The following is a 95604-nucleotide window of genomic DNA, read 5'->3' as shown; positions in this document are numbered from 1 at the left end:
GATCTGGTTGTACAGGTGAGTAAATCCAAGCATCAGGAATGAAGTTTCTAACAACGACATCAATTTCTCTAGACATAATAAATTCCTCCCAAATAATGTTTATATTTTTTTGCTCTTCAATTTTCAAGGAATGATTGTGGGATAGAATGATTATTCGAGTGTATCCCTCACTGCGAATGACCAATCAATCTTTTCCTTAAAGGTTGCATTGAAGCAATAAGGAATTGCTTCAAATTCATTATAATGTATATCGTATCGTTACGCAATATAATGTTTTGTAATAACACGCTATACATTTTTATGTGCATACAGTCCTCTGATATAAAAAAACAATACATCCAGGTCAGCTCCCGCAACCGTCATGTCCTCCAGTACACAACTCCGGCATGCAAGGACTCCCTGGCTCCGGTCGCCGCGCCAGCCCGAAGCAGCTGCTCCATACGTCTGGATGATCTACACCAACAGCAAAAACAAATACTGAACGGCTCAAGCCATTCAATAGACTGATAGCAAGCGCTTGAGCATTTGACCGTTCGTGAAGAACGGCACAGCTTTATGAAGTTTGTCCTCAATTTGTGGAAAATTTGACATCAATCATCCAACGAGGTTACAATGCAAACATCTGACAACGTAGAGAATGGATCTTAAGGCGTTTATTTGCTAAAAAAACTTGAGGAGCTTGTTTTATGAAAAGTACCGCCATAAGAAAATACATCTATATCGTTATTGGAATAGCTATTGTGATTACTGCGTATTTCATTATGAGGCCGTATACCACTTCATTTAAGGAGCTTGTATTAGATCGTGTGAATATCAATAGCATTAGTTCAATTGAAATAGTGAAGGCAGAAAAGAGTTCCGACGAAGAGAAAAAAATCGTTGTAACAGATCGCAAGGAAATTGAAAATATCATGCATGGCTTCGCTGAAGTAAAGTTGAAAGAATCAGATTTCGATAACTCTGGTGATTCGTATTGGTTTTATATAAAAGTTGATGGTTATTCGAGATTCGGTCTACAACTGAATGAGCAAAATCAAATTCATGTTTTTGATCGCCAGCGAGACGATAAATACAGAAGTGCCTCGTATCAAATCACGAACGATTTTAATAAGGACTTTATTGGTAATTTATTTAATTAAGTTTGTACAGTTCAATTCTAAGAAAAAAACCACCTCCATCCGAGAGTTCCGGACGGAGATGGTTTTTGTTTAAAACATTTTTTATGCAGTTCTCAAAATATTATTCGAGAATTTCCCAACCACTTCCGCTATGGGCTCGTGTAACCAAACCTCTACCTGTAACGAAGCGGACTGGCACACCGCCGGATTCATACTCAAGGAAAGGAAATCTAATTTCAAGGCGATCGTATCTTGGATTTCTACTAAAGAAATCATCAATATAACCAAATTCCCAGTAACCTCCTTTTACCATATCTTCAAGGTCGCCTTCTTCATCAGGCACCAATTCCGTGAGAAGTGATACAATCCCTGTAGCAATCCCAATAGGAGTACCAAACCGCGGCACATTCGTAAAGACAAGTCCAAGAACGCCCAGGAAAGGATTTAGTACATCGACCCATTTATTTGTCGAGAGATTTTTATCAAAATTGTTATACATGGTATATTGAGCCCGCATAGTTTGTCTAAATTGTTCCTCAGTCAAGATAACTTTGGCTGCATATTCTCTGGAAAACGCCATAATAATTTCCTCCTAAATTTAGAATATTTTTTTATTCTTCAAGGAACGATTGTGGGATATATGGTGATTCCAGTGTATCCCTCACTGTGAATGACCAGACAATCTCTCCCTTAAAGTTACTGTGAAGCAGCTTATCATTGCTTCACAAGCCCATTATATAATATTGCGTATCGTTACGCAATATAAAATATTTCGTAGCAATACGCTATATGTGTTGCATGCATACAGCTCCCTTACCGTTTTATATAGAAACTATATTACCAGGACATCAACTTCAAACGGTCATGTCCACCAGAGCATCTACTCCAGCGTGCCTGGACGTCCTGATTCCCTCCCGACTGCTGACTGATCAGTAACAGCAAAATGCCTGTACTCTTTAGCCAATATGTCGCCGCGACATCCACTAGCATCTGCAATACACACCCAGACTCTCCACACCGACGCACCTTGCCCGTCCTGGCCATAAACTCGCGCTCTCTTGGCTGAACACATCTTCAGACGATTTTATCGGCATGCCCTATTCACCACCCTGCAGGACCAGTGGAATAATTCCCCCGAAACTCGACATAACAAATAACGTAAAATACAATAAAATGGAAATTGTATAGAGGGGGTGTAGCATGACTACTAATCGAATTACAGTTTTTCGTATGATTTCAGTCATACTGTTTACTCTAACCTCGGTGCTATTTATCATTGATTTATTCCTGCATAGTGACGATAGATTTGACGGGATTGGCTTAGTTTCCACACTGATCCTGCCTCCAATTGGTTTTCTTCTTGCTGGGGCTGCTTTCAAGAAAACCGGATCGAAAAAAGACGTTCTTCTTTTGATTTTAAATGGAATAGCATTTCTGACCATGTTCTTCATTATGACTGTTGGTACATGGCTTTTCGGGCCTTGACTAAGAAATCACCGATTAACCCATCAGCACAAAGGTTGTATCAAAGAAAAAAAACAAAAGATGATCCCTAAATCCACGACTAGCGAAGGGGGAGGTTCTTTAGTATGCCAATTTTCTATTTTTTATATTGCGTAACAATACGCTATATGTTATTGTGTGTTTACGGTCCTCTGATGTAGAAAACTTTACATCGATGGGATTCGATTTATAGTTTTCATATCCCTGCATCAGTCCGTCCGTAAATATTTCGTAACTATACGTAATATAACGAAATAAATAATAAAGGAGAAATTACTATGCCTTGTGCTTCTAATATCAATAGTTTTGTCAATGGATCTGTCACATATAACGGAACGCGTTATGATCTTCTTGCCCTAGCCAAATGGGTGTCATATCAGAGCTGGAGAAAAAGCGGCGGGCTTAATGGCCTTCCCGTCTCCCTGATCATTGCGCAATGGGGATTCGAACATTCATGGAACGCAGGTTCTGTGCAAACTTCCTACAATTTCGCTTATCAAGACGGTACTTGTGGGTTCAGTAGTGGAGTATATGATCCTAATAACTCCACGCCAGGTAAACGCCTGAGATTCACGAACATGCTTGAGGGCATTCGATCCTATGCAAAATTGATTATTGAAGGATATATTCATGTTCGTTATGCATACTCAGGCAATGGTGGTAACAGTGCGGGAGCTGCTGCAGCCGCAAATGCTTTAAGTGTTGGCTATTGGACAGGATACACTGGCCCTGCCACCTCTTATTGCTCCAGTACTTCTTATGCTGTTAATAGTGCAAGCACCAGACGTCTTTGGGCCACCGCAGGCTATAATGGAATGGATTCGACAATTACAAGCTCTAATAATACGTGCTTGAACACTTTGCACTATATTCAGAAGACAGACCCGAATGTCTACGGATTGACGAACCTTTACTAATGTTTGAACAATCCACGAATTAGGAGATATAGTAAGGAACTCTTCCGCCGAAGTGGAAGAGTTCCATGATTACTTAGCAACTAACTGCTTGTTATTTAAGTCTAATTTGTAATGAACGTCTTTAGCGTCTTCTTCCGGCGTACCCGCTCCAACAGGTGGAAGAACTACTAATGTATCATCTTCAACAGTTGGTATTTCACCTTCAGAATAGAGAAGCGTTTTATAGGTTTTTCCATTGTTTACGATTTCTAAAGGAAATGCATCCCCGTTCTGTTTATCAATTGCAAATACATATCCTTCTACTCCATGTCCCGTTGTGTATTGTGGGGTAAGAATGTACACATCCGCATCCTTAAAGCTCACATGCTCAAATGGTAGTTTTTTATCCGTTGGTTGAACATATAGAAAGGCCGGTAGTTCCAATAAAACCTTATCCTTTTCTCCTTGTCTGTAGACAATAGAATAATTGCTCTGGAAAGTCTGATCTCCTTCTTGCCCTAACGTACTCGATACAAGCAGGTGCCCCCGTTCTTCTCTGCCATTTGAGATCATCAACAGAGCTCCTTGATCCGCTTGTTGTTCCGCCCGGATAGATTGGTCCTCATTGACAGAATCAATGGCAATCGAGTCTGTTAAATCAGTTTTAGGAAATTCACTTTTAACTTCCTGTGGAACCTTTTGTTCATTAGAAGTTGATGTGTTGGAGTTAGTACCGGATTCAGATGTAGATGGCTCTGATTTTGGCTGACTGTTGCAGCCTACGATCAAACTAAACAAAAATACCGACGAAGCTAATAGCAATACATGCTTCTTAATGATAATCCACTCGCTTTCATAATCTTTTTACCTTAATTATACATAAAAAATAATCCAAAAAGTTTAAATAAAGTATAGAAAAGTTAAAATCATGTAATGTTTTGAACCTCAGAGTCCAATTCACAGTTTCTTTCATATATAACAAACGAAAGTAATGGAAAAAAGTTGCTGGAAATAAAAAAATATAACGTAGCGTATTGATACGTTATATGTTATGATATAATTAACCCAAATAAAGGAAGACATAGAAAGGATTTATCTTGTCATACACCTAAATTACATCCATAATTTCACTATTGGACTAGAATTTTTAACTAAATTGTAACCTGGAAAATCGAAACATTTTGCATCTTCATGACGTAAAAAGAATACTCCTATTAGATTTAGGCTCTTAACACACGAACTCATGTTTTGTATAATGTAATAACTTGGAATCTGCATTCAAGAAAGGGGGCTCCTCGTCTATGCTAGTCTATAAAAACCAATCAATAGACTTCGCTTCAAAATTGCCCGTACAAGTACAGCAACATATTATGGGGATCGTTGATGCAAGTCCAACGTCTAATTTTTATTGTCATATATCAACGGAAATCCCCAATGTGTATGTGTACTTGATCGAACGTAACCAGTTAGAATTGTATACTCTCTGTCATGTGTTCTCGTGTGACCAAATCGGACAGGACTATTCCTATCAAAGTTTCTCTGAAGTAGAAATAATTACGCTGTATCATCTGGTTGCTCAGGCTGAGCCTTCTTAGGCTAAGCCTCCTTCCTTTTCCTTTTTTTTAACACGTTCGTATTCTTCCTCAATGGTTTTGGACAACAGCTCTGTAGCTGTCATATTCACTTTTTTAGCGGCAGTGGCCAGTTGCTTTTTAATGTAAACCGGTACGTCATAGTGAAATTTGACTTTATTTCCGTAAGCCAACTTTTGTTCCTCCTAACCCATAATTTCTTGATATTTATTTTCGATAATGCGGATCAATAACTGCGTAGCTGATATTCCTTGTAGTGCAGCTGCTTCAATTAGCTTCTCTTTAATTTCGGGCTGGAACTCATAAGGTAACTTCAATTTAGGTTCTACCATATGGCCATCTAATGACTTCTCAGCTTCCAGGGCCAGTTCTACTAAAGAATCAAAGGACGACTCTTTAGATGCTTCTCTTCCGTACTTAGGCAATACCCGTATCAGATACTGCTTTAAAGCCTTTTGACTTTCCTCTGGTAATTCTATTCCAAAATTCTCACCATCTATATCTATCTTAATGTCACAGTCCACATTCATCCCAAATAAGTTGATACTATACTTCATACATACCCTCCTTTTCGACTATGGATATTATATAGTGATTCGTTACGTATCACAACATTTATCCTTTATTTTATAACTCATTTGTCATTAAATTGCGAAGAAACTCCTAACAATTCAGAAAAAATCGCGTGGCCTTTTTCCCTGTAGTTAGCTATTAAACTTAAAGTGGCCATGACTACCAACTGTGATTGAGATATTCCGGTATCTTGAGCAATTTTCAATAATTCTGCTCTGGGTTTCTCCGGAAGATAAACGGTTAACCTTGAGGGCTTTTCTTTGGATTCCATTAACATCACCTATAATCTATTTTATATCATTATAACATATATACTATGTTAAATAAACATATTATATGTGTTATTGTTTTTTATATAGCGTAACGTTACGCTATATGTTATTATATTACTAAGAAAGGAGGTTTCCTTATGGATCTACAAGCTGCCGTTCAGTTAATTGGAAACGTTGGATTTCCAATTGCCATTTCGCTCATTCTTCTACAGACCATTATCGTTAAATTTAACAAACAAATGGAGGGACTGGAGAAGCGATTGGCTCAGCTTGATAAGACGATGAACTTGTTGGTCAGGACGATTCATCAAACTCCCCCAAAAACAATGGATCTCCAGGACAAAAAAATCGATTAGTGAAGGAGGACTGTATATGATCTGCCGTGAACAATTGCTTAAAAGCATTCAAGCTGTACACGTTGCTGTTACATCCTATGCTAATTGCATTTGTGAAGACGTCACCGAACAAGAACGAGAAATGTTATTTATGTCTGGGCTTGAATTGTCAAAACAACTTGCTGAACTACGTAAGATGTACACCAAGCAATATAAATTCGATCCCATTACAGGATCTCAGACAGAGTTAAAAATTTCTTGTAATTGTCAAAAAAACTAAAAGCGAAGATGGTTTCATTAAAGAACCGGCATTCGTCGGTTCTTTCCATTTTACTTTTAGCAAGCTCTGACGTCCTTTTTCCCGCCCGCAGTTTCTGCAGCCATACCCGGACGATCCTCCCCAATTTCAATGTATAATTTATAAATGTGCAATATGTAATTGTAATCTCTAAAGGTTTGCTTTACCAACTTAGTATGGCGATAACATAGCTATTTTTCCAAGGTTCATTTGGTTGGCCAATCGCATTCGCAATATTCGTTCAAGTGTTCTCATCCCCTTGCTGCCGATCCAAGGTAGTATATAGAATGTATCTGCGCCGGCAGATATAACGGATCTTTCCAATATTCCGCTTTCCCTAGCCAATTCTCTGGCCTCATCTAAGCGCCGAGCGGCTTCAGGAGCTAGATACGAGTAGATCTTGCTCACCTCCAAGATCTCCTTATCTTACCAACGACTTTTGTGTCGGTATCTCCCTCAGCTCCCACGGTCCATAAGGTGGTAATTTTCCCTTTTGCCCTTTTTACATAGACCCTTTTCAGTTTGTAATTAATTTCTGAAGCACACCATAGCTTGCCGCCAAGCAAGAAGTTATCTCCTTGAGCTGGAAGAGAAGTAATTGTCCCTACTTCCTTACCGCCGTTGTATGCCATATACTCTTCCTCTTCCTGAAACACGCATAGAACCTGAAGTTATTGACTACCTTCTCCCCAGCTAATCCGATAAGAAGGGTTTCTTCGTCAGTCTTTTGAATATGGTCCAACTGCAGTAGGTACTGAAGCATCGATCGGAACTGCTCCGTCGTAATATGCGAGAACACGGGAAGCGAAAGAACCTCCTTCGCCAGGTCGCTTGCTCTGGCTTCTCCCTTACTTTTTAACACGCTTAAGGTTTGCTGATACAATAACCCAAACGGCAGCTTCCTGACTTCTATCGGTTCAACCCACCGTTCACCTAAGTATAATTCTATGACGGCAATCGTTCGTAACAGATTCCAGGGCATCCGGACAGGAGGTGGTACCATTTGATCCTCCACCTCTGCACAGGCAAATACCATTTCTGATCCGCGCCCTTTCCTTCTCCCGGTCCGCCCCAGCCGCTGGACAAAGCTAGATGCACTTTGCGGAGCTCCCAGCTGCACAACGCGATCCAGTTCGCCCAGGTCTATTCCCAACTCCAACGTTAACGTTGCAGCCGTCACAGCGGGACCAGAGCCTGCTTTTAGGGCCGTCTCTGCTTCATTTCGAAGCGTGGCTGATAAGCTGCCGTGATGAACATGAAATATGTCTCGCTCCTGGCGCTTGGCCGCGAGGTGTCTTAGCCCCAAGACGGTCAGTTCTGCTTCGGATCGACTATTAACAAAAATAATAGCTTTTTTTGAAGAAGTAGAACGATAAATAAAATTCAGATAGGAGCGCCAGGCTTGCCGATGTAGTTCATCCCCGCTTTCGTCTCCGGAAGGGAAGGGGAAAGACTGGACAAGAAGCCTTATCTTACGTCCTGCTGCAGTACTGGATATCACTTTCACCGGTACCGTGCTTCCCGATCCCAACCAGGCAGCTGCTCCTTTGTAATCGCTTAGCGTAGCAGATAATCCGATCCTACATGGACGACAGGAAGCCAGCTTCTCGATTCGACCCAGCTGACAGTGTATTACATTAGATAACAAAGAAAGTAAATACCAAAAATTAGTTTTTTCGTGTTTTTGGAACAGTATTACTGCAATTGTTGCTGCAAAGAACAAAAAAACAACACTACCCAGGACAACAAAACTATTTAATGAAAAGAATCTATAGAAGAAATCATTTACTTGATGTAAAGACATAAATATAAAAAATAGAATCCACCCCAAGAACGGAGATAGTAATACTAAGCGGGTGACTTTTTTCATCATAGTCTATTTCATCCTTTGCACTGCATTGCAACAAAGAAAAGTTTGGCAACCCCTAAGGGAGCAGTGTTCCCATTTCCTTCCCAGCTTCCACGATAACAGGAGCAAATTCATGCAGGGTCTCCGGTGACAATCTGCTCACTGGCCCGGAAACGGAGAGCGCTGCTGTAATCTCCCCTTTATGATTCATAATCGGGGCGGATACGGCCGCCGCCCCCGGCTCGCGCTCCTCGTAGCTTGTCGCATAACCCTTGACACGTATTTCCTCAAGCTGCTTCCAGTAGGCTTCATCCCCGGCCAAAGCCTGCAGCTCAGGTCCCTTCTTCAACTGCTCCAGTTCCTCCGGTGAAGCAAAGGCCACCAGCACCTTGCCAGATGCACCAACGGACAGGGGCATGCGGGCCCCGACGGTCGCTACCCGGCGAATGGCCTGCGCACTCTGCACAGCCTGGATACGAATACGTTCATCCCCGTCGCGGATATACAGACTCACTGTTTCGCCCAGACGGTCACGGAGCTTCTCCATCAAAGGCAGCAGCAGAACCGCGGGATCCTCATTGCGTGACATATGGGTCGACAGCTCCCAGATCCGAATGCCCAGCCGGTATTTCTCCGTAGCTGCATTGCGGATGATAAAGCCTCTTTCCTCCAGCGTCGTGAGCAGACGGTGAACCGTGCTTTTGTGCAGCCCTATTTTTGCCGCAATTTCCGTCAATCCCAAATCAGTGGCTTCCGTAAAACACATCATGATGTCCAAAGCCCGCTCGACAGCACGGACGGTCAGCTTCCGGTCCTCCACGGCGGCTGCCCCCTCTCTCTTGTGTTTAGCAATATTTTTCAACAGACCGATCATGGCCGGATACAGTCATTTTTCTGATCTTAACCGTTTCACTCAATGAAACTTGGTTACATAAATTATATAAAATTTCAGAACACACTGTAAACTGTTTTAGCGGCAGCCTGGTATATAATTTAAGGAGGAAAATATTATCAATTACTGTCGAATTGACTTTGCTGCTGCAGCCTTTTACGATTATAGAATAGTGTTGCTAACTGGCACCCGGAATTGACTTTATTATTGATCAAGGAGGCTCTTCGATGATTGCGTCACCTCAAGGCGGCGCCCCGGTGCAGCCTGCTGTCAACGAGCCGTCCGCCCAGCTTTCCCCCCGGTTAATCCGGTTTAAGCATATCGTCATCGCGCTTGGTTTGTCGGTTGTATTCTTTTTAATGTTCTGTTTTATCGCTTTGCATGCTTATATTGTCTGGTTTCTGTCCAATCCGACTGTGGCCCCGCTGTATTCCAATCCGCTGCAGGCCAAGGACATGGCGTATGAGGAGATCAGCTTTCCCGCCAAGGACGGCAGCCGTATGATGCAGGGCTGGTATATCCCTGCGCAGAATTCCAGTAAAACGGTTGTCTTCAGCCATGGCTACGGCGCCAATCGTGAGGAAAGCTGGATTCCCATGTATGATTTGGCCCATTATGCGCACAGGCAGGGTTTTAATGTCATTATGTTCGATTACGGCTTTGCCTCGCAAACCAACAGGGAGGTCGCTACTGGCGGCAGGGCCGAGTCCCGACAGCTGCTCGGCGCCATTCAGCTTGCCAAACAGCGGGGGGCCCAGGAAATTATCGTCTGGGGCTTTTCCATGGGAGCCGGTACGGCGCTGCAAGCGGGCCTGGAGACCAAGGACGTGGACGCCATGATTTTGGACAGCACCTTCCTGCTGGAGCCGGACACGCTGTACCATAATATACGGAACCAGATTGATCTGCCCCGTCATCCTTCACTTGAAATTCTGGAGCTGCTGTTCCCCGTTCTGAACGGGACAGGTCTGCAGCAAATTCCTTATCAGCAGGTGAAGACGGAGGATTACCCCTTCCCGATCTTCTTCATCCATGGCACCAAGGATGAGAAAGCTCCGTATCCGATCGCGGAAGCGCTGGCAGCCAGCCAGACCAATCCCGCCTCGGACGTCTGGATTGTGGAGAATGGGCTGCATGAGCTCATCTTCCGGGAGCACCCGCGCGAATATTTGCGCAGAGTATCCACATTTCTAAGCAATGTACAACAGCCATAAGTTTCCGAAGAAACCAACAGAATAGCTATTCGTAGTGGATTTATTATCCCTTCACGGCGGCAGTGAACAAGAGATCATGCTCAAATGACTCAGTCACTGGAAGCCGGAAGGGATTTTTTCTATTTTAAACATATCCTGCATGATTTTTTCATATTGGCAAAAGATATATCTGGCTTGGATTATCAGCTGGAGGTAGAACCATGTGGCAGCTCATCTTAGACCATTTCCCTAAACTGATCATTTTTCTGCAGGCTTTTTTGCTTGCACTGGCTCCTTTGCTTGTTTATCTGGTTATCAGAAGATTTAAAGTCATGGACGGCAGAACAAGCAGACGGAAACAGAAGATGGAGTATTACAAGACACACCCGGATGCGGCACAGCCTGTTTCTGTGTCTACTGAGCAAGGAGAGAGAGTTCATTGTTTTACTGAGGATCATGAAACCAATATCACGCTATTCCGAAATGCCGCTGCCGATATGTCCGATGTGAACGAACACAAAATTTTTCTAAAAAATCCCAATATTGAAATAGCGCTATTTTTCGTGGAAGGACTTATGGACAAAATCGAATTGGAGGAGCACACGATCAAACCGCTGCTGGAATGGGGAAACTCCTTGCAGGACCTGGATCTTCTGCCACAGGGCGAAGAATTCGGGACCATGCTTGTTGAAGAGGTATTGATCGTTTCTGAAACCAGATACACACAGGATGTGAAGGCTGCTTTAAGAAAAGTACTGTTCGGCTCAATTCTGCTTTTAATAAACAGGATGCCGGGAGCAATCCTGCTCGGGGGCCCCAAGGGAAACACCCGCGCTGTAGAAGAGCCCATCTCGGAATCTGTGCTTCGTGGCCCCCGCTTGGGCTTCACGGAGATACTCAGCGACAATACAGCCATGCTGCGCAGACATGGTGAAAGCGGCGAGCTGGCCATGTTGTCCTACAGGATCGGCACCAGGGTCGAAAAAGAACTCAAGGTGGTCTACTTTCGGGATATAGCCGATCCTGAGCTTGTAGATGAAGTCAAACGCCGTGTAAGCACGATAGATGTGGATGAAGCCCTGGAATCGGGGTATGTGGAGCATCTGATCGAAGACGATTTTCTCAGCCCTTTCCCACAAATTCAAAGCACCGAAAGGCCGGACCGCGTCATGGCGGCACTGCTGGAAGGACGGGTGGCCATTCTTCTGGACGGTTCCGCTTTTGCGCTGATCATGCCGGTAACGTATTCCATGATGCTTCAATCCCCCGAGGATTATTATGAACGCTGGATTGCAAGCTCTCTTATTCGCTCACTGCGCTTTATGGCCGCACTGATTTCTTTATTTGCTCCGGCTATCTATATCTCCCTTATTTCCTTTCACCCGGGGCTGATACCGACGAAGCTGGTCATCTCTATTATCAGCACAAGGCAGAGCGTTCCCTTCCCTACGCTGATTGAAGCCCTGATTATGGAGATTTCCATCGAAATTTTGCGTGAAGCCGGTTTGCGTCTGCCCAAGCCCATTGGCCCGGCTATGGGGATTGTCGGGGGGCTTATTATCGGCCAGGCGGCGGTAAATGCCGGAATCGTGAGTCCCATTCTGGTTATTATCGTTTCAGTCACGGCCATTTCCTCATTTGCCGCACCGATGTACAGCGCGGGAATTGCCCTGCGCTTGCTGCGCTTTCCGATCATGCTGACGGCTGCGGTGTTCGGTCTGTATGGAGTAGTCATGTTTTTCGTGTTCCTGTGCATCCATATGTTAAAACTGCAAAGCTTTGGCATTTCCTATCTGGAGCTGGCCTCCCCCCATTCCTTCAGCAGCTGGAAGGATTTCTTCATCCGGGTACCGCTTCAGTTCATGAGATTCCGGCCAACTCTGCTAAAGAACATAAATCCCAAGCGCAGAAAATAAACCGTCAGGAGTGGTGCAAGGTGACGATCCGCAAAACAAAAGCCAAACGGCTCACAACCGTACAGACAACAGCCATATTTGTTTGTTTTATTATGGGCGCAGAATTGATCACCCTGCCCCGCCAAACAGTGGAACTTGCCCGTACAGCGGATGTATGGCTTTCGATTATATTAAGCGGATGCGTAACCTTTTTGTTTGTCTGGATTGGGATCAAGCTGAGCCGGCTTTTCCCATCTACCTCTTTTTATGAATATGTACAGCAGATTACAGGCAAATTCATCGGAAAAGGTCTGGGGCTGCTGATTGCCATTTATTATGTGAGCATTAGCGGCTTTGAACTCCGTTCTGTCAATGAGGTGACTTCCTTTTTCCTGCTCGAAGGAACACCCATATGGGCGCTGTCATCCTTGCTATTATGGATATCGTTATACCTTTGCCTTGCTGGAATATATGGAATAGGGAAAATAATCCAAATCATCTTTCCTATTATCATTCTCGCTTGTATACTCATCTGCTTTCTGGGTGTGAGTGTATTTGAGCCCAACCATCTGCGTCCCGTACTGTCCGAAGGATTGCCCCCGGTTTGGAAAGCCATGAAAAGCACCCCGCTGGCTTTTGCGGGAAGCGAGTGCCTGCTATTCATTCTTTGCCAAATGGAGAGACCTCAGCAAGCGACCAGGGTTGTCGGAATGGGGCTGGGAATCGCGGTGCTGTTTTACACGGTGTCAACCGTCATTTGTATTGGTGTTTTTTCAGTTGAGGGCGTGATCACACGCACCTGGCCTTTTTTCGATCTGGTTCGCAGTGTTGAAGTGGATTTTCTTTTGCTGGAACGGCTTGAATCGCTTCTGTTTTCCATCTGGATTTTGCAGATTTTCTCAACATTCACGATGGCTTATTACTGTGCAGCGCTCGGGATATCCCAAATTTTCAAGGTTTCTTATGCGAAAACTTTATTTTTTCTACTCCCGTTAATTTACATCGTATCCCACATTCCCAAGAGCAGAAATGAGATATCCGCTATGGCCATGGTTCTTGGGTATGCAGCTTGCATTTTATTCGCTATTGTTCCCACGATCCTGCTCCTGATCACTTATTGGAGGAGACTTGGCCATGATTAAATTCCGGTCAGGCCTAACTGCAATGACCACCCTTCTGCTTTGTTCAACACTTACAGGCTGCTGGAGCAGCTCTCCCATCGAAGAGCGCAATCTGGAGGTCGGGATTGCATTGGATACGGGAACACAATCCCGCGAAGAAAAAAGACTGCAGAAGAGAGGGGGCGGATATCCGAAGCAGGAGCTCATACGCAGAACCGTGCAATTTGAATTGCCAGAAGCCCAAGGGGGCTCCGGTTCAAAAGACGGCCCTTCTCAAGCGAAAAACTTCTATAACCTTGAGGAAACAGGGGATTCCATGATGGAAATCACCCGTGAAACCTATCTGCAAACCAATTCCCCTGCCGGATTTCATCTGAAGACCATTATTATCAGTTCCAGCCTGCTCAGCCGTATTCCCATGTACGAGCTGCTTGACTACTTTCTGCGGGACAACGACATTCGGCTTAGCCTGCTGATCATGATCAGCACCGGGACTGCAAGTGATGTGCTCGAAAAAACAACCGTTCCCGGCAAGGTTCCGACCCTTGCGTTAAAGGATCTTTTCGACAATCGCAAGCGCAACTCGCGCATGGCCAAACCACTTCCGCTAGCCAAAATCATTGGCCCTTTAAAGTCAAACCAAAGCTTCATCCTGCCCAATGTCATTACCACAGATCATGAAATCAAGGTAGCCGGAGCCGGGGTCATCAAAGGGAAAACCCAGAAGTATGCCGGATTCCTGAGCGAAACCGAAGTGGAGGGCCTGCAGTGGATTAAAGGCGATATCGCCGGTGGGATCGTGAAGGAGACGGATCCACAGTCCGGCAAAATAATTGAGTATGAGATTAAATCAGCAAAAAGTAAAATTCAAGCCATCATTGATGGAGATGACATTTCCTTTCACGTGCACATGACCTCCAACGGACGTATAGCAGAAAGCTTCAAGCCGGCTAAAAACTCGGGGAACAACAGGCTGATGGCCCAGGAAACGAAATGGGTCGAAGAGAAAGTCAATGAGCTCGCCCACAATGCCGCTGCCAGAATGCGTGAGCTGCGGGTTGATGTCGGAGGCTTTGGCGAGGCCCTGCGTATTCAACACCCGGAAGTATGGAAGAAGGTCAAGGACGACTGGGACAATGCCTTCGTCAACATTCCCGTCACATACAGTACAAAAATACAAATTGAGGATTTCGGCGCTGCCGCTATGACGGTAAATTAATTGCGGTTTGTTCCCGGCTACCCGAATAAGACAGGGGCCTCCCGAATATAATACGCTGTCACATCCTTGGGATGAAAGGATGCCGGAAGGGAGGTCCAGTTTAATGACAGTTATAAACGGTTCTATGCCGTCTGTTCGGATACTGGAGCAAATCGATAGCTGGAAGGGCAACGAAAGAAGCTATATAAGCGCATTGCAGGAAACGGTGCCTGGCCTGGAGCCTGCTTATGCGCGGCTGCTGGATGACTGGGGGCAGGTATTCGATGCCACTCGGAAAATAACCGCTGAAGCGCTAGACGAGATATGGGAACGGTCGGGATTGCAGTCTGTAAAGGATACGGAGGATGCCGGTGAAGATCCGGAGACAGCCCGCACATTGCAGTATCTGCTGCGCGAGTCCGCCAGGCAGTCTCGTGAGTTCCGGCGCCAGCTGTCGCTGCTTCAATCCGCCAGCACCGCGCTCCGCAGTTCACCAACCGCAGCAGCGCTGCTGCAGCGGGCGGAAGAGGATAGCGCCTATTACCAGATGGCTGCAGAAGGCATCCATTCGGCGAAAAACCTTCCCCGCTCCACAGAGGAAGAGCGCAAAGCGTCCAAACCCCGGCCTGTGCCTATCGGTGGCCACACCTTGCCCCCGCTCCCCTATCCTTACGACGCACTTGAACCCTACATTGATGAAGCAACAATGCGGCTCCATCATGACAAGCATCACAAGAGCTATGTAGACGGGTTGAATCAGGCGGAAAAAAAGCTGGAGGAAGCGCGTAAAACGAATGATTTCGCCCTGGTCAAGCACTGGGAACGGGAGCTGGCTTTCCACGGGGCGGGACACTATCTGCACACCCTCTTCTGGGAAACGATGAGCCCTCAAGGGGGAGGAACGCCGGTCGGGGCGTTGGCCGATCAGATCAGGCAGGATTTCGGCAGCTTTGATGCCTTCAAGAAGCAATTCAGCGAGGCAGCAGACAAGGTGGAGGGCTCCGGTTGGGCTATCCTGGTGTGGAGCCCGCGGGCCGGTCATCTGGAAATCCTGCAGGCCGAGAAGCATCAAAATCTGTCGCAATGGGATGTAATCCCCCTGCTGCCGCTGGATGTATGGGAGCATGCCTATTATTTAAAACACCAGAACGAACGGAGAAAATACATAGACGACTGGTGGAACGTAGTCAACTGGCCGGCGGTCGACCGACGGTTCGCATCTGCATCACAGCTCAGATGGACACCTTACTGAGCTGGCTTTTCAGCTAGCTGCTGATCTCACGGTCATAGCGCTTGCGCAGCGCCTCCCCCTCCCGCTCCAGCTCTGCGGGAGATATAACGTGCGGAGCGGCGGAGTCCAGCAGCAGATTCCGCCGCTTCAGCATCCCGCGTAAGGAATCGGCATAAGCCTCCACAGACGGGACCCCAGCTAGCTCCTGCAGGCTTCCCATCGTTCCCTGTCTGACTTCAGGATAGCCGGTATCCGTATCCTGTGCAGCCATACTGTAGTAGCGCCTTACTTCATTGGCACGTGCCTCACCGCTGCCCTCTACAATAATAAAGGCGGTAATGATATACGCCTTGGCCTGTCTCCGCTGGGCGATTCCGCAAAATTTGCGCCCACCGATGGCAAGATCATAATCACCCGGACAAAAGGAGCCGGCGACTTCACCGGCTGCCGCCGCCGTGGACCATGGAGCCAGAGCATCACCTATGAGCTCGGCCATCAGGCGAAAATCATCATGGATGTTGATCGAATGCTGCGGATTCGGCAGAATCAGCGACAGGTTCAGTACGCCTTCATCCAGCAGCACCGCCGCCCCTCCTGATGGTCGCACGCACACGGGCATGCCCTCTCCACGCAACAGAGCCATCGCTTCCTCGGCCCTGGACAGCCTGCGATCACGGTGGCCGATCACGAGCGCCTTCGAGCAGCGCCACATATGAAGCAGCGGCGCCGCCCCCTGCCCTACCTGCCGGCAGGCCAGCTCCTCCCAGGCGAACGGCCGCCAAATATCCCCATGCAAGTCCCAGACGCCTCTGTCCACGATATGAAATCCGGTCAGGCTATCGCCCAATTTCCGGTCTATTGTCTGTTCAGCCACACATACCCCTCCTTGACGCAATACTCAACCGGTAGGCCTACCCAAAGGCAAAAGAGCGAGTATTGATGGTACTGACCACCAAATACTCGCTCTTTTGCAATCAAACAGCCCCGATCTTATTCCTTGACCAGTGACAGAAATTCAGCACGCTGAGCCGCGTTCTCACGGAACGAGCCGCGAACGGCTGAAGTGACTGTCTTGCTGCCTGGCTTCTTCACACCCCGTGCGCACATGCACAGGTGCTCTCCTTCCACAACCACCATCACGCCATGAGGTCCAACCGCTTCCATGAGCGTGTCCGCAATCTGGGAAGTAATGCGCTCCTGCACCTGCAGACGACGGGATACAGCTTCTACAAGGCGGGCAAGCTTGCTCAGACCTACAATTTTGCCGCTCGGTACATATCCGACATGCACTTTTCCGAAGAATGGGGCCATATGATGCTCGCACTGGCTGTAATACACGATGTCTTTAACGATTACCAGCTCTTCATGGTTCTCGTCAAATGTCACACCCAGCACTTCGCGGGGATCGACCTCATAGCCGGCAAAAATCTCCTCATACATGCGAGTCACGCGGGCGGGGGTTTCGAGCAGCCCCTCACGGTCCGGATCTTCACCGATCAGCTTCAAAATTTCGCTGATGTGGTACTCAATTTTATCGCGGTTATCCGCCACATTGCGGTTCATGTAATCTTTGACTCCAGCCACAATAACCCTCCTACGCAGCATCAGGTAATGGTGCTGTCTGTATGCTCGCTATTTTCTGCGCCCCTGATTTCTGCGGTTGCCGGGTTGGTTTCTGTTAAACTGCTGGTTTTTCATCATCTGCTGTGCTTGCTGCATCTGTTTGCTGTTCAGGTTGTAGCCCATCTGCTTGGCCATTTTTTGCAGTGCCTCAGGATCGCTCTGCATTTTCTCAAGCTGCTTGCGCAAATAGTAAGCTCCGATGAAAAATCCCCCGACCAATCCGACAATCAGGGTAACAATTGGAATGACAATATTCCACCATGCCACGAAGACGTCACCTCTGTATATTTGCTATCTTTTTATGAAAATATGCTGATTTAAAGCACTAGCATATAATAGCATTTTCACAAGCCGCGGGCAAACGAAATTTTACGGGAAATCAGGCCATTACTGCATCGATAAAAACGGTGGTATGCCGGGCCAGGTCCATTTCCTTGACATCGAGATCCGGCCCGCTTTCCTTTACCAATCTCACGACAGGCCTGCCGGGCAGCCCGCGGTGCTGGCGCACAACGACCCCCGTTTCCTTTGTCGATAATTTCACGGCCGTCCCGTTCGGGTAGATCGAAATAATACGGGTGAATTCCACCAGCGCTTCACGGTCAAGCTCTGTACCCGACATGGCCATCATTTTCTCGCAGGCTACATGGGGCAGCATCCGGCCTCCATTGAAATCATTCACCAGATTATCGTACGTGTTGGCGACCGCCACAATTTTGGCATACTGATGAATCTCCTCGGCAGACAGGCTGCGGGGCATGCCCTTTCCGTCGATCCTTTCATGGTGCTGCAAGGCGACATGGGCGACCATGAGACTGAATTCCCGCTTGTTTTTAATAATTTCAAAGCCGGACCAGGTGTGGTGCGATTTCAGAATATCCTGCTGCTTGGGGGTGTCTGCCGTACTGATCTTCCCTATATCATGGAGAAGCGCGCCAATCGCCAAATCCTTCAGCTGCCCGTGATTCAAGCCCATATTGATGCCAATCAGCGTGGACATCAGGCACACATTAACCGCATGCACATACTGGGCGTTATCGGCTGTGCGGATATCTGTCAGCTGCACGAGTGTTTCCTTGCCGTTCATGACGTCCTCCAGAATGCGGTCCACGCTGACATTGACCTTCTTGGTGCTCCAGTCCTTGCCGGAGCGGATGGCTGAAAAAGCGTCATTCATTTCCTGAATCACCGCCTGTTTCGTAGCTTCCGACAGAATATCCTCCGGCTCCACATCCGCAAAGTCCGGGTCCTGTATATACAGCATCGTAACGCCGATACGATTCAGCGTGTTAATCATAAAAACCGTCAATTGCACTCCGGCAGACAGCATCACCGTACCGTTGGATGAATAGACAGTTTTGCCAAGATACTGGCCTGGCTCCACGTTTTCAATACTTACGTATTTCATCAGAATCCCCCTGGCGGTTTGTAGGAAACGACATCCTTATAAGATATATCGGCAAGTACGCCCCATACTTGTAATTGGCAAGGCGTTTCCCACTGGTCAATGATCCGCCAAAAGCGCGGAAGCCGCCTGACTGATCATCTCCTTCACTTTCTCATGCTGTTCTTTCTGAGATGCCTCGTTGAGCGCCTTCGACGCGTCTTCCCCTCCAATTCGGCTTAATGCCCATGCCGCCGTTCCACGCAGTTCAGGGCGGGGATCTTCAAGCAGAACCTCCGCCAGCCTGGGAACGGCTGTAATGTCTTTAAAATTGCCGAGCGCTATAACCGCATTGCGCTGAATCGGCTTTTTTCCCCTCCAGGCAGCTGCACTACCGCCAAAACGGTCCTTGAACTCTCGGTTGCTCATGTCAAGCAGCGGCAGCAGCAGCGGTTTGACAATTTCGGGATCTGGCGTTAATTCGGGATGCCGCTCCCAGTTCAGCCCCCGGTTCTTCGGACATACAATTTGACAGGTATCGCAGCCATACAGACGGTTGCCGATTTTCAGCATAAACTCCTCGTCCAGAAAACCCTTGGTCTGGGTCAGGAAGGAGATGCAGCGCTGGGCATTCAGTTCACCGGGCCCCACAAGCGCTCCTGTTGGACAAGCGTCAATGCATTTGGTGCATTCTCCGCAGCCTTCGATCACCGGCTGATCCGGCTGAAACGGAATGTTCGTCACCAGCTCCCCCAGATAAATCCAGGAGCCGAGCTCCGGAGAGATAATGGCGCAGTTTTTGCCGCTGAAACCGATTCCCGCACGCTCCGCAACCGCCCTGTCCACCAATTCGCCGGTGTCTACCATGTTTTTGATGATCGCTTCCGGCACACGCTCCCGAATAAACGCCTCCAGACGCTCCATCGCCTCGCGCAGCACCAGATGGTAATCCCGCCCCCATGCTGAGCGTGCCAGAATGCCGCGATAACGGCCTGGCTCCGATTTGGGCGGGTCTTTCATCTTGGACGGGTAAGCAACGGCAATAGCGATCAGGGACGCGGGTTGGGCCCCATCCAGCGCCGGGTAGATCCGTTTCTCGATGTCAGGCTCCTCGAAGCCGGATTCATAACCTTTGACCCTGTGCTCCTCAAGAATAGACTTTAACGATAAAAAGGGGTCAGCGCTCGCAAAGCCGATGGAATCGATCCCGAGCGACGGCGCAGCCTCCTGAATTTCCTGTTTGAGCGTGTCCCAATACGAAGCAGCCCCGGAGACACAAGTTTGTTCGTGCATCTTACCGAGTCACCTCTCCTGATTCATAAAATTAATGAAACTTCACGGACGAATAACCCGTACAACTAGAAAAGCATATCTCCCACCGGATTGCAATGATTGGGGAGATATGCTTTAATGGTAAATTTAGTTCGGAGCCAATATACTCAGTTTTTGGAAAGCCTGCAGAATTTGGCTTGCGCCATAACCCATCGCTTCATAAAGCGGCATGGCAGCCTTGTTGTGCTCATCACCGGCCACCCAAATCCGGCTAACCTTGCGCTGGTGGAAGCGCTGCTCCATCAATTCGATCAATGTCTTGCCGACACCTTGACGGCGATGATCCGGATGAATGGCGATACGATAATAGCAGCCGTGGTTCTGATCGATTGTTCCGATCAGAGTGCCTACCAGCTCCCCGTCTTCTTCAGCCACAAGAATCAAGTCGGAATCCCAAGACAGCTGGCGGGCAAATGCCTCAATCGTCTCTTTGTAACAATCTTCCGACAAGGAAATTTGCATCAGTTCAGTCACCCGGCTTGCATCGCCCAACTGAAAAGTACGAACACGCATACTAATATCCCCTTCGTGTTAGCATTGTAAATTGCAAAAAGCTGCAAAGACTCCGGGAAAACCGGCGCCCTTCCAGTTGATGGCCGTTCCAAGGGCCTTTTTACACAAATCATGAGTGTTCATATCATGAAGATAATAATGGCCGCATACAATACATATGATATGCTGCAGCTTTATATTTCTCTATCTGTTCTCTCTCTCGATTTCTCGAAAATGTGTCCTGTTGCTAAAACGACAAAAAAGAACACAATAATGCCGAGTTTACCGCTCCATGACCATTAAACCACAATTTACTCCGTTTTTCACCCATTTTCTTTTGTAAACGCTTTATTTTAAGCGTTTACATTTATTCTTTCCTACTGCAGGTATAAACGTAATGGAACAGGATAGGCTAAATTTAGCCGATTTTTTTCAAGCTTTTGGGGGTTCAACCTAATCATTAGTGCTTGCAGAGTGTTAAAAACCTGAGGGCAGGAAAGCCGCTGGAGTGGGCGGCAGATCAACATCCGCTGTCTTTGCATCATTATCCCGTTTGATCAGGCCACAGAGAAACAGACAAACTCGGGAGAAGAACCATCTTTGGTGAAGGAGCAGATCGGTTCGGGATTATGAGACACGTTTAGGACAAAGAAGAGGATTCGAGAGAAAGCATAATATCCAGGATAAAAAAATCATATTTAGGATCCTTTTATCCCCCCCTGACCCTAGCCATCATCCCTGAACGAAAGGGATAATTGTGCAAGGCATGCGTAAGGACAACAAGACGCGTAACTCTGGCGCCCCGCCGCTACTGCCTGATCAAAAGGGATAATTGTGCAAGGCATCGCGCAAACTTTTCCTGCAGCCGATTTTCTAAACAAAAAAGTTGATTAAATAGGCAAAAAGCGTTTAATATAGTGGTTGGGGGTTATGTAATATACATACAACATCAACCACTAATTTCAGGAGGGATTTTATCATGGCATTTACATTACCAGCACTTCCTTATTCCAACGATGCGCTCGAGCCTCATATCGACGCGCTGACTATGGAAATTCACCACGATCGTCACCATAACACGTATGTGACTAACCTGAATGCAGCTCTGGAGAGCGCTCCCGAACTGCAAAGCAAGAGTCTTGAAGAGCTGCTTACTGACCTGAACAGCGTACCTGAAGGCATCCGCACTGCTGTCCGCAACAACGGTGGTGGACATGCCAACCACTCCCTGTTCTGGGAAGTCATCGGACCAAACGGCGGTGGCGAGCCTACAGGCGCAATCGCTGAAGCGATCAACAACGAGCTGGGCGGTTACGGCAAGTTTAAAGAAGACTTTACCAAAGCGGCTACTACTCGGTTTGGCAGCGGCTGGGCATGGCTCGTAGTCGACAAAGACGGTAAGTTGGCCATTACAAGCACTCCCAACCAGGATAATCCGATCATGGAAGGTCAAACTCCGGTTCTTGGCCTTGACGTATGGGAGCATGCTTACTACCTGAATTATCAAAACAAACGTCCTGACTACATCGGCGCATTCTTCAACGTAATTAACTGGGACGAAGTGAACAAGCGTTACGCTGCAGCGAAGTAAGAGTTGCACAGCGGCAATGATTGTACAAAAAAAGCTGGCCACCGGCACAATGCCGGGAAGCCAGCTTTTTTTATTGCTCTTCGATTCAGATATCATGTACGCTCACCGCATTGATTACTTTTCCTTGTCGTCTCCTTCAGCCCCGGATTTGGACATGGAGCGGAGCGCGTCACGGTAGCTGAGATCGGAGCCCCTCCTCTCCTTCTGAGCAGATTCCACATTACGGCCTGCTTCCTTTCCCAGTTCCGCAAAGCTCCGGATCGCATCCCGGTAGGCCTTGTCCTCTCCTGATTCCTTCTTCCGCTCAACGTTTATCGCAGTGTTCTTTACAGGGCCGGGACTTTCTTGCTCCTTCTCAAGCCCGGAAGCTTCTTGCAGCTGCTCCCGAGCTGCCTGCTTGCGCCTTGGCTTGTCTGGCTCTGCTTTCTTTTCGGAATCCCTTGCAGCAGACCGGACATTGCGGTTGTTATACACAAACAAAAATATCAATGCCACCGCAGCCAGCACCAAAAAAGCAATAAACATGCTGACCTCCTATTCTGCGCGCTGCCCGGCAAATTTCATGGCCGTTTCAGCAATTCGCTGGCCAAATGCCCGGCCAAGAGCAAGATCGGCCGCACTCGGCAGATTTGGCGGATCCTCCGGTGAGGCTTCCACGGGGCATGTAACCCCTACACCATAATAGGAGCCGTAAAGCGCGTTCTCGGGAGTATTGGACGGCATCCCGACAATAATCATGCCTTGATGAAGCATCGGTGTAATCAGGTTGAGAAGCGTGGATTCCAATCCTCCATGAACAGTTGCCGTAGTACAGAAAACGCCGCCTATTTTATTGACCAGCTTGCCTTGGGCCCACAATAAACCCAACTGGTCAATCCATGCCTTGAGACCGCTGCTGATGGTGCCGAAATGTCCCGGGCAACCCCATATAATCCCATCCGCATCCACCAGCTCCTCGACCCTGGCTGACCGCACATGCTCCAGACGCACATCAGATCCATGGATTCTGGCTCCCTCGGCAATGGAGCTGGCTAAAGCCTCCGTATGACCGTTCTCACTATCGTATACCACCGTTATTTTTATCAAATGTCCTCATCCTTTATATATATCATTTCATATCTCCTTGCTTTTACTATCCCCAATACATGAAAAAATCATAATTAAATTTTTCAGGCATAGTTACAACTTCATCAGGGAAGCTTAGTAACAGCAACAATATGAAAGCTCTGGCGGAATCAGAGTTCGGGTATGGGTTTAAGATTCAACTAATATGGAGGGACTGTTTATGTATCCACGCGCAATACTTGTCAATCTGCTGGTCATCCTTATTATTCTGGCGGGAGTGGCAGCCGCGGCTTATTACTACTATCAGGCGGCCAACTACATCAAGACTGATAACGCCCAGGTATCAGGCCAGCAAATTACAATCGCTCCCCCGGTGGCCGGGAAGCTGGTAGACTGGAAGGCTGATGTAGGGGATAGCTTTAATGCCGGGAATACCCTGGGAAGTGTTGTATCAGGAGGCACGCGGACTAACATTACTATTCCGGCGAACGGAACTGTTGTTCAGGAAACAGCTGTTAATAATTCCATTGTCGGGGCGGGCACACCTGTCGCCAGAGCGTATGATATGCACAATTTATGGGTTACGGCGAATATGGAAGAGACACTAATCCGTGATCTGCAGGTCGGGCAATCGGTGGATGTTACTATTGACGCTTTCCCGGACACAGTGGTGTCGGGCAAAGTCAACCGCATCGGCCTGGCGACCTCGGGAACCTTTTCCTTGCTGCCCTCGAGCAATACGACCGCCAATTACACCAAGGTTACCCAGGTGATCCCCGTTGAAATTACTATTCAGGGGTACGAAGGACTCGGCATCGTTCCCGGAATGAGCGCTACTGTCAAGGTGCATAAATAGGTGGCGGCCATGGCGGAAAATATGTCCCTCGGAAGGCTGCTGACCGTTCTGCTCCTTGGAGCTTTTATTGCGATACTTAACCAAACCCTGTTAAATGTAGCGATCCCGCATCTGATGAATGATTTCAACGTATCAGCCACTACAATCCAATGGCTGTCCACCGGATATATGCTGACAAACGGCATTTTGATTCCGGTAACCGCGTTTCTGATCGAATCCTTTGGCACACGGGTTCTGTTCATTACAGCTATGGGACTGTTTACAGTCGGGGCATTGATTTGTGCCATGAGTACAGGCTTCACGCTTATGCTTATCGGCCGCATTATCCAGGCCAGCGGGGCCGGCATTATCATGCCTGTCGTCATGAACGTATTTCTAACCGTCTTCCCTCCGGAACGGCGCGGTGCAGCCATGGGCATGATGGGCATCGCCATGATGTTCGCACCAGCCGTCGGACCTACCTTGTCAGGCTGGATTGTGGAAGAATATACGTGGCGGCTTCTGTTCATCATTGTAATTCCCCTTGCTGTAATCGATATTTTGTTTGCGCTCCGCTGGCTCAGGGACGTCTCGAAGCTGACCTATCCCAAATTCGATTTGGCTGGCACGGTTTTCTCAACGATAGGCTTCGGGACTCTGCTGTACGGATTCAGCTCCGCGGGGGATAAAGGCTGGGACAGCATGACTGTCATTTTGAGCCTGTTCATCGGCATCCTGTTCATTCTGTTTTTTATCCTGCGTGAATTGAACATGGATCAGCCTATGCTGGAATTCAGAGTGTTCAAATATGATATTTTTGCGGTATCCACTCTGGTCGGCTCTGCCGTGAACATGACTTTATTTGGCGGCATGCTGCTGCTTCCGATGTATTTGCAGAACATTCGGGGCTTCACCCCGCTCCAGTCCGGGCTGCTGCTGCTTCCCGGCGCTCTGCTGATGGGGGTCATGTCCCCCATCTCTGGGGTCATCTTCGACAAGATCGGAGCGCGCCCGCTAGCCATCATCGGCCTGTTGGTTACCGCTGTGACGACGTGGGAATTCAGTTTTCTGACCGATGCCACGCCATACAGCCATATTCTCCTGATCTATACGATCCGCAGCTTCGGCATTTCCCTGCTCATGATGTCCGTACAGACCGAAGGGCTTAATCAGCTCCCCGCCCATCTGGGCAGCCATGGGACGGCCATGTCGAACACGATACGGCAGATCGCCGGTTCGATCGGTACGGCCTGGCTGATCACCGTGATGAGCAGCCGGTCCGTGATTCATCTGGCCGATTATGCCAATACCGCATCTGCGGTAAGCGGCTCAGGCGCCGGGCTGGAGCAGCTTGGCCAAGGAATTGCCGCTTCCGCCGGGGTACCGCCCCAGACCGGCCAGAATCTCGCTCTCATGCAGGTATATCAAACTGCCGTTACCGAGTCCACTATAAAGGGCATTAACGACGCGTTTATTGTCGCGGCAGGTATCGCCGTGGCCGGGCTGGTATTTTCCCTGTTTCTACGCAGAGCCATCCCGCGCAAGAGCGCCGGTCATTAGGATGCACAAAAGGCTGTTCCCCGGCACGACTACGTCGGAGAACAGCCTTTTTTATTTACTCAACTTTCGCAGAGCCCAAATCCAATTTAAACCTTTGTAGCTGCTGGGTTCGAGGAATTCGAATCCCCTTCTAGTGCTGGACAGTCAAGCCGCCAGCCGATCGTGGCAAGACATGTGATACTCGCTTTTCAGGAGCTTTGCACGATTATCCCGTTGGATCAGGTACAGAAAACCAGAAACCGGGAACCGAAAATATACTTTAGGCACGTTAAAGTAACATAATCCATAATCCACGAACATAAGTTCTTTTTTTCATTATAACAAACATGTGTTCCTATTTCAAGCCGAACATCCCATTTGAGCTGCCTCTTTTTTTCTTATCTCTTTTCTCGTTTCTCTTTTCTCTTTATTCCTTCCCCTAGGCCCCAAACCCTCAACACCCCCGCATTCTGATCAAAAGGGATAATGGTGCAAGGCTGTATGGAGAGGCACCAAGCACCAAGCACCAAGCACCAAACACCAAGCACCAAGCACCAAGCACCAAACACCAAGCACCAAGCACCAAGCACCAAGCACCAGGCATCAGGCATCAGGCAACGGACACCAGACACCACCCTATAGACACCCATCACTCTGGCTACTAGACTCTGAGGGGGGGCGAATCCCCTTCTTGTAAGAAGTTAGCAAAAAGCTGTCTGCTTTGATTCAGCGTCAGCTCCAGCAGTAGATCTCCGTTTTGCCCAGTTACATCAAGGCCTGTTTGCCGATTTCATGCTGCGAAAGTTGAGTTATTTACTATCAAAATAGTCCCGAAGAATATCAAGAAACACCTTCGGAAAGGCCAGGGTCTCCATATCGCTGCGATTAATCCAGCGTACAGCCGCTCCGGATGTCCCCTCTTCTACAGATGCGGCCTCTGTCCTGTACTCAGCCCGGGATTCTGCCGCCAAGCTCTGCTTCAGCCCCGCACCAGGCTCCCCTTCAAGACAGCGGAATACCCGCAGATTCCAATGGATATGGCTGAACGTATGCTCCGCTTCACGCAGAAACGCCACCGGAAAAACCGGTAAGCCCTCATCCATCAGCGCCCCGGCCAGCCTGTCCATGGCGGGCTCATCGGGCACAGGGCCTTCCGTGCCGGACGGGGACGATGCAACGTGCGGCAGCTCCCACATTCGTGCAAGCAAACCTGTAGCCGGACGCTGGCGGACCAGTATCCGTCCTGCATGATGGCCCTGCCCTTCAATCAGAGCGACAGAACGCTGCTCAAGGCGTGGCTTCTTGGCCTTGGTCTTGACGGGCAGCGTCTCTTCCCTGCCGGCCAGCCTGCCTTCACAATGCTCCATGACTGGACAGGTCAGGCAGTGCGGTGACTTCGGCGTGCATACGAGCGCCCCGAGCTCCATCAGCGCCTGATTGAAGTCCGAGGCCCTGTCCTCGGGAATCAGATCGCGCACCAGTTCCTCCATACCAGCTCGTGTGCTGCCCTTCATAATATCCTCTTCGATCAGAAAATATCTGGAGAGTACCCGCATTACATTCCCGTCCACAGCAGGTTCCGGGCGGTTAAACGCAATGCTCATAATCGCCCCGGTTGTGTATGGCCCGACTCCCTTCAAAGCCGCAACAGCGCCACGGTCATCCGGAATACGGCCGCCATGCAGCTCCACCACCTGTCTGGCAGCCTGCTGCAAATTCCGCGCCCTTGAATAGTAGCCAAGCCCCTCCCAGTGCTTCAGCACATCCTCCTCGGGGGCGTCCGCCAAAGCCTGTAGTGTGGGAAAGCGTTCTATAAAACGGTTGAAATAAGGAATCACCGTATCCACTCTTGTCTGCTGAAGCATGATCTCGGACACCCAGATAAAATAAGGGTCCCTGTGCTTGCGCCATGGCAAATCGCGCCGATTCCCCATATACCATGCCAGCAGCTCTCTGCTGAAAAAGCGTCTTTGCTCCAAATTAGTCATTACGTTGAATTCTCCTGTACGGCTATTTAATTCGACATACGCTCCACCACGGCAAAGGCGGATGCAAGCTCTGTCTGATGAGTAATACTTAGATGAATGTTATAAACCCCGTTGTCCGGCAGCGTGAGCCTTTCCCAGGCCGCCTCCGTAAGCTGTACGGCAGGGCGTCCTCCCGGCTGAGGCAGAATGGTCATATCCTGAAAACCGATCAGCTTCCCAATACCGCAGCCGAAAGCCTTCGACACAGCTTCCTTCGCGGCAAACCGTCCGGCTGCAAATTCGCTCAACCTTCCTGAACGCTCTTCAGCAAGCGCCAGCTCGTCCGAAGTAAGGATACGCTGCAAAAACGACTGCCGATGACTTCCCTCTATAATCCGGTTTATTCTTTTAATCTCCACCACATCATGTCCGATCCCATAGATCACAGAACTTACCTTCCTCTCTCTGTGCCCTCAAACGGCAAAACCGATGTATTCCACGCTTGGCATAAAATCTATTTTAACAGGTGGCCAGAGCCATTGCGAGAGCGGACAGAAAAGCAGGCGGCAAAAAAGCAGCAACGGCTTTCCGCCACTGCTGCTTTTTCATGACATGATAGTTCAGATACCCGGAATCGCATTCCGTTTGTGGGCCGTCTTTTTGTAGAAGCTTTCCAGCCGCTCACGGGCAGCAGGATCGATTTCCTTGCCTTCGAGGTAGTCGCTGTTGTCCTCATAGGAGATCCCCAGTTCCTTCTCATCCGTCTGACCTTCCCATAATCCTGCGGTAGGAGCTTTGTCCAGGATTTCCTGCGGCACCCCAAGATAGCTCGCCAGTTGGCGTACCTGACGTTTATTCAGGCTGGTCAGCGGCGTAATGTCCACAGCTCCATCACCCCATTTGGTGTAAAAGCCCGTAATCGCCTCCGAAGCATGGTCGGTTCCGACCACCAGCAGATTCAGTTCATTGGCCAATGCGTACTGGACAACCATACGGGTTCTCGCCTTCACATTGCCTTTGCCCTGAGGTGTCATCGTGCGGGAAATATTCAAGGCTGCAAAGCTCTTGTTCACCTCGGCCGCAATATCGTCAACCGGAGTTTGAATGTTGGTCTCCGCCATATGTTTCAATTCGAAGGCCTTGGCCACCGCATAGCTGTGTTCAATATCCGATTGGGTTCCGTAAGGCTGGAACACACCGAGAGTCATATATTCCTCCCCATGCTCCTGTGTAAGCTCGTCCGTCGCGCGTTTGCAAAGACCTGTAGCCACCGCGCTGTCAATTCCGCCGCTAATAGCGATCAGCAACCCTTTCGCCCTGGCGTTTTCCACATAGCTTTTCAGAAAATCCACACGCTGGCGAACCTCGGCCTCTACATCAATCACGGGCTTGACATTTAATTCAGCAATGATCTGCTCCTGCAATGTCATCAGATATGCACCTCTCCTACTAGAATGTGGGACAAAAATTGAGGACAAACGAAACGCCCCGGCAGCTTCGCGGAAATCGAAAGATGCGGGGCGCTATCCTTATTAACGGCAGAAGCGTTCAAACGCGCCGGTCAAATCCTCCGCAATCTCCTCGGCGGAACGATTCTCCACCTGATGGCGTTCAATAAAATGAACCAGTTCTCCGTCCTTCATCAAAGCAATGGAAGGGGAAGACGGCGGATAAGGGGCGAAGTATTCACGCGCCTTGGCAGTAGCCTCCTTGTCCTGTCCGGCAAAAACGGTAAACAAATGATCAGGGGTCACATCATTCTGCAACGCCTTCGCGACGCCCGGACGAGCTTGACCTGCCGCACAGCCGCATACAGAATTGATAACCACAAGCGCTGTTCCCTTGTCCCCCGGCAAATTGGCTTCAACCTCCTCAGGCGTACGAAGCTCCTGGATTCCGATGGACGTGAGCTCATCTCTCATGGGCTGAACCATATCCCTCATATATTGGTCAAAAGACATAGACATTACCTGTTCACTCCTTTATGGATAATTCTTAACTTGTATAGGATTATTTTTATTATACATTCATCATGCGTGAAAGCAAACCTGTCGCTGTATTATGAATGCGGTATGCCAAGCAGGCTACGCCTCCTTTGAGCCCTGCAATTCAGACATGGCTGCCGGATAGTCCGCAAGCCTTCTCAGTCTTACGACAAATGAAGTTCCCGCGCCTTCATCCGAATGGACTGCGATCGTGCCGTGGTGACGCTCAACGATTCTCTTGCACAGCGAAAGCCCAAGCCCTGTCCCCTTCGCCTTAGTGGTGTAGAACGGCTCAAACAGCTTCCCGATTCGCTCCGCCGGGATGCCTGAACCCGTATCCCTCACTTCCAGCTCGACATACTCTCCATCGGTCCGGGTCAGAATGGTCAGCATGCCTTTATCACCCATAGCCTCCATTCCGTTGCGGGCCAGGTTCAGGATCAGCTGCTTGATTTCTTTCGGATTCAGGTACAGATTGGGAACGCTATCATCCAGCTTGAGTTCGATGCTTTGGCCGCGCAAATTGGCGTCAGCCCACAGCAGAGGCACTAGCTCCTGCACAAGGCTGTGCAGATGGCTGTCCTCCTTCTCGACAATCCGATTCTGGGCGAGAGAGAGGAAATCGTTAATGATGCCGTTGGCCCGGTCAAGCTCTTCCATAACAATCAGGTAATAATGATCGAGAGACACCGGGGATTTTTCCCGCATCAGCTGAAGAAAACCGCGGACCACCGCCATCGGATTGCGTATTTCATGCGTAATTCCCGCAGCCATTTGTCCAACAAGGCTCAAGCGCTCTACATTCCCCATCTCGCTCCGCAGCATTTCCAGTTCCGTCATATCCTGCATTACATACAGAACCTCCATAATCTCGCCGTTAGGCTCATAAATAGGGGAAATACTGGACAAATAAATATAAGGCCCTGATTTTGAAATTTTCGTATCCCGCTCGCCTTGCAGGGCTTTGTCAAAGCTCAAAGCCAACTCCTGAAGGCGGTCAGATTCCGCCAGCGTGGAAAAATGCACACCGACGATATCTTCTTTATGAAGCTCGGGAATCCTAAGCCTGTAATATTCCAGCATCGTTGTGTTAATATGTATGATGTTGCCCTGCCGATCCAAAATGGCGGTCGCCGACGGCATATACTCCAGATATGCCTTGAGTTTGCCGGATTCCAACTGCAAGCGGACCGTCGTCTGCTCCAGGTCGGAACGCAATCTCCTGTTGTTCAAGGCCCTCTCAATCATAAAAGAAATAAGGCACGCTGTCAGTACGGAGAACAGGGCCGAGCCCAGATATACCGGTACTTCCGATAAAGAGAAGCTGTCAGGCGTATCTCCGGCCGTCAGCACAGTTATGTAATGAAGGGCAAATTGGGCAAGGATAAAAACTGAGAAGACTGTGAGTTTAAAGGCAGGCTTCCCCTGTTTAAAACGTGAAGAGAACACTAACGCCGCCGGAGCAAGCAAAACACCCGAATCAATCAGCACCGCCATCCGATCCGGATCGGGCGCTAACAGGAGACTCCCGATAGCAGTAAGTAAAGTAAGTATAAAAGCAGTGGAAACCCTGGCATACAATAATGCTGCCGTCAGCGGTATAAAGCCCAAATGCGGAATCAGCGGAGCTTGATCTGAGCGGAACAGCAGACAAAGGAAGATAGCGGGAATGCAGGATCCCGCCAAAATCCATTCATGTCTCTGTTCTTCAGAAGCAGGCTTTCCTTTGGTCAAATCATTAACCCTGTCCGCGAGCAGTGAAAAGAGGCCTGCCATCATTCCGGCCAAAAGCAGCTGCAGCACTTGTTCCCTAATCTCGGTCAAAATGGCTCTCCCCCTTTCTCATCTGTCGCCTGATAGTTCGATTAAAACATAGGCAACAATATATTACAATATATGTGTGAGTTCCCGGAATATGACCCCGGGCGCCAAAAGTTGTCGAGGCCATACGTGAACATGAAACTATTTAATAAAGGAAGAAGAATAATAGATGAAATACGACATTGTAGTAATTGGAGGCGGTTCCGCGGGGCTGATGGCTGCAGCGGCTGCCGGTGAAACGGGCGCTAAGGTGCTTTTGGTTGAAAAAGGAGCCAAGCTTGGACGCAAGCTCGGTATTTCCGGAGGCGGCCGCTGCAACGTTACCAACGCCAAGGAACTGGATGAGCTGATCCGACATATTCCAGGCAATGGGCGTTTTCTGTACAGCGCTTTGACCGCTTTCAGCAACAAGGACATCGCAGCCTATTTCGAAAAGCTTGGCATCCAGCTGAAGGAAGAGGATAACGGACGCATGTTCCCCGTTACGGACAAGGCAAAAACCGTTGTGGATGCGCTTGTAAAAAAAGTCCGTTCTGAAGGCGTGGAAATCCATCTGAACTCCCCGGTGGCAGAGGTGCTGTATGATGAGGGACATGCTTGCGGGGTCAGACTCCGGTCCGGAAGCATAATCCGCAGCAGCAAGGTGATTATCGCCGTGGGCGGCAAATCCGTGCCTCATACCGGCTCCGAAGGGGACGGCTACGCGTGGGCGGAAAAGGCCGGGCATACGATCACAGAGCTTTACCCCACCGAGGTGCCCCTGGTGTCCAATGAACCGTTTATACAGGATAAAAGCCTGCAGGGCCTCTCTCTGCGCAGCGTCAGCCTTACTGTCTGGAATCCGAAGCACAAGAAAGTGATCACCCACGAGGGGGACATGATCTTTACCCATTTCGGAGTTTCTGGTCCTGCTGCCCTGCGCTGCAGTCAATTTGTCGTAAAAGAACTGAAAAAGCATGGAACGGGAAAAGTCCCTCTTACACTGGACCTGTTTCCTCATAAATATGAGGATGAAATACACACCGAGACGTGGAAACTGGCCGAGGAAGACTTCAGAAAAGCGCTCAAAAATACGCTCAAGGGTTATCTGCCGGAAAGGCTGATTCCACTGCTGCTCGATAAGGCCGGGCTACGGGAGGATCTGACCTTCGACCATATTCCGAAGCAGCAATGGCGGGAGCTGGCCCGGCTGATCAAGGAGTTTCCGGTTTCCATCAGCGGCACGCTCTCCATCAAGGAAGCCTTTGTTACAGGAGGCGGGGTTAATCTGAAAGAAATCGACCCCAGGACGATGGAATCCAGGCTGATGCCCGGACTGTACTTTTGCGGTGAAATTATGGATATTCACGGTTATACCGGAGGATACAACATTACCGCCGCCTTCACCACCGGTTATAACGCCGGCCGGCATGCGGCGATGTAGTCTCCCCAAAACGGAAGGCGCTTCCTCGAGAAAGCACCTTCCGCATCTTTCCGCACATTCATTTCACTATGCCTTGACACTGCCCGGGAACCCGTCCATATCCGCTGCGGCCGGAGCGTCTTCCGACACATTGTGCAGGGCGTCCGGGGCATGCAGGGTGTCCTCAGTCTTGAAATCATTGCTTGCTCCGGTCAGATAACTCTCATTCCAATCGTCATTTACAAGATGGGCGGGAATCACGACCTCGTCCAACCCATAGGCGCTGAGTCCGCTTCCCTGTCGATATATGCCGTCGTTGATATTCAGGCAGCCCCCATGCTCCTGACAAATTTCCAATGCAGACTCTACATCCTGGTTCTCAATCCGTACATACAGACCCCCCTCTCCAGAACGCTGCGCATCATAGCCGATTTCTTTCAGTGTGCTGCAGGCCGAATCGGCTGCAAAGGATTCGCTGAATTCAAACTTTAAGGGCGTATTTTCCATATTCATAATATATGTACCTCCATATCTAGTATGTTGATTTGAGCTTCTTAATAGTAATATGCCCAATTCCTTCCGTTTTTAAGAGCAAAGAACATATCTCAAGACCTGTTTCTTTCCCGCCCTTGTGCACGTACGCGAATCTATCCAAGCATTTTAATAAAAATTTAATAATTAAAAATGCAATTACTGTGACAAACGTCATATAACACAAGACCCAGTCCCTGTAAACTTATGCCATGGGCACGATTGCCCGTTCGGAAGTCCGGGCGTTCAACCCCAAATCCATAACATAAAGGCGGAATGAATATGCTGGATTCAGCCTCTCTTCTTACCCTAAAATCTATGCATCTTCACAGTGTGCTCTCCAAAGCGTTCAAGAGTATAAGCGAGCATTCAGTCGCAGGCATCAAAGCTGCCGGCTTCAACCCGACAGCCTTCGCTGTCATGGAAGTGCTGTATCACAGAGGACCGCAGCCTATCCAGCAGATTGGCGCCAAGCTGCTGCTGCAAAGCGGGAATGTCACCTATGTCATCGACAAGCTGGAAAGCAAGGGTTATCTGTTCCGTCACCCCTGTCCGCAGGACCGGCGCATTATCCATGCGGAGCTGACGACGGAGGGGCGCAGAATCATGGATACGATTTATCCTGCCTATACACAGCAAATTGAAAGGGCCTACAGCGGAATAAGCGATGAAGAAATGGATCAGCTGATTAAGCTGTTGAAGAAGCTGGGCCGCAGTGCGGAAAGCTTATCGTCCTCTACGCATAAATAACGTATTTTGCCCCCTGTGAAACGGAGGAAACGAAATTTGTATGTTAACTCTAAAATTTCAAATATGCGCTGAAGAGGCCATTTCCGGCACCAGGTCCGTAAATGGCCTCTTCAGCTTAAACCTGGGCACCCTCTTCTTCAGGTGCAGGCGGCTGATTGCGCAGCCCCCACACCACGATCCAGCTGACCACCGCAATCACTGTCATAATCAGAAACAGGGAATGCAGGCCGCTTTCCATCACCTGTCTCAACAGGTGTGCAGTTTGCACGCTCATCTGCTGCCCCGAGTGGGCAGACAGCAGACCGCTGATTTCCTCCTGTGTCACTCCCTGCTCCAACAGATGGTTAGCCGCTGACTGCTCCGTTATCCGGTAATTCAGCCAGGACCCGAAGGCTGCCACGCCAACGGTCTGACCCAGTGTGCGCAAAAATGTATTAAGCGCAGTGGAAGCTCCACGCTGCCGGAAACCGACCGATGACTGCGCAATAATCGTAAACGAGGTCATTGAAAAGCCGAAGCCCAGTCCGTACATAAAGGTTCCGGCGAGCATCAGCCATACAGGCGAGAACTCGCTTATCAGCAGCATCACCACCGCAGCAGCCGCAATAAAACTGAGGCCGAGGACAGAGGTAAAGCGCGAGCCGAGCCGCACAATCATGCGGCCTCCCCACACCGAACCAAACAGCCATCCTACAGCCATAGGCGAGAGCGCAAGCCCTGATGAAGCCGCATCACCGCCGCGGACCCCCTGAATCCAGAGCGGCAGATAGCTCGTCAGACCGATCAGCAGCGAGCTGACCAGCAGGGCAGCTATACATGACACCGCAATATCGCGGATGCCGAACAGCTTGAGCGGAACCATCGGCTCCTGTGCCCGCTGCTCAATAATCAGAAACAGCACCAGAAATATGACTGCACCGGCAGCAAGAGCAAGCAGCACTCCCGAGGACCAGCTCATGTATTGTCCACCCAGCGTCAGGACGAGCAAAAGGGCGGCCATGCCGATGGTGAAAGTAACGGCCCCCGCAATGTCAATCCTGGCCGTCCGTTTGGCCACCTGCTCGTGCAGATAACGAGCGATAAAGAACATAGCCACTATACCAAAAGGCACATTGAAGACAAAAATCCATTCCCAGCCGAAGTAAGAGGAGACGTATCCGCCCAGCAGGGGCCCTAGCAGGGAGGAAATCCCCCATACGGAGCTGATCATTCCCTGCACCCGGCCGCGTTCCTCAATCGTATAAATGTCGCCGATAATCGTAAAGGTTACCGGAATGACCGCTCCTGCGCCGATCCCTTGTATGGCTCTGTATACGATCAGTTGATTCATATTCCCGGCCAATCCGCAGAGCAATGAGCCGATTACGAACAGGGAGCAGCCGATCAGAAAAATGGGCTTACGGCCATACAAGTCGGTAAGCTTGCCAAAGATCGGCGTTGTAACCGCCATTGTCAGCAAATACGAGGTAAAAATCCAGCTCAGCAGAGATACGCTGCCCAGTTCACTGACAATCGTCGGGCCGGCAGGGCCAATGACCGTGCCTTCGATGGCTGCCAGGAAGGTGGCGAGCAGCACTCCGACCAGAACCAAGCTGCGTTTCATGGGTTGCTGTGTATCCACGATATGCTTCAAATCCTCTCTATGATTTGTATTCGGAAAACCGGGGGTTTCCTGATCCGGCAGGCAAGAACAGGCGGACCTAAAGGCCCGCCTGTAACAATCATGTTATATTTTGGAGGTTTAGCGCGGCTTTGTCAACCGCAGCGTACGGTCGGGAAGCGTACCGGCCAGCTCGGAATCATGCGTAATCACAAGCAGGGCCGCTCCAGCCTCCGACTGCTCCCGGCACAGCTCCAGGAAAATCTCCGCCCCTTTATAATCGGTTCCGGCCGTCGGCTCGTCCAGAATGTACAGCTTGCGCGGCAGCACAAATTGCGCTGCCGTGCTGAGCAGTCTTTTCTCGCCGCCACTCAGCAGATAAGGCGAGGCCTGCAGCTTCTCCTGCAGGCCGCTCCGGCGCAGCAGCTCATGTGCCCGCCGCTCGTATTCGGCTGGCACCTCCTCCTGTCTGCGCAGGCCCAGGAATGCCCGGACACTGTACAGGCATTCCTCCCACACGGTCGCGGCGGCGAACTGGTGTTCAGGCTGCTGGAACACATAGCCGATCTCCGCGGCCAGCCTCCAGACAGGGAGCTTCGCCATATCGGCTCCCTGCCAGAACATGCGCCTGCGTGGCACGGGCAGCAGGCCCATCAGCAGCTTGCCGAGCGTCGTTTTGCCCGCGCCGTTCTCGCCCAGCAGAACGACGCGTTCGCCCGCGGCAAGCGCAAGGCTTGTGCCGGCCAGCGCCGGCCGGCTGCTCCCCGGATAGGTGAAGGACAGCTCCTTCACCTCCAGCAGGGGAGCGCGCGAGGTCCGCTGCGATGCCGGTGCGCTGGCGCTGCCCCCCTGCGCGGAGGGCAGCAGCCCAAGGGCTGCAAGCTGCGCCCCATGGGAGCGCAGCAGCGCCTCAGGCGGGCCGTCGAGCAGCACGGCCCCGCCCGCCAGGACGATGACGCGCTGGGCGGCCAGCGCCGTCTCATCCATGCGGCCGGACGCGGTGACGACCGTCCGGCCTCCGGCCCGGAGCCGCCGGCAAAGGCGCACGAAATCGTGCCGGGCCGGCGGGTCCAGATTCGCCGCAGCGTCGTCGAAGACGACGAGCTGCGGCTGCAGCGCGAGCACCGCCGCGATGCCGGTGCGCTGGCGCTGCCCGCCTGACAGGCGGCGCACCCGGGAATGGCGCTCGGCAGCCAGGCCGACCGTCTCCAGCGCATCCGCCAGGCGGCGCCCAATCTCGTCCGGAGACACGCACAGGTTCTCCGGACCGAAAGCCACCTCATCCTCCACCGTTTCGCGGATGAGCTGCGCATCGGGGTCCTGCAGCACCACGCCCGTGGTGGTGGCGATTGCGGCGATATCCGCCTCCGCCGGGTCCAGTCCGAATACAGTCAGGCTGCCTGTGCTTTCCCCCAGACCTGCCCGGGACAGCGTGCCGTTAAGAAGCTGGCAGAGGGTAGACTTCCCGCTGCCGCTGGCCCCGAGAATGGCGGTATGCTCACCACCCCTGATCGACAGCGTTATATCGCTTAAGGCAGACGACTCCTCCCCATTGTAACGATAGCCTAGCTGATCCATTACGATGACGGGGAGCCTGCCTTCACCGCCGGCAGGCTCCCCGTTCTTCTCCTTCCGCTTCGGCTCAGACACGCTCGTCACGGCTCCAGGCATAACGACGCAGGAGGCCTGTACGGCCGAGGGCGTCTCCCAGCCATTTGGTCAGCATTCCGCACAGCAGCACTCCGCTGATCACGCGAACGACAAGCGCAATGGCCAGCACCTGCCAGCCCCAGCTCGTATAACCGAACATATAGGCCGCTACGATAAACCACAGCGGAACCATCGCCCCGCCAGCGAGCATAAGCGCCCCCACATTCCATACCTTGTGGCGCAGCAGGGCAAAGACCAGTTCGGCTGCAATCATATAGCAGAGTGCTGCCGCTATCGCCGACATGAAGCCGTAAGCCGTGCCCATGAACGACTGCACAAGCGCACCGAACGCGTAAGTAATCACAGCCGTGCCGGGCTTGCGGATAATATAGTAGGCAAGCAGTCCGTAAACCATGTACAGGCCGACAATGGTGGAGGTGGCAATCGGGCCGCCAAGGCTGTTCAGCGTCTTGTTGACAACAGACAAATAAAAGGTCATCGCCCCGTTCGCTGTAGCCAGCATAGCCATCAGAACAATATCAAAGGTAGTAAAAGCGGAAAAACGAAATTTTTTCACAATCGGCAGCTCCTTATTCTCCCATTTCTGACTCACTCTCTTTCACATGGTATGATAGGCACGTCTCATTGTCAACCTGTTTTATTTATTTTAAGTTGACAATGAGAGCGCAAGAACCCCCTTCACGGTTTAAGTATGGAATCGACCGTGATGAAGCTCAAATCGTCCATATGAGCAGCAGCACAGTGCCCGCTAATAGAGCAGCCCACCACGGTCCTGCAGGAGAAGCCTCAACCGGACGCAAATAAGTCCTGTCAGGATATGCCCCAAACCCCCGGCCTTCCATAGCGGAAGCCGTCTGCTGCACACGCCGAACCGCGTTGACCAGCACGGCCACGACGAATCCTCCCCACCAGCGGGCTTGTCCTGCCAAACCGCGGGAAGGCCTGCTTCCACGCACACGCCGTGCCGCCGCGATCACTTTCCCTTCCTCCTCCAGCAGGGGCAGGAAGGTCAATGCGATGGAGAGACCAAAAGCGAATCTGTACGGGATCTTCAGCTTCTGATGAACAGCCTGCACGAAATCGCGCGGAGCCGTGGTAGCGATATATATGAATGAGGCGAGAAACAGCACAAACATGCGCAGAGTCAAAGCCCCCGCTGTATTCCAGCCTTCATTCGTGATGACCAGCGGTCCCCACTCCCGCCACACCGTGCCGTTGCGAACAGCCAGCAGGGTCAGTGCAAAATAAGGAATGCCCATCCATACGAGAAAGGACATCGCCTTGAGCTGCCTTGAGAAAGCAATGCCCGCCAGCAGTCTGGCCGTCAGAATCAGCGCCCCGAGCAGCAGGGCCTGCAGTTGCACCGTGTTCCAGACCATGCCGAGCAGACTGACGCAGAGCAGCATGACGAGCTTGCTAAGCGGACCTGCTCCATGCAGGGCAGAGATGCCTTTTGATTTACTGGTGATTTGCATAGGTACCATTTTCCTTCTTATTCCACTCCTCGTATAACAATGAATACAAGAGCATATCTTTGTAGCCTGTCGAAGTGTATTGAACCTGACGGAGCAAACCTTCCCTGCTCCAGCCAAAGGATTCCAGCAGCCGCTGCGACGGTTCATTGCGCGGATCCACCATGGCTTCCAGCCGGTTCAGCTTCATCGTCTCAAATCCGAAGGCATGCAGCAAATCCAGAGCTTCGGACATATAGCCCTTTCTCCAATGGGAACGGGACAGCTCATAGCCGATTTCACCCTTGAAGGCCCCGCTTAGCTGCCAGTGATTAAACCCGCAGCTTCCAATCAGTTCGCCGTTTTCCTTCAGTTCGATGCCCCAGCGGATTGCATCCTCCGAAAGGGACAGACGGTTGAGCAGTTCAATCATATCCTCCGCATCCTCCGGCGAGAACATGGACTCCATGTTCATATAACGGGTTACCTCACTGTCCGACCAAAACGTGAACACCCGGCGCGCTTCCCTCACCTCCATTTTGCGCAACCGGATTCGTCTGCCTTCCAATACGGGGATGCTCCCCTTGCACTCATACATCTTCATTCTTCCCCCCATTTCCGGTGCATGCCGGTTGCTTTCTAACATTGAAGCACAGGACATATGCAAATACAACCGCCCCCCTGGGAATTTTCAGTTTCTTTCTCTTGACGCCAAAGGGCAAAACATTATATCTTAAACTAATTAACCGCTGGTAGACAGCTCATGCATTTCTCCGGTAATTTGCAGCCTTCCAAGGGTTTGAGCAACAGCGCCTTCAGCAATTATGAATGTCCAGCCATGAGAAGACAGGAGTGAGATAATCATGTTTCAAGCAATGCCCTACGAAGGGACACGCGCTGAACAGTACGCCTCAGTATTGAGTCAGCTCAAAGGACTGATCCATGACGAAACCAACAATATAGCCAACCTGGCTAATGCATCCTCGCTGCTCTCGCACTTTCTGCAGGATGTCAACTGGACAGGCTTTTATCTGTTTGACGGCAAGGAGCTGGTGCTCGGGCCTTTCCAGGGCCTTCCCGCTTGCATCCGGATACCGCTGGGACGCGGCGTATGCGGTACAGCGGCAGCGGAGCGCCGGACCATTGTTGTGGAGGATGTTCACAAGTTTCCAGGTCATATCGCCTGTGACGCGGCCTCCAACAGCGAAATCGTCGTTCCACTCGTCAAGGACGGTGAGCTGATCGGCGTGATGGATATCGACAGCCCGCTTAAAGGCAGATTCGACAGCGTGGATCAGGCGTTTCTGGAGCAGTTTGCGGATATCCTTCTATCTCAGCTGCAAAATCCGCCGAAATAAACCTTTAAACGTAAACGGAATATTTTCTAAGAAGACGGTCCGCGATTGGCGGATTAAAACGAAGTGGCTGCCCAAAAGCATCGCAATGCTATTGGACAGCCACTAACGCACTGGGCTACTCTGTTTCATGCCGCAATTTTACTGGCGGTTGATCACGATCAGCTTCACTTCCAGCATTTCCTCTACCGCATACTTGACACCCTCGCGTCCGATGCCGCTTTGCTTGACACCGCCGTACGGCATATGGTCAACGCGGAAGGTCGGAATATCATTGATCATCACTCCACCGACATGCAGTCTGTCCGCTGCGTTAAGGGCATTAGCAATATCCCTTGTATAAATTCCAGCCTGCAGACCATAAATGGAAGCATTGACTCTGCCCACAGCTTCGTCAACGGAAGCTACACGCTCAATCACAACAAGCGGTGCAAACACCTCCCGGCAGGAGACGCTGGCCTGCGGGTCCACCTGCAGCAGCACCGTAGGCTTAAGCACCGGTCCATCGGCTTCCCCGCCGAGCGCCACTACCGCTCCCATGCTGGCAGCCTCCCCGATCCATTCCTGTACCCGTTGCACATCCTTGGCGGATATGAGGGCAGATACATCGGTATCCGGATCAAGCGGGTCGCCGATGTGCAGCTTCTGCGCAGCTTTAATGAATTTGTCCGTGAATTCATCATAACAGTCTTCCAGCACGTAAATTCGCTGCAGGGAAATGCATACCTGCCCCTGATTGGAGAAGGCTCCGCTTACACAACGGGGCACAATGGCATCGATGTCCGTACCGCTGTCGATAATGACCGCTGAATTGGAGCCCAGCTCAAGCGTTACACGCTTCAGCCCCGCTTTGGAACGGATCTCCGTCCCTACGGCAGGACTGCCTGTAAAGGTAATAAAGTTGACACGAGGGTCCGTAACCAGCCGATCCCCGGCTACTCTTCCGTCTCCGCTTACAACGTTCAGTGCTCCGGCAGGAAGCCCGGCTTCCTCAAGCAGTTCCGCCAGCAAGTAAGCAGACAGTGGTGTCTGCTCCGCTGGCTTGAGCACGACCGTGTTGCCTGCAGCGATGGCCGGACCGACCTTATGGGCAACCAGATTCATCGGGAAATTAAACGGAGTAATGGCTCCCACCACGCCGACGGGCTCCTTCACTGTATAAGCAAGGCGTCCTTCCCCTCCAGGGGCGGCGTCCATTGGAACCGTCTCGCCGTGGATTCGCTTCGCTTCCTCTGCTGCGAACTTGTAGGTTTGCACCGTCCGGTCAATCTCGGCCAAGGCCGTCTTGATTGGCTTGGCCGCTTCCAGCGCAATCAGACGTGCAGCCTCGTCCTTGCGCTCCTCCAGCAGCACTGCCAGCTTTTCCAGAATGGCAGCACGGCGGTGAGACGGCAGCGCGCGCATGGCCGGTCTCGCTTCCAGCGCGGCCTGAACAGCCGCATCAACATCCGCGGTGGAAGCCTCCGCAACCTCGGCGATGACCTCTCCGCTGTACGGCGAGCGCAGCGTCCTGTACTCCTTCGTTTCTACCCGCCGGCCGTTAATATATAAATGCTGCTTCATTAAATATCCTCCCCTCCTCCATATCCGGAGTCCCGGATCAGCAATACCGCAACACCGACCAGAACCATCTCCGAAATAAAACGGTGCCCCTGCAGTGTACCACTCGGACAGTTTTGTAGCCAGCCATGGCGAAAAGGGCTTCCCCATGAAGCGCAGGAAGCTGTAGGCAACCCGTTCAACTGGTGCAGACTGCATAGCGGCTGCTGTAATAAGTGTATCGTTAATGCCGGGGAAAATACCGGCAATGTGAAAAAGCCCCGACGTCAGCAGCGTCAGAGCTTATCATTTACATCCTAACTATGGCAATGTATGAAAATCAATCATAAGGTTTTAGATAAAGAACGTGCGGGAGATGATAACCAGCAGGATGAAGAGAACCAGAATCACACCTGTAGAAGTCCAGGCACCGCCGTAACCTACACCGTAACCTCCGCCTTTGCATGCGCTCATTTGCTTGACCTCCCTTCTAAAGCTGTTTTCCTAATTAGATCCAGAAGGCTCTGGTAATGATTACGAGCAAAATGAAAAGAACCAGGATTGCACCAGTGGAAGTAAAGCCGCCACATCCCAAACCTCCATATGCAGCCGACATGCCAATTCCTCCCTTCTTCCGTTTACATAGGCATCATATGCGTTTAGATAGACAAACGTATGAGGCAAATAGCCCTGCTTGCCGCCTATTTTTTGAACGAAAGACCAGATTGCATGTCTCTTAGCGGAGCTCCTTCATCACCTCGCTGATCAGTTCATATGATCTCAAACGGTCCTTATGGTCGTAAATCATCGAATTAATAATAAGTTCGTCCGCACCGGTTTCCGCTATAAAAGCCTCCAACTGCTCGCGCACCTTCTGCGGACCGCCCTTCATGGTGGATTTCAGCTGCTTCTCCACGGCGGCTCTTTCATACTCGGTCCATTTTCCCTCCATGTCGGCAGGCGGCTGCACCATTCCGGTTTTACCGCGAATGATGTTCAGAAACTGCTGCTCCATGGTCGTACCCAGCCATTCGGCCTGCTCATCCGTATCCGCGGCTACCGCATTGATACCTACCATGACATAGGGTTCCTGAAGCACATCAGACGGCCGGAAGCTGCTTCGGTACGCCTGCAGCGCACGCTGGGTATAGTCAGGCGAGAAATGACCTGCAAAGGCAAACGGCAGCCCCTTCCGGCCGGCAAGCTGCGCACTGAAATCGCTGGACCCGAGCAGCCAGATCGGAATATGCAGCCCTTCACCGGGAACCGCCCGGACCGGCGCATGATAAGACGTAGCCGACGGGTCAAAATAAGCTATCAGTTCATCCAGCAGCTCAGGAAAATCTTCCCCGCTGTTCAGTTCCCTGCGCAAGGCCAGCGTCGTTCTTCTGTCACTCCCCGGCGCTCTGCCCAGCCCCAGATCGATGCGCCCCGGATAGAGCGACTCCAGTGTGCCGAACTGCTCGGCGATGACCAGCGGCGCATGGTTGGGCAACATAATCCCCCCGGAGCCGACCCGGATCGTGGATGTACCGCCTGCAATATGACCGATCACAACTGACGTAGCCGAGCTGGCAATTCCGGGCATGTTGTGGTGTTCAGCGACCCAATAGCGGTGGTAACCCCACCGTTCAGTATGCTGAGCCAGATCCAGGCTGTTGCGCAGCGCGTCCGCCGCTGTTCCATCGACTGTGATAGGGGCCAGATCCAGTACGGATATTTTGACATTATGCAGTGAATTTCCCTTGGACGATCTATGTTCAGACATCGTTCAAACCCTCCGTATCTCCTTTGGATTCAAAATGATTTTACAAAATTAAATTACCTATACCATCATATCCTCTTTTCACCTCATAACGCAACAAGGATGCCCGACTGTGTATTCTGGCGTTTTTTCGTTCTGTTTTACGAAACGCCAAAAGAGCTATCCTCAGCTAAAAACTGAGGGTTAGCTCCTTTTTCGGAAACGTTACGGGGCGCGCCTGCGGTTCTGTATTTCAATGTTCTACCATGCGGCTATCATTCCGTCTGTACGCCACTCTGTCCCACCGACCAGCACACCGCTGGCCTGATCACGCAAAATGATCTGCCCGCGTCCAAAGCCGCCGGGGCCGCTCGCACGCCTGATCTGATGACCCTTGCGCATCAGGCTTTGGGCCAGATGCTCCGGGAAAGACGGCTCGATCTCAATCGTCTTGCCCTCAATCCACTGCCAGCGCGGCGCATCCAGCGCAGCCTGCGGATTCAACTGAAAATCCACCAGATTCATGACCACCTGCATATGGCCCTGCGGCTGCATAAAACCGCCCATGACACCAAACGGGCCGAGGGCTTTGCCATCCTTCGTAAGAAAGCCGGGAATAATCGTATGATACGTTTTTTTGCCCGGCTCCAGACGGTTAGCATGGGACGGATCAAGCGAGAAGGAGTGGCCCCGGTTCTGCAGGCCGATTCCCGTTCCGGGAATGACGATGCCCGACCCAAAGCCCATATAGTTGCTTTGTATATAGGAAATCATATTGCCTTCCCCGTCTGCTGCTGCCAAATAAACTGTTCCACTGCGGGCAGGCTCGCCAGGCTCCGGCATCTGCGCTTCATCGCCGATCAGTGCCCGGCGTGTCTCGGCATAAGCGGATGAAAGCAACTCCTCCACACTCACGCTCATCTTGTCATGCTGTGTAATGTATTTAAGCCCGTCAGTGAAGGCCAGCTTCATCGCTTCCATCTGCTTGTGGTGCGTATCTACTGCATCGCGGGCGAAGAAATCATAACCGTTCAGAATGTTCAGGGCCAGCAGCGCCACCAATCCTTGTCCATTCGGCGGAATCTCCCACACATCATAACCCTTGTAGTTTACCGAAATCGGATCAACCCATTCGGGAGCATAAGCCGCAAGATCCTCCTTGCGCAGGAGCCCGCCGTGCTCTCTGGAGAAGGCATCGATCCGCTCCGCCAGCTCTCCCCGGTAGAACGATTCGGCACCGGTCTCCGCAATGCTGCGCAGTGTGGCGGCGTGCCCCTGCGATTTCCAGATCTCCCCGATGCGCGGGGCTCTGCCTGCCGGGGCAAACGTATCAAACCAGCCCGCAAACTCCGGCCCTTTCAGTTCTTCAGAGAAGCGGCGGCATCCGGCACGCCAATTATGGCCCAGTATCGGCGAAATCGGGAATCCTTGCTCGGCATAATCAATGGCAGGCTGCAGAACCTCCGTGAACGGCAGCCTGCCGAACCGGTCGGACAAGGCCTTCCAAGCTGAGGGAGCACCCGGAACCGTAACCGGCAGCCAGCCGTATGCAGGCATTTTCTCATGACCCGCCCCCTTCACAGCCTCGATGGAAATGCCTTGAGGCGCAGGACCGCTTGCGTTCAAGCCATGCATTTTGTCGTCCTTCGTCCATACGATGGCGAAGGCGTCTCCGCCGATCCCGTTCGAGGTCGGTTCTACGACCGTAAGGCATGCAGCGGTTGCGATGGCTGCGTCTATAGCATTTCCGCCCTTTTTCAGAACTTCCAGACCCGCCTGTGCGGCGAGAGGCTGGGAAGTAGCAACCATCCCGTTGCGTGCATAAACGGCATTCCTCTGCGACGGATAAGGGTAAGACAATGGATCAAACGGTTTCATAACATCCACTTCCAATCATATATATTTAGGCTCAGAGCAGCGGATACACTCCATAAAATAAAAAACTGACACCAATATTCTCAATTGATGTCAGTTTTCTATGTCAATATCTCAGTTATTTGAACTCAATCAACTTGTTCATTTCATCCCAGACGTCCTGACCGATCAGCCCCAGCCTCCAGACAGCAATGCCTTTCAGGTCATAACGCTTCGCCAGCCCGATTTTCGTATTGACCGACTGCTTGTTCTCGCTGGCCACGGAAATGCCGAGCACCAGCTTCTCTTTCCCGGTCTCCTTCAGTGCCAGACGTATCGCCTCATCCACTTTATCAGCAGGCTCCGGGCTCTTCTCGTCTCCATAAGCATAAGCCATAATAATGAGTTCATCGGCGAGCTTGCCCAAAGTGCCGTAATCATAACCTGTATAAGCGCTGTTTAATGGATGCAGAACGACCGTCAGCTTCAAGCCGGCCTGCTGGGCGCGGGATGCCAGATTTTTGACAAAAGCGTTGTAATCGGTTCGCGCCTTCGCTTTATCCCCGCTCCAGCCCAAGCCTTCCAGGTCCAGGGCGATCCCCTTAAAGCCGTTTTCCGTGGCCGTATTCACGATTTGCGTCAGGGTCTGCTCCTGCAGCTGCTGGTCCTCCAGGTTTTTCGTCAGCTCCAGATTGCCGTCGACCGAATATACCATCAAATAAGGTGCAGTTCCCTGAGCAGAGGTGCTCTGAATAATCGATTCAGGCGTAACATCCCCGGCTGACTGCGGCCAACCGTATTCCTTTGCCCCTGTCGTGAAAACACCATCTGTTCCGATACGGCTCCAGCCAAAGGCCACGGAATCAAATTCAGGCACCCGATTGATCTCGCTATAGGAAGACAGCGCATAGAAGCCGGCGGTGTACATGTCCTCCTTGGGCGACGTAATCGACACGGTTTTTGCCCCCTGGTTCCAGGATACATCAGCACCGAACTGCTGGCTGAAGAAGCTGAGCGGAATCATCGTAGTGCCCTGGATCATCTGCGGGGCAACCAGCAGCTGGGCATTTTGCCCCCCTGCCTGAGCTGTCGTGCTTCCCATGGTAAGTACAACCTGCTGCGTTCCTTCCGCTCCCTGCTTTGTCGCCGTAATCGTCTGCGCGGCCTGGTTCCATACCACTTTAATGCCGAGCGCCTCCGAGATCGCGCGGAAGGGAACCATAGTCGTGCCTTTCATAACCTGCGGCTCCACCGGAAAAGGAAGCGGATAACCATCAAGTGTAATGCTTACTCCACCTGCTGCTTCCGCACTTCCCGCCAGCGTGCCGGTTCCCCCGAGCCCCAGCAGCAGGGCGGAGCATAAAACCCATTTGTGCATCTGTTTCATGGACATTCTCCCTGTGTTTGTTTTGGAAGGGAAATCCCCTCCCTATTACTCTAGCAAAAAAGGATAGATTTGCCACCCTCAAAAAAATGGTGAGCCGCCCATGCTGGGTGTACACAAAAGAAGCAGGCCGGATATAAATTCGACCTGCTTCTTTCTGTCTACATTCCAGAATTAACGGAATAAAAATTAATGACACCAATTGCCGCAAGTACCACAAAGACTCCCAAAATAATCCACAATGTTTTATTCTTCATTTTCACGCACCACGCCTTTAATTTTACTCAGTATAAAAATATCCTCCTGTCTTTCCATTTTTATCACCTACTACTCCTAAGTATACATTACCCAACTGAACCCCACCAACGCCTTGGACACCAATTTTGTAGCTAAAAATCACATCCCCATAATATTTATTATTGGAGACATAACCATCATACCAAGTCAAGTTAGTATCTACTGTAGGATTATAATTTTGAACTACCGCTCCGCCGGTCGAAGTCTTTTTGGTTTTGAGGTCGCTGTCTAATCTACCACAAAAGGGGCATACAGCGAATCTCCCGGAATACGTCCGGCCAATTGGCGGTAAGCCTCTATCATCTTCTCCAGCTTATCATGATGTTCCTCCCACACCGGAGTAAGCAGTTCTTCAGGCAGCATGGGGTCCAGCAGGAACAAATCGCTGACCGCCTCTCCGAGGGACAGATACAGCAGAAACAGCTCCAGCGGAGAGTCCTCCTGCCCTCCTGCCCGCTGCAGGAGCGGTTCGAACTCCGTCTGGTACCACTGCCACTTGTCGCGGTACAGGGCCTCCACCTTTTCCAGCTGCCATATTTTCTCCGCAAGCTGAGGTGTAATGCTGCCGATTTCCATCATCCCGCTAACGAAGGTTACGCAGCCGGACAAGCCCAGACTGTCGACCAGGCGGTTCACGTCATCGATATTGCTCCATGGGTTGATATACACCCCGTTATACAGCATGCCGAAGCCAAACTGGAGCAAGCCAGCGCGCAAGGCATCCCTTTTTCTCCGCTGTGCTTCCGGCACACCCGCCATCACAACATGCCAGCGCCCGTCCCATGCCTCTCTGACCCGCAGCGGTTTGCTGTTGATAGAGGCCAGGAAGGACCGTCCCAGGTCTGTAATCTGGTATACGGATCGCGCATGAGAAATGACATAGCCCTCTTTTTTCAGACGGGACAGGGAGCTGCGGATATACGTAGGGGCATAACCCCGTTTTTCATAGATCCGCAGCAGCTCCTGAATATTCATTTTCCCAGTACGGGACATTAAGAACAGCATCTGTTTTTCAACCGATAACAAAGGATGACCTCCTGCTTGACTCGGAAATAGCTAGAATATATCATGAATATGTACGATCGTATGTATATATGACACATTTATCAGGCTGGAAAAGCATCACAGGAATGACCCGATACTCTGGCCGAATATGGATTCTATTATGTAGAAGGAGTGAACAGCCATGCAAATCATTTATCACGGACATTCTTCCATTCAAATCGGGACGGGTGGCAAATCCCTCGTGATCGATCCTTTTCTGAGCGGCAACGAGCTGGCGGTCACCAAACCAGAAGATATCAAAACCGACGCCATTCTGCTGACCCATGCCCACATGGACCACATCCTGGATGCGGAGCCCATCGCTAAAGCGAATGACGGCATTCCCGTTATCGCCAATGTCGAGCTGGCCACCTACATGTCCTGGAAAGGCTTGAACACGGTCGGCATGAATATGGGCGGCACCTATGACCTCGGCTTCGCCACTGCCAAAATGATTCAGGCATTTCACACCTCCGGCATTGTGGATGAGGAAAGAAAGACAATTATATACGGCGGCGAGCCCGGCGGATACATTGTTCAGGCGGAAGGCAAAACGATTCTGCACGCGGGCGACACCAGCCTCTTCAGCGATATGAAAATGTTCGGCGAACGCTATTCCATCGATGTGGTACTGATCCCGATCGGAGGCCATTATACTATGGGGCCTGAGGATGCGCTGCAGGCAGCACAGTGGTATAACGCCAAGCTGACGATTCCCGTTCATTACAACTCGTTCCCGATCATCAAGCAGGACGCCGAAGCCTTTGTCGCCCAGCTTGAAGCCAAAGGGCTGAAGGGCAAGGTGCTTGCTCCTGGAGAATCCGTTGAAATCTGATTTATCAGACGAGCCGGTCTTCGATGGCTGAACGGGCCGCCTTGGTCATGCCTTTCAGGACTAGCTCATAGGAATGGTCCATCATGGCATACAGCTCGGACTGCGGTATGGACCCGTCAACTGTAACCGTGTTCCAATGCTGCTTGTTCAGATGGTAGCCGGGGCGGATGGCTTTATTTTGCTCTCTCAGATTTTCAGCGATGACAGGATCGCATTTCAGGGAAATGGCCGGCATGCCGTTTTCTTCAACAAGCAGGGCGAACATTTTGCCCCCTACCTTGAATACCTGCGCGGACGGGCCGAACGGATAGGTCGAGACCGCTCCCTTTTTTCTCAGGCAGTAGGACTCCAACTTCTTGTACATACACTGCCTCCTTTGATGAATTGACTGTATTCTAAAGTTAATAGTACACAAAAAAACGCCGGATGCCTATCTCCGGCGTTCTTTTGCGTCTTTAGGTGTCAAAGCTTATTTTACAACCTTCACGCGTTCTTCAATCGGTTTGAATTCCTTGTCTCCCGGCTGGGCAACAGGTTTGCCAAACGGCATTTGGGCAATCAGTTTCCAGCTTTCAGGAATGCTCCATTCATGCTTCACCTTCTCATCGATCAGCGGGTTGTAGTGCTGCAGCGAAGCGCCAAGCCCTTCCTGTTCAAGCGCTGTCCAGACTACCAGTTGTAACATGCCGTTAGACTGGTTGGACCATACCGGGAAATTGTCGGCATAGGATGGAAAGCCTTGCTGCAGCCCGGCTACTACATCATTATCTTCAAAGAAGAGCACCGTGCCGTAGCCGCTGCGGAAAGCAGCCATTTTCTCTGCCGTGGAAGCGAATGCCGCCTCATCGCCTACGACCTCACGCAGAATATCTTCTGTAACATTCCACAGTTTGTCATGCTGTTCACCAAGCAGCACGACAGCGCGGGCGCTTTGGGAGTTGAAGGAAGAAGGAGTGTATTTAACGGCCTCTTCCACAATCTCCTGAATACGTGCATCCGAGATGACGGATTCCTTGCTGATTCCGTAGTAAGAACGTCTTTCTTTAATCGCAGTGAAAAAATCTTTACTCATGGTGTTCCCTCCTGTAATTAATATTTTATAGTCACTTCCTTTTTATCATAACAATATTTTATTTTAATATCAAGCTACTTTATATAAAGTTATGTGGAGCTCACTCGGATTTTTGTTTGCTTGGCGTTAATCCTGCTCCTCCGGCTTTTCAATGATCAGCCCCTGTACATGCTTGCGCTTCAGCAGCTTCCGCTTCTTGCGGTTTTCTTTCGAGTCAAGCACGATGTCCAGGTCATAGTCGGCCGGATATAATTCTTTACCCTCAATATGCAGGCGCAGCCGCTTTTTGTGGATTTTCATTTTATGCTTGCGGATCAGAACGCCGATATTTCCCCTGCTGTCCTCCGTATCGCATACAATGCCGCTCTGTTTCAGGTAAGGAATCGTGACTCTGTCTCCCAATTGGAATACATATTGGTCATTCGCAGGGTTTTCCTCGGATGGCCCATTTTCCACTGTTGGATCGCCGGCATCGTTCGTTATGACCTCCACGGTTGGCGTCTCCTTTTTCACCGTCTGCTCGACAGCATGATCAGCTTCTGCCGTTTCTGGCGTTTCTTCTAGCTCTATATCAGGTACAGCATTAGGGACAGCTTGATCTGCATCAACCGGTTGTGCGGCTCCTGCCTGCGCGATTTCCCGTGAACGCTGAATGAGCCGCTCCGGAATGCCCAGCTTCAGGGCAATCTGGAAGGCGTAGCTCTGGCCCGCTTCTCCGATGTGCAGACGGTACAGTGGCTGCAGCGTCTGCGGATCAAACTCCATGCGCGCATTCTCAAAGCCCGAAGCCGCCGCCGCAAAGCTCTTGATTTCGTTATAATGGGTCGTTGCGATAACAGCCGCCCCCCTCCGGTACAACTCTTCAAGAATTGCGATGGAAAGGGCGACACCTTCGCCCGGGTCCGTGCCGGAAGCCATTTCGTCGATCAACACCAGCGTCCGGTTATCCGCGTTCTGCAGTATTTCGATCACGTTCCTGATATGCGCGGAAAAGGTGCTGAGTGCATGCTCAATGCTTTGGCCGTCACCGATATCCACCGCCACATGGTGGAACACTGCGAACATGCTGCCTTCGTGGACCGGGACAAGCAGACCGGACTGCACCATGACCGTTAATAATCCGACTGTCTTGAGGGCCAGCGTTTTGCCGCCGGTGTTCGGACCGGTAACGATCAGCGAGGTATATCCCCTGCCGAGGGCGAAGTTCAAAGGCACCATGGAGCTGCCCATGAACGGATGCCTTGCTTCGACCAGCTGTATCACTCCTTGCTCGTTCAGCTCCACATTGCCTCCATCCATGGAAGCCGCATATTTGGCCTTTGCGAACAAGAAATCGTACATGCCTACCGTTTCAGCATTAATGTGCATCCACTGGGCATGCTCTTCCACCAATAACGTGAGCTCGCTGAGAACTTTCATCTCCTCCCGCGCTTCTTCCGCCTGCAGGGCGGAAAGGTCATATTGCAGGGTCCTGATATCCTCGGGCTCAATATACACAGTCTGCCCGCTGGCCGATTCATCAAGCACGATGCCTTTGACCTGCTTGCGGTGCTCCTTCTTGACAGGCAGTACATATCTTCCGCCGCGGGTGCTCAGGACATGCTCCTGTAAAATGCTGCGGTGTTTGCTCATGAGGGTGTTCAGCCTGCCCTTGCGGCGCTCCTCAATGACTGTTATTTTTTTACGGATTCTGGACAGCTCCTTGCTGGCCGCATCGATGATGCGTCCGCTGCGGATACTGCCGTCGATGGCCGACCGCACCTTCTCCAGCTCATACATCGAAGCCGCATAAGAACTGACGAGCGGGGCCGCATCACGCTTGGCCTTCATGTACCTGATCAACTGCGAGCAGCTTGTAAGAAACTGATGAATTTGCGCAAACTCCTGTTCGCTGAACACATACCCTGTACCCAGCAGGCCCAGAATATGCTCCATCCCTTCCATGGAAGGCACCGGCACACTTGCCCCATGCTGCAAAAGCGCTTTGGCTTCCGCCGTTTCATCCAGCGTTTTGCGGATCAGCTTCCCGTTCGTCATGGGCGCCAGCCGCGATACCTGCTGCTTGCCCAGATAGGACACGGCGTACCGCTCTAGCTCTTCCTTTACTCTTCCGTATTCCAGACGCTGTAAATCCTGTTCGTTCATTTTTGGATTCTCCCTTGTAAGTGTATTGGCAACAAAAAAAAGACGAAGAATGAGCAAGCTCATTCTCCGCCTTAAAAGAAGGATAGGCTGAATAGACGGTCCTCCCGTCATTCCAATTCCGCCAAAGGTGCCGAAAACAAAAAAACCGCGCTGAACACAGCACGGATAAGGGCACAATGACAGACCTTTCCAAAGGCATCATATGATATCCGCTGTTCTTAACTAATTCCAAGGCTGTTCGAAGGTATCACAAAGAAACACTGCTCCCGCAGCATTTTTTTCAGTAATACACCAACCATCCTTCAGTATGGAATTTGATTAGTTAAGAACACTCACCGACATCAAAATCTCTCCTTTGAGAAAAGGTACCTACAATATAGTCGAAGGTGGACGCCATTGTCAACAACTGCCGCTCCGGCTATCCCTCGCCTTATATCCAATAGGTGTCGCACTTCATATTACAATCTGTCCTTACTTATTTTTTCAATAGGAAAATACAGATATAAATCTCCATTTGTTTCAGACGGATTATAGTATTCATGTACTGCCCCGACGATTGAATAGTTGGTATGGGGTATGAATTCGTTAATCATATAATTGAACTTTTCCTGATATGTGTTTTTATTGCACTTCATTACTGCAAATTTATACGAGGGAATTACCCATTTAGTCCACCCAGTTGGGGCTACTGAGTCATCATACACTTCACACCCGGCTAAATACTTGCCTTGATCTGTCCAACGTTTAAAGCTCTCAGTTAAATCACTCATCGCCCCCCATATCCCCACGATATTCCCTTCCGCATCAGTCTTTGCTAATGAGCGAATCTCTTCAAAGTTATGATTTGCCTCCTGCCAAAGGGATGGAATCCAACTTTGACTTTCGGATGCAAAGCCCTGTCCTAACTTTCCGACAACTGTAAATGATTCCTTCACTTCGAAGTATACGGACATATTACACGCTCCTGACTATCATGGTTTAAACTGATTTGCAGTATTTTTCGTATTGTTTGCTGCCCTTGTACTGTAATAATTTTATTCATGCTATAATATCGTTACGAAAGGTGCGTGATGGATTTGGAGCAAATATTAAATCAAATTTTACAAGAAATAAAGTCCATAAAAAATGATATTCAACAGTTGAATCAGAATCAACAACTCCTAGATCAAAATCAAAAATCCTTAGATCAGAACCAAAAACTCTTAGAACAGAATCAAAAACAGATGTCGCTCCAAATCGATAACATTTTACAATCTGTTTTACGTATCGAAGATAGTCAGCCTAAAGACATTTCCGCACTTTTTGACCGAATTCATGATAATATTCTTGATAAAGATTCTGAAATCGCGGCTTTGAATAAGCGTGTATTCCGCTTAGAATCGGATTTTGAAAAATTTAGTAGACAGTGATAAAACCACTTCGGTAATTAATCATTGATGTAAGGCTCGCTTTAAAGCCTCTTTATATTCTTTTACAAATCTCTGGCTGATCTCAGCAGCAGGAGCGTACTCCTCAAAGCCGTGAAAACATCCGGGATATAAATGAAATTCTGTTGGCACACCAGCCTGCGTTAGCCTTAATACATAATCGATGATTTCATCACGAAATGGATCCAGGTCACCAACACATGTGTATGTAGGTGGCAGCCCTGACAAGTCAGTTGCACGTGCTGGAGCAGCATATGGGGAAACTTCACGGTTATCTTCTAAATACATTTCCCACCCAAGCTGGGTTTTGGCTTTGCTCCATACTCTTTCATCTGTGATTTCATTACTGGATTGGCTTGTGCCCCGGTCATCCAACATCGGGTAAAGAGGCATTTGCAATGCGATAGAAGGCCCTTTCCGATCTCTTGCCAAAAGAGAAAGAGCAGCCGTTAATCCACCGCCGGCACTGGCGCCAACCACTGCGATTCTGGATGAATTCACTCCCAACTCTTCAGCATGTTCAGAAAACCATTGCAGTGCAGCATAGCAATCTTCGAGCGGGGCCGGAAAAGGATGCTCCGGAGCCAGTCGATAATCCACGGACACGATGACACAATTAAGTTCCGATACCAATTGCTGCATGGCAGGGTCCATCATATCAGCAGAACCAAGGATATAACCGCCACCGTGAATATACAGGATGCCTGGCAGAATTTCATCCCTCACTTTTGGTTCATAGATTTTGATCCTGACATCCGGGTCCCCTGCTGCTCCCGGAACATACCTCTCTGAAGTTAGAACTTCATCATTAACGGGCAGAGATGCAGCCAGGCCGGCAAACATCTCGTGCATCTCTTTCCTTTTCGCACCTAAATTCTCTCGCGTATACATGACTTTCGGCAAAACTGAAAACAATTCTTTAAGTTCAGGGTGCAGTTTTTCTTCCATAAACCAACCATCCTTCGTTAACAGTGTCATAAATCGAACTTGAAATCATTAGTGCTGATTTTGCTTATTTCTCCAGGCCCTTTGTTACATGAACTCTCTTGATAAATAGAGCGAAAATTAACCCTAAGATAGCAACAATTAATGGGAATACAAAGCTATGTTGAATGCCTGCAATTATGGATAGAGGGCCATTGACGGGATCTGTTTTGTCTGAAACGTCATTCATAAAACGATTGACACCCGCTGTCATGATGCTAACCGCAACGGCTGTGCCTACAGCCCCTGCCAATTGTTGGAATGTATTCATAATTGCACTACCATCAGGATATAGTTCTGGAGGCAGCTGGTTTAACCCATTCGCCTGCGACGTCCACACCATACAATTACTGATCATAATTAAAGAATGAAATAAAACGATTAAAGCAACAGAGGACGAGGTGTTAAGACCAGTGAAGAACCAAAGCGACGTGGAGGTCAAAACCAACCCCATAGGCACAATCAATTTGGGACCAAATTTATCAAATAGTTTCCCCATTACCGGGGACATCACTGCTTGTAAAATCCCTCCAGGCAACAAGACAAGCCCTGCCTTTAAAGTGCTGAAACCAAGTCCTTGAATTAGATACATAGGTAATGCAATAATCGTGGTTAACAAAATAATCATGCAAACAACCAGCATTAATGTGCCAATGGTAAACATAGGATGCTTAAAAGCCCGTAAATTCAACATCGGCTGACTCATCGTCAACTGACGAATGATAAAAATAATCAACGCAAGTATGCCGATGGACATAGAAATGATGACTTCCGTGCTTCCCCAACCACCATCACCTTCACCTACTTTGCTGAAAGCAAACACGATTCCACCAAAGCCAAATGTAGATACGATAAGTGACAAGATATCAATTTTGGGCTTAGTAATAGTGGATACATTTTGCAAATTGAGAGAACCAAATAAAAGTGCAATGGCTAAAAACGGAATAGACAGCCAGAAGATCCACTGCCATCCTAAAGTATCAATCAAAAAACCTGATACCGATGGCCCAACGGCAGGTGCGACTACAAGAACAAGTCCAAGGATACCGATGATCGTCCCTCTTTTTTCTGCTGGAAAAATATGAAGAATGGTATTAAATATTAGCGGAAGAAGAAGTGCCATACTTGCGGCTTGTATGATACGTCCAATCAATAATACCTCAAATCCGGGTGCAAGCGCCGATACAAGCGTACCTAAGATAGAAAAGCTGAGTGCAGCAATAAATAGCTGTCGGGTCGTGAACCACTGTAAAAGTAAGCCTGATACCGGTACAAGAACACTGAGTGTCAACAGATAACCGGTCGTGAGCCATTGTGCCGTCGAGGCGGAAATATGAAATAGGCTCATCAAATCACTTAATGCAACATTTAGCGCCGTCTCACTAAACATTCCGATAAAACCGCTTAACAACAATGAAATCATAATAGGTATGACTTTATAGTTTTGTACTGCATTTTGTTTTATTTCAACTGTCGTCACATGCATCTCTCCACTCTTCAACTAATAAATAGATTTTAAAGCTTCTTTATATCCCTGATTACTAATGAATAGATCATTTTAGCTTTTGAATTTTATGTTCTCATTTATCCCCCTCAATAAAAGACTTTACGAGTCTATAATAGATTTTATTCGAATTCATTGTCAAGCATTTTATTTTGGGTCCAAAGCTCGATTCTGTTTAAATCACCATCTAACCGGAAAAGAAACTATGTTCTTGTTGCGTGAAAAGTCGTCAAGCCTTATTCACTTCAATTATTTATTTTAGCTTTGATTCATCTTTTCTGATGTGTTATCATATTCTTAAATAAAGACCAAGTGCAGCGAACACTTGGTCAGTACAATTGGCTTGGATGGTTTATCCCTTCTTAAGTCATCGGAATAAAAACCCACCTTCGGCGGTCAACCATTGGGTGGGTTTTTACTTTCTCTTGTTGTTATTAATATATGTTAAAAGTGCAAGAATAAATGTTCCGAATAACAGCATCAGAGTCATCGCATCTTTCACTTCCATGGTCTCACCTCCTTTCGAAGGGACACCATCCCACCCAAGATTCAATTGTATCTATATTTTACCTGTAATCACACCTGCGTACAAGTGTTCTCATCAATTTATTATATAACGTTCTTGTATTCACGAGTGACCCAGCCTAGGGTAGCTAGGCTGGGTTGTGTGTTATCTGATTGTTCCATAATTATACACATGAAAACCTAGGGAGCGAAAGTCATACAGCGTGAATTCTTTGTTATCTGATGTCGGTGCTTTCTTGAAACTCTCCCACAAAATGCTCTTGAACATGGTTATTTAAAGTGGTATTTCGAAAATTCAGTCCATCCAACAAACCCTGTCTATAGATAATTTCGTTTGCAAACGACACCTGATAATTTACTTATTATCAATCCAATGCCAAAAATGCGGCAGGCAAAAAACTGCTTGAGCAGGTTGAAGCAGAGCTGTATGAATATGAGGCCAGATTCGAAGATGTAAACCTCTAATTTCACAGCTTCAAATGTCTAGCAAAAAAGAACCGGTATACCACGGATATACCGGTTCTTTTTTGCTAGAATATTAACTTATTGAATATAAATCCTCCGATGTACCTAATGAACATTATTGTTCTCCTTTAGTGATTCAGGCCAATTACACACTGCAGCTCCCGTCGGTACAGCTATGATCACCTTCTGATTGATTCTCTACTTCCGATGTTAGGGGTTTGCTTTCTTTTTCCCAAATCGCGTTTAAAGTATTTAAAAAAACTTCCTCCGACTGAGCTCCTAAAATCAAATATTCGTTATTAAAGACAAATGCCAGCAAGCTTGAATTGGATATAACTATGGGATCGTAATTAGCGATCAGTCCCGTTTCGTTTTTAATCATTTCCGCCACCTGTGCCTGCTTGGCTTTCAACTGCTCGACAGTCATGCTCTTTTCAAGAGCAAGCTGCTGGAGACTTAATGTTCTGTTCTCCGCATGAGGGTCGAGTTGGAAGCTGCGGTATACCACTTCAATTTGATCCCGATTTGCAAATTTATCAAGCGCATGCTCAAGTTTTGTTTTTCCGATCACGCAAAAGGGACTTCCGAAATCTGACCATACATCTATTCTCATTGTCTATTCCTCCAATAATAAAATGTTCTTGCGATTCTTGTAGTTTGTATGATACTCTGCGTCAATGGCGGATCACTCTGCTTCCTGCTGTCCCTGCTCTGGCGCTTTTTCTTTACGTAGGAAGAGACCGAGCACAAGCGCAACGAGTGCGATGATCACGCCGAACCAAAAAGCGTTGTTAATACCTGCTGCCAGACCCTTGGTGATTTCAATGGAAGACGCCGGATCACTCACGTTACTCAAATACTGCTTCTGTCCGCCCGACATAATACTAATGTAGAGGGCAATACCGATAGCGCCGGATACCTGCTGCAGCGTATTCAGGATTGCTGTCCCGTGTGGGTGCAGATGACGAGGCAACTGGTTAAGCCCCGCTGTCTGTACAGGCATCATCACTAACGCGATGCCAACCATCAGCGTAATGTGTGCCGCGATAAGAAATCCGGTCGTTGTCGTTTCTCCAAACCAGGTAAATAACCACAACGAAACGGCGGCAATAGCAAGTCCTGGAATGACAAGCACTCGAGGCCCGAATTTATCAAAAAGCTTGCCTGAGATTGGTGCCATAAGCCCATTCAGAATTCCCCCAGGCAACAGAACCAGGCCTGATTTGAAGGCAGTCATCATCAACACACCTTGCATAAACATAGGAAGCATGATGGCGGATGAGAAGAACGTCATCAAAAGCACAAACATCAGTACGGCAACAAGTGCAAATACGGGATACCTGAACGCCCGCAAATCCATAACAGGTTCTTTAAGCAACAATTGCCGCCAGATGAACAGAACCAGGGCAACGCCCCCTGCGGCAATCGTCCAAATTACCAACGGCTGTGACCAGCCTTGCTCACCTGCACTGCTGAACCCATAGACAATTCCGCCAAAGCCGATGGTCGACAACACAATGGATAGGATATCTACTCGCGGTTTGGTCACTTCTGACACATTCTTCAGGACAGCGGCCCCTACAATTATGGAGAGCAGCGCAAACGGCAACACCAGGTAGAACAGCCAGCGCCACGAAAGCCCATCAACAATCAAGCCCGAAAGCGTCGGGCCAATCGCCGGCGCGAACATGACGACGAGTCCTAACATCCCCATGGCGCCTCCTCTTTTTTCCGGTGGATAGATGGTCATAATAATGTTCATAATCAGAGGCAACAGCATACCGGTGCCAATTGCTTGAATAATTCGCCCTGTCAGCAGCACGCCGAATGCCGGTGATACGGCCGAAATAAGCGTACCTGCGAAGAACAGACTCATTGCCGACAGAAACATTTGCCGGGTTGTAAACCATTGCTGCAATACCGCTGTCACCGGGACAAGTACGCCAACCACAAGCAAATACGCGGTGGTAAGCCACTGAACCGTTGTCGCAGACGCATCAAACGAATTCATGAGTTCGGGGAAAGCATTTCCCATTAGCGTTTCATTCAAAGCGGCCACAAACATACCGACGATTAGCGCCATCATAATCGGACCACGCTTCAAGTTATTTAAATCGATCATAAAATCTCTCCTCCAAGCTTATCTATTGATAAGGAACCGTTGAGTTTTCATTTCTCAAATAAGCATATAAACGATCTATTATATCCATAATTAAAGTGCAAGAAGTGTATCACTCCTTGTTTGTTCTCTGCTTGCAACGTTTGAAGGTCTCATCCAGTACCGCCTGGATCGTATGTTCATGCAAGTATTGATACAATTGCTGTTCCGCGCCATTCATCACTCTCTCAACCAAACATTCATTTTTTTTCGATCGGCTCTCGTCCCGCAGCTCATCACTCTCCTGTTGTGCTAACAGCCGATGCTGCAGTGAGCTCGAAATCGAACATTCGAATAGCCGCTGCCTTCCTTCAATCACTTGAATCACATCAAGAAACGTAATCTGTTCAGCTGGCCTGGCAAGTTCATAACCACCGTTTACTCCAGGTACGGCACGAACGAGTCCATCCTGTCTCAGCTTTGACATGATTTTGGACAAGTAGCTTTCAGAAACGCCAAGCGCTGAGGATAATTCCTTAATCCCGACATTATGGCAGCGCTCCGAGAGTCCCAATTGAATTAAAGCGTGCAGGGCATAATCCGTACTTTTGGAGAACTGCAAACGAACTCCCCCTTTCCCAAAAAAATATATTATAGATCTATAATGTCTATAATAAGTGATTTGTTTTGGGATTGCAAGAAGAAACTGATTGGACCGATGTTCGGCCCAAACGGCCTCCTCCGTGCAACCCGACAGGCAAAGTGCTGCGACGGGAAAAAATTGTTTTACTACATTCAGGCATTCGTTAATGCATCTATAATTTTTTGCCCCGTTTGCTTCCCGTTCTCAATACAATCCGGAATGCCGACCCCGTAGTAGGAGCAGCCCGCAAGAATAACGCCGGGATGGCTTGCCGCCAGCATGTTCTCCAGCGACCGGACAATATCCGGATGCCCGAGATGGTAGTTCGGGATGGAATCCCGCCATTTCGTCACTTCATTGGTCACGGGTCTGTCCGTGATGCCGATGCTTTTCTCCACATCACTAACGGCCACGTTCATCAGCTCTTCCTCTGTCAGCTGCTGCAGCTTGTCAAAATGCGGATTGGAGCTCTTGTAGAACATCCGGATCAGGAGCCTCTGCCGTGCGGAGGTATGCTCCCATTTGCGGCTTGTCCAGGTGCTGGCATCGCACATAAGGCCACTGCCCTGAGCGGCAATAAAGCCAGTGCCATCCTCCGGCAGCCGCTCATCCGGAACATCATAGCCGAGATACACACTGATCAGCGAGCGGCTGCTCAGCCTGTCGAAATCACCGTTCAGCGCTTCATCCTGCAGCAGTGAACGCGCCGAGGTGTGCACTGTGCTCAGGACAACAAAGTCTGCTTCAAGCGTACGTCCACCCGCTAAGGCCACTTCATAACGCCCGCCTGTATTTTTTACACTGAGGGCCTGTGTCCCCTTTAAAATTTCCACATCGTTCAACCGGGCCTCCAGCCTGTCGATCAGGTCGGAACCCCCATGATGGAACGAAATAAATTTGCGACCATCCCCTCTCAGGAACCTTTCCCTATTCTCGCCAAGACCCTTCATGATGCTGCCGTATTTATTTTTGTATTCCAGCAGGAAGGGAAAGGTCGATGCAATTGTCAGATTGTCCAGCTCGCCTGAATATACGCCGGAGATGACTGGCGAAATCTGTTTGCGCACAAGCTCCTCGCCCAGAAAGTGCTCCAGAAACGCCCCCAGGGAGTCCTTCTCTGTGAACGTTTCGTTCGGGGTGTAATAATCCTGGAGCGCGGCCACCTTGCCCTCCGCTGAGATCAGCTCGCTTTCAGCCAGTGCCTGCAGGTTGACGGGGATGCCGAACACCGCGTCCGCAGGGAGCTTTTTCAGTTTTCCGTCCGCATATATAAAGGATCTGCCTGTTGCATTGTATACAATCTCCCCGGCCAGTCCCAGCTCTTCCATCAATCCAGGGTCATTTTTACGGGCCACAATGGAATCCGCACCGGTCTCCATAATAAAACCGTCCTGGCGAACCGTCCTGATTTTGCCGCCAAGCGTCTCGTCCGCTTCCACTAGGATAAGCTTCAGCTGCAGATTCTGCTCCTTCATGGCTTTTTGCAAAGTATACATAGCCGTCAGGCCTGTAATTCCGCCACCTATCACCACGATAGTTTTCAAATGCGCGCACCTCAATATGAGAAATTAGTCTACTAAACAGTATAACATAAGCTTGACACACGTTTTTGATACAAAAATCATTATTGTGAATGATCACCAAAAAAATTATCTGTCTCTTCAGGAAATGTTGTTGACATATTCACTTCTTGTAACTATTATAGTTACATGAATAGGTTACACGAGTGATGCATCAAACCATTCAAATCCCGGGAGGTTAACAAAATGAAAATTGCAGTTATCGGTGCCAGCGGCAAAGCCGGAAGCTTGATCGTTAAGGAGGCCGCAGACAGAGAACATGAAGTGACGGCCATCGTGAGGGACGCATCGAAGATAAGTGATACGGCAGTCCTTGAAAAGGATGTTTTTAGCCTGACAGCAGACGATCTTAAAGCTTTTGACGTCGTCGTCAATGCTTTCGGAGCCCCTCCAGGCCAGGAGCATCTGCATGTGGAAGCAGGCCGCGCACTGATCAGCGCACTGAAGGGAGCACCGCAAACCCGCCTGATCGTTGTCGGCGGAGCAGGCAGCCTGTATGTGGATGAAGCCAAAACCGTGCGCTTGATGGATACGCCTGATTTTCCAAAGCAATTTCTCCCTACGGCTTCCAACCAGGGACAAAATCTGCAGGATCTGCAGAGCGCAAGCGGCATTCAGTGGACCTTCATCAGCCCTGCGGCCTTCTTTGACGCCCAGGGAGCAAGAACGGGAGCATACCAGACTGGCAAAGACAATCTGTTCTTCAACGCGCAAGGCGATAGCTACATCAGCTATGCGGACTTTGCCATCGCCGTCGTGGATGAGGCCGAGCAGGCAGATCATGTGAATGAGCGCTTCGCCGTTGTGGGAGAAAAGAAGTGAAATAACATTTAGCTGCTGTATGGGGCAGCACGCCCTCTTCCCGGACACGGTTCGTTCTGCCCAGGTTCCGCGCATGAAGAGGGCCTTTGCTTTCCGCCCAGGATAAATATAGGTGCTATATTGGACGTGAAACTATGGTAAAATAGCCGTACTGCACTATTTTACGCGAAAGGAAGCTGTGAGCTATGATCAGTACCCGTTTTGCCGTAGCTATCCATATCCTCTCCCTGCTGGAGTACAATAAAACGAGTGTAAATACATCCGAATATATAGCAAGCAGCGTGAACACCAATCCGGTGGTCATCCGCCGCATCATCGGCATGCTGAACAAGGCCGGACTCGTTGAAGTCAAAGCCGGCGTAGCCGGGGCCAAGCTGCTGCACAGCATTGACGACATCACCCTGCTCGATGTGTACCGTGCAGTCAATGTCGTGGAGGAAGATGCTCTCTTCTCCGTGCATGAAACGCCGAATCCGGATTGTCCTGTCGGACGCAACATCCAATCCTCGATTGTACCCGTGTTCTCCAATGCGCAAAGAGCGATGGAAGAGGAACTCAGACATGTGAAGCTGAGTGAAGTTGTGTACGACATATCGGCCAAGGAAGAAGCCCATACCAAATAACGCCCTTCTCCTAACGGAGAGGAGCGTTATTTTTTTGTCAAGCTTGCACAAGCTCGAATAATTCGACCACCAGAATTGTATCATCGTTCAGCTCCATGCCTGCCTCGGTCAGATTTTGCCATGCCAACCGGTGATCCGCCTGAAATTGTGCAGTGTTATCGCCGTTCCCTTCTCCGCGCACAAGCCGCGAATCCGGATTGCCAAACGTCGTTTCAAACACCTCAATCAGTTTTACATTGCAGCGCGGCTGGTCATGCTTATCATATACCGTCATGAGCTGCCCGACCGGCTCATAGGTTTGCCGCAGCTCCTCGGGGGAATATTCCGACTTGGGAGCACAGGTGGCCGTCTTCTCTCCTCTAATAATTTGCTGAATCAGCCTTTCTCCAATGCCGTTATCATTCTCCCATCCAAAGATCATTTTGAATGGATGTATTGGAATCGATGACATCATAATCCCTCTCTTTTGTAAAACTGGAAATATAGAGTATCTATTTAATAAACGGGTATATAATGTAGCTAACAAGCAGACCCAAAATAAAAGCAACCGAGACATTAAGCCATTTTGGCCGCCCCTCTGAATCTGAATCCAAAATACCCGCGATACAAACCAGGATGAACACGACAATTTTCCAAGGTGTATTAAAATAAGGGTTAGCTACGCCTGCTGCAAAAGCCACAACGCGCAACAACATGCTCAATAAAAAAGGAAACTTGAAAAACAATTCTTAAACCGCCTTTCTAACAGGGATCATATTCAACGAAAAATAAGGGTTTGGTCAAGCAGTAAATCATTCCTTTTCAAATAAATACCATGAAAAGTGATAGGTACCGAAGTCCCATTGAAATAATCACTCGAATTGTCATGTCTTATAGCATGAATATGAAGATGAGGCTCACTGCTGTAGCCTGAATTCCCTATTTTCGCTATTTCTTGTCCGGCCCTGACAAAGTCATCTTTCTTGACTAACAGACTATTTTTCTTTAAGTGTAACAGCAAAATATCATAATCCTTATAATTGATGATAATCATATTTGCAGCATTTCCACCCAGAACGTTCGGCACATTATCATCTATTCCATCCATCACCTCAACAATTCTGCCATCAACCGGGCTGTATACTGAATCATTAAATACCACTGCTTTACGTGCAAGAGAAGCTACGGCCTGAGGCTCAACGGAAGCGCCTGCATTTTGGGTAATCAAAGGAGCCTTTTCATTGGAGGCCTTGTAATCAGAAGCGTAAGAAGCATTTAAACTTACAGTAGAGAAAGTTGTGATGGCTACAATCAGACTAAGAATCGCTAACTTTTTTTCATTTCAAATTCCTCCTGTGAAAAAAATGTTTTCTAGTGTTTCTCATTATAGGTACTGTCATTTCACTTGTAGACTGATAGAGTGCTGGTAAAGAAGAATTCAAAGAGTAAAATTTGTTACCAAATCATCTTTTTCTTTTATTTTTTGTTATTAATACACCTAAGACCATCACCTTCCATTTTTTAAAATTTTATTCCTTGATTCCAAAAAGAAAAAACTTGAATTTTATTAATCAATATATAAATTGATTTGATGAAGTGTTTATTTTGTTACTCTTCACATCTCATAACAAGTTAAAGGAGTGCCCCTGGTCACCAGACCTTTCGGGGCATTCCTTAACTCATGAGTCATGCTTATCTTTGATTAACACATCTTTGTCGATTCTCAGCTTAAAAACGGCCAATCGCAACAATCAAGGCCAACACCAGGAAAACAATGTTCACACCAATGTCCCGATATTCCTTACGCTGCACATGGAACAGGGCTCCGAGAAGAACGACTACGGCAAGCGCTGCTGCCGCAAGCGGCGTCAGCACAGGCGCTATATCCAACGCTTGCGGCAAAATCAAACCAAGCACCCCAAGCAATTCCACGATCCCGATAAAGGAAACAAGCCCTTTCGGAATATCATTCACCCAATGCCAGGACGCTTTTGCTTTCTCGTGCTGAAATGCCTTCATCCAACCAGAATACATAAAGCCAAATGCTAAAAGACCTTGCACAATCCATAATGTGATATTCATAAATTTTTGCCAACTCCCCCTCTTGAATCTAACGACCTCTAAGGTGCATAATAAACCATAGAAATTTTTCTAGGAAGTAGTTACTTTAACTAAACATAGTATGAAAAAAGTAACCTTGAGTAAATAAAGGATTAGGAGAGGATTTTGATGGAGACTTATTGCAAATTCGAAACGGCGTTGGACATTCTGGTCGGGAAATGGAAGCCTGTGATTCTGCTCCGCCTTTTTGAAGATGGCACGATGAGATTCAGCGAGCTGCAGAAAGCGATCCCGGATATCACCAAAAAAATGCTTACCCAGCAGCTAAGGGAATTGGAGTACCACGATATCGTTCACCGCGAAGTGTATCAGCAGGTGCCGCCCAAGGTTGAATATTCTATTACGGAGTACGGCCGGGGCATGCATACTGTCCTTAAGGCCATGAATGATTGGGGAGTGGCGCATATCGAGCATCTGAATGAGCTGTATGGGGAAAATCGTTTGGAGGAGAATAGCAGTAGGTAATATAGAGGTTATGAAACCAGTTAATATCGCAACTCGACAATATTACTATTCTAAATACTTCCGGTGTGGCTTTGTACAAATCAAGGTTGTTCTGAGGAAGTAATTCCATCTAGTGTACAGCTTAACGTTTCGTTTCTTGCGGATGATATGAGAAATGGCAGATTGCCCGCAGATGTTCAATATAAAGAATTTTTTTAGGTGACGGATTGCTTTGTTTAAAGCTAATAATGGAACATCCTTCTCTACAAATTGAGTTTAAACCAAACGGCAGAAATGCCGTTTTTCTTATGGGCTGTCAAAGGAAAATGCTAACATAACACTGACAGCGCATGCGGTTAATAAAGTCGTTACCGTGAACATGTGTGCGTAATAGAACTGTCGGAGCCACACTTAGAAATCCTCTCTGGACAAAAGGGACACTCTCTCCAAGGAATGCGTCCCCTCTAAACCGATTGATTGCCACTTGTTACTTCGCCTCGTAAAAAACACTCTGATACGCGCTTAATAACTGTTCTCTTGCCCAATCAGATTTGTTGCCATGACTTAACGCATCCGGTTCACTGTAGTAAATACAAATTTATCGTATCGATGACGTGAGAAGGAATATTCAAAAGGAATACCCGTATCCAGGAAACCCACCTGCTCAATCTCCAATATGGGATCATCTGATGCACAGATCAGGTGCTCCTGATCCATTTTTGTAGATTTGGACGCACGAATGGTACGATGTGAACCGACGATATTAAGGCCTAATTCCTCTTTGATATGCTTGTAAATGGAGCCGTAAAGCACTTCTTCCGTAAGACCACTGATCAGATTGACAGGCATGTACGTTTTTTCCATCACATAAGGCTCACCTTCGACGATGCGCAGACGAATCATATGATATACAGGAGATTTAGAATCAATAAATAATTGACTGGCCACTTCCTCCGAGGGAAACTGAACATCAAAAGCAATAATCTTATTTTTGATGTCCTTCCCGCGCAGCAGATTGGTCAAACCGAGCATTTCATTCACAACTACGTTCACAGGAGAATGATAGGCTGACTTGACGATAAAGGTGCCGTGTCCTCTTTTACGAATCAACAGCCCCTCGCTGACCAGTGTATCCAAAGCCTTTTTCATGGTCATTCGGCTCACCTGAAACTCACTGGCCAGTGAGATTTCGTCAGGTATAGGCTGGTCACTGCTATATGTTTTATTCATGATCCGCTCTTTGACCTCTCGGGCAATTCGTTCATATTTATTCATCGTTTATGATCACCTGTATTAGATATTGTTGTACGGGATGGTCTGCAGAAAAAGTCAGCTCACAAATAGTATAAGTAAGTATACAAAACAATACACTTCCTCACCAGCAAACGGCTTGATCGGCGATTAATCTTAAAAAAAGATGGCCCAAAGGACCATCTTAAAATCCGTTTTGTTCAATCACCTGTTTGAACCAGTATCCGCTTTGCTTAACAGATCTTTGCCCATCATTCGCAAGATCCACAGACACAAAGCCATAGCGGTTTTTATAAGCATTCGCCCAGGACCAGTTATCCATGAATGTCCATAGATGATAACCCTTCACATTAGAGCCTTCGGAAATCGCTCGCTGCACCCACTTTAAATGCTCACGAATAAAATCTATGCGATAGCTGTCACAGATCATGCCCTGCTCATTCCTGAACTTCTCTTCCCCTTGCACACCCATTCCATTTTCAGAAATAAAGCATTCAATGTTTCCGTAATTCAGCCGCACATTCGTCAGGATGTCATAAATGCCTTTTTCGTAAATCTCCCAGCCCCGCATCTCATTCATTTTGCGGCCAGGCATGACATAATAGTCGAAATAATGCTCAGGTACAAACGGGGCATCCGGGTTAGGCAAGCTTTCTCTTGCCTTGACTCTGCGCGGCTGATAATAGTTAATACCCAATAAATCGACGGTACCCTGACGTATCATTTCCCGATCCCCGTCCAGCATGGATGGCAAATATCCATCTTTGGTCAGCAGCTCTACGAGTACAGGGTTGAACTCCCCTGTCACAGCCGGGTCTAAAAAAGACCGGTTGAAAAATGCATCACAGATCTCTGCTGCACGAAGGTCTGCCGGATGCTGGCTGCGTGGATAGGTCGGAGTGAGATTCAGGATGATACCGATTTTGCCGTTATAGCCTTTCTCCCGGTAGGACTGAATCGCGCTTGCGCTTGATAACAGGGTGTGATACGCCACCTGAACCGCTTTGCCAAAATCCAGTTCATTCGGATAATGGAAATCATACAGATAACCGCCCTCCACGGGAACGATAGGCTCGTTATGGGTGAACCATTTGGCTACACGATCACCGAAGAGCTCAAAGCAGGTATTGGCATATTTCACATAAGCCTCAACCGTGTCCCGATTCACCCAGCCCCCGTGCTCCTGCAATGCCATAGGCAAATCAAAATGATACAAATTCACGAACGGCTCAATACCGGCTTGTCTTAACTCATCAATGACCGCATTATAGAATTCAACGGCTTTCTGGTTTACCGCCCCTGTCCCCGCCGGAATAAGACGTGACCAGGATATGGAGAAACGAAATGAATTGTGGCCCATTTCCTTCATGAGTGCAATATCTTCTTTATAACGGGTATAGAATCCGGAGGTCTTGGCAGGACCTACACCGTCATAAAAGCGGTTAGGCTCTTGTTCAAACCAATAGTCCCATATATTCGGGCCTTTCCCGTCTCCCTCCACCGTACCTTCGGTCTGGGTGGCGGAAGCTGAGGAGCCCCACCAGAAATCGGCTGGAAACGCATATTTAATGTCTTTCTGCACGGTCTCTGTTGCTTCAGTATGATTCATTGTCCTGCTCCCTTCTTTATCTGCCACATCAATAATGCTGTACTGCCTGCTGTGTGTTACATTCCCACCGTTTGCTCCTTGGCGGAAGCACTAATTTCCTCTTCCTGCTCTTTACGAACGTTCATCCGATCAATAAATTTCAGGAACGGGAACCAGATGACAAAAACGACGGCCATGTTGAACAGCTGTAATAATCCCCCTCTGAGGGAGCCCGTTCCCATCATGCCGCTAAAGAACAATGGCATGGTCCAAGGGACTTGAATCCCGTTCGGTGGCGGAACAATCCCGGTATACATGGCAAAATAAGTGATTAAAGTAACAACCATTGGGGCAAGCACCCACGGGACAATAATAAGCGGATTCATGACAATCGGCAGCCCGAAGATGACGGGTTCGTTAACATTGAAGAGGCCTGGGCCAACAGCCAGCTTACTGACCTGCTTCAACTGCTTGCTCTTCAGAAAGAACAGAATCGTGAGCACCACGGTCAGGGTCATCCCTGTACCCCCGATGCCTACGGTATAAATGTCAACGAATTGCTTTGTGATAATATGCGGCATTTCTGCACCTTGCGAGTACGCTTCATAGTTCTCGAGCGACAGCGTATTCCAAATGGGGTCCATCACCGAATTCACAATAATTTGACCATGAAGTCCAAAAAACCACAGAATCTGGATCAGGAATATAGCTATTAATGTAGGAATAATGCCACTGCCCAGATGTACCAGCGGAGCCTGAATGGCCTTGTAAATCAAATCATGCAAGTTGTTGTGGAACGTGACATTAACAATTACGTTAATGACCAGGAATATGCCCAGTGTGATACATGCAGGCAGCAAAGCTGCAAACGACTTGGCTACTGCCGGCGGAACACCTGGAGGCATTTTAATCACAATATTACGCTGTGTGACCTTACGGTAAATTTCACCCGCAATAAATGCCACAATCATCCCCAGGAACATACCTTTGGCTCCCAGACGTTCCTTCGGAATAACATCAGCAATGGTCGTCCCGCCATCCTGGGTCAATATGAACGGGGTCAGCATCAGGAAGCAAGCCAGCGCAATCATGCCGCCAAATATGGGCTCTACCTTATAGCTCCGCGATAGATAATATCCAATCCCCACCACAACGAACACGGTCATAATATTAAGGGTTGCATTGGGCGCAATGTTCAGCAGCTCCTGAAGTCTTGCCAGGTTGTCTGCTCCCATCCAATCATTCAAGAACGGGAGATTGATAATAACGACGATAATCGATCCAAACACGGTTAACGGAAATGACAGCATAAACGCATCCCGCAACACAGAAAGATAACGGTTATTGTTCAATCTACCAGCGATAGGTATTAATATCTGGCTTAATTTCTCAAACAACTCCTATTCCTCCCACCGAAACTAATTTGCCTTTCTCTTAAGCACTGGTCATCCAACGCCTAGCTTTTAGTGAGGATTTGATTCTGCTGCTGCAATTGACTATACTCGGTAATAAGCGCTCTCCTAAATTCACTCGCCAGTGATGGGGTCCTTATACAGGACCCGGACAAGGAGACGCTTTTTTGCATCCCAAATAGGTGTCAACATTGAAATAAATCCTCAAAAGCCATCTCAGTGAAAAATCAGCTCACGCTTGCATGTAAGCCGTTTCAAAGATCGGCTTATAAATTCCTCGATTTAAACAGCTCCAAAAGCTCATGGACCAGATCCTTCATGGTAACCGTGGACATCAGATGATCCTCCGCATGCATCAACAGCAGTGTCAAAGACGTTGGAGTTCCCTCGGCTTCCTTCTTGACCATCTGAAAATGGATGTCATGTGCAGCCCGTAAATCCTGCTTCGCCTGCTTGAGCAGTTCATCCGCACCTTCCACGTTCCCATTGCGATATTCGGTCAGAGCCTGAATGACTTTACTCCGGGCACTTCCACTATGGAAAATAAGCTGGAAGCTGATTTGCTCCTCCGTTAAATCAGCAATGTTCACCTTATCCATTTTTGCGTTCCACCAACTTCAGAGCCTGTTCATACGCCTTCTTGCCGTCAACCATCCCATAGGCCATCATGTCTATTACTTCTACATGAATACCATATTGAGCAGCCTCTTTCTCCAATTGGCCTTTCAGGAAGCTCATTTGGGGGCCAATCAGTACCGCATCAGCCTTGGTCAATTCTTCAGACGCCTGATCTTGACCAACCGCCCAGATTTCGGCCTCATCTCCGATCGACTTGGCATGCTCCTGCATTTTGGTAACCAGCATACTTGTAGACATACCGGAGCTGCACGCAAGCAAAATTCTCTTCATAACGGTTCTCCATCCTTTCAAGCTTAAAATATGAATTAGCAGAAAACGTTTACAGGAGAAATTATAAACCCAACTTTTTTATTTGTCTAGACATTAAAAATATTTGTATATACTTTTGTCTAAATTTCGAAATTTTATGTTCGTACTGATCTATGTGATCATTCATATTGCGAAAAGCCAAATACCCCTGCAGATCCGGCAGTTGGATTCACAGGGGTTCCCGTTGGCATCGTAAATGCAGCTTCTGCTCTCCTCAGCAACCATTTCGTTCGTACCCGGGGAGACCCAATTCATTGTTTGCTGCAACACTAGACATTCATCCCGCGTTGCCTGAAACTGTTGAAATAAGAAAGGGGAAGCGTCAGACGACTTTCAGCTTTCAGCGGTCGCCCATTCTCTCGTTCGGTGCCCCAAAAGCTTGTGTTCGCCCATGACTTCGATCATCAAGTTGGCTCCAAGCCTGAATCCATGCAGAAAAGCAGCTTCAACATGTATGCTGTTCACGCTGCCGCACAGATCAAGATATTCCTCAAGCTCACGAAAAATATCCTCATCCAATCGGGTTCGCCATTGTTCCGTCTGTGTCACAACTTGTTGGATTAGAGAACGATATTCAGGATGAGACGGCACAATCGCCTCATCGGGATAAAGCTGCCCGTGGATAGTGCTTCCAGAATCGTTTTTATGTTCATCCTCCCATAAATGTTATCGCATCGCTTGAATGAGATTCCTGCACATGGTAGGATATTTATGCAGCCTGCTTATTAAAGCGATTGCGGGTTAGGAAGTAGCGATGTTCTTCTCAGGACGCACGCTGCTTCCTTCTTTATTTTTGGAGCTCGTCGTACACCTTCTCAATCCCTTTGCGCACGATATCTGAACGTGTCGTATTCAGTTTCTTGGCAGCAGCATCGAGCTTGCTCATAATGTCCTGATTGACACGTATCTCGATCTTTTCACTTTTGGGATTGTCAGATGGTGGACGCCCCATCTTTTTGGAGGACATTGCTTCACCCCACTTTTCGTCCTGACAACAATATATTATTGTCAGGACGAAAAGTTAATTCTTTCATTCCGCTGCTCGCCTCTTTTTTCGCGGCCTTTCTATAAACTAACCATTCACATGAATAAGATAAGTACGAAATCTTTATTGAATCCTCGCCAAGATTGCATGAGCACCACCCCGCTCTGCTGTTTCCCTAGCTGAAGCGACATGCAGGGTACCCCTTGTCGAAAGTAAGCGAAACCTCCCGATTGTACTACTACTGCTTCTGTAGCCAGAATAATAACTCCTTCTCGAAATGGTTATAGAAAGCCGATGCGGAACTTTCACCACAATAAAAAGGACCCTCGTAACGAGAGCCCTTCAATGTTATAATTTGGCTTGTACAATACACCTTGAGTGGGCGCACCCTCCGAAAGGAGGTGGTGCGAATGCACATTTCGTTTGGTGAAGTTTTAACCTTCGGGATCTTCCTGTTAGCGTTGTTAACTTACATCGATAAACGAAAGTGACCCAACTCTAGGTTGCCACCAGTGAGGGTCACTTTCAAGAACGCTTGATCTTGGAGGGATTCCCACTCAAGATGTTGTACTGGGGACGGTTGGCAGACCGTCCTTATTTCTATTCTTACTGTATCATACCCGTTTTCATACCTCAATAGTATAATGATTATTGAATAGTGTTAGAGTCAATTGTGTTTGAGACTCATGCCTATCTCTCCACGTCAAACCAGTTACTTTTGGTTGCATAAGCAATTGCTGCAATACTGAGCATTTTTACGCTGCAACTTTCAGCATTTTTAGTATGCAATAAACAGCTGTCAGCTGTACGTTCATACAGCAGGCCGTCTCCGTTATACGAGTACGTAACTTCTTTGCCTTCGACGCTCACCTTGGTTAAGCGGTTGATGGAGTCGTAGGTATACTCGGCGTTCTTCATGCCGAAAATTTTGCCACTGCCCATCTTGTCGCGGTTACCGTTGGCGTCGTAGTTGTAGATTTTACTTTCCTCCGCCGCCATTTCGCTTGCTACCCGATTAAGCGAATCGTAACCAAACTGGTCGGCATTGCCGTTCTGGCTACGCTCAATAATGTTTTTGCTGGCGTCGTACTCATAGCCAAATTGCTGCAGTGCCGAGCCGTTCTGCTCCACGGATACGCCGGACAGATCGTAGCCAACATACAGATAGTTCATATCAGACAGCAGTTTGCCGCTAAATTCTAGTATATTTAAAGATACCTTGAAGGGCATAAAGCCAATCAAGGTTTATAGGTGGTATTATTCCTCCAACATTACCTCAGAGCATACTATCGATAACCACTGGTGTGAGTAGTCTGTAGTAAAAATCCCTACATGCTTTTGCTTATCCGAGTTCTCTTCATTTTCTACCAACTCTTTGAATAGGACAATTGTAAAGAGACTTTCTTTATTTATTTCATCAGGAGTTAAAAGAATTGATTTGCTGATTTGATAATCTACTTTTATGCAATTTTTGAAAACAATTTTTAATAGTCTTGTAGTATCTCTACCTTATTGGATGTCCCAATAATAATCAACAACAACTATCAGGTCTATTAGATTATCAGCCCATTTCACTTCAGTAACAATACTATCTGTAAAATCAAAATTTTCTAGAATATCATGCAAACTGGAAGCCAACACTTTCGCTCACCTACTTTTTAAAATAGAAATGTGTTAAATCTCTTAATTCTTGCTTTGTTGCATTGCTAGGGGATACTCCATTGTCATCGAGATAGCTGCCACCCTTATTTTGAACTCTAAAATAAGGAGTTCCTTCCCCTGGGTAAAAGAAAGACCTTGAGGAATTGTAGCCCCCAAAGTCATATACACTATTATAATTCTTTTCTTAATCTCACTATTTTTTTCAATTCGTAGGAATAATTACAGTCGGAGCTAAACGTATCAGTCATGTAGGTAAAAAACTGTTCTGCACCTTGAACTAATGCAATCAATTAAATTCATAAGGTACGCCCATAATTGGTCAACCAAATCCCAATACCTCATATCCAACATACTTTCACCGTAATATCTTAGACAAATTGCACCGTTAAGATATTGGAAATCAAGATCCTTATAGATTTCTTTTAATCTTGACGAATCAGTGATTTCGATAAAATAGTTCTGAGGATTTTTAACTACATCGCTTAAATCAGTAATTTTACAATGTGGTTTCATCAAATATGAATCAACTTGAAACATCGTATCACCCTTACGGAGAATAAAATTGACCTACACGTCCATTATTTAACCCAAGTACATAGTTCTTGCCGTTGTAAGTACCCGTGATTTGGTACATCCCTTTAGTACCCTTGCTCGCAAGGGTATCTCTATTTTGGGATAACTAACTTAATAACACTCGTAATATCTTCAATTGACATACTTGCATCAAAAAACGTTTGTTGTGCCTTTACTGAACCATCCCAGTAATTCGGATGGTGACGCTCTAGAATATGTTTCATCCCAGATTTATCAAGCAGGAAAGTATTACTACCAAACTTCATTTGACTGCTTTGAAAATTTGATAATGCATTTACAACAACATGAGGTGCTACCCCACAAGCATTATGTGTCCAAATCCCAAGGTTTGAGACAAAATACGTATGAAAGTCCTTCACCTTGAAATTGTAAACCGTAGCATGCTCCTGCTTAACCTCAATCTTTTCAATGGCTAACTCCTTGCCATCCGAGGTTGTTAGAACATCGCCCACCGCAAGTTTCTTTGCTTCCACCCAATCCTTGCTAACAATCCAGAATGGATGTTCATCGGTTGTCGTTATGACTTCGCCGCCAACAGGTATATTATACGTTTCCTCAACATCACGTTGGAAGAGCCATTCAACTTCCTTATAAGCTACCTCACCCGTTTCATTGTCTTTAGCTAGGACTTTGTCACCTACCTCGATTTCCTCGATAGGTTTCTCCCCTTCGTCTGTTTGTACTTTGGTTCCTGCAATGAAGCAATTACAGTTCTTTGCGTAATTCAGTGCATCATCTACCAGCTTAAATTCCTTCTCAACGACTTTTCCTGCTTTGTTTTTGAGTGTTAGGATTAATTTGCCGCCTTTTATAACTTTGCCTATAGGCAAGAAGCCTGCGGTTGCTAACCCTTTGGCTAATCCCGACGAATTAGGATCACGGAGTGTATTAACATCATCCAAAATAAGAAAATTAGCTACACTTCCTACAGGCCCACTCCAGTCTTTCCAAGGGTCTGTCGCTGAATAAGCATTCCCTGCAAAACCTCCCCAACCAGCCCCCATTTCTTGTCTGTGTCCAGACGGGTCCGTATAGATCAACGGATTGTTACCCACACACGTATACAAGTTCAAGCTTAACGGATCCGTAACCTCTCCCTGATACGTATCCTCACCCATAAAACGGCCTACGCCCGGGTCGTACCAGCGGGCACGCAGGTATTGCAGACCTGTCGTGTCATCCCAGTACTCGCCGGAGTAGCGCAGCACGTTTGGCACGGTCTCCTGCTCCGTCAGCGGACCACCCCAGATGTCGTAGCTGTAGCTGTTCAGCACATTGCCTTCGCTGTCGTTCAGGCCAACCACGTCGCCGTGACCGTTCAGTTGGTAGTACTGAAGCGCGCCGGTCGCCTTATCCTGTCTGGCCCAGATTTGACCGGACAGATCGTAGATGTACACATAAGTCAATGTCGGGGTGCCACCCGTGACATCCGCTTCGGCCATGAGTTTGGCTTCTTCGTCATAGTAGTAACGGATCGTTTTGCCGTCTGCCGTGCGCTCGTACAACAAGCCGTCTCCGTTATACGAGTACATGACTTCTTTGCCCTCACCGCTCGCTTTGGTCAGGCGATTGATGGGTCGTAGGTGTACTCGTTTTTTTTCATGCCGAAAATTTTGCCGCTGCCCATCCTGTCGCGGTTGCGGTTGCCGTTGTCGTCATAGTTGTAGCTTTTGCTCTCGTCAGGCGTTTCAGGCAGGCCGTTCGGGGTGTAGTCAAAGCGGACGAGAAGACCTACCGCAGCCTGAATGCTCATCCCGCCACTAAAAGAAAAACCTTGAGGAATTATTACCCTCAAGGTCTTCAGCTTTAGATAAACCATAAAGTCTTTAATCTGATATTACTAAGTACTGCAATTGTATCTGTAGTAAACTTTACATCAGTTTCGTCCCCGTTACGCTCAAGCATACTCAAACTTCGACTAAAACTCGTCTTCAACCCTAAATATTTCGTTCTTTTCATCCGTAAAGAGATTCACAATATTGTTCCTGATCATTTCTTAGGTCACACTTCCCACGGTTGTACAAGAATACCCTCTTGCCCACAAATGCTAGCCCCAATATCTCTTTTTTAGCTCTGGAAACTCCTCCTGTAATAATCTGGATGAACGTGAGAGGACGCATGGTTACAATAACGCTTTGAACATCTGTAAGATATTAGCCAATACCGTTTGGTCAGTAGTATATTTAAATTTCATACTCTGATCTTCGTGACTTCCTCCAATTTGTCCCAAAATACATATATGCCCTAACTTACCAATTTCAAAAACAACATGTGCATCCGAATCATAATCTTTTACAATGCACGAACCCTCTAACGATTTTAACATTTGGGAAAATGTTTCGACTATGCAGATGATATGCTCCTTTGGCATACAGAAGTTAGAGGCACCTGCAAACTCACCAGAACGTACCTTAATATTAAATGTGAAATAACCATCAACAGTGTATAAATGTGTAATTTTCAATTCTTGGTTTTCTGAACTAATAAAGGAATTTTTATTCAGCATTTTTCTTTACTCCATTTATTTGAATTTAAAATCGTCAAAAGCCCCTGTCTTGGCATTATAAACAAAGTGGATTTCTATGCCATTGACATTTTTGCTCATCTTAACCCAACCTTCTTTCGAAAGCCACCTAGAATCAGTCATAGTAATTGATTTCAACTCCTTTGCACTGTTAAGAGGAGCTGATAGCACCTCTTTCATTGCTAGCTGTTCATTCAGATTATTGGGTACTGTTCTCCCCGTTGACCCCCTACCCAATGCAACATCTTTATACATTTGAGTAAGTCCATCATCAAATTTTCCCGTTCCCTTAGATTTCCCCTTGATACCGCCGTTGCCACCGATCATGCCACCTGCAGCAATCGCAAGAATTTCATCATCTGTCCACTTCTGGTACGCGCTTAACAGCTGTTCTCTAGCCCAATCGGATTTACCAGCACTATTATCATAGGCACTCGTTCCCGTTACCAAGTCATATAAGTAATTGTACTGGTTTGCGCCCCCAAAGATAGATGCAAAATCGTAACGATCCCGTATGAAATCTTTGTAAAGCTGATAGCTAGAGTTTTTCGTGGAATTCGATCTTTCTCTGGCGTCATTTAGTAAGATTCTAAGCTCTTGATAATCAAGCGTTTCAAAATAATGTCCACTCGGGTCCACATAGATTAAAGGGTTATTGCCAACATACGTATACAAATTCAAACTTAGCGGATCAGTAACCTCTCCCTGATACGTATCCTCGCCCATAAAGCGGCCTACGCCTGGGTCGTACCAGCGGGCGCGCAGGTATTGCAGGCCTGTCGTGTCATCCCAGTACTCGCCGGAGTAGCGCAGCACGTTTGGCACGGTCTCCTGCTTCGTCAGCGGACCGCCCCAGATGTCGTAGCTGTAGCTGTTCAGCACATTGCCTTCGCTGTCGTTCAGGCCCACTACGTCGCCATGGCCGTTCAACTGGTAGTACTGCAGTGCACCGGTCGCCTTGTCCTGTCTGGCCCAGATTTGGCCGGACAGATCGTAGATGTACACATACGTAAATGTCGGTGTACCACCTGTGACATCTGCTTCAGCCATCAGCTTCGCTTCTTCGTCATAGTAGTACCGGGTCGTTTTGCCGTCTGCCGTGCGTTCGTACAACAAGCCGTCTCCGTTATACGAGTACATGACTTCTTTGCCCTCACCGTTTACCTTCGTCAAGCGGCTGATGGAGTCGTAGGTGTACTCGGCGTTCTTCATGCCGAAGATTTTGCCGCTGCCCATCTTGCCACGGTTGCCGTTGGCGTCGTAGTTGTAGATTTTGCTTTCCTCCGCCGCCATTTCGCTTGCTACCCGGTTCAGCGGATCGTAACCGAACTGGTCGGCACTGCCGTTCTGGCTACGCTCAATAATGTTTTTGCTCGCATCGTACTCGTAGCCAAACTGCTGCAGGGCCGAGCCGTTCTGCTCCACAGATACGCCGGACAGATCGTAGCCGTCATAGTTAAAAGTGGTGCTCAGTCCGCTGCCACTCGTCTGGCGCTTCAGCAGGCTGTTCGGCGTGTAGTCAAAGATCATACGGTCGAGCGGACCTGACGCGGCCTGCAGGCTCATCCCGCCTCCGCCCGTGCTGAGCTCCATCTCCGTAACCCGGTTCATGCTGTCCAGCGACGCTTCTACAGTAGTCGAACCGCCTTGCGGATCGGTCAGCGTGTAGCCGGTGCGGGACTGCGTGTTATACGTGTAGCTGATCTTCGTTCCGTCCGGATACGTCAAGCCGGTCAGGAAGCCGTTGTCTTCATTGTACGAATACGCAGTTGTCCCATGAGCATCCGTCATGCTGGTGCGGCGGCCTGCGTTGTCGTACGTGTAGCTTGTCGTGAAGTCCGGTCCGGTCATCTTCGTCAGCATGTTGTCGTCGTTATATTCGAACTGGATGTTCTGCGAATTGCTTGTATACATGCTCGTGACGTTGCCGCGCACATCATAAGAATTCGTCGTTGAGGTGCCGGAGGCCTTGCGGTTATATGTGCGGCGGCCCAAATCGTCATAGTTGTACAGGCTTTGCTGGCCGGATCGGTAACGGAAGTCACCTGGCCGAGCGTATCATATTGATATGCAGTGCGCTGTCCATTGCCGTCTGTCCGGCTTGTGACCATGCCCGCCAGATTATAGGTTACAGATTCCAGCGGCTGGAATGAACCGTCTCTGTACTCCTGTACCGACGTAACCTGTCCAAGCAGGTCTGCAACCTGGCGCTGACGATTGCCTGCCGGGTCTGTGTAGGTTACCGTACGCTCGGCATCGTCGTACACCGTGCTGTCGCTGGTAAAATACCGAAACTCTGCTGCAGCAGAATTCCGGTATTTTGTGTTTAACGAATATGTATCTCACAACGCTTTAGTCATAAATGCGCTGTTCGGGTCTTCAATATAATCCGCGAACGGTCCACAATACCCGAAACCGAAGCTTTCATACAGTTTTCTGGCCGGTGCGAAAGCTTCCATGGAGCCGGTTTCCAGACTGATCCGCTCATACCCCCGCCGCTTGGCTTCTTCGATAATATAGGCGAGCAACTCCCTGGCAACCCCTTTGCGCAAATGCTGTGAAGCGGTACGCATGGACTTTATCTCTCCGTGTAGCGGGTCAAGCTCCTTCAGCGCCCCGCAGCCAAGCAGCAGACTCTCTTCCCAAGCGCTCCAAAAGGTAACCTCCGGCTTCTTCAAGCCGTCAAGATCCAGGGCATGAACACTCTCAGGCGGAGAGGTAAGATGCATGTCCTGCAGATGTTCCCCAATTAACGCGATAATCTCGGGTCCGGTTAAATCATCCTTTTTAATATCCAACGAAACCCCTCCTTTTCCTATATTAATTCAGCATCATATCATGTAATTCAGCAAATGAATATAGAAATTATTCAGGGTTTGCATGCTCCGGGGTAAGGAACCTGTACCCGATCCCGGGTTCCGTAATAATCAGCTTGGGCCGGGTTGGGTCTTCCTCCAGTTTTTTTCTCAGGTGGCTGATATAGACCCTCAGGTAGTGGCCTTCGGTGGATTCATTGTGATGGCTGCCCCACACCTGTTGCAGCAGGTGTCGCTGTGTAACGACTTTATCCGCGTTTGTAGCCAATATTTTCAGAAGATCGTACTCTGTCGGTGTCAGTTTGACCCGCTCATCCCCCAGCATGACACTGCGCTGTGCCAAATCGATGACCAGGTCGTCGAACTTGAGGATGGGCTCATGAACGGACTTCGCGACATGCCGCAGGGCGACACGGATTCGCGCGAGCAGCTCTCCCATGCCAAACGGCTTCGTGACGTAATCATCCGCCCCGCCGTCAAGTGCGGCAATCTTATCTTCTTCCCGTTCTTTGGCTGTCAGGACAATAATCGGTACACTGGACCATTCACGAATACGATGGAGCACCTCCATGCCCGGCATATCAGGCAGGCCCAGGTCCAATACGATCAAATCGGAATGGACAACCGTGGCTTTCACGATGCCCTCCTCGCCGGTCGCCGCCTCTTCAATTTCAAATTGATGGGCTTGCAGGGTCACTTTAAGCAACTTGCGAATCTGGGGCTCATCGTCGATGACCAGAATTTTGGCCCCTGTGTCGGATGTTGTCATAGATTCTCCATTTCTCCTTCTGAATGCATGGACATGCTCTTGTTTTCGTCACTTAGCGGGAGGCATATCGTAATGATCGTTCCCCGATCCGGTGCGGGCTCCGCAGATATGGTGCCATCGTGCAGCTCCACAATCCCCTTGCAGATCGCCAGCCCCAAGCCGGTCCCCGGCACATGCTTTGTCCTGTCCGCCCGGTAAAACTTGTCGAATATCCGCTCCTGATCGGCTGCCTCAAGCCCCATTCCCCTGTCTCTGACGGAGATGATGATTGAATCCGCTTCAGCGTGAACTTCAATCGTTACTTCACTGCCATCCGGCGAGTATTTGATTGCATTGCTGACCACATTGACCAGCATCTGCTCCAGCAGAACCTCGTCCCCCTGGATCAGCGGAATATTGCCTGGCATATACACAAGCAGCTTCCGCTGCTGCTGAAAATCCTGCACCTGCTGCAGCACAACCCCGAGCAGATCCTCGATATCACACCATTTTTTCCGCAGCTTCAGCATGCCGCTCTCCAGCTTGATCATGCCGAGCAAATTGGACACAAGCCGGTTCATACGCAAAGCTCCATCCCGAATCGTGGCCAGTAAATCCAGCCGGTCCTCTTTGGAAAAAAGACGGTCTCCTTCAAGCAAAGCCGTTGCAGAGCCGATCACTGTCGCCAAAGGGGTCCGCAATTCGTGGGAGACGGAATCCAGGATTGCCGTCCGCAGCCTTTCCGACTCTGCAGTCAGATGGGCCAGCCGAGCCTCTTCGCTCAGCTTCAGGCGGGCGATAGCGCTTGCGGCAATCTCGGCGAGCGCCTCCAGCAGCCTTGCCGTCTCCGGGGATGGCAGCGCAGACTTGAGATTCACGCCCAATACCCCATAGGTTTTTTCTTCAATTCGCAAAGGGATGTACAATCCGGCCGATTCCCGCAGCTTATCCGCGCCCCTTCCGGCCCGGACACCATGCCGGTACACCCATCTGGCGATGACCATCTCCCCTTCGCTTCTTCCCCAAGCGGAAGCCCCCGGGTAAGACGCAGCCAATTCCAGTTCATCCTTGCTATCCGGCAAATAGATAACGGCTTCGGCTTCCACAGACCTGGACACCTGGAGGACCACATGGTCCAGCAGGGCAGGAATATCGGCAATAGCATTCATTTCTTTACTTAATGTATATAATGATGCCGTATGTTCTTCCCTTTGCCTGGAGTATTCCAATTGCTGCTTCAATCTGGCTGCCAGACTTCCCGTTAAGGCAGCCACGGACAGGAAGATAATAAATGACACCACATAACGAAGATCCGCCACCGTAAAACTCAACTGGGGAGGAACGAAGAAAAAATCAAAAGCCAGCACGCCCAAGCCTGCCGCATAGAATGAAGATCCTTTGCTCCCGTACACCGCGCTTATTAACACGGGCAGCAAATAGATCAGAGCAATATTCACCAGATCAAAAAAAGGACCGCCGATCCATTTCAAAGCAACGGTCAGCAGTATTATAGACAAGGTAACCCATATATACGGGCGCTTCTGCACCATTCACGTCACATCCTAAAAATCTCTGCCTACAAAAATAGTATGAACAAACATCCTGAATTAGGCAACTCCCGGCTTAGATCAGGTTTAGACCAGGTTACCGCTCCTTCTGGCTGAAGCCTGATACAACCAGCACATCCATATGACGCCCGTATTTCAGGATCGATTTGACCGTGCTGCCTGCCAGCATACGCTGCCATACATTCTGCTTTGTCTGTCCCACAATCATTTGTGTGCTTGCATACAGATTGGCTTTCTCCAGCAGCTTCTGCGCCACCTCCCTTGGCCTTCTCACGTATTGAAGCTCAAATTGCCCCCCGAAGCGCTGGGTCAGCTGCTCCAAATCATGAATACGCTTCTGCTCTTCTTCTGTAAACGCGCTCTGCAGCGCGACAAAATGAACGTACCAGCGTGCTTTCAGCCGGTGTGCGATCCGGAAGCCTCTGCGAATCAGACTCTCCGCCCGTGCGCTCAAAGTCACACAGACGAAGATCACCTCCTGCCGCCGCCACGGCCCGCGCAAGGAGCCTCCCCGTTCCCATGCTTCCAGCCGTTCGTCCACGTCGTCGGCAAGCTCCCGCAGAGCCAGCTCCCGCAGGGCAATCAGGTTGCCTGTCTTGAAAAAATGATTCAAGGCCTGATCCACCTTGTTCGCCGCATAAATCTTCCCTTCCCGCAGCCTCTGCTGCAAGGCGTTCGGAGCGACGTCGATTAACTGGACCTCATCGGCCAGGCGCAGGATATTGTCAGGAACCGTTTCCCGCACCCTGACGCCCGTAAGCTGCTCCACGGAGTCGTTCAAACTTTCCAGATGCTGCACATTCATGGTTGAAATGACGGAAATGCCAGCGTCCAGAATCTCCAGAATATCCTCGTATCTTTTCTTGTTCCTGCTGCCGGGAATGTTCGTATGGGCAAGCTCATCCACAAGCACAACCTCAGGATTATGCCGTATGATCTCATCCACATCCATTTCCTCCAGCCGGGTTCCACGGTAGTCTGCCGCTTTTCTTGGAATGGTGTGCAAATCTTCGATCTGCTCCAGCGTTTCCTGGCGCCCATGCGTCTCTAGCAGGCCAATCACCACCTGAATCCCTTTGCGCAGCAAAACATTGCCTTCCCGCAGCATCGTATACGTTTTCCCTACACCAGGCGCTGCCCCGATATACACCTTGAAAGTGCCCCGCTTGATGCGGCTGATTTGCTCCTTCACTTCCGTCTCGCTCAGACGCCGGTACGGGTTTGTATCATGCTGCTGCCGAATGGAGGTTGGCAAAATTCGCTCCCCCTTCGCCTCGGCGGTATCTGCAATAAAAAACAAATCCATATTGCTGACCAGCTTCATCAAGGAATTGGCGATAGAGCCTCTGATCCACTCCTGCCACGGCGTCTGTTTGGAATGGCCCAGCACGATCCGTGTCACCTTGTTTTTGATCGCATAATCCACAAGCTGCCTGGGAATCGTCCTTCTGGATGTGAACGGAAGCTCAATGAAGTCCGCATCCTCGATTTTCTCGGTCATCTTCACCATGGAACGTTTAAACGCGGTCTGCTCCCTGGTAAGCTGCTTCTGTGGATTCACGAAGGTAACCACGAGCATTTCACCGTTCAACCTTCTCGCAATTTGCTGGCCGCGGCGAATGTAGATCGATCCGTTCCAATGATACTGGGTGGAGACCAGTATGCGCTCCGCCGCACCGGAAGGGCCGTTCAGGCCTAACTCCTCCCGATGCTTTTCCAGCGATTCGTTGACATCCTCGGCCACAAGCCGCAAAGCCAGCTCCCGTAACTTTCCCAGGTTGTTCCGTTTGGACAGCGAGGCTTGGGCCGTCTCCAGCGCTCCCTCCGACAGGCGGGTAAGAATCGATTCGGGTGTGACGTCGATCAGACGGATTTCATCGGCCAAATCCAGCGTTTCGGCAGGGACCGTTTCTTCCACCTTAATACCAGTCAGCTTCTGGGCAAGCTCGTGATAGCCAACCAGTTCATACACATTGATCGTGGTAATGACGCTAATCCCGGCCTTGAGCAGATGCTGAATGTCCTGCAGGCGGGTCTTGAACTGTGCCCCCACACGGTTGCGGTGCGCCAGCCCGTCTACCAGCACCACCTCCGGATTGCGCTCCAGCAGCATTTCCAGGTTCAAGTCCTTCTTCTCCACGCCCCCATGCTGCCAATGAATGCTGGGCACTCTTTCGAGACAGCCGATCTGCTCGATCGTTTCTTTGCGCTGCATGGTGGATACGGCGCAGATTACCACATCGATCCCCTTTTGCCTCAGACTGTTGCCCTCGCGCAGCATATGATAGGTTTTGCCGGAGCCGCTGAATGGGCCAATATAGATTTTCAAGCGGCCGCGCTTCAGCTCCGAGATCGACTTTAATATTTCTTCAGGGGTTTTCCTTCTGAATCCTTCCTCCATATGAACCACCCGCAATTATCCAAAATGATAAAGCTCCGCATAAAAACCATGACCCCGCCCAGCAAAATCTCCTGAGCGGGGTGACCTTCATTGCATTTGTTCTTGTAAAGCCAAGTTTAATTTCAGCACATTCACTACCGGCTCTCCCAGGAAGCCCAGCTCTCTGCCGGACGTATTGTCCGTCACAAGCTCATTCAGCTTTTCTGCCGGAATCCCCGTCAAGCTGCTAATTCTTGGAATTTGCGCCTTTGCCGCTTCCGGACTAATGTGCGGATCAAGGCCGGAACCGGAGTTGGTGATCAGGTCAATCGGCAGCTCGCTGACCGGTACGTCCGGATTGTCCTTTTTCCACGCCTCCACCGATTCCTCCGTACGGGCCAGCATATCCGGGTTGGAAGGGGCATAGTTGCCGCTGCCCGAGCCTGCCGCATTATAATCAATAGAAGACACACGCCCCTGGAAAAACTTGGGGTTCGAAAAATTCTGCCCGATCAGCTCCGAGCCAATAACGTTGTTCTGATCATCATATAACAGACTGCCGTCCGCCTGCTTGGGCATCACCGCTTGGGCAATGCCTGTCACCACCAGATTATATAGAAGCCCGCAGACCACCATGAACACCAGGCTTAAACGCAGGCTGCTCACAATTATTTTCATTTTCATAACCGCCCTTTCTATTTAGTGTGCGTTCAAAAAGTCAGGTTTTCAGCACCGAGAAGGTTGGATGAAGCTAGGGACTGAGGAGCGGAGCGTACGTTTTGTGTACGTGAGCACCGGAAGTCCCGGCTGAATTCAAGATTCGATGTCGAGCCTGCTTCCTGATTTACCTCGTGATCAAAAGATGACTTTTTGAACTACCTCTATTACACCCACAGATGGACAACCAGATCGATCAGCTTAATACCAACGAATGGCACAATCACGCCGCCCAAGCCGTAAATGAACAAGTTACGCTGCAGCAGTTGCGACGAGGACATTGGCTTATACGCCACACCCTTCATCGCCAGCGGGATAAGCAGTGGAATAATGATCGCGTTAAAAATCAGCGCCGACAAAATCGCCGAGCTTGGCGAACCCAGCCGCATAATATTCAACACATCCATTTGCGGGATAGCCACCATGAACAGCGCGGGAATAATCGCAAAATATTTGGCTATATCGTTCGCAATACTGAAGGTAGTCAGTGCTCCACGTGTCATCAGCAGCTGCTTGCCGATCGACACCACTTCAATAATTTTGGACGGATCGGAATCCAGATCCACCATATTCGCCGCTTCCTTGGCCGCTACCGTACCGCTGTTCATCGCAATCCCTACATCCGCCTGCGCCAGGGCAGGCGCGTCATTGGTACCGTCGCCCGTCATCGCCACCAGCTTGCCTTCGGCCTGTTCCTTGCGAATGACGGCAATTTTGTCCTCAGGCTTGCTTTCTGCGATAAAATCATCGACCCCGGCCTCAAGCGCAATTGTCGCTGCGGTCAGAGGATTATCACCTGTACACATAATCGTTTTAATCCCCATTTGCCGCATTTGCTCAAACCGATCCTTCATGCCTGGCTTCACGGTATCCTTCAAATAGATGAGTCCGAAAATCTCCTGATCAACCGCCACGGCCAGCGGAGTGCCCCCGGCCTTCGCAATGCGGTCGCTGTGCTGGTCCAGATCCTTGGGAAGCTTCCCGCCTTGTGCGGTGACCCATTTCTTCACGGCATCGACCGCGCCCTTGCGCACCTGGCGTCCATCCTGCAAATCCATACCGCTCATGCGAGTCTCCGCCCGGAATTCGAGAAACTCGGCTCCATCCCCAAGAGATACATCATACGCAAACCCTAACTTTTTCATCAGTTCCAGCACGGATCGTCCCTCTGGCGTCTCATCCTTGAGCGAGCTGATAGCGGCCCACTCGGCCGTTTCGCTTTCCTTATGCCCCCCGACAGGGACAAATTCACTCGCCATCCGGTTCCCGAATGTGATCGTTCCGGTCTTGTCAAGGATGATCGTGTTGATATCTCCAGCCGCCTCGACCGCTTTCCCTGACATCGCCAGCACATTGAACTGGGTTACACGGTCCATGCCGGCAATACCGATGGCAGACAGCAATCCACCAATGGTCGTCGGGATCAAGCATACGAGAAGCGCGATGAGCATCGGAATTTCCAAAGAAACATTTAAATATGCCCCGAAGAACGGCAAGGTTACAACTACGATCAGAAAAATAAGTGTCAGGCTGGTCAACACGGTGCTCAGCGCAATTTCATTAGGTGTTTTCTGACGCTTTGCGCCTTCCACGAGCGCAATCATGCGGTCGAGAAATGACTCGCCGGGATCGCTGGTAATGCGCACTTTGATCTGGTCACTCACGACACGCGTGCCGCCAGTGACTGAGCTGAAATCGCCGCCTGCTTCCTTAATGACTGGCGCCGATTCCCCGGTAATCGCCGATTCGTCTACCGAAGCAAGCCCTTCAATCACCTCGCCGTCCCCGGGAATCATTTCTCCTTGGGCGACGATGACAATATCCCCTTTACGCAGCTCCGAAGAGGACACGACCTTGACCACATCTGGCCCTGTCATTTTGTTGGCTTGAATATCCTGCTTTGTCTTCTTCAGTGTATCCGCCTGCGCTTTGCCCCGCCCTTCGGCAAGCGCTTCAGCGAAGTTGGCGAACAGTACCGTGAACAGCAGAATTAATGCAACCGCCAGATTATATCCCCATGATGCCGTTCCACCAAACAGATCCGGTACGAATATCAGTAAAAGCGTAATGATAAATCCTATTTCAACAACGAACATGATCGGATTGCGGATCATGACACGCGGGTCCAGCTTCAGGAATGATTCCTTGATGGCCTTCTGAATAAGCTCAGGGCTCATCATCGATTTTTTTTGTTTCATGGCGAGCTTCCTCCGTTACTTTCTTTGGTTAAGGCTTCAGTGTCAAAAATTCCGCAACCGGTCCGAGCACAATCACCGGGAAGAAGGTTAAAGCCCCCACAATCAGCACCGAGCCCAGGAACACCCCGGCGAACAACGCATTATCGGTCCGGAACGTGCCTGATGTTTCCGGTACAGGCTTTTTGGCAGCCAACGAGCCTACAACCGCCAGCATCGTCATCATCGAAAAATAGCGTCCCAGGAACATAACAATACCTGTCGCAATATTCCAGAAAGGCGTGTTATCGCCAAGTCCTTCAAAGCCGGAGCCATTATTCGCGGCTGCGGACGTGAATTCATACAAGGCCTGTGTCAGCCCGTGGAACCCGGGATTCGAGATCGTATCCGGATTTGTATACAGGGCCAGCGCTGTCGGCGCCAGGATCAGCAACGGGTGAATCAGCATCGTAACCGCGATCAGCTTCATCTCCCGCCCTTCGATCTTCTTGCCGAGAAATTCAGGCGTTCGCCCGACCATCAGACCAGACAAAAACACACCGATCATTGCGTACATCAATACGTTGACGAGACCTACACCCACACCGCCAAACACCGTGTTCAGCATCATATTCGCAAGCGTGATCAATCCGGCAATCGGCGTCAGCGTGTCATGCATCGTATTGACAGCACCCGTCTCGGATGCGGTGGTGACCACGGAATACAGGGAGGATTGCGCCACGCCGAAGCGGACCTCTTTGCCTTCCATACTGCCTTGTTCATGCTGGATTCCCATGGCGTTCAGGGCAGGATTGCCCGCACTCTCCGCGCTCAGGGAAATGCCCAGCATAACGATGAAGAGCATCGCCATCGACACGAACAGAACACGCCCCTGCTTGGCGTTGCCAACCATTTTGCCATACGTAAAGGGCAAGGCCGTAACGAGCAGCATCATGAGCAAGATCTGCAGCATGTTGCTGATAGCGTCCGGGTTCTCGAACGGATGGGCCGAGTTGACTCCGACATATCCGCCGCCGTTATTTCCCAATTGCTTTATGGACAGGAACGATCCTATCGGACCGCGTGCAATCTCCTGTACCTCTCCGCCAATTGTATGCGCTACAGCTGTAACATCCAGCGTCTGCGGCACACCAAGCGCGATAAAAATTAATGCCGCAACAAAGGCAATGGGCAAATAGATACGAGTGATCGCGCGGACCAGGTCCACAAAGAAGTTGCCAAGAGGCTTGCCCGCAAGTCCTCTGATCACGGCGATGCCCACCGCAAGCCCCGTAGCGGGGGACATAAACATCATAAATACGATGGCTATCATTTGCGAGAAATAGGAAAGGCCACTCTCCCCGCTGTAATGCTGGAGATCCGTATTGGTCATAAAGCTTATCGCCGTGTTAAAGGCAAGCGTCGGCTCCATATTATCAATGCCGGACGGGTTCAGCGGCAGAAACCTTTGTACCCGGAATATTAAATATACCAAAGCAATCATCACCAAATTGCTAAGCACAACAGACAAGGCGTATTGCTTCCAGGACTGATGGTCCCGGCGGATGCCGCCAAGCGCAAAGATCGGCTTCTCGATCCACCCGAACCATTTATCCAGTCCGGACGGCTCATAGTTAAATACCTTAGCCAAATAAAGACCGGCCGGACGTGCCAGCAGCAGAACCAGCAGCAGCGTCACCCCGATAGACAGTACAGCAAACATAACGTTTGAACTCCTTCCTCTATAACCACATTAAAATTTTTCCGGATTCAGCAGCACGTAAGTAAGGTACACGCCGACCAGAAGAACAACGATGCCAAGCAGCCACATCATGAGCGTTCACTTCCTTCATCCGCAACTTTGCCAGCCCAGGCCAGCAAGCCAACCATCATTAAAGCTAAAAGAATCAAAGATACTACCATTACGATATCCAGCATATTTTCACAACCTTCCACTGTAATTAGACCGCACATCGGCGCCTTGATGGCTCTGCTTGCTGCCAGTGCGCCAATTCTGTTTTCAAATGTTCATATAGGTTGCCTCCTGTGACAGGATCTCATTCTCGGGATAGAAACAAGCCATCTACCCTCGGCACAGAGCCAATGATAATACGGTTCGGTATAAAAATGGGGTTAAGATCTCAGCAGGGGGCGTAAAAAAAGTGTAAAAATGAAAAAAGCCTGCTTTACATCCTCAACTATCAGGACTATTATGTTTTTCAGTTCAATGGAAAGATACACGCAGTGCCGTAATCGCTGAATTCCTGTACACGGGAAGCGGGGGAACCGGAACGGCTTAACCAGCCTTGGGGTGAATCATGAATCGAAATTCATGTAGGGCCAATCTCAGCCCGAACCCGACAGCTAACCTCGTAAGCGTCCGAGACCTGAAAGAAAGGAAATGAAACATGGAGGATTACAAGTTATCCTATCGGCTTCAACCCTTGATGAGCATAAAAGGGAGCTTCATGACCGAGGCACGTATTACAGGGATTCAGCTATTCGAGTTTGATATCGGCACCTGTTACCAGGCGGGAAAAGGAACTTTGAGGAGTTGCCGTTACGGGTTGCTGCAGATCAACTGTGGCTCCTGCACGGGCTGGGGGGAATGTGTGATGTCCGTGAACGACAGCAGCTTCGATATTGTCAAATGGGCATCTTTCCTGCACAGTTTGAAGGGAATGACCCTTCAAGAAGCACTTATCACCACAAGACTGCACCGGATTTTATGGGGAGGAAACAAGGCGGATATGACCCAAACCGCTCTGCTGGACCTCAGTGCCCGGATGGAAGCCGAGGCGAATTGGAAGGAGAATGAGGGATATCCGGAGCCCGCATCCTTACGCAAATTCGCAACACATACGGCGGGTACAGGATTTGACCTGGAACCTGAAGAGTTATTTCAGAAATCAAGTGCTTATTATAGTGTCTTGACTTAGCCAGTTCCATTTCGGACTTTTACTGTATAAATGGCGGCGATGCTGAGCGTGCATTCAAAAGGCCCGCATATAGCTGATATAAGCTATCGCGAGCCTCTTTGGCATTGATTCTACCTTATAAACAGCTTCATCAGCCCATTATAGATTGGATTAACGATATAACCCGTCGGGTTGATCGCATACCTTTTGCCTGAATTGAGCCGGCTGATCATCTCCATTTCATCTCCGCTGAGCTTGAAATCAAATATTTCACTGTTTTCTTTAATTCTTCTCGGGTTGGATGACTTGGGTATAATAAGGATTCCCCGCTCCAAATGCCATCGTAAAATAACCTGAGCCACCGTTTTGTTATGACTACGGGCGATTCGCTGCAATTCCGGGTGTTCAAACAGAGCTTTATTCCCCTGCCCCAGCGGCGCCCAGGCCTCGTGCAGAATTTGATGCTCATTCAGATACGCATGTAAAGCATTTTGCGGAAATTCCGGATGGGTCTCAATCTGATTTATCATTGGCGGAATTTCGGAGTGCTTCATTAAATGTTCAAGATGCCGGATTTCAAAATTCGCAACCCCGATGACTTTAATTTTCCCCTCCACATATAATTCCTCCATGGCTTTCCAGGTTTCTATATAATGAGGCGAGGCAAAATGAATCAAATACATGTCAAGGTAGTCTACGTTCAGCCTTTTTATCGTTTGTTCAAAAGCTTTTTGGGTCGCTTTATATCCATGATCCGTATTCCAGACTTTGGAGGTGATGAAAAATTGTTCACGCGGGATTCCGCTTTTTTGAATCTCCTGCCCCAATACCGCTTCATTTCCATAAATTTTTGCTGTATCAAAATGACGGTATCCTATACGAATCGCTTCACCAATCGCCCGTTCAAACTCTTCCTTTTTCGTGATTTTGTAAACCCCGAAGCCTAATTGCGGAATTTTAACGCCATTGGCTGCCTCTACAAAGTGATTATCAAAGCTCATAGACATACCCCTTTCTCAATCTAAACAATATATTCTATATATAAATTATATATAGTTTTGTCCAAAAAAAAGTTAACCCATCCTTATTCCAATAAATCGGTTAACTTCATTTCCTTTAGAGATTCTTGCATGGCAAGCTCGGCTGCAGACAGATGATCAACGATTTTTTGTTTAACCTCGTCAACCTGCTGTCCTTGAAGGTTCACATCTGTATGGATTTTGAACAAAGCTTTTCCAGGCTCTACTGCAAGAAACACATCAAAAAATGTAATCTCCGATAACGGTCTTGCCAGCATTATTCCGCCTTTAGCTCCTTCTTTGGCGATGGTCAGTTGGGCGCTATTCAGGTTGCGGATAACCTTTGCCGTTGTCGGAACAGGAATATTCAATTGCTCTGAAATGACCTTCGTAGATAAATAACTATAGCAGCGTTCCTCCGCCATAGCGTGAATAAAGAGTAATATCGAAATTCCCTGCGATAAAGCTGTAGAGTATGCCATGTTTCTCATCCTTACTATGATTAGCTTTTCTAAACATACTATATATCTTTTATGTATAGATTTCAAGCTGGGTCGTAATCGATGTCTTTGCGTAGAACCTATTGCATTTGAGATAATGTATATTATCTTATTGATAATCAACAGAAGGAGTGAAGACCATGAACTTCCGCCGCCTTGGCAGCAGCGGGCTGCAAGTATCCACACTCGGACTCGGGACAAATGCGTTTGGCAAGCGCGCCGACGAACAGACCTCGATCCGGATTATCCATCACGCCCTCGACAGCGGCATTAATTTCATCGACACGGCCAACATTTACGCGGGTACGGAATCCGAGAGAATCATCGGCGTGGCGCTGCAAGGAAAACGGCAGCAGGCCGTGCTTGCCACCAAAGCGGGGCTTCCCAGAGGACAAGGACCCAATCAAAGCGGCTCCTCCCGTTACCATCTGCAGCAGGAGCTGGAAGACAGCCTCCGCCGGCTGCAGACGGATTACGTTGATCTGTACCAGATACATACTTTCGATCCGTCTACCCCGCTGGAAGAAACGCTCCGCACCCTGGACGATATGATCTCTGCTGGCAAAATCCGCTACATCGGGTCATCCAACTATGCGGCATGGGAATTGATGAAGGCGCTGAGCGTTAGCGAACGGCAGCGGTTTGCCGCATACATCTCGCTACAATGCAGTTACTCCCTGGCCGACCGTACACCGGAAAAAGAGCTGGTTCCTCTCTGCCTGGATCAAGGCATCGGTATCATTCCGTATTTCCCGTTGGCAGGCGGCATTTTGACCGGAAAATATGCCGGAAATCAGACACCGGCCGGATCGAGAGCAGATACCGATCCCACTTTTTCCAGATTCCTTACGGATGACCGGATCCAGCTCGGTGAAGAAGTAGGACGTATTGCGAATGAACTGGGTTCCAGTCCGACCGCCCTGTCTTTGGCCTGGCTGAAGAACCGGCCTGCGGTCTCCACCGTTATTGTTGGCGCCACCCGGGTCGAGCAGCTACAGGATAGCCTGCAGAGCATGTCCCTGTCTTACGATGCTGAGACTGATAGCAGGCTGAATGAAGTGAGCAGCCGGTTTGTGCACAGCGAGCCCTTTGCCGTATATCGTCTGCCGGATAAATAAACCAAGCTCCTCATTCAGCGGTTACTATAAGTTCGTGTTCAAAAAGTCAGGTTTTCAGCACCGAGAAGGTTGAATGAAGCTAGGGACTGAGGAGCGGAGCGTACTTGGGGTACGTGAGCACCGGAAGTCCCGGCTGAATTCAAGATTCGATGTCGAGTCTGCTTCCTGACTTCCTTCGTGATTAAAAGATGACTTTTTGAACTACCTCTACAATGGAAATAGCGGCAGTCATGGACGAAGAAAAGTCCCGAACTGCCGCTATCTTATTTCAGCCATTTGCCCGACTATTTGGAAATATCAATAAACCCCTCGCCGAAAACATCGCGTACGTCATGTATGGTGACAAAGGCATTCTTATCCTCAGCGCGCACAATTTTCTTAAGCATCGACACTTCCTGCTTGCTGGTTACAATGTACAGTACATCCTTCGACTGTCCGGTGTAATAACCGTACCCGCTCAGCACCGTTACGCCCCTGTCCATTATTTTGGTTACCTGTGCTGCGATCTGGTCGTGGTGGGCGGATATAATCGTGACCGCTTTTTTGGGATTCAATCCCTCAATAATAAAATCCATCGCTTTTGTTCCGACATATAAAATGACAACCGTGATCATGACCTTCTCGATCCCGATGACGAACACGGAGAGTCCAGCCACGATCAGATCGAAGAACAACAGGGCATAGCTGACGTTCCAGTCCCAGTATTTGTTAGCCAGCCGGGCAAGTATGGCTGTACCCGCCGTAGTGCCCCCCACCCGGACAATAAGCCCGATGCCCACACCGGCCAGCAGCCCTGCAAAAATCGCATTAATAAAAGGCTCGCTCGATGAAATCTTCCAATGCTCGGTCAGGTGCAGGAACAAGGCGTTGAAACCGACTGCGATGATCGTATACACCGTTGTTTTCTTATCCAGCAGTTTATTTCCAATCAGCAACAATATGCCGTTTATGACGATGCTGACGAGTGCCGGGGACCAGTTGAGGAGATAAAATAAAATGATGGAAATCCCGGTCACACCGCCCTCTCCGAAGTCGTTCGGAATGATAAACAGATTAACCGCCAGAGCAAACAGAAACGCCCCGACAAGCAGCATAAGTAAATCAAACAACCTAGTTTTCAAACGATTACCTCCAATGAATACTGAACTTACGAAAAAAGCGATTAAAGGAAAAAATCATCCTTTAATCGCTTTATGCACACCTAAGTCGCCCAGCTCTTTTAATAACTTTCATTATAGTAGTCAACCCACGTGTTGTAAATCCTTTTCAATCCCATAAATGGTTTGTTCACAGACTTATAGTCTTCTGCATCATCCTTTCAACTTAGGACATACTAAACTTCTCCTTGTTTCTATTGACACCCTAAATCGGATTTTATATTTTATATAATTTAATTTTATACAATTTAATTGATTTATAATAATCAATAGGTTATAATTGGGACATGAATCGCTGCTCACAATCTAACCTCAATAAACTAAAGGAGATTGATGAAGAATGACAAAAAAAGTTGTATTGGAACCGGCTGCCCAGAAATTTGTTGAAGACACTGCGAATCCTCCTTATCTCTTTGACCTTGGTCCAGAGGAAGGTCGTAAAGCTGTGAATGAAGTCCAATCCGGTGATGTATTTAAACAACCGGCGGATATCCAGGATATCAAGGTTGAAGGCGGACCGACTGGCAGCGTGCCTGTACGCATTCTTCGTCCCGTGAACGCAACCGGGGATCTGCCAGTCATTCTATACATCCATGGAGCGGGCTGGGTTTTTGGCAATGCTCATACACATGACCGGCTTGTCCGTGAGCTCGCCACAGGCTCTGAAGCTGCTGTTGTCTTTCCGGACTATAGTCTGTCACCGGAAGCCAAATATCCTACGGCTATTGAAGAGATCTATACTGTATTGCAATGGATTGAGTTTAATGCCAAGAATGAAGGTTTTGACTTGAACCGCCTTTATATCGCCGGCGACAGTGTGGGCGGAAATATGGCTGCGGCCATTACCTTGCTTGTCAAGGAACGCAAAGGGCCTGTTATACATAAACAGTTGCTCTTTTACCCGGTAACCGATGCTGCCTTTGATACGGAATCCTACCACCAGTTTCAAACAGGATATTTTCTGCGCAGGGATGGAATGCAGTGGTTTTGGGACCAATATACAACCGATGCCGCTGAACGCAATCAGATCACGGCTTCTCCATTAAGAGCATCCAAGGAACAACTGGAAGGATTGCCACAAGCCTTGATTATTACCGCTGAAGCGGATGTTTTACGGGATGAAGGAGAGGCATACGCGCACAAGCTTCTTGAAGCCGGTGTACCCGTAACCTCTGCCCGCTTCCAACATATCATTCATGATTTCGTCATGCTGAACGCTCTGGCAGAGACGAATGCGGCCAAAGGGGCCATGCTCCTGGCAAATACGTGGTTAAAACAATAACCGCCAAAATCGAAGCAGCGGCAGTCACGGACGAGAAATAAATGTCCGTGACTGCCGCTGTATTTTTTTCTCTTATCCCGCAAATTTCGCATTAACTCAACTTTCGCAGAGCCCAAATCCACTTAAATCTTTGTAGCTACTGGGTTCTGAGAAATTCGAATCCCCTTCTAGTGCTGGACAGTCAAGCCGCCAGCCGATCGTGGCAAGACATGTGATACTCGCTTTTCAGGAGCCTTGCACGATTATCCCGTTGGATCAGGTACAGAAAAACAGGAACCGAAAATATACTTTAGGCACGTTAAAGTAAATAACGGATCAAAATGAGGCACGAAAATACCTGTTGTTACGCGATTCAGAACCATCGAATGGATCTATTATTTTTTGGATCGTGCCTTATGGAGAAGCAGATCGGTTCGAGGTCATGAGACGTTCTTTGGAGAAAGCAGAGCATTTAGGTGATGTGAAACCGACCGAAAGAAGTAGGGAGCGGAGCAAGGCACCGGAAATATAAAAAGGCCTGGGTCCTCGTTGCCGCTTGAACTCGAATTTTTCCGATGTCCTCGTTCATGCTAACCCACACCGATCAAGCGACGTACCTTATGCTCACCTTTCCTCGTTCAAGTACTGCAATTAGGCCGCAGCCGCAAGAGGCTGCACCGGTTGGCGTGCAATCAGTCGGCGGTAAGGGATCGCCGGAATCGCCACGGCCATGTACAGCAACTTCTGCCACATCGTTCCTTCCGCTCCGGACAGG

General features: G+C 49.0%; 97 protein-coding genes, 2 pseudogenes and 1 riboswitch. Of the genes and pseudogenes, 24 read left to right on the top strand and 75 right to left on the bottom strand.

Annotated features, from left to right (window positions below):
• Positions 1 to 184, bottom strand: a 184-nt coding sequence (locus ACE41H_RS17790) for a hypothetical protein (RefSeq protein ID WP_375356844.1), incomplete at its 3' end; no start/stop codon positions are given.
• Between the two features lie 502 nt (positions 185 to 686).
• Between ACE41H_RS17790 and ACE41H_RS17785 the strand changes: the two genes are divergently transcribed.
• On the top strand, positions 687 to 1139 hold the full coding sequence (locus tag ACE41H_RS17785; protein WP_375356843.1) for a hypothetical protein: 453 nt from the start codon (positions 687 to 689) through the stop codon (positions 1137 to 1139).
• Between the two features lie 100 nt (positions 1140 to 1239).
• Here the strand turns inward: ACE41H_RS17785 and ACE41H_RS17780 are convergent, their stop codons facing one another.
• Entirely contained in the window at positions 1240 to 1698 is a 459-nt protein-coding gene (locus ACE41H_RS17780) for a hypothetical protein (protein ID WP_375356842.1), read from the bottom strand.
• 620 nt (positions 1699 to 2318) lie between these two features.
• Between ACE41H_RS17780 and ACE41H_RS17775 the strand changes: the two genes are divergently transcribed.
• Entirely contained in the window at positions 2319 to 2603 is a 285-nt protein-coding gene (locus tag ACE41H_RS17775) for a YnaG family membrane protein (protein ID WP_375356841.1), read from the top strand.
• Positions 2604 to 2899: 296 nt separating this feature from the next.
• Positions 2900 to 3538 (top strand): hypothetical protein, encoded by a 639-nt coding sequence (locus ACE41H_RS17770; RefSeq protein ID WP_375356840.1) that lies wholly within the window; start codon positions 2900 to 2902, stop codon positions 3536 to 3538.
• A 69-nt stretch (positions 3539 to 3607) separates the two neighbouring features.
• On the opposite strand, the gene ACE41H_RS17765 is transcribed toward ACE41H_RS17770, so the two are convergent.
• From ACE41H_RS17765 to ACE41H_RS17750, 4 genes are all read right to left on the bottom strand, one after another.
• A complete protein-coding gene (locus ACE41H_RS17765) occupies positions 3608 to 4339 on the bottom strand; it encodes a hypothetical protein (RefSeq protein WP_375356839.1) in 732 nt (243 codons plus the stop codon).
• 769 nt (positions 4340 to 5108) lie between these two features.
• Entirely contained in the window at positions 5109 to 5282 is a 174-nt protein-coding gene (locus tag ACE41H_RS17760) for a hypothetical protein (RefSeq protein ID WP_375356838.1), read from the bottom strand.
• Positions 5283 to 5294: 12 nt separating this feature from the next.
• Positions 5295 to 5666 (bottom strand): hypothetical protein, encoded by a 372-nt coding sequence (locus tag ACE41H_RS17755; RefSeq protein WP_375356837.1) that lies wholly within the window; start codon positions 5664 to 5666, stop codon positions 5295 to 5297.
• Positions 5667 to 5743: 77 nt separating this feature from the next.
• On the bottom strand, positions 5744 to 5953 hold the full coding sequence (locus ACE41H_RS17750; RefSeq protein WP_375356836.1) for a hypothetical protein: 210 nt from the start codon (positions 5951 to 5953) through the stop codon (positions 5744 to 5746).
• A gap of 138 nt (positions 5954 to 6091) precedes the next feature.
• Between ACE41H_RS17750 and ACE41H_RS17745 the strand changes: the two genes are divergently transcribed.
• Positions 6092 to 6310: a YvrJ family protein gene (locus tag ACE41H_RS17745; protein WP_375356835.1), complete on the top strand. Its 219-nt coding sequence runs from the start codon at positions 6092 to 6094 to the stop codon at positions 6308 to 6310.
• Positions 6311 to 6326: 16 nt separating this feature from the next.
• On the top strand, positions 6327 to 6569 hold the full coding sequence (locus ACE41H_RS17740) for a hypothetical protein (RefSeq protein ID WP_375356834.1): 243 nt from the start codon (positions 6327 to 6329) through the stop codon (positions 6567 to 6569).
• Positions 6570 to 6991: 422 nt separating this feature from the next.
• Here the strand turns inward: ACE41H_RS17740 and ACE41H_RS17735 are convergent, their stop codons facing one another.
• Genes ACE41H_RS17735 through ACE41H_RS17725 form a run of 3 tightly spaced genes read right to left on the bottom strand, consistent with a single transcriptional unit; the run spans position 6992 to position 9256 of the window.
• On the bottom strand, positions 6992 to 7219 hold the full coding sequence (locus ACE41H_RS17735; protein ID WP_375356832.1) for a hypothetical protein: 228 nt from the start codon (positions 7217 to 7219) through the stop codon (positions 6992 to 6994).
• Positions 7192 to 8460: a helicase-related protein gene (locus tag ACE41H_RS17730; protein ID WP_375356831.1), complete on the bottom strand. Its 1269-nt coding sequence runs from the start codon at positions 8458 to 8460 to the stop codon at positions 7192 to 7194. The genes ACE41H_RS17735 and ACE41H_RS17730 overlap by 28 nt, the downstream gene beginning before the upstream one ends.
• A gap of 52 nt (positions 8461 to 8512) precedes the next feature.
• Positions 8513 to 9256, bottom strand: a complete 744-nt coding sequence (locus ACE41H_RS17725; RefSeq protein ID WP_375356830.1) for an IclR family transcriptional regulator — start codon at positions 9254 to 9256, stop codon at positions 8513 to 8515.
• A 299-nt stretch (positions 9257 to 9555) separates the two neighbouring features.
• On the opposite strand from ACE41H_RS17725, the gene ACE41H_RS17720 reads away from it, so the two are divergent.
• From ACE41H_RS17720 to ACE41H_RS17700, 5 genes are all read left to right on the top strand, one after another.
• Positions 9556 to 10542 carry an alpha/beta hydrolase gene (locus ACE41H_RS17720; protein ID WP_375356829.1) on the top strand — a complete coding sequence of 329 codons (987 nt, stop codon included), beginning with the start codon at positions 9556 to 9558 and terminating at the stop codon, positions 10540 to 10542.
• Between the two features lie 200 nt (positions 10543 to 10742).
• Entirely contained in the window at positions 10743 to 12437 is a 1695-nt protein-coding gene (locus ACE41H_RS17715) for a spore germination protein (protein ID WP_375356828.1), read from the top strand.
• Positions 12438 to 12457: 20 nt separating this feature from the next.
• Entirely contained in the window at positions 12458 to 13558 is a 1101-nt protein-coding gene (locus tag ACE41H_RS17710; protein ID WP_375356827.1) for a GerAB/ArcD/ProY family transporter, read from the top strand.
• Positions 13551 to 14756 carry a Ger(x)C family spore germination protein gene (locus ACE41H_RS17705; protein WP_375356826.1) on the top strand — a complete coding sequence of 402 codons (1206 nt, stop codon included), beginning with the start codon at positions 13551 to 13553 and terminating at the stop codon, positions 14754 to 14756. Before ACE41H_RS17710 ends, ACE41H_RS17705 begins: the two co-directional genes overlap by 8 nt.
• A 103-nt stretch (positions 14757 to 14859) precedes the next feature.
• Positions 14860 to 15987, top strand: a complete 1128-nt coding sequence (locus ACE41H_RS17700; RefSeq protein WP_375356825.1) for a superoxide dismutase — start codon at positions 14860 to 14862, stop codon at positions 15985 to 15987.
• A 13-nt stretch (positions 15988 to 16000) separates the two neighbouring features.
• Here the strand turns inward: ACE41H_RS17700 and ACE41H_RS17695 are convergent, their stop codons facing one another.
• The 6 genes and pseudogenes from ACE41H_RS17695 to ACE41H_RS17670 form a co-directional block, all read right to left on the bottom strand.
• A complete protein-coding gene (locus tag ACE41H_RS17695; RefSeq protein WP_375356824.1) occupies positions 16001 to 16840 on the bottom strand; it encodes a lipoate--protein ligase family protein in 840 nt (279 codons plus the stop codon).
• Positions 16841 to 16956: 116 nt separating this feature from the next.
• Complete coding sequence (folE, locus tag ACE41H_RS17690; protein WP_375356823.1) at positions 16957 to 17550, bottom strand: GTP cyclohydrolase I FolE; 594 nt, start codon at positions 17548 to 17550, stop codon at positions 16957 to 16959.
• A 48-nt stretch (positions 17551 to 17598) separates the two neighbouring features.
• A complete protein-coding gene (locus ACE41H_RS17685) occupies positions 17599 to 17856 on the bottom strand; it encodes a YneF family protein (protein ID WP_375356822.1) in 258 nt (85 codons plus the stop codon).
• A 112-nt stretch (positions 17857 to 17968) separates the two neighbouring features.
• Positions 17969 to 18997 carry an HD-GYP domain-containing protein gene (locus ACE41H_RS17680; RefSeq protein ID WP_375356821.1) on the bottom strand — a complete coding sequence of 343 codons (1029 nt, stop codon included), beginning with the start codon at positions 18995 to 18997 and terminating at the stop codon, positions 17969 to 17971.
• 111 nt (positions 18998 to 19108) lie between these two features.
• Positions 19109 to 20266 (bottom strand): annotated as a pseudogene (gene queG / locus ACE41H_RS17675) (tRNA epoxyqueuosine(34) reductase QueG); the annotation flags it as partial.
• A 126-nt stretch (positions 20267 to 20392) separates the two neighbouring features.
• Positions 20393 to 20818: a GNAT family N-acetyltransferase gene (locus ACE41H_RS17670; protein WP_375356820.1), complete on the bottom strand. Its 426-nt coding sequence runs from the start codon at positions 20816 to 20818 to the stop codon at positions 20393 to 20395.
• A 958-nt stretch (positions 20819 to 21776) separates the two neighbouring features.
• On the opposite strand from ACE41H_RS17670, the gene ACE41H_RS17665 reads away from it, so the two are divergent.
• Positions 21777 to 22388 carry a superoxide dismutase gene (locus ACE41H_RS17665; protein ID WP_375356819.1) on the top strand — a complete coding sequence of 204 codons (612 nt, stop codon included), beginning with the start codon at positions 21777 to 21779 and terminating at the stop codon, positions 22386 to 22388.
• Positions 22389 to 22502: 114 nt separating this feature from the next.
• On the opposite strand, the gene ACE41H_RS17660 is transcribed toward ACE41H_RS17665, so the two are convergent.
• A complete protein-coding gene (locus ACE41H_RS17660) occupies positions 22503 to 22913 on the bottom strand; it encodes a hypothetical protein (RefSeq protein ID WP_375356818.1) in 411 nt (136 codons plus the stop codon).
• A gap of 9 nt (positions 22914 to 22922) precedes the next feature.
• Positions 22923 to 23471 (bottom strand): NAD(P)H-dependent oxidoreductase, encoded by a 549-nt coding sequence (locus tag ACE41H_RS17655; protein WP_375356852.1) that lies wholly within the window; start codon positions 23469 to 23471, stop codon positions 22923 to 22925.
• Positions 23472 to 23667: 196 nt separating this feature from the next.
• On the opposite strand from ACE41H_RS17655, the gene ACE41H_RS17650 reads away from it, so the two are divergent.
• Together ACE41H_RS17650 and ACE41H_RS17645 are read left to right on the top strand one after the other, a co-directional pair.
• Entirely contained in the window at positions 23668 to 24309 is a 642-nt protein-coding gene (locus tag ACE41H_RS17650; RefSeq protein WP_375356851.1) for an HlyD family secretion protein, read from the top strand.
• Positions 24310 to 24318: 9 nt separating this feature from the next.
• Positions 24319 to 25848, top strand: coding sequence for a DHA2 family efflux MFS transporter permease subunit (locus ACE41H_RS17645; RefSeq protein WP_375356817.1), 1530 nt, complete (start codon positions 24319 to 24321; stop codon positions 25846 to 25848).
• A gap of 788 nt (positions 25849 to 26636) precedes the next feature.
• Here the strand turns inward: ACE41H_RS17645 and mutY are convergent.
• The 5 genes from mutY to ACE41H_RS17620 all read right to left on the bottom strand — a co-directional run bounded on the left by mutY (position 26637) and on the right by ACE41H_RS17620 (position 31603).
• Positions 26637 to 27815, bottom strand: a complete 1179-nt coding sequence (gene mutY / locus ACE41H_RS17640) for an A/G-specific adenine glycosylase (RefSeq protein ID WP_375356816.1) — start codon at positions 27813 to 27815, stop codon at positions 26637 to 26639.
• 26 nt (positions 27816 to 27841) lie between these two features.
• Positions 27842 to 28240 (bottom strand): holo-ACP synthase, encoded by a 399-nt coding sequence (gene acpS, locus ACE41H_RS17635; protein ID WP_375356815.1) that lies wholly within the window; start codon positions 28238 to 28240, stop codon positions 27842 to 27844.
• Between the two features lie 174 nt (positions 28241 to 28414).
• Positions 28415 to 29224: an NAD(+) synthase gene (gene nadE, locus ACE41H_RS17630; protein WP_375356814.1), complete on the bottom strand. Its 810-nt coding sequence runs from the start codon at positions 29222 to 29224 to the stop codon at positions 28415 to 28417.
• Positions 29225 to 29326: 102 nt separating this feature from the next.
• The gene (locus tag ACE41H_RS17625; protein WP_375356813.1) at positions 29327 to 29761 is read right to left on the bottom strand and encodes a BrxA/BrxB family bacilliredoxin; all 435 of its coding nucleotides are present in this window, start codon (positions 29759 to 29761) and stop codon (positions 29327 to 29329) included.
• A 117-nt stretch (positions 29762 to 29878) separates the two neighbouring features.
• The gene (locus ACE41H_RS17620; protein ID WP_375356812.1) at positions 29879 to 31603 is read right to left on the bottom strand and encodes an ATP-binding protein; all 1725 of its coding nucleotides are present in this window, start codon (positions 31601 to 31603) and stop codon (positions 29879 to 29881) included.
• A 166-nt stretch (positions 31604 to 31769) separates the two neighbouring features.
• Between ACE41H_RS17620 and ACE41H_RS17615 the strand changes: the two genes are divergently transcribed.
• Entirely contained in the window at positions 31770 to 33023 is a 1254-nt protein-coding gene (locus ACE41H_RS17615) for a BaiN/RdsA family NAD(P)/FAD-dependent oxidoreductase (protein ID WP_375356811.1), read from the top strand.
• Between the two features lie 66 nt (positions 33024 to 33089).
• Here the strand turns inward: ACE41H_RS17615 and ACE41H_RS17610 are convergent, their stop codons facing one another.
• Complete coding sequence (locus ACE41H_RS17610) at positions 33090 to 33515, bottom strand: hypothetical protein (RefSeq protein WP_375356810.1); 426 nt, start codon at positions 33513 to 33515, stop codon at positions 33090 to 33092.
• A 300-nt stretch (positions 33516 to 33815) separates the two neighbouring features.
• Here ACE41H_RS17610 and ACE41H_RS17605 point away from each other — a divergent pair, with 300 nt between their 5' ends.
• The gene (locus ACE41H_RS17605) at positions 33816 to 34283 is read left to right on the top strand and encodes a MarR family winged helix-turn-helix transcriptional regulator (RefSeq protein ID WP_375356809.1); all 468 of its coding nucleotides are present in this window, start codon (positions 33816 to 33818) and stop codon (positions 34281 to 34283) included.
• Positions 34284 to 34398: 115 nt separating this feature from the next.
• Here ACE41H_RS17605 and ACE41H_RS17600 read toward each other — a convergent pair whose 3' ends face one another.
• The 5 genes from ACE41H_RS17600 to ACE41H_RS17570 all read right to left on the bottom strand — a co-directional run bounded on the left by ACE41H_RS17600 (position 34399) and on the right by ACE41H_RS17570 (position 39609).
• Positions 34399 to 35886 (bottom strand): MDR family MFS transporter, encoded by a 1488-nt coding sequence (locus ACE41H_RS17600; protein WP_375356850.1) that lies wholly within the window; start codon positions 35884 to 35886, stop codon positions 34399 to 34401.
• Positions 35887 to 36024: 138 nt separating this feature from the next.
• Positions 36025 to 37461, bottom strand: coding sequence for an ABC transporter ATP-binding protein (locus ACE41H_RS25350; RefSeq protein WP_511055612.1), 1437 nt, complete (start codon positions 37459 to 37461; stop codon positions 36025 to 36027).
• A gap of 64 nt (positions 37462 to 37525) precedes the next feature.
• Positions 37526 to 38062, bottom strand: a complete 537-nt coding sequence (locus tag ACE41H_RS17580; RefSeq protein WP_375356848.1) for an ECF transporter S component — start codon at positions 38060 to 38062, stop codon at positions 37526 to 37528.
• Between the two features lie 205 nt (positions 38063 to 38267).
• Positions 38268 to 39029: an energy-coupling factor transporter transmembrane component T family protein gene (locus ACE41H_RS17575; RefSeq protein WP_375356808.1), complete on the bottom strand. Its 762-nt coding sequence runs from the start codon at positions 39027 to 39029 to the stop codon at positions 38268 to 38270.
• Positions 39013 to 39609 carry a GNAT family N-acetyltransferase gene (locus ACE41H_RS17570; RefSeq protein WP_375356807.1) on the bottom strand — a complete coding sequence of 199 codons (597 nt, stop codon included), beginning with the start codon at positions 39607 to 39609 and terminating at the stop codon, positions 39013 to 39015. The genes ACE41H_RS17575 and ACE41H_RS17570 overlap by 17 nt, the downstream gene beginning before the upstream one ends.
• Positions 39610 to 39868: 259 nt before the next feature.
• Between ACE41H_RS17570 and msrC the strand changes: the two genes are divergently transcribed.
• Positions 39869 to 40363 carry a free L-methionine (R)-S-oxide reductase MsrC gene (msrC, locus tag ACE41H_RS17565; RefSeq protein ID WP_375356806.1) on the top strand — a complete coding sequence of 165 codons (495 nt, stop codon included), beginning with the start codon at positions 39869 to 39871 and terminating at the stop codon, positions 40361 to 40363.
• A gap of 138 nt (positions 40364 to 40501) precedes the next feature.
• On the opposite strand, the gene ACE41H_RS17560 is transcribed toward msrC, so the two are convergent.
• The 8 genes from ACE41H_RS17560 to ACE41H_RS17525 form a co-directional block, all read right to left on the bottom strand.
• Positions 40502 to 41923 carry an aldehyde dehydrogenase family protein gene (locus ACE41H_RS17560; protein WP_375356805.1) on the bottom strand — a complete coding sequence of 474 codons (1422 nt, stop codon included), beginning with the start codon at positions 41921 to 41923 and terminating at the stop codon, positions 40502 to 40504.
• A complete protein-coding gene (locus tag ACE41H_RS17555) occupies positions 41923 to 42168 on the bottom strand; it encodes a hypothetical protein (RefSeq protein ID WP_375356804.1) in 246 nt (81 codons plus the stop codon). Before ACE41H_RS17555 ends, ACE41H_RS17560 begins: the two co-directional genes overlap by 1 nt.
• Positions 42169 to 42253: 85 nt before the next feature.
• Positions 42254 to 42373 carry a YjcZ family sporulation protein gene (locus tag ACE41H_RS17550; RefSeq protein ID WP_375356803.1) on the bottom strand — a complete coding sequence of 40 codons (120 nt, stop codon included), beginning with the start codon at positions 42371 to 42373 and terminating at the stop codon, positions 42254 to 42256.
• A 262-nt stretch (positions 42374 to 42635) separates the two neighbouring features.
• Positions 42636 to 43667 carry an LLM class flavin-dependent oxidoreductase gene (locus ACE41H_RS17545; protein WP_375356802.1) on the bottom strand — a complete coding sequence of 344 codons (1032 nt, stop codon included), beginning with the start codon at positions 43665 to 43667 and terminating at the stop codon, positions 42636 to 42638.
• Positions 43668 to 43904: 237 nt separating this feature from the next.
• Positions 43905 to 45521: a gamma-glutamyltransferase family protein gene (locus ACE41H_RS17540; RefSeq protein WP_375356801.1), complete on the bottom strand. Its 1617-nt coding sequence runs from the start codon at positions 45519 to 45521 to the stop codon at positions 43905 to 43907.
• Between the two features lie 115 nt (positions 45522 to 45636).
• Complete coding sequence (locus ACE41H_RS17535) at positions 45637 to 46884, bottom strand: stalk domain-containing protein (protein ID WP_375356800.1); 1248 nt, start codon at positions 46882 to 46884, stop codon at positions 45637 to 45639.
• 277 nt (positions 46885 to 47161) lie between these two features.
• The gene (locus ACE41H_RS17530) at positions 47162 to 47329 is read right to left on the bottom strand and encodes a hypothetical protein (protein WP_375356799.1); all 168 of its coding nucleotides are present in this window, start codon (positions 47327 to 47329) and stop codon (positions 47162 to 47164) included.
• Positions 47330 to 47406: 77 nt separating this feature from the next.
• A complete protein-coding gene (locus tag ACE41H_RS17525; protein ID WP_375356798.1) occupies positions 47407 to 48204 on the bottom strand; it encodes a PaaX family transcriptional regulator C-terminal domain-containing protein in 798 nt (265 codons plus the stop codon).
• Between the two features lie 160 nt (positions 48205 to 48364).
• Here ACE41H_RS17525 and ACE41H_RS17520 point away from each other — a divergent pair, with 160 nt between their 5' ends.
• Positions 48365 to 49057, top strand: coding sequence for a metal-dependent hydrolase (locus ACE41H_RS17520; RefSeq protein WP_375356797.1), 693 nt, complete (start codon positions 48365 to 48367; stop codon positions 49055 to 49057).
• A gap of 4 nt (positions 49058 to 49061) precedes the next feature.
• On the opposite strand, the gene ACE41H_RS17515 is transcribed toward ACE41H_RS17520, so the two are convergent.
• The 4 genes from ACE41H_RS17515 to ACE41H_RS17500 all read right to left on the bottom strand — a co-directional run bounded on the left by ACE41H_RS17515 (position 49062) and on the right by ACE41H_RS17500 (position 53227).
• Positions 49062 to 49421, bottom strand: coding sequence for an MmcQ/YjbR family DNA-binding protein (locus ACE41H_RS17515; RefSeq protein ID WP_375356796.1), 360 nt, complete (start codon positions 49419 to 49421; stop codon positions 49062 to 49064).
• A gap of 105 nt (positions 49422 to 49526) precedes the next feature.
• Positions 49527 to 50129, bottom strand: a complete 603-nt coding sequence (locus ACE41H_RS17510) for a nitroreductase family protein (protein WP_375356795.1) — start codon at positions 50127 to 50129, stop codon at positions 49527 to 49529.
• A 126-nt stretch (positions 50130 to 50255) separates the two neighbouring features.
• The gene (locus ACE41H_RS17505; RefSeq protein ID WP_375356794.1) at positions 50256 to 52274 is read right to left on the bottom strand and encodes an endonuclease MutS2; all 2019 of its coding nucleotides are present in this window, start codon (positions 52272 to 52274) and stop codon (positions 50256 to 50258) included.
• Positions 52275 to 52732: 458 nt separating this feature from the next.
• The gene (locus tag ACE41H_RS17500) at positions 52733 to 53227 is read right to left on the bottom strand and encodes a GyrI-like domain-containing protein (protein WP_375356793.1); all 495 of its coding nucleotides are present in this window, start codon (positions 53225 to 53227) and stop codon (positions 52733 to 52735) included.
• A gap of 117 nt (positions 53228 to 53344) precedes the next feature.
• On the opposite strand from ACE41H_RS17500, the gene ACE41H_RS17495 reads away from it, so the two are divergent.
• On the top strand, positions 53345 to 53683 hold the full coding sequence (locus tag ACE41H_RS17495; protein WP_375356791.1) for a hypothetical protein: 339 nt from the start codon (positions 53345 to 53347) through the stop codon (positions 53681 to 53683).
• Between the two features lie 21 nt (positions 53684 to 53704).
• On the opposite strand, the gene ACE41H_RS17490 is transcribed toward ACE41H_RS17495, so the two are convergent.
• From ACE41H_RS17490 to hemG, 7 genes are all read right to left on the bottom strand, one after another.
• On the bottom strand, positions 53705 to 54649 hold the full coding sequence (locus ACE41H_RS17490) for an alpha/beta hydrolase (protein ID WP_375356790.1): 945 nt from the start codon (positions 54647 to 54649) through the stop codon (positions 53705 to 53707).
• Positions 54650 to 54713: 64 nt separating this feature from the next.
• Entirely contained in the window at positions 54714 to 56171 is a 1458-nt protein-coding gene (locus tag ACE41H_RS17485; RefSeq protein ID WP_375356788.1) for a DHA2 family efflux MFS transporter permease subunit, read from the bottom strand.
• A 433-nt stretch (positions 56172 to 56604) separates the two neighbouring features.
• A complete protein-coding gene (gene comI / locus ACE41H_RS17480) occupies positions 56605 to 56697 on the bottom strand; it encodes a competence inhibitor ComI (protein ID WP_007431380.1) in 93 nt (30 codons plus the stop codon).
• Between the two features lie 627 nt (positions 56698 to 57324).
• Positions 57325 to 57792: a DsbA family oxidoreductase gene (locus tag ACE41H_RS17475; RefSeq protein WP_375356787.1), complete on the bottom strand. Its 468-nt coding sequence runs from the start codon at positions 57790 to 57792 to the stop codon at positions 57325 to 57327.
• 72 nt (positions 57793 to 57864) lie between these two features.
• Entirely contained in the window at positions 57865 to 59301 is a 1437-nt protein-coding gene (locus ACE41H_RS17470) for an MDR family MFS transporter (RefSeq protein ID WP_375356785.1), read from the bottom strand.
• Positions 59302 to 59410: 109 nt separating this feature from the next.
• On the bottom strand, positions 59411 to 59899 hold the full coding sequence (locus ACE41H_RS17465) for an RrF2 family transcriptional regulator (protein WP_375356783.1): 489 nt from the start codon (positions 59897 to 59899) through the stop codon (positions 59411 to 59413).
• 173 nt (positions 59900 to 60072) lie between these two features.
• A complete protein-coding gene (hemG, locus tag ACE41H_RS17460; protein ID WP_375356782.1) occupies positions 60073 to 61464 on the bottom strand; it encodes a protoporphyrinogen oxidase in 1392 nt (463 codons plus the stop codon).
• A 222-nt stretch (positions 61465 to 61686) separates the two neighbouring features.
• On the opposite strand from hemG, the gene ACE41H_RS17455 reads away from it, so the two are divergent.
• Both ACE41H_RS17455 and ACE41H_RS17450 read left to right on the top strand, forming a co-directional pair.
• Positions 61687 to 62322, top strand: coding sequence for an NAD(P)-dependent oxidoreductase (locus tag ACE41H_RS17455; protein WP_375356780.1), 636 nt, complete (start codon positions 61687 to 61689; stop codon positions 62320 to 62322).
• 185 nt (positions 62323 to 62507) lie between these two features.
• Complete coding sequence (locus tag ACE41H_RS17450; protein WP_375356779.1) at positions 62508 to 62945, top strand: Rrf2 family transcriptional regulator; 438 nt, start codon at positions 62508 to 62510, stop codon at positions 62943 to 62945.
• Positions 62946 to 62982: 37 nt separating this feature from the next.
• On the opposite strand, the gene ACE41H_RS17445 is transcribed toward ACE41H_RS17450, so the two are convergent.
• From ACE41H_RS17445 to ACE41H_RS17435, 3 genes are all read right to left on the bottom strand, one after another.
• Positions 62983 to 63387 carry an ASCH domain-containing protein gene (locus ACE41H_RS17445; protein ID WP_375356847.1) on the bottom strand — a complete coding sequence of 135 codons (405 nt, stop codon included), beginning with the start codon at positions 63385 to 63387 and terminating at the stop codon, positions 62983 to 62985.
• Positions 63388 to 63702: 315 nt separating this feature from the next.
• Complete coding sequence (locus tag ACE41H_RS17440) at positions 63703 to 64152, bottom strand: M23 family metallopeptidase (RefSeq protein WP_375356777.1); 450 nt, start codon at positions 64150 to 64152, stop codon at positions 63703 to 63705.
• Between the two features lie 500 nt (positions 64153 to 64652).
• Positions 64653 to 65006 carry a DoxX family protein gene (locus ACE41H_RS17435; RefSeq protein WP_375356775.1) on the bottom strand — a complete coding sequence of 118 codons (354 nt, stop codon included), beginning with the start codon at positions 65004 to 65006 and terminating at the stop codon, positions 64653 to 64655.
• Positions 65007 to 65153: 147 nt separating this feature from the next.
• Between ACE41H_RS17435 and ACE41H_RS17430 the strand changes: the two genes are divergently transcribed.
• On the top strand, positions 65154 to 65510 hold the full coding sequence (locus ACE41H_RS17430; RefSeq protein WP_375356773.1) for a winged helix-turn-helix transcriptional regulator: 357 nt from the start codon (positions 65154 to 65156) through the stop codon (positions 65508 to 65510).
• A 543-nt stretch (positions 65511 to 66053) separates the two neighbouring features.
• Here the strand turns inward: ACE41H_RS17430 and ACE41H_RS17425 are convergent.
• The 22 genes and pseudogenes from ACE41H_RS17425 to kdpF form a co-directional block, all read right to left on the bottom strand.
• Complete coding sequence (locus tag ACE41H_RS17425) at positions 66054 to 66764, bottom strand: GntR family transcriptional regulator (RefSeq protein WP_375356771.1); 711 nt, start codon at positions 66762 to 66764, stop codon at positions 66054 to 66056.
• Between the two features lie 160 nt (positions 66765 to 66924).
• Complete coding sequence (gene gmuD / locus ACE41H_RS17420; RefSeq protein ID WP_375356769.1) at positions 66925 to 68349, bottom strand: 6-phospho-beta-glucosidase GmuD; 1425 nt, start codon at positions 68347 to 68349, stop codon at positions 66925 to 66927.
• A 56-nt stretch (positions 68350 to 68405) separates the two neighbouring features.
• A complete protein-coding gene (gene celB / locus ACE41H_RS17415; protein WP_375356767.1) occupies positions 68406 to 69725 on the bottom strand; it encodes a PTS cellobiose transporter subunit IIC in 1320 nt (439 codons plus the stop codon).
• 281 nt (positions 69726 to 70006) lie between these two features.
• On the bottom strand, positions 70007 to 70339 hold the full coding sequence (locus ACE41H_RS17410) for a PTS sugar transporter subunit IIA (RefSeq protein WP_375356766.1): 333 nt from the start codon (positions 70337 to 70339) through the stop codon (positions 70007 to 70009).
• On the bottom strand, positions 70332 to 70649 hold the full coding sequence (locus ACE41H_RS17405) for a PTS sugar transporter subunit IIB (RefSeq protein WP_375356764.1): 318 nt from the start codon (positions 70647 to 70649) through the stop codon (positions 70332 to 70334). Before ACE41H_RS17405 ends, ACE41H_RS17410 begins: the two co-directional genes overlap by 8 nt.
• 372 nt (positions 70650 to 71021) lie before the next feature.
• Positions 71022 to 71279 carry a DUF6809 family protein gene (locus ACE41H_RS17400; RefSeq protein ID WP_375356762.1) on the bottom strand — a complete coding sequence of 86 codons (258 nt, stop codon included), beginning with the start codon at positions 71277 to 71279 and terminating at the stop codon, positions 71022 to 71024.
• Between the two features lie 196 nt (positions 71280 to 71475).
• On the bottom strand, positions 71476 to 71655 hold the full coding sequence (locus ACE41H_RS17395) for a ribbon-helix-helix protein, CopG family (protein ID WP_375356761.1): 180 nt from the start codon (positions 71653 to 71655) through the stop codon (positions 71476 to 71478).
• 708 nt (positions 71656 to 72363) lie between these two features.
• The gene (locus ACE41H_RS17390) at positions 72364 to 72846 is read right to left on the bottom strand and encodes an RHS repeat domain-containing protein (RefSeq protein ID WP_375356760.1); all 483 of its coding nucleotides are present in this window, start codon (positions 72844 to 72846) and stop codon (positions 72364 to 72366) included.
• A 1154-nt stretch (positions 72847 to 74000) separates the two neighbouring features.
• On the bottom strand, positions 74001 to 75434 hold the full coding sequence (locus tag ACE41H_RS17385) for a polymorphic toxin-type HINT domain-containing protein (RefSeq protein ID WP_375356758.1): 1434 nt from the start codon (positions 75432 to 75434) through the stop codon (positions 74001 to 74003).
• A 56-nt stretch (positions 75435 to 75490) separates the two neighbouring features.
• The gene (locus tag ACE41H_RS17380) at positions 75491 to 75724 is read right to left on the bottom strand and encodes a hypothetical protein (protein ID WP_375356757.1); all 234 of its coding nucleotides are present in this window, start codon (positions 75722 to 75724) and stop codon (positions 75491 to 75493) included.
• A 204-nt stretch (positions 75725 to 75928) separates the two neighbouring features.
• Positions 75929 to 76045, bottom strand: a pseudogene (locus ACE41H_RS17375) (transposase); the annotation flags it as partial.
• Positions 76046 to 76051: 6 nt separating this feature from the next.
• Positions 76052 to 76435 (bottom strand): hypothetical protein, encoded by a 384-nt coding sequence (locus ACE41H_RS17370; RefSeq protein ID WP_375356756.1) that lies wholly within the window; start codon positions 76433 to 76435, stop codon positions 76052 to 76054.
• A 15-nt stretch (positions 76436 to 76450) separates the two neighbouring features.
• Complete coding sequence (locus ACE41H_RS17365) at positions 76451 to 78367, bottom strand: RHS repeat domain-containing protein (RefSeq protein WP_375356755.1); 1917 nt, start codon at positions 78365 to 78367, stop codon at positions 76451 to 76453.
• Positions 78310 to 78720 carry an RHS repeat domain-containing protein gene (locus tag ACE41H_RS17360; RefSeq protein ID WP_375356754.1) on the bottom strand — a complete coding sequence of 137 codons (411 nt, stop codon included), beginning with the start codon at positions 78718 to 78720 and terminating at the stop codon, positions 78310 to 78312. Before ACE41H_RS17360 ends, ACE41H_RS17365 begins: the two co-directional genes overlap by 58 nt.
• Before the next feature lie 75 nt (positions 78721 to 78795).
• Complete coding sequence (locus ACE41H_RS17355; protein ID WP_375356753.1) at positions 78796 to 79251, bottom strand: GNAT family N-acetyltransferase; 456 nt, start codon at positions 79249 to 79251, stop codon at positions 78796 to 78798.
• 67 nt (positions 79252 to 79318) lie between these two features.
• Positions 79319 to 80038, bottom strand: a complete 720-nt coding sequence (locus ACE41H_RS17350) for a response regulator (RefSeq protein WP_375356752.1) — start codon at positions 80036 to 80038, stop codon at positions 79319 to 79321.
• Positions 80035 to 81567 (bottom strand): ATP-binding protein, encoded by a 1533-nt coding sequence (locus tag ACE41H_RS17345; protein WP_375356751.1) that lies wholly within the window; start codon positions 81565 to 81567, stop codon positions 80035 to 80037. The genes ACE41H_RS17350 and ACE41H_RS17345 overlap by 4 nt, the downstream gene beginning before the upstream one ends.
• 94 nt (positions 81568 to 81661) lie before the next feature.
• Positions 81662 to 83986, bottom strand: a complete 2325-nt coding sequence (locus ACE41H_RS17340) for a histidine kinase (RefSeq protein ID WP_375356750.1) — start codon at positions 83984 to 83986, stop codon at positions 81662 to 81664.
• 87 nt (positions 83987 to 84073) lie between these two features.
• Positions 84074 to 84643 carry a potassium-transporting ATPase subunit KdpC gene (gene kdpC / locus ACE41H_RS17335; RefSeq protein ID WP_375356749.1) on the bottom strand — a complete coding sequence of 190 codons (570 nt, stop codon included), beginning with the start codon at positions 84641 to 84643 and terminating at the stop codon, positions 84074 to 84076.
• Between the two features lie 206 nt (positions 84644 to 84849).
• Positions 84850 to 86880, bottom strand: coding sequence for a potassium-transporting ATPase subunit KdpB (gene kdpB / locus ACE41H_RS17330; protein WP_375356748.1), 2031 nt, complete (start codon positions 86878 to 86880; stop codon positions 84850 to 84852).
• A gap of 28 nt (positions 86881 to 86908) precedes the next feature.
• Positions 86909 to 88579, bottom strand: coding sequence for a potassium-transporting ATPase subunit KdpA (kdpA, locus tag ACE41H_RS17325; protein ID WP_375356746.1), 1671 nt, complete (start codon positions 88577 to 88579; stop codon positions 86909 to 86911).
• Between the two features lie 30 nt (positions 88580 to 88609).
• Entirely contained in the window at positions 88610 to 88687 is a 78-nt protein-coding gene (kdpF, locus tag ACE41H_RS17320) for a K(+)-transporting ATPase subunit F (protein ID WP_375356846.1), read from the bottom strand.
• Positions 88688 to 89100: 413 nt separating this feature from the next.
• A riboswitch (cyclic di-AMP (ydaO/yuaA leader) is annotated at positions 89101 to 89250 on the top strand.
• A 14-nt stretch (positions 89251 to 89264) separates the two neighbouring features.
• On the opposite strand from kdpF, the gene ACE41H_RS17315 reads away from it, so the two are divergent.
• Positions 89265 to 89795: a hypothetical protein gene (locus ACE41H_RS17315; protein ID WP_375356745.1), complete on the top strand. Its 531-nt coding sequence runs from the start codon at positions 89265 to 89267 to the stop codon at positions 89793 to 89795.
• 110 nt (positions 89796 to 89905) lie between these two features.
• On the opposite strand, the gene ACE41H_RS17310 is transcribed toward ACE41H_RS17315, so the two are convergent.
• Positions 89906 to 90775, bottom strand: coding sequence for an aldo/keto reductase (locus ACE41H_RS17310; protein WP_375356744.1), 870 nt, complete (start codon positions 90773 to 90775; stop codon positions 89906 to 89908).
• Between the two features lie 83 nt (positions 90776 to 90858).
• Positions 90859 to 91275 carry an RrF2 family transcriptional regulator gene (locus ACE41H_RS17305; RefSeq protein WP_375356742.1) on the bottom strand — a complete coding sequence of 139 codons (417 nt, stop codon included), beginning with the start codon at positions 91273 to 91275 and terminating at the stop codon, positions 90859 to 90861.
• Between the two features lie 158 nt (positions 91276 to 91433).
• Here ACE41H_RS17305 and ACE41H_RS17300 point away from each other — a divergent pair, with 158 nt between their 5' ends.
• Entirely contained in the window at positions 91434 to 92411 is a 978-nt protein-coding gene (locus ACE41H_RS17300) for an aldo/keto reductase (RefSeq protein WP_375356740.1), read from the top strand.
• A gap of 284 nt (positions 92412 to 92695) precedes the next feature.
• Here ACE41H_RS17300 and ACE41H_RS17295 read toward each other — a convergent pair whose 3' ends face one another.
• Entirely contained in the window at positions 92696 to 93505 is an 810-nt protein-coding gene (locus tag ACE41H_RS17295; RefSeq protein ID WP_375356845.1) for a YitT family protein, read from the bottom strand.
• Between the two features lie 403 nt (positions 93506 to 93908).
• Here ACE41H_RS17295 and ACE41H_RS17290 point away from each other — a divergent pair, with 403 nt between their 5' ends.
• On the top strand, positions 93909 to 94850 hold the full coding sequence (locus tag ACE41H_RS17290; RefSeq protein ID WP_375356739.1) for an alpha/beta hydrolase: 942 nt from the start codon (positions 93909 to 93911) through the stop codon (positions 94848 to 94850).
• The last annotated feature ends 754 nt before the right edge of the window (positions 94851 to 95604 follow it).

It is taken from the genome of Paenibacillus enshidis (assembly GCF_042136365.1).
In the GTDB taxonomy this organism is placed as follows: domain Bacteria; phylum Bacillota; class Bacilli; order Paenibacillales; family Paenibacillaceae; genus Paenibacillus; species Paenibacillus enshidis.
Note: the sequence above shows the minus strand (reverse complement) of the source record. Positions and strands in the feature narration are given on the sequence as shown.

Bases quoted from the DNA above. Each gene is read 5' to 3' on its own strand.
- gmuD (WP_375356769.1), bottom strand. From the start codon at position 68,349: ATGAATCATACTGAAGCAACAGAGACCGTGCAGAAAGACATTAAATAT.
- ACE41H_RS17310 (WP_375356744.1), bottom strand. From the start codon at position 90,775: ATGAGCTTTGATAATCACTTTGTAGAGGCAGCCAATGGCGTTAAAATT.
- ACE41H_RS17410 (WP_375356766.1), bottom strand. From the start codon at position 70,339: ATGGATAAGGTGAACATTGCTGATTTAACGGAGGAGCAAATCAGCTTC.
- ACE41H_RS17775 (WP_375356841.1), top strand. From the start codon at position 2,319: ATGACTACTAATCGAATTACAGTTTTTCGTATGATTTCAGTCATACTG.
- ACE41H_RS17510 (WP_375356795.1), bottom strand. From the start codon at position 50,129: ATGAGTAAAGATTTTTTCACTGCGATTAAAGAAAGACGTTCTTACTAC.
- kdpB (WP_375356748.1), bottom strand. From the start codon at position 86,880: ATGAAACAAAAAAAATCGATGATGAGCCCTGAGCTTATTCAGAAGGCC.
- ACE41H_RS17425 (WP_375356771.1), bottom strand. From the start codon at position 66,764: ATGAATAAATATGAACGAATTGCCCGAGAGGTCAAAGAGCGGATCATG.
- ACE41H_RS17405 (WP_375356764.1), bottom strand. From the start codon at position 70,649: ATGAAGAGAATTTTGCTTGCGTGCAGCTCCGGTATGTCTACAAGTATG.
- ACE41H_RS17470 (WP_375356785.1), bottom strand. From the start codon at position 59,301: ATGATCGATTTAAATAACTTGAAGCGTGGTCCGATTATGATGGCGCTA.
- ACE41H_RS17785 (WP_375356843.1), top strand. From the start codon at position 687: ATGAAAAGTACCGCCATAAGAAAATACATCTATATCGTTATTGGAATA.
- ACE41H_RS17660 (WP_375356818.1), bottom strand. From the start codon at position 22,913: ATGTTTATTGCTTTTTTGGTGCTGGCTGCGGTGGCATTGATATTTTTG.
- ACE41H_RS17485 (WP_375356788.1), bottom strand. From the start codon at position 56,171: ATGCATGTGACGACAGTTGAAATAAAACAAAATGCAGTACAAAACTAT.
- ACE41H_RS17500 (WP_375356793.1), bottom strand. From the start codon at position 53,227: ATGTCCGTATACTTCGAAGTGAAGGAATCATTTACAGTTGTCGGAAAG.
- kdpF (WP_375356846.1), bottom strand. From the start codon at position 88,687: ATGTGGCTGCTTGGCATCGTTGTTCTTCTGGTCGGCGTGTACCTTACT.
- ACE41H_RS25350 (WP_511055612.1), bottom strand. From the start codon at position 37,461: ATGGATCAGCTAGGCTATCGTTACAATGGGGAGGAGTCGTCTGCCTTA.
- ACE41H_RS17370 (WP_375356756.1), bottom strand. From the start codon at position 76,435: ATGCTGAATAAAAATTCCTTTATTAGTTCAGAAAACCAAGAATTGAAA.
- ACE41H_RS17390 (WP_375356760.1), bottom strand. From the start codon at position 72,846: ATGAACTATCTGTATGTTGGCTACGATCTGTCCGGCGTATCCGTGGAG.
- ACE41H_RS17475 (WP_375356787.1), bottom strand. From the start codon at position 57,792: ATGAGAATAGATGTATGGTCAGATTTCGGAAGTCCCTTTTGCGTGATC.
- ACE41H_RS17350 (WP_375356752.1), bottom strand. From the start codon at position 80,038: ATGACAACATCCGACACAGGGGCCAAAATTCTGGTCATCGACGATGAG.
- ACE41H_RS17580 (WP_375356848.1), bottom strand. From the start codon at position 38,062: ATGGCTATGCTGGCTACAGCGAACGGGGCGATGACCTTTTATTTGTCT.
- kdpA (WP_375356746.1), bottom strand. From the start codon at position 88,579: ATGTTTGCTGTACTGTCTATCGGGGTGACGCTGCTGCTGGTTCTGCTG.
- ACE41H_RS17665 (WP_375356819.1), top strand. From the start codon at position 21,777: ATGGCATTTACATTACCAGCACTTCCTTATTCCAACGATGCGCTCGAG.
- ACE41H_RS17720 (WP_375356829.1), top strand. From the start codon at position 9,556: ATGATTGCGTCACCTCAAGGCGGCGCCCCGGTGCAGCCTGCTGTCAAC.
- ACE41H_RS17700 (WP_375356825.1), top strand. From the start codon at position 14,860: ATGACAGTTATAAACGGTTCTATGCCGTCTGTTCGGATACTGGAGCAA.
- ACE41H_RS17535 (WP_375356800.1), bottom strand. From the start codon at position 46,884: ATGAAACAGATGCACAAATGGGTTTTATGCTCCGCCCTGCTGCTGGGG.
- ACE41H_RS17520 (WP_375356797.1), top strand. From the start codon at position 48,365: ATGCAAATCATTTATCACGGACATTCTTCCATTCAAATCGGGACGGGT.
- comI (WP_007431380.1), bottom strand. From the start codon at position 56,697: ATGGAAGTGAAAGATGCGATGACTCTGATGCTGTTATTCGGAACATTT.
- ACE41H_RS17780 (WP_375356842.1), bottom strand. From the start codon at position 1,698: ATGGCGTTTTCCAGAGAATATGCAGCCAAAGTTATCTTGACTGAGGAA.
- ACE41H_RS17735 (WP_375356832.1), bottom strand. From the start codon at position 7,219: ATGGCATACAACGGCGGTAAGGAAGTAGGGACAATTACTTCTCTTCCA.
- ACE41H_RS17600 (WP_375356850.1), bottom strand. From the start codon at position 35,886: ATGAAACGCAGCTTGGTTCTGGTCGGAGTGCTGCTCGCCACCTTCCTG.
- ACE41H_RS17495 (WP_375356791.1), top strand. From the start codon at position 53,345: ATGGATTTGGAGCAAATATTAAATCAAATTTTACAAGAAATAAAGTCC.
- ACE41H_RS17745 (WP_375356835.1), top strand. From the start codon at position 6,092: ATGGATCTACAAGCTGCCGTTCAGTTAATTGGAAACGTTGGATTTCCA.
- nadE (WP_375356814.1), bottom strand. From the start codon at position 29,224: ATGACATTGCAGGAGCAGATCATTGCTGAATTAAATGTCAAGCCCGTG.
- ACE41H_RS17750 (WP_375356836.1), bottom strand. From the start codon at position 5,953: ATGGAATCCAAAGAAAAGCCCTCAAGGTTAACCGTTTATCTTCCGGAG.
- ACE41H_RS17540 (WP_375356801.1), bottom strand. From the start codon at position 45,521: ATGAAACCGTTTGATCCATTGTCTTACCCTTATCCGTCGCAGAGGAAT.
- ACE41H_RS17670 (WP_375356820.1), bottom strand. From the start codon at position 20,818: ATGCGTGTTCGTACTTTTCAGTTGGGCGATGCAAGCCGGGTGACTGAA.
- ACE41H_RS17705 (WP_375356826.1), top strand. From the start codon at position 13,551: ATGATTAAATTCCGGTCAGGCCTAACTGCAATGACCACCCTTCTGCTT.
- ACE41H_RS17770 (WP_375356840.1), top strand. From the start codon at position 2,900: ATGCCTTGTGCTTCTAATATCAATAGTTTTGTCAATGGATCTGTCACA.
- ACE41H_RS17395 (WP_375356761.1), bottom strand. From the start codon at position 71,655: ATGTCCTCCAAAAAGATGGGGCGTCCACCATCTGACAATCCCAAAAGT.
- ACE41H_RS17605 (WP_375356809.1), top strand. From the start codon at position 33,816: ATGCTGGATTCAGCCTCTCTTCTTACCCTAAAATCTATGCATCTTCAC.
- ACE41H_RS17515 (WP_375356796.1), bottom strand. From the start codon at position 49,421: ATGTACAAGAAGTTGGAGTCCTACTGCCTGAGAAAAAAGGGAGCGGTC.
- ACE41H_RS17455 (WP_375356780.1), top strand. From the start codon at position 61,687: ATGAAAATTGCAGTTATCGGTGCCAGCGGCAAAGCCGGAAGCTTGATC.
- ACE41H_RS17305 (WP_375356742.1), bottom strand. From the start codon at position 91,275: ATGGCATACTCTACAGCTTTATCGCAGGGAATTTCGATATTACTCTTT.
- ACE41H_RS17740 (WP_375356834.1), top strand. From the start codon at position 6,327: ATGATCTGCCGTGAACAATTGCTTAAAAGCATTCAAGCTGTACACGTT.
- msrC (WP_375356806.1), top strand. From the start codon at position 39,869: ATGTTTCAAGCAATGCCCTACGAAGGGACACGCGCTGAACAGTACGCC.
- ACE41H_RS17715 (WP_375356828.1), top strand. From the start codon at position 10,743: ATGTGGCAGCTCATCTTAGACCATTTCCCTAAACTGATCATTTTTCTG.
- ACE41H_RS17290 (WP_375356739.1), top strand. From the start codon at position 93,909: ATGACAAAAAAAGTTGTATTGGAACCGGCTGCCCAGAAATTTGTTGAA.
- ACE41H_RS17680 (WP_375356821.1), bottom strand. From the start codon at position 18,997: ATGAAATACGTAAGTATTGAAAACGTGGAGCCAGGCCAGTATCTTGGC.
- ACE41H_RS17610 (WP_375356810.1), bottom strand. From the start codon at position 33,515: ATGAATATGGAAAATACGCCCTTAAAGTTTGAATTCAGCGAATCCTTT.
- ACE41H_RS17300 (WP_375356740.1), top strand. From the start codon at position 91,434: ATGAACTTCCGCCGCCTTGGCAGCAGCGGGCTGCAAGTATCCACACTC.
- ACE41H_RS17435 (WP_375356775.1), bottom strand. From the start codon at position 65,006: ATGAATATCACATTATGGATTGTGCAAGGTCTTTTAGCATTTGGCTTT.
- ACE41H_RS17645 (WP_375356817.1), top strand. From the start codon at position 24,319: ATGGCGGAAAATATGTCCCTCGGAAGGCTGCTGACCGTTCTGCTCCTT.
- ACE41H_RS17575 (WP_375356808.1), bottom strand. From the start codon at position 39,029: ATGCAAATCACCAGTAAATCAAAAGGCATCTCTGCCCTGCATGGAGCA.
- ACE41H_RS17365 (WP_375356755.1), bottom strand. From the start codon at position 78,367: ATGTATACAAGCAATTCGCAGAACATCCAGTTCGAATATAACGACGAC.
- ACE41H_RS17340 (WP_375356750.1), bottom strand. From the start codon at position 83,986: ATGGAGGAAGGATTCAGAAGGAAAACCCCTGAAGAAATATTAAAGTCG.
- ACE41H_RS17625 (WP_375356813.1), bottom strand. From the start codon at position 29,761: ATGTCTATGTCTTTTGACCAATATATGAGGGATATGGTTCAGCCCATG.
- ACE41H_RS17450 (WP_375356779.1), top strand. From the start codon at position 62,508: ATGATCAGTACCCGTTTTGCCGTAGCTATCCATATCCTCTCCCTGCTG.
- ACE41H_RS17755 (WP_375356837.1), bottom strand. From the start codon at position 5,666: ATGAAGTATAGTATCAACTTATTTGGGATGAATGTGGACTGTGACATT.
- ACE41H_RS17315 (WP_375356745.1), top strand. From the start codon at position 89,265: ATGGAGGATTACAAGTTATCCTATCGGCTTCAACCCTTGATGAGCATA.
- ACE41H_RS17345 (WP_375356751.1), bottom strand. From the start codon at position 81,567: ATGGTGCAGAAGCGCCCGTATATATGGGTTACCTTGTCTATAATACTG.
- ACE41H_RS17615 (WP_375356811.1), top strand. From the start codon at position 31,770: ATGAAATACGACATTGTAGTAATTGGAGGCGGTTCCGCGGGGCTGATG.
- ACE41H_RS17505 (WP_375356794.1), bottom strand. From the start codon at position 52,274: ATGAACGAACAGGATTTACAGCGTCTGGAATACGGAAGAGTAAAGGAA.
- ACE41H_RS17730 (WP_375356831.1), bottom strand. From the start codon at position 8,460: ATGATGAAAAAAGTCACCCGCTTAGTATTACTATCTCCGTTCTTGGGG.
- ACE41H_RS17490 (WP_375356790.1), bottom strand. From the start codon at position 54,649: ATGGAAGAAAAACTGCACCCTGAACTTAAAGAATTGTTTTCAGTTTTG.
- ACE41H_RS17560 (WP_375356805.1), bottom strand. From the start codon at position 41,923: ATGAAGCAGCATTTATATATTAACGGCCGGCGGGTAGAAACGAAGGAG.
- ACE41H_RS17295 (WP_375356845.1), bottom strand. From the start codon at position 93,505: ATGCTGCTTGTCGGGGCGTTTCTGTTTGCTCTGGCGGTTAATCTGTTT.
- ACE41H_RS17550 (WP_375356803.1), bottom strand. From the start codon at position 42,373: ATGAGCGCATGCAAAGGCGGAGGTTACGGTGTAGGTTACGGCGGTGCC.
- kdpC (WP_375356749.1), bottom strand. From the start codon at position 84,643: ATGAAAATAATTGTGAGCAGCCTGCGTTTAAGCCTGGTGTTCATGGTG.
- ACE41H_RS17570 (WP_375356807.1), bottom strand. From the start codon at position 39,609: ATGAAGATGTATGAGTGCAAGGGGAGCATCCCCGTATTGGAAGGCAGA.
- ACE41H_RS17430 (WP_375356773.1), top strand. From the start codon at position 65,154: ATGGAGACTTATTGCAAATTCGAAACGGCGTTGGACATTCTGGTCGGG.
- ACE41H_RS17545 (WP_375356802.1), bottom strand. From the start codon at position 43,667: ATGTCTGAACATAGATCGTCCAAGGGAAATTCACTGCATAATGTCAAA.
- mutY (WP_375356816.1), bottom strand. From the start codon at position 27,815: ATGACTAATTTGGAGCAAAGACGCTTTTTCAGCAGAGAGCTGCTGGCA.